109 protein-coding genes and 1 riboswitch (2 of these 110 cut by a window edge) are annotated in these 113,501 nt (G+C 65.6%); of the genes, 49 read left to right on the forward strand and 60 right to left on the reverse strand.

Annotation, left to right across the window (positions count from 1 at the left end):
- From MFM001_RS04225 to mshB, 3 genes are all read right to left on the reverse strand, one after another.
- Positions 1-2,042, reverse strand: the 5' portion of a protein-coding gene (locus tag MFM001_RS04225; protein ID WP_116373912.1) for a bifunctional FO biosynthesis protein CofGH. The gene continues 505 nt to the left of window position 1, outside the view; the window shows 2,042 of its 2,547 coding nt (coding positions 1-2,042); its start codon is at positions 2,040-2,042; the stop codon falls past the left edge of the window.
- 76 nt (positions 2,043-2,118) lie between these two features.
- Positions 2,119-2,595, reverse strand: coding sequence for a hypothetical protein (locus MFM001_RS04230; RefSeq protein WP_116373914.1), 477 nt, complete (start codon positions 2,593-2,595; stop codon positions 2,119-2,121).
- An 84-nt stretch (positions 2,596-2,679) separates the two neighbouring features.
- Entirely contained in the window at positions 2,680-3,582 is a 903-nt protein-coding gene (gene mshB / locus MFM001_RS04235; RefSeq protein WP_116373916.1) for an N-acetyl-1-D-myo-inositol-2-amino-2-deoxy-alpha-D-glucopyranoside deacetylase, read from the reverse strand.
- A gap of 94 nt (positions 3,583-3,676) precedes the next feature.
- Between mshB and MFM001_RS04240 the strand changes: the two genes are divergently transcribed.
- Positions 3,677-4,273, forward strand: a complete 597-nt coding sequence (locus MFM001_RS04240; protein WP_116373918.1) for a TetR/AcrR family transcriptional regulator — start codon at positions 3,677-3,679, stop codon at positions 4,271-4,273.
- 21 nt (positions 4,274-4,294) lie between these two features.
- Here MFM001_RS04240 and MFM001_RS04245 read toward each other — a convergent pair whose 3' ends face one another.
- The 10 genes from MFM001_RS04245 to MFM001_RS24745 form a co-directional block, all read right to left on the reverse strand.
- Positions 4,295-6,181 (reverse strand): ABC transporter family substrate-binding protein, encoded by a 1,887-nt coding sequence (locus MFM001_RS04245; RefSeq protein ID WP_116373920.1) that lies wholly within the window; start codon positions 6,179-6,181, stop codon positions 4,295-4,297.
- A 36-nt stretch (positions 6,182-6,217) separates the two neighbouring features.
- Complete coding sequence (gene typA / locus MFM001_RS04250; RefSeq protein WP_116373922.1) at positions 6,218-8,092, reverse strand: translational GTPase TypA; 1,875 nt, start codon at positions 8,090-8,092, stop codon at positions 6,218-6,220.
- Complete coding sequence (locus MFM001_RS04255; protein ID WP_116373924.1) at positions 8,079-8,504, reverse strand: MarR family winged helix-turn-helix transcriptional regulator; 426 nt, start codon at positions 8,502-8,504, stop codon at positions 8,079-8,081. The genes typA and MFM001_RS04255 overlap by 14 nt, the downstream gene beginning before the upstream one ends.
- A gap of 24 nt (positions 8,505-8,528) precedes the next feature.
- Positions 8,529-9,272 (reverse strand): respiratory nitrate reductase subunit gamma, encoded by a 744-nt coding sequence (gene narI / locus MFM001_RS04260; protein ID WP_116373926.1) that lies wholly within the window; start codon positions 9,270-9,272, stop codon positions 8,529-8,531.
- Between the two features lies 1 nt (position 9,273).
- Complete coding sequence (narJ, locus tag MFM001_RS04265; RefSeq protein ID WP_192886849.1) at positions 9,274-9,927, reverse strand: nitrate reductase molybdenum cofactor assembly chaperone; 654 nt, start codon at positions 9,925-9,927, stop codon at positions 9,274-9,276.
- A complete protein-coding gene (gene narH, locus MFM001_RS04270) occupies positions 9,924-11,537 on the reverse strand; it encodes a nitrate reductase subunit beta (RefSeq protein ID WP_116373928.1) in 1,614 nt (537 codons plus the stop codon). The genes narJ and narH overlap by 4 nt, the downstream gene beginning before the upstream one ends.
- Positions 11,537-15,235 (reverse strand): nitrate reductase subunit alpha, encoded by a 3,699-nt coding sequence (locus MFM001_RS04275; protein ID WP_116373930.1) that lies wholly within the window; start codon positions 15,233-15,235, stop codon positions 11,537-11,539. Before MFM001_RS04275 ends, narH begins: the two co-directional genes overlap by 1 nt.
- 473 nt (positions 15,236-15,708) lie before the next feature.
- Positions 15,709-16,962, reverse strand: coding sequence for a saccharopine dehydrogenase family protein (locus MFM001_RS04280; RefSeq protein ID WP_116373932.1), 1,254 nt, complete (start codon positions 16,960-16,962; stop codon positions 15,709-15,711).
- A gap of 36 nt (positions 16,963-16,998) precedes the next feature.
- Positions 16,999-18,441: an FAD-dependent oxidoreductase gene (locus MFM001_RS04285; protein ID WP_116373934.1), complete on the reverse strand. Its 1,443-nt coding sequence runs from the start codon at positions 18,439-18,441 to the stop codon at positions 16,999-17,001.
- 12 nt (positions 18,442-18,453) lie between these two features.
- The gene (locus tag MFM001_RS24745) at positions 18,454-18,663 is read right to left on the reverse strand and encodes a hypothetical protein (protein WP_116373936.1); all 210 of its coding nucleotides are present in this window, start codon (positions 18,661-18,663) and stop codon (positions 18,454-18,456) included.
- Here MFM001_RS24745 and MFM001_RS04295 point away from each other — a divergent pair.
- A complete protein-coding gene (locus MFM001_RS04295; protein ID WP_116373938.1) occupies positions 18,662-19,327 on the forward strand; it encodes a TetR/AcrR family transcriptional regulator in 666 nt (221 codons plus the stop codon). The two genes, MFM001_RS24745 and MFM001_RS04295, sit on opposite strands and share 2 nt — an antisense overlap.
- Positions 19,328-19,335: 8 nt before the next feature.
- Here the strand turns inward: MFM001_RS04295 and MFM001_RS04300 are convergent, their stop codons facing one another.
- Positions 19,336-19,725 carry a (deoxy)nucleoside triphosphate pyrophosphohydrolase gene (locus tag MFM001_RS04300; protein ID WP_116373940.1) on the reverse strand — a complete coding sequence of 130 codons (390 nt, stop codon included), beginning with the start codon at positions 19,723-19,725 and terminating at the stop codon, positions 19,336-19,338.
- A gap of 25 nt (positions 19,726-19,750) precedes the next feature.
- On the opposite strand from MFM001_RS04300, the gene MFM001_RS04305 reads away from it, so the two are divergent.
- Positions 19,751-20,035, forward strand: coding sequence for a 4a-hydroxytetrahydrobiopterin dehydratase (locus MFM001_RS04305; protein ID WP_045373484.1), 285 nt, complete (start codon positions 19,751-19,753; stop codon positions 20,033-20,035).
- Here MFM001_RS04305 and MFM001_RS04310 read toward each other — a convergent pair.
- Entirely contained in the window at positions 20,013-21,296 is a 1,284-nt protein-coding gene (locus MFM001_RS04310; protein ID WP_116374368.1) for a mannosyltransferase, read from the reverse strand. The two genes, MFM001_RS04305 and MFM001_RS04310, sit on opposite strands and share 23 nt — an antisense overlap.
- Positions 21,297-21,409: 113 nt before the next feature.
- Between MFM001_RS04310 and MFM001_RS04315 the strand changes: the two genes are divergently transcribed.
- Both MFM001_RS04315 and MFM001_RS04320 read left to right on the forward strand, forming a co-directional pair.
- On the forward strand, positions 21,410-22,066 hold the full coding sequence (locus MFM001_RS04315; RefSeq protein WP_116373942.1) for a hypothetical protein: 657 nt from the start codon (positions 21,410-21,412) through the stop codon (positions 22,064-22,066).
- 52 nt (positions 22,067-22,118) lie between these two features.
- Positions 22,119-23,069 carry a hypothetical protein gene (locus tag MFM001_RS04320; protein WP_116374369.1) on the forward strand — a complete coding sequence of 317 codons (951 nt, stop codon included), beginning with the start codon at positions 22,119-22,121 and terminating at the stop codon, positions 23,067-23,069.
- Between the two features lie 73 nt (positions 23,070-23,142).
- Here the strand turns inward: MFM001_RS04320 and MFM001_RS04325 are convergent, their stop codons facing one another.
- The 5 genes from MFM001_RS04325 to MFM001_RS04345 all read right to left on the reverse strand — a co-directional run bounded on the left by MFM001_RS04325 (position 23,143) and on the right by MFM001_RS04345 (position 26,464).
- Positions 23,143-23,289: a hypothetical protein gene (locus MFM001_RS04325; RefSeq protein WP_007169078.1), complete on the reverse strand. Its 147-nt coding sequence runs from the start codon at positions 23,287-23,289 to the stop codon at positions 23,143-23,145.
- Positions 23,286-23,942, reverse strand: a complete 657-nt coding sequence (locus MFM001_RS04330) for an HhH-GPD-type base excision DNA repair protein (RefSeq protein WP_238158950.1) — start codon at positions 23,940-23,942, stop codon at positions 23,286-23,288. Before MFM001_RS04330 ends, MFM001_RS04325 begins: the two co-directional genes overlap by 4 nt.
- Positions 23,943-24,660: 718 nt before the next feature.
- Entirely contained in the window at positions 24,661-25,389 is a 729-nt protein-coding gene (locus tag MFM001_RS04340; RefSeq protein WP_142760670.1) for a hypothetical protein, read from the reverse strand.
- Between the two features lie 454 nt (positions 25,390-25,843).
- Positions 25,844-26,002 carry a DUF5302 domain-containing protein gene (locus tag MFM001_RS24455; protein ID WP_160117993.1) on the reverse strand — a complete coding sequence of 53 codons (159 nt, stop codon included), beginning with the start codon at positions 26,000-26,002 and terminating at the stop codon, positions 25,844-25,846.
- A gap of 18 nt (positions 26,003-26,020) precedes the next feature.
- Positions 26,021-26,464, reverse strand: coding sequence for a PPOX class F420-dependent oxidoreductase (locus tag MFM001_RS04345; RefSeq protein ID WP_116373948.1), 444 nt, complete (start codon positions 26,462-26,464; stop codon positions 26,021-26,023).
- Between the two features lie 105 nt (positions 26,465-26,569).
- Between MFM001_RS04345 and MFM001_RS04350 the strand changes: the two genes are divergently transcribed.
- Both MFM001_RS04350 and MFM001_RS04355 read left to right on the forward strand, forming a co-directional pair.
- The gene (locus MFM001_RS04350) at positions 26,570-27,085 is read left to right on the forward strand and encodes a DUF1697 domain-containing protein (RefSeq protein ID WP_116373950.1); all 516 of its coding nucleotides are present in this window, start codon (positions 26,570-26,572) and stop codon (positions 27,083-27,085) included.
- Between the two features lie 24 nt (positions 27,086-27,109).
- Positions 27,110-27,934, forward strand: a complete 825-nt coding sequence (locus MFM001_RS04355) for a class I SAM-dependent methyltransferase (RefSeq protein WP_116373952.1) — start codon at positions 27,110-27,112, stop codon at positions 27,932-27,934.
- On the opposite strand, the gene MFM001_RS04360 is transcribed toward MFM001_RS04355, so the two are convergent.
- Entirely contained in the window at positions 27,931-28,296 is a 366-nt protein-coding gene (locus tag MFM001_RS04360; RefSeq protein WP_116373954.1) for a GntR family transcriptional regulator, read from the reverse strand. The two genes, MFM001_RS04355 and MFM001_RS04360, sit on opposite strands and share 4 nt — an antisense overlap.
- Positions 28,297-28,318: 22 nt before the next feature.
- Between MFM001_RS04360 and MFM001_RS04365 the strand changes: the two genes are divergently transcribed.
- Positions 28,319-29,032: an NAD-dependent deacylase gene (locus MFM001_RS04365; RefSeq protein WP_116373956.1), complete on the forward strand. Its 714-nt coding sequence runs from the start codon at positions 28,319-28,321 to the stop codon at positions 29,030-29,032.
- Here the strand turns inward: MFM001_RS04365 and MFM001_RS04370 are convergent, their stop codons facing one another.
- From MFM001_RS04370 to MFM001_RS04380, 3 genes are read right to left on the reverse strand one after another with little or no spacing between them, the layout of a single operon-like run.
- Entirely contained in the window at positions 29,033-29,671 is a 639-nt protein-coding gene (locus MFM001_RS04370; RefSeq protein WP_116373958.1) for a class I SAM-dependent methyltransferase, read from the reverse strand.
- Complete coding sequence (locus tag MFM001_RS04375) at positions 29,668-30,369, reverse strand: TetR/AcrR family transcriptional regulator (protein ID WP_116373961.1); 702 nt, start codon at positions 30,367-30,369, stop codon at positions 29,668-29,670. Before MFM001_RS04375 ends, MFM001_RS04370 begins: the two co-directional genes overlap by 4 nt.
- Positions 30,362-32,686, reverse strand: a complete 2,325-nt coding sequence (locus MFM001_RS04380; RefSeq protein ID WP_116373963.1) for an MMPL family transporter — start codon at positions 32,684-32,686, stop codon at positions 30,362-30,364. The genes MFM001_RS04375 and MFM001_RS04380 overlap by 8 nt, the downstream gene beginning before the upstream one ends.
- Before the next feature lie 303 nt (positions 32,687-32,989).
- Here MFM001_RS04380 and MFM001_RS25070 point away from each other — a divergent pair, with 303 nt between their 5' ends.
- Entirely contained in the window at positions 32,990-33,121 is a 132-nt protein-coding gene (locus tag MFM001_RS25070; protein WP_116373965.1) for a hypothetical protein, read from the forward strand.
- 76 nt (positions 33,122-33,197) lie between these two features.
- Here the strand turns inward: MFM001_RS25070 and MFM001_RS04390 are convergent, their stop codons facing one another.
- Genes MFM001_RS04390 through MFM001_RS04400 form a run of 3 tightly spaced genes read right to left on the reverse strand, consistent with a single transcriptional unit; the run spans position 33,198 to position 36,078 of the window.
- Positions 33,198-34,199 carry a nitronate monooxygenase family protein gene (locus MFM001_RS04390; RefSeq protein WP_116373967.1) on the reverse strand — a complete coding sequence of 334 codons (1,002 nt, stop codon included), beginning with the start codon at positions 34,197-34,199 and terminating at the stop codon, positions 33,198-33,200.
- A complete protein-coding gene (locus MFM001_RS04395; RefSeq protein ID WP_116373969.1) occupies positions 34,196-34,948 on the reverse strand; it encodes a 3-hydroxyacyl-CoA dehydrogenase in 753 nt (250 codons plus the stop codon). Before MFM001_RS04395 ends, MFM001_RS04390 begins: the two co-directional genes overlap by 4 nt.
- A gap of 56 nt (positions 34,949-35,004) precedes the next feature.
- Positions 35,005-36,078 carry a CaiB/BaiF CoA-transferase family protein gene (locus MFM001_RS04400; protein WP_116373971.1) on the reverse strand — a complete coding sequence of 358 codons (1,074 nt, stop codon included), beginning with the start codon at positions 36,076-36,078 and terminating at the stop codon, positions 35,005-35,007.
- An 87-nt stretch (positions 36,079-36,165) separates the two neighbouring features.
- On the opposite strand from MFM001_RS04400, the gene MFM001_RS04405 reads away from it, so the two are divergent.
- Positions 36,166-36,981 (forward strand): enoyl-CoA hydratase, encoded by an 816-nt coding sequence (locus MFM001_RS04405; RefSeq protein WP_116374371.1) that lies wholly within the window; start codon positions 36,166-36,168, stop codon positions 36,979-36,981.
- Here the strand turns inward: MFM001_RS04405 and MFM001_RS04410 are convergent.
- Complete coding sequence (locus MFM001_RS04410; protein ID WP_116373973.1) at positions 36,978-37,700, reverse strand: CPBP family intramembrane glutamic endopeptidase; 723 nt, start codon at positions 37,698-37,700, stop codon at positions 36,978-36,980. The two genes, MFM001_RS04405 and MFM001_RS04410, sit on opposite strands and share 4 nt — an antisense overlap.
- Positions 37,697-38,836: an NAD(P)H-binding protein gene (locus tag MFM001_RS04415; protein WP_116373975.1), complete on the reverse strand. Its 1,140-nt coding sequence runs from the start codon at positions 38,834-38,836 to the stop codon at positions 37,697-37,699. The genes MFM001_RS04410 and MFM001_RS04415 overlap by 4 nt, the downstream gene beginning before the upstream one ends.
- Before the next feature lie 123 nt (positions 38,837-38,959).
- Here MFM001_RS04415 and MFM001_RS04420 point away from each other — a divergent pair, with 123 nt between their 5' ends.
- The 3 genes from MFM001_RS04420 to MFM001_RS04430 are packed head-to-tail and all read left to right on the forward strand — an operon-like array spanning position 38,960 to position 41,542.
- Entirely contained in the window at positions 38,960-40,036 is a 1,077-nt protein-coding gene (locus MFM001_RS04420) for a type III polyketide synthase (RefSeq protein ID WP_116373977.1), read from the forward strand.
- 2 nt (positions 40,037-40,038) lie between these two features.
- Positions 40,039-40,539: an isoprenylcysteine carboxyl methyltransferase family protein gene (locus MFM001_RS04425; RefSeq protein ID WP_116373979.1), complete on the forward strand. Its 501-nt coding sequence runs from the start codon at positions 40,039-40,041 to the stop codon at positions 40,537-40,539.
- On the forward strand, positions 40,532-41,542 hold the full coding sequence (locus MFM001_RS04430; protein ID WP_116373981.1) for an NAD(P)/FAD-dependent oxidoreductase: 1,011 nt from the start codon (positions 40,532-40,534) through the stop codon (positions 41,540-41,542). The genes MFM001_RS04425 and MFM001_RS04430 overlap by 8 nt, the downstream gene beginning before the upstream one ends.
- Positions 41,543-41,561: 19 nt before the next feature.
- On the opposite strand, the gene MFM001_RS04435 is transcribed toward MFM001_RS04430, so the two are convergent.
- Positions 41,562-42,350, reverse strand: coding sequence for a crotonase/enoyl-CoA hydratase family protein (locus MFM001_RS04435; protein WP_116373983.1), 789 nt, complete (start codon positions 42,348-42,350; stop codon positions 41,562-41,564).
- Positions 42,347-43,495: a thiolase family protein gene (locus MFM001_RS04440; RefSeq protein ID WP_116373985.1), complete on the reverse strand. Its 1,149-nt coding sequence runs from the start codon at positions 43,493-43,495 to the stop codon at positions 42,347-42,349. The genes MFM001_RS04435 and MFM001_RS04440 overlap by 4 nt, the downstream gene beginning before the upstream one ends.
- A gap of 82 nt (positions 43,496-43,577) precedes the next feature.
- Between MFM001_RS04440 and MFM001_RS04445 the strand changes: the two genes are divergently transcribed.
- Positions 43,578-44,228, forward strand: a complete 651-nt coding sequence (locus MFM001_RS04445; RefSeq protein WP_116373987.1) for an SDR family oxidoreductase — start codon at positions 43,578-43,580, stop codon at positions 44,226-44,228.
- Between the two features lie 14 nt (positions 44,229-44,242).
- A riboswitch (cobalamin riboswitch) is annotated at positions 44,243-44,453 on the forward strand.
- A 91-nt stretch (positions 44,454-44,544) separates the two neighbouring features.
- Complete coding sequence (gene metE / locus MFM001_RS04450; protein WP_116373989.1) at positions 44,545-46,833, forward strand: 5-methyltetrahydropteroyltriglutamate--homocysteine S-methyltransferase; 2,289 nt, start codon at positions 44,545-44,547, stop codon at positions 46,831-46,833.
- On the opposite strand, the gene MFM001_RS04455 is transcribed toward metE, so the two are convergent.
- The gene (locus MFM001_RS04455; RefSeq protein WP_116373992.1) at positions 46,830-48,572 is read right to left on the reverse strand and encodes a DUF3556 domain-containing protein; all 1,743 of its coding nucleotides are present in this window, start codon (positions 48,570-48,572) and stop codon (positions 46,830-46,832) included. The genes metE and MFM001_RS04455 overlap by 4 nt on opposite strands.
- A gap of 78 nt (positions 48,573-48,650) precedes the next feature.
- On the opposite strand from MFM001_RS04455, the gene MFM001_RS04460 reads away from it, so the two are divergent.
- Both MFM001_RS04460 and MFM001_RS04465 read left to right on the forward strand, forming a co-directional pair.
- Entirely contained in the window at positions 48,651-49,061 is a 411-nt protein-coding gene (locus tag MFM001_RS04460) for a hypothetical protein (protein ID WP_116373994.1), read from the forward strand.
- Positions 49,062-49,089: 28 nt separating this feature from the next.
- Positions 49,090-49,416 carry a thiol-disulfide oxidoreductase DCC family protein gene (locus MFM001_RS04465; protein WP_371685195.1) on the forward strand — a complete coding sequence of 109 codons (327 nt, stop codon included), beginning with the start codon at positions 49,090-49,092 and terminating at the stop codon, positions 49,414-49,416.
- Positions 49,417-49,426: 10 nt separating this feature from the next.
- On the opposite strand, the gene MFM001_RS04470 is transcribed toward MFM001_RS04465, so the two are convergent.
- Positions 49,427-50,587, reverse strand: coding sequence for an acyl-CoA dehydrogenase family protein (locus tag MFM001_RS04470; RefSeq protein WP_116374372.1), 1,161 nt, complete (start codon positions 50,585-50,587; stop codon positions 49,427-49,429).
- A 54-nt stretch (positions 50,588-50,641) separates the two neighbouring features.
- On the opposite strand from MFM001_RS04470, the gene MFM001_RS04475 reads away from it, so the two are divergent.
- Positions 50,642-51,229: a TetR/AcrR family transcriptional regulator gene (locus MFM001_RS04475; protein WP_116373998.1), complete on the forward strand. Its 588-nt coding sequence runs from the start codon at positions 50,642-50,644 to the stop codon at positions 51,227-51,229.
- On the opposite strand, the gene MFM001_RS04480 is transcribed toward MFM001_RS04475, so the two are convergent.
- The 3 genes from MFM001_RS04480 to prpD are packed head-to-tail and all read right to left on the reverse strand — an operon-like array spanning position 51,213 to position 54,723.
- Positions 51,213-52,322: a bifunctional 2-methylcitrate synthase/citrate synthase gene (locus MFM001_RS04480; protein ID WP_116374000.1), complete on the reverse strand. Its 1,110-nt coding sequence runs from the start codon at positions 52,320-52,322 to the stop codon at positions 51,213-51,215. The genes MFM001_RS04475 and MFM001_RS04480 overlap by 17 nt on opposite strands.
- Positions 52,319-53,221, reverse strand: a complete 903-nt coding sequence (gene prpB / locus MFM001_RS04485) for a methylisocitrate lyase (RefSeq protein WP_116374002.1) — start codon at positions 53,219-53,221, stop codon at positions 52,319-52,321. The genes MFM001_RS04480 and prpB overlap by 4 nt, the downstream gene beginning before the upstream one ends.
- Complete coding sequence (gene prpD, locus MFM001_RS04490; RefSeq protein WP_116374004.1) at positions 53,218-54,723, reverse strand: 2-methylcitrate dehydratase PrpD; 1,506 nt, start codon at positions 54,721-54,723, stop codon at positions 53,218-53,220. The genes prpB and prpD overlap by 4 nt, the downstream gene beginning before the upstream one ends.
- 126 nt (positions 54,724-54,849) lie before the next feature.
- Between prpD and MFM001_RS04495 the strand changes: the two genes are divergently transcribed.
- Positions 54,850-56,253, forward strand: a complete 1,404-nt coding sequence (locus MFM001_RS04495; RefSeq protein ID WP_116374373.1) for a short-chain fatty acyl-CoA regulator family protein — start codon at positions 54,850-54,852, stop codon at positions 56,251-56,253.
- A gap of 40 nt (positions 56,254-56,293) precedes the next feature.
- Here the strand turns inward: MFM001_RS04495 and MFM001_RS04500 are convergent, their stop codons facing one another.
- The 3 genes from MFM001_RS04500 to MFM001_RS04510 all read right to left on the reverse strand — a co-directional run bounded on the left by MFM001_RS04500 (position 56,294) and on the right by MFM001_RS04510 (position 58,981).
- Complete coding sequence (locus tag MFM001_RS04500; RefSeq protein ID WP_116374006.1) at positions 56,294-57,145, reverse strand: hypothetical protein; 852 nt, start codon at positions 57,143-57,145, stop codon at positions 56,294-56,296.
- Positions 57,146-57,242: 97 nt separating this feature from the next.
- Positions 57,243-57,899 carry a nitroreductase family protein gene (locus tag MFM001_RS04505; RefSeq protein WP_238158909.1) on the reverse strand — a complete coding sequence of 219 codons (657 nt, stop codon included), beginning with the start codon at positions 57,897-57,899 and terminating at the stop codon, positions 57,243-57,245.
- Positions 57,896-58,981, reverse strand: coding sequence for a dihydrodipicolinate reductase (locus MFM001_RS04510; RefSeq protein WP_057003193.1), 1,086 nt, complete (start codon positions 58,979-58,981; stop codon positions 57,896-57,898). The genes MFM001_RS04505 and MFM001_RS04510 overlap by 4 nt, the downstream gene beginning before the upstream one ends.
- 127 nt (positions 58,982-59,108) lie before the next feature.
- On the opposite strand from MFM001_RS04510, the gene MFM001_RS04515 reads away from it, so the two are divergent.
- The gene (locus MFM001_RS04515) at positions 59,109-60,017 is read left to right on the forward strand and encodes an enoyl-CoA hydratase (RefSeq protein ID WP_116374008.1); all 909 of its coding nucleotides are present in this window, start codon (positions 59,109-59,111) and stop codon (positions 60,015-60,017) included.
- Between the two features lie 17 nt (positions 60,018-60,034).
- On the forward strand, positions 60,035-60,451 hold the full coding sequence (locus MFM001_RS04520) for a PaaI family thioesterase (protein ID WP_116374010.1): 417 nt from the start codon (positions 60,035-60,037) through the stop codon (positions 60,449-60,451).
- Here the strand turns inward: MFM001_RS04520 and MFM001_RS04525 are convergent.
- Both MFM001_RS04525 and MFM001_RS04530 read right to left on the reverse strand, forming a co-directional pair.
- Positions 60,430-61,452, reverse strand: a complete 1,023-nt coding sequence (locus MFM001_RS04525; protein WP_116374012.1) for an acyl-CoA dehydrogenase — start codon at positions 61,450-61,452, stop codon at positions 60,430-60,432. The genes MFM001_RS04520 and MFM001_RS04525 overlap by 22 nt on opposite strands.
- 101 nt (positions 61,453-61,553) lie before the next feature.
- Complete coding sequence (locus MFM001_RS04530) at positions 61,554-62,321, reverse strand: TetR/AcrR family transcriptional regulator (protein WP_045380561.1); 768 nt, start codon at positions 62,319-62,321, stop codon at positions 61,554-61,556.
- Between the two features lie 170 nt (positions 62,322-62,491).
- Here MFM001_RS04530 and MFM001_RS04535 point away from each other — a divergent pair, with 170 nt between their 5' ends.
- Positions 62,492-63,679 carry an amidohydrolase family protein gene (locus tag MFM001_RS04535; RefSeq protein WP_116374014.1) on the forward strand — a complete coding sequence of 396 codons (1,188 nt, stop codon included), beginning with the start codon at positions 62,492-62,494 and terminating at the stop codon, positions 63,677-63,679.
- Between the two features lie 19 nt (positions 63,680-63,698).
- Here MFM001_RS04535 and MFM001_RS04540 read toward each other — a convergent pair whose 3' ends face one another.
- The 4 genes from MFM001_RS04540 to MFM001_RS04555 are packed head-to-tail and all read right to left on the reverse strand — an operon-like array spanning position 63,699 to position 67,509.
- A complete protein-coding gene (locus MFM001_RS04540; RefSeq protein WP_116374016.1) occupies positions 63,699-64,532 on the reverse strand; it encodes an enoyl-CoA hydratase/isomerase family protein in 834 nt (277 codons plus the stop codon).
- A 30-nt stretch (positions 64,533-64,562) separates the two neighbouring features.
- Positions 64,563-65,636, reverse strand: a complete 1,074-nt coding sequence (locus MFM001_RS04545) for a hydroxyacid dehydrogenase (protein ID WP_116374018.1) — start codon at positions 65,634-65,636, stop codon at positions 64,563-64,565.
- Positions 65,633-66,751, reverse strand: a complete 1,119-nt coding sequence (locus MFM001_RS04550) for a TauD/TfdA family dioxygenase (protein WP_116374020.1) — start codon at positions 66,749-66,751, stop codon at positions 65,633-65,635. The genes MFM001_RS04545 and MFM001_RS04550 overlap by 4 nt, the downstream gene beginning before the upstream one ends.
- A gap of 32 nt (positions 66,752-66,783) precedes the next feature.
- Positions 66,784-67,509, reverse strand: a complete 726-nt coding sequence (locus MFM001_RS04555; RefSeq protein WP_116374375.1) for an aldolase/citrate lyase family protein — start codon at positions 67,507-67,509, stop codon at positions 66,784-66,786.
- Positions 67,510-67,645: 136 nt separating this feature from the next.
- Here MFM001_RS04555 and MFM001_RS04560 point away from each other — a divergent pair, with 136 nt between their 5' ends.
- From MFM001_RS04560 to MFM001_RS04575, 4 genes are read left to right on the forward strand one after another with little or no spacing between them, the layout of a single operon-like run.
- Positions 67,646-68,791 (forward strand): acetyl-CoA acetyltransferase, encoded by a 1,146-nt coding sequence (locus tag MFM001_RS04560; RefSeq protein ID WP_116374022.1) that lies wholly within the window; start codon positions 67,646-67,648, stop codon positions 68,789-68,791.
- Positions 68,791-69,222: a Zn-ribbon domain-containing OB-fold protein gene (locus MFM001_RS04565; RefSeq protein ID WP_116374024.1), complete on the forward strand. Its 432-nt coding sequence runs from the start codon at positions 68,791-68,793 to the stop codon at positions 69,220-69,222. The genes MFM001_RS04560 and MFM001_RS04565 overlap by 1 nt, the downstream gene beginning before the upstream one ends.
- On the forward strand, positions 69,222-70,532 hold the full coding sequence (locus tag MFM001_RS04570) for an amidohydrolase family protein (protein ID WP_116374026.1): 1,311 nt from the start codon (positions 69,222-69,224) through the stop codon (positions 70,530-70,532). Before MFM001_RS04565 ends, MFM001_RS04570 begins: the two co-directional genes overlap by 1 nt.
- A gap of 49 nt (positions 70,533-70,581) precedes the next feature.
- Positions 70,582-71,442, forward strand: coding sequence for an SDR family NAD(P)-dependent oxidoreductase (locus tag MFM001_RS04575; RefSeq protein WP_116374028.1), 861 nt, complete (start codon positions 70,582-70,584; stop codon positions 71,440-71,442).
- An 18-nt stretch (positions 71,443-71,460) separates the two neighbouring features.
- Here the strand turns inward: MFM001_RS04575 and MFM001_RS04580 are convergent, their stop codons facing one another.
- A complete protein-coding gene (locus MFM001_RS04580) occupies positions 71,461-72,285 on the reverse strand; it encodes an enoyl-CoA hydratase-related protein (RefSeq protein ID WP_116374030.1) in 825 nt (274 codons plus the stop codon).
- Between the two features lie 88 nt (positions 72,286-72,373).
- Between MFM001_RS04580 and MFM001_RS04585 the strand changes: the two genes are divergently transcribed.
- The 9 genes from MFM001_RS04585 to MFM001_RS04625 all read left to right on the forward strand — a co-directional run bounded on the left by MFM001_RS04585 (position 72,374) and on the right by MFM001_RS04625 (position 81,455).
- A complete protein-coding gene (locus MFM001_RS04585; RefSeq protein WP_116374032.1) occupies positions 72,374-73,633 on the forward strand; it encodes a hypothetical protein in 1,260 nt (419 codons plus the stop codon).
- 7 nt (positions 73,634-73,640) lie between these two features.
- Positions 73,641-74,447, forward strand: a complete 807-nt coding sequence (locus tag MFM001_RS04590; protein ID WP_116374035.1) for an enoyl-CoA hydratase/isomerase family protein — start codon at positions 73,641-73,643, stop codon at positions 74,445-74,447.
- On the forward strand, positions 74,444-75,691 hold the full coding sequence (locus MFM001_RS04595) for an acyl-CoA dehydrogenase family protein (RefSeq protein WP_116374037.1): 1,248 nt from the start codon (positions 74,444-74,446) through the stop codon (positions 75,689-75,691). Before MFM001_RS04590 ends, MFM001_RS04595 begins: the two co-directional genes overlap by 4 nt.
- A complete protein-coding gene (locus tag MFM001_RS04600; protein WP_116374039.1) occupies positions 75,688-76,500 on the forward strand; it encodes an enoyl-CoA hydratase/isomerase family protein in 813 nt (270 codons plus the stop codon). The genes MFM001_RS04595 and MFM001_RS04600 overlap by 4 nt, the downstream gene beginning before the upstream one ends.
- Positions 76,497-77,297, forward strand: coding sequence for an enoyl-CoA hydratase/isomerase family protein (locus tag MFM001_RS04605; RefSeq protein ID WP_116374041.1), 801 nt, complete (start codon positions 76,497-76,499; stop codon positions 77,295-77,297). Before MFM001_RS04600 ends, MFM001_RS04605 begins: the two co-directional genes overlap by 4 nt.
- Complete coding sequence (locus tag MFM001_RS04610; protein WP_116374043.1) at positions 77,294-78,754, forward strand: class I adenylate-forming enzyme family protein; 1,461 nt, start codon at positions 77,294-77,296, stop codon at positions 78,752-78,754. Before MFM001_RS04605 ends, MFM001_RS04610 begins: the two co-directional genes overlap by 4 nt.
- Positions 78,755-79,066: 312 nt before the next feature.
- Positions 79,067-79,753, forward strand: a complete 687-nt coding sequence (locus MFM001_RS04615; protein ID WP_238158912.1) for a hypothetical protein — start codon at positions 79,067-79,069, stop codon at positions 79,751-79,753.
- Positions 79,754-79,846: 93 nt separating this feature from the next.
- On the forward strand, positions 79,847-80,197 hold the full coding sequence (locus MFM001_RS04620) for a hypothetical protein (RefSeq protein WP_116374045.1): 351 nt from the start codon (positions 79,847-79,849) through the stop codon (positions 80,195-80,197).
- A 64-nt stretch (positions 80,198-80,261) separates the two neighbouring features.
- Positions 80,262-81,455, forward strand: a complete 1,194-nt coding sequence (locus MFM001_RS04625; protein ID WP_371685202.1) for an amidohydrolase family protein — start codon at positions 80,262-80,264, stop codon at positions 81,453-81,455.
- Between the two features lie 97 nt (positions 81,456-81,552).
- Here MFM001_RS04625 and MFM001_RS04630 read toward each other — a convergent pair whose 3' ends face one another.
- Positions 81,553-82,650, reverse strand: coding sequence for a dihydrodipicolinate reductase (locus MFM001_RS04630; protein WP_238158913.1), 1,098 nt, complete (start codon positions 82,648-82,650; stop codon positions 81,553-81,555).
- A 1-nt stretch (position 82,651) separates the two neighbouring features.
- Positions 82,652-83,848, reverse strand: coding sequence for a cytochrome P450 (locus MFM001_RS04635; RefSeq protein ID WP_116374047.1), 1,197 nt, complete (start codon positions 83,846-83,848; stop codon positions 82,652-82,654).
- Positions 83,849-84,113: 265 nt separating this feature from the next.
- On the opposite strand from MFM001_RS04635, the gene MFM001_RS04640 reads away from it, so the two are divergent.
- Entirely contained in the window at positions 84,114-84,872 is a 759-nt protein-coding gene (locus MFM001_RS04640; protein WP_116374050.1) for an SDR family oxidoreductase, read from the forward strand.
- A 13-nt stretch (positions 84,873-84,885) separates the two neighbouring features.
- Positions 84,886-85,689: an SDR family NAD(P)-dependent oxidoreductase gene (locus MFM001_RS04645; RefSeq protein WP_116374052.1), complete on the forward strand. Its 804-nt coding sequence runs from the start codon at positions 84,886-84,888 to the stop codon at positions 85,687-85,689.
- Positions 85,690-85,703: 14 nt separating this feature from the next.
- On the opposite strand, the gene MFM001_RS04650 is transcribed toward MFM001_RS04645, so the two are convergent.
- Both MFM001_RS04650 and MFM001_RS04655 read right to left on the reverse strand, forming a co-directional pair.
- Complete coding sequence (locus MFM001_RS04650; protein ID WP_116374054.1) at positions 85,704-86,756, reverse strand: dihydrodipicolinate reductase; 1,053 nt, start codon at positions 86,754-86,756, stop codon at positions 85,704-85,706.
- A 13-nt stretch (positions 86,757-86,769) separates the two neighbouring features.
- Positions 86,770-88,017, reverse strand: a complete 1,248-nt coding sequence (locus MFM001_RS04655) for a cytochrome P450 (RefSeq protein WP_116374056.1) — start codon at positions 88,015-88,017, stop codon at positions 86,770-86,772.
- Positions 88,018-88,170: 153 nt separating this feature from the next.
- On the opposite strand from MFM001_RS04655, the gene MFM001_RS04660 reads away from it, so the two are divergent.
- Positions 88,171-89,250, forward strand: coding sequence for a dihydrodipicolinate synthase (locus tag MFM001_RS04660; protein ID WP_116374058.1), 1,080 nt, complete (start codon positions 88,171-88,173; stop codon positions 89,248-89,250).
- Here MFM001_RS04660 and MFM001_RS04665 read toward each other — a convergent pair.
- Positions 89,221-90,366: an ABC transporter substrate-binding protein gene (locus tag MFM001_RS04665; RefSeq protein ID WP_116374060.1), complete on the reverse strand. Its 1,146-nt coding sequence runs from the start codon at positions 90,364-90,366 to the stop codon at positions 89,221-89,223. The two genes, MFM001_RS04660 and MFM001_RS04665, sit on opposite strands and share 30 nt — an antisense overlap.
- Before the next feature lie 65 nt (positions 90,367-90,431).
- Here MFM001_RS04665 and MFM001_RS04670 point away from each other — a divergent pair, with 65 nt between their 5' ends.
- The 5 genes from MFM001_RS04670 to MFM001_RS04690 all read left to right on the forward strand — a co-directional run bounded on the left by MFM001_RS04670 (position 90,432) and on the right by MFM001_RS04690 (position 95,786).
- The gene (locus MFM001_RS04670; RefSeq protein WP_116374379.1) at positions 90,432-91,064 is read left to right on the forward strand and encodes a TetR/AcrR family transcriptional regulator; all 633 of its coding nucleotides are present in this window, start codon (positions 90,432-90,434) and stop codon (positions 91,062-91,064) included.
- 120 nt (positions 91,065-91,184) lie between these two features.
- Positions 91,185-91,973: an SDR family oxidoreductase gene (locus tag MFM001_RS04675; RefSeq protein WP_116374062.1), complete on the forward strand. Its 789-nt coding sequence runs from the start codon at positions 91,185-91,187 to the stop codon at positions 91,971-91,973.
- Positions 91,974-92,001: 28 nt separating this feature from the next.
- Complete coding sequence (locus MFM001_RS04680) at positions 92,002-93,453, forward strand: aldehyde dehydrogenase family protein (RefSeq protein WP_116374064.1); 1,452 nt, start codon at positions 92,002-92,004, stop codon at positions 93,451-93,453.
- 25 nt (positions 93,454-93,478) lie between these two features.
- Positions 93,479-94,642 carry an NDMA-dependent alcohol dehydrogenase gene (locus tag MFM001_RS04685; RefSeq protein WP_116374066.1) on the forward strand — a complete coding sequence of 388 codons (1,164 nt, stop codon included), beginning with the start codon at positions 93,479-93,481 and terminating at the stop codon, positions 94,640-94,642.
- A gap of 13 nt (positions 94,643-94,655) precedes the next feature.
- Positions 94,656-95,786 carry an acyl-CoA dehydrogenase family protein gene (locus tag MFM001_RS04690; protein WP_116374068.1) on the forward strand — a complete coding sequence of 377 codons (1,131 nt, stop codon included), beginning with the start codon at positions 94,656-94,658 and terminating at the stop codon, positions 95,784-95,786.
- Here MFM001_RS04690 and MFM001_RS04695 read toward each other — a convergent pair.
- The 6 genes from MFM001_RS04695 to MFM001_RS04720 form a co-directional block, all read right to left on the reverse strand.
- The gene (locus tag MFM001_RS04695; RefSeq protein WP_116374070.1) at positions 95,775-96,563 is read right to left on the reverse strand and encodes a TetR/AcrR family transcriptional regulator; all 789 of its coding nucleotides are present in this window, start codon (positions 96,561-96,563) and stop codon (positions 95,775-95,777) included. The two genes, MFM001_RS04690 and MFM001_RS04695, sit on opposite strands and share 12 nt — an antisense overlap.
- 107 nt (positions 96,564-96,670) lie before the next feature.
- The gene (locus tag MFM001_RS04700) at positions 96,671-98,230 is read right to left on the reverse strand and encodes a class I adenylate-forming enzyme family protein (RefSeq protein WP_116374072.1); all 1,560 of its coding nucleotides are present in this window, start codon (positions 98,228-98,230) and stop codon (positions 96,671-96,673) included.
- The gene (locus tag MFM001_RS04705; RefSeq protein ID WP_255422080.1) at positions 98,227-99,789 is read right to left on the reverse strand and encodes a class I adenylate-forming enzyme family protein; all 1,563 of its coding nucleotides are present in this window, start codon (positions 99,787-99,789) and stop codon (positions 98,227-98,229) included. Before MFM001_RS04705 ends, MFM001_RS04700 begins: the two co-directional genes overlap by 4 nt.
- Positions 99,786-100,991, reverse strand: a complete 1,206-nt coding sequence (locus tag MFM001_RS04710; protein WP_238158915.1) for an acyl-CoA dehydrogenase family protein — start codon at positions 100,989-100,991, stop codon at positions 99,786-99,788. Before MFM001_RS04710 ends, MFM001_RS04705 begins: the two co-directional genes overlap by 4 nt.
- Positions 100,985-101,974: an acyl-CoA dehydrogenase family protein gene (locus MFM001_RS04715; protein WP_116374078.1), complete on the reverse strand. Its 990-nt coding sequence runs from the start codon at positions 101,972-101,974 to the stop codon at positions 100,985-100,987. The genes MFM001_RS04710 and MFM001_RS04715 overlap by 7 nt, the downstream gene beginning before the upstream one ends.
- 5 nt (positions 101,975-101,979) lie before the next feature.
- Positions 101,980-103,176, reverse strand: coding sequence for an amidohydrolase family protein (locus tag MFM001_RS04720; RefSeq protein WP_116374080.1), 1,197 nt, complete (start codon positions 103,174-103,176; stop codon positions 101,980-101,982).
- A gap of 212 nt (positions 103,177-103,388) precedes the next feature.
- Between MFM001_RS04720 and MFM001_RS04725 the strand changes: the two genes are divergently transcribed.
- A complete protein-coding gene (locus MFM001_RS04725; protein ID WP_116374082.1) occupies positions 103,389-104,498 on the forward strand; it encodes an acyl-CoA dehydrogenase family protein in 1,110 nt (369 codons plus the stop codon).
- A 10-nt stretch (positions 104,499-104,508) separates the two neighbouring features.
- Positions 104,509-105,411, forward strand: a complete 903-nt coding sequence (locus MFM001_RS04730; protein ID WP_116374084.1) for a TIGR03619 family F420-dependent LLM class oxidoreductase — start codon at positions 104,509-104,511, stop codon at positions 105,409-105,411.
- On the opposite strand, the gene MFM001_RS04735 is transcribed toward MFM001_RS04730, so the two are convergent.
- Entirely contained in the window at positions 105,382-105,846 is a 465-nt protein-coding gene (locus tag MFM001_RS04735) for a nuclear transport factor 2 family protein (protein ID WP_192886850.1), read from the reverse strand. The genes MFM001_RS04730 and MFM001_RS04735 overlap by 30 nt on opposite strands.
- A gap of 60 nt (positions 105,847-105,906) precedes the next feature.
- On the opposite strand from MFM001_RS04735, the gene MFM001_RS04740 reads away from it, so the two are divergent.
- From MFM001_RS04740 to MFM001_RS04750, 3 genes are all read left to right on the forward strand, one after another.
- The gene (locus MFM001_RS04740; protein ID WP_116374086.1) at positions 105,907-106,545 is read left to right on the forward strand and encodes a cysteine hydrolase; all 639 of its coding nucleotides are present in this window, start codon (positions 105,907-105,909) and stop codon (positions 106,543-106,545) included.
- 81 nt (positions 106,546-106,626) lie between these two features.
- A complete protein-coding gene (locus tag MFM001_RS04745; protein WP_045380836.1) occupies positions 106,627-107,820 on the forward strand; it encodes an amidohydrolase family protein in 1,194 nt (397 codons plus the stop codon).
- Positions 107,817-108,290, forward strand: coding sequence for a MaoC family dehydratase (locus MFM001_RS04750; RefSeq protein ID WP_116374088.1), 474 nt, complete (start codon positions 107,817-107,819; stop codon positions 108,288-108,290). Before MFM001_RS04745 ends, MFM001_RS04750 begins: the two co-directional genes overlap by 4 nt.
- 17 nt (positions 108,291-108,307) lie before the next feature.
- Here the strand turns inward: MFM001_RS04750 and MFM001_RS04755 are convergent, their stop codons facing one another.
- Together MFM001_RS04755 and MFM001_RS04760 are read right to left on the reverse strand one after the other, a co-directional pair.
- The gene (locus tag MFM001_RS04755; RefSeq protein ID WP_116374091.1) at positions 108,308-110,704 is read right to left on the reverse strand and encodes a CaiB/BaiF CoA-transferase family protein; all 2,397 of its coding nucleotides are present in this window, start codon (positions 110,702-110,704) and stop codon (positions 108,308-108,310) included.
- Positions 110,701-112,161 (reverse strand): aldehyde dehydrogenase family protein, encoded by a 1,461-nt coding sequence (locus tag MFM001_RS04760; RefSeq protein WP_116374093.1) that lies wholly within the window; start codon positions 112,159-112,161, stop codon positions 110,701-110,703. Before MFM001_RS04760 ends, MFM001_RS04755 begins: the two co-directional genes overlap by 4 nt.
- A gap of 213 nt (positions 112,162-112,374) precedes the next feature.
- Between MFM001_RS04760 and MFM001_RS04765 the strand changes: the two genes are divergently transcribed.
- A protein-coding gene (locus MFM001_RS04765) for a cytochrome P450 (protein ID WP_116374381.1) crosses the window boundary here: on the forward strand, positions 112,375-113,501 show its 5' portion. Its footprint extends 46 nt past the window's final position; the window shows 1,127 of its 1,173 coding nt (coding positions 1-1,127); the start codon lies at positions 112,375-112,377; its stop codon lies beyond the right edge, outside the window.

The raw sequence follows: 113,501 nt of genomic DNA on the forward strand, positions 1-113,501 counted from the left end.
ATCGAGGTGGGCAGCTTGCCCTTGGTGAGCACCCAGCGCACTTCGTCGTCGAGGATCTCGGCGGCGGTGCCGGGGATGGTGTCCAGGCCGGCCTCGCGCAGGCTGATCAGCCACTCGCGGACCGAAAGCCCGCTCTTGGTCACCCCGTTGGCGATCTCCATCGGCGAAAACGCGTGCACATGCATCGACGGCACCCGCTCCTTGACCGCGCGCACCAGATCGGCGTAGCCGGTCACCGGCAACTCGGGGTCGATGCCGCCCTGCATGCACACCTCGGTGGCGCCCGCGACGTGTGCCTCCCACGCCCGGTCGGCGACCTCTGCCGTAGATAGCGAATACGCGTCGGCGTCACCCTTGCGCTGAGCGAACGCGCAGAACCGGCAACCGGTGTAGCAGATGTTGGTGAAGTTGATGTTGCGATTGACGACAAACGTCACGTCATCACCCACCGCATCGCGCCGCAGCGAATCCGCCAGCGCCGCAACGGCATCCAGAGCCGGACCATCCGCACACGCCAGCGCCAGGTATTCGGCATCGCTGAGGCCCGCCGGATCGCGTTCGGCCGAGCGGAGCGCTGCCAGCACGTCGGTGTCGATGCGTTCGGGCGCGCGGGCCGCCAGCTCGTACACATGCGCACGGATCGAATCCCAGTCCCCGAAAGCACTGTCGAGGTCGCTGCGGGCATCAGCGGCACGGCCCGCCACGTCGATCGCCGCGTGCAGATCCACCCGGCCGGAAGACGCCACATCGTCGGGCTCCTGCCACGGCAAGCCGACCGGATTGACATCGCGCGCCCACCCGGTCACCGGATCAGCCAGCGCCGCAACATGTTCACGCACCCGCGGGTCGATCCAAGCCGCTCCGGCCTGCACATACTTGGGATGCGCGGTCAACCGCTGAACCAGGTCGTAGCCCGCCTCGGCCGTCACCGCGGCCAACTCGTCCAACGCGGGCCACGGCCGTTCCGGGTTGACATGGTCGGGTGTCAGCGGTGAAACACCGCCCCAGTCGTCGACGCCGGCGGCGATCAGCGCCAGGCACTCCTCGCGCGACACCAGGTTCGGCGGCGCCTGGATGCGCATTCCCGGGCCGAGCACCAGCCGCGCGACCGCCACCGTGGCCAGGAATTCCTCGATGCCCGCGTCGGGCACCGCGGCCATCGCAGTGTGCTCTTTGGCGCGGAAGTTCTGCACGATCACTTCCTGGACGTGCCCGAACTCCTTGTGCGACTTGCGGATCGCATGCAACGTCTCGGCACGCTCAACCAACGTCTCGCCGATGCCCACCAGCAGACCCGTGGTGAACGGAATCGACAGCCGGCCCGCGTCGGTCAGAACCCGCAGCCGCACCTCGGGGTCTTTGTCGGGGCTGCCATAGTGGGCCAGGCCGCGCGTTTCGAACAGCCGCCGCGACGTCGTCTCCAGCATCATGCCCATCGACGGCGCCACCGGCTTGAGCCGCGACAGCTCCGACCAGCTCATCACGCCGGGATTCAGGTGCGGCAGCAGGCCGGTTTCCTCCAGCACCCGGATCGCCATCGCCCGCACATAGGACAACGTGGAGTCATAGCCGCGCTCGTCGAGCCACTGCCGCGCCTCCGGCCAACGATCCTCGGGCCGGTCGCCCAGGGTGAATAACGCTTCCTTGCAACCCAATTCGCCGCCGCGGCGGGCGATGTCGAGAATTTCGTCGGGTTCCAGATACATGCCGGCGCCCTGCGCGCGCAGCTTGCCGGGCACGGTGACAAACGTGCAGTAATGGCAGGTGTCGCGGCATAGATGAGTCACCGGGATGAACACCTTGCGCGAGTAGCTCACCGGCAACCGCCCACCAGGGCCGCGCCGTCCCGCCGATTCCAGGCCGGCGTCGCGCACGCGCGCGGCACTATGGCACAGGTCGGCCAGATCGTCGCCGCGTGCGGTCAGCGCGATAGCGGCCTCGTCGACGTTCAGTGAAACCCCGTCGCGGGCCCGTCGCAACACGCGCCGCAGCGCAGACGACGGCACCACAGGGGCCGGCAGGTCATCCGGGGTCAACGGCACGTTGGTGTAACTTCCGCCCGATCGAATTTCATCCGCGGTCCTGCCATAGGGGCAACAGTAATCCCGGGGCGCACCGCTAGGTCTGGTCCCCCGACCTATGTGCCCGGCGCCGCCACAGCACCCATCCGGGCGGCAGCACACCGAGCACGATCAGCAGCAGGGCGCTGTACGCCATCACGCCGCGGCCGCCGAGAATGATGTCGTCGCCCGGGCCGCCCAACGTCATCGCCGCAACGGTCAGCAACCATGTCCACAGCGGCAGCGCCGCCACCCGTGCCGACGCCGTCCATCGCCCGGCGGCCCAGACCAGGGCCGCGTTGACCAAGCCACTGATCACCGCGCTGATGGGAAACGGAACGGAACCGATGTAGGCCGGCAGTAGCAGCGCGCCGGCGATTGCGGAGAGGATGCCGTCGACGGCCAGCAACGTCAAGACGACGAGGCGAATGGCGGGATCCGTCGCGCCGGTGTCGTCGACCGGCCCGGCGCTCGGCTTGGTGGCGGTCAGGTGGGAATGCTGTCCAGCTGCGCGACCAGCGACCCGATTACCCACTGGAAGCTGTCAAGTCGGTCCTGCCAATGCTGCTGGTTGTAGTCCAGATCAGGATCCATGCCAAGTCCTTCCGCGGCTGCCTCGTCAGCAGCTTACCGCCTGGCCGAGCCCGGCGAGCAGATCGGTTTCCCAGCCGCGCTCGTCGCGCTCTCCGGCGGCGCCGGCGGCCAGGACGTAGTGCTCCTGGCCGAGGATGGGCAGGGCGAGGTTGTTCGACAGCGCGCACGCCCGCCCGGTGGGGCCGACGATCACCTGGGTGGCGTGCGCGGCAAGGGCCGCCCGCTTGGCCAGCAGCGCGTGCTCGGCATCGACGACGGCGTCGATGTCCTCGTCGGCGTAGCCCATGCCGTCGAAGTCGGTGACTTCTCCGGACGGCACCGTCCAGTCGGGTCGCAGATCCTCGGGCCTCAGCGCCTCCCAGCCTGCCAGGAAGGCGCTCTTGGCGATCACGGTCCAATAGAGCTTCGGCACCGACCAGGGCGCGCCGGGGTAGTCGTCGGTGGCGGCTGCGGTGACCGCGGCCGTGGTGACGACGTGGGTGCGGATGTGGTCGGGATGCCCGTAGCCGCCGTTGGGGTCGTAGGTCACCACGACGTGGGGGCGCAGCGCACGGATGAGCGCGACGAGCGCGCCGACGGCTTCGCGTTCGTCGGCGTCGACGAAACGCTGCTGGCGGCGCGCCGGTGTGCCGGTCATGCCGGAGTCACGCCAGCGTCCCGCACCGCCCAGAAAGATCGGTTCGCCGACGCCCAGGGCCTGCAAGGCTGCGGTCAGCTCGCCGATGCGGTAGCCGCCGAGCTGGTCGGCGCGGTCGACGGCCAGCTGCGCCCAGCGGTCGCCGATGACCTCGCCCTCCTCGCCCAGCGTGCAGGTGACGACGTGCACCTGCGCGCCACGCGCCGCGTAGTGGGCAATGGTGGCGCCGTTGGTCAGGCTTTCGTCGTCGGGATGCGCGTGCACGAACAACAGTCGCGGCGTCTCCTGCATGCAGGCACCATACCTAGTGCAAAACGCTTGGGCCGCAGCCATAGTCCGAAGCCAACCGTCCGCGAAGAGAAACGCGACCGACTACTATCAGGGAATGGCGCAGCAAAACAAGGCGGTCCGCAGCCGTCGGCGTGGCAAGGAACTCGAGCATGCGCTGTACGACGCGACACTGGCCGAGCTGGCTGCCGTGGGCTATGCCGGGCTGACCATGGAGGGGATCGCCGCGCGGGCGCGCACCGGCAAGGCTGCGCTGTATCGCCGTTGGCCCAGTAAGTATGCGCTGGTTCAGGATGCTTTGCGCTACGCGCTGCCGCCGTTGCCCGAGCTGCGTGACGATCGATCGGCCCGGGAAAACCTGCTCGTCGTGTTCACCGCGCACTGCGACGTGCTGGCCGGCAAGACCGCGTTTCCCAGCCTGGCCATCATGGGTCAGCTCATTCACGAACCCGAACTGCGCGCGATCTTCGCCGACGCCGTGGTGACGCCACGCCTGCGGATCATCGAATCGATCCTGCGCGCTGGCGAACAGAATGGCGAAATCGACTCCGCGGCGCTGACTCCGCTGACCGCGCGGGTCGGGCCGGCGTTGATCAACCAGCATCTGATGCTCACCGGCGCTCCGCCGAACAAGCGTCAACTCTTACGCATCGTCGAGACCGTGATCCCGCTTTCGGCGCCGGTGCACGTCTGATCACCTTGCGCCGCAAGGTAATTACTGCGCCGTCTTGACCCACTGCCCGGCGTCGCCGACGATGCCGACCGGCACGGCGCCGGACAGGCTGACATTGAGCACGCTCGGACCGGCCGCGACGATCGTGGTGTCCTGCAGGATCGGCAGCACCGTCGACATGTTCCACAGTCGTGGCTCGACGGCGTTGATCACGTCGTTGATGTTCTTGGTGCCGTTCAGTGCGGCGTCGATATTCGACTGGATGCTGTGGTCGCAGATGCCGGTGATGTTCGACGGCGCCTGGACCAGTGCCCCCGGCTCGGGTGTGCGGCTGGCTGTGGTCGGCGTCTGGCTTCCCGCGGTGGGGGCCGGCGTCGCCTTGGATGTCGGCGAGGTATCGGATGCGGGCGCCGGCGGTGGGGCCGACGTCGACACCGCCGTCGCCTCCAGAGCGGGACAGCCGTAGCGGGAGGCCAGCAGTGTCGCCAGGTTCCCGCCGGCCTGGCGCCACCCGACGATGGCGTCGACCCGGTTGTTGACCAGCGCGTCGCGGTAGAGCACCACCGGATCCAGGCCCAGCACGGTCGCGGCGATGCCGACGTTGCGCAGCTGGTCGGCGGCGGTGTTGGCGACGGCAACCGCGGTCGGGTCGTTGGATGCCACACCGATGACCAGGGACAGCTGGTTCCCGTCCTTGCTGATCCGGCCGCGGGTGATCTCCGGCGGCCCGGTGCTCGCCGGCGCGGTCCCGTCCGGGGGCGTCACCGCCGGCGAGGTGTCGTTTTCGATCTGGTACCCGGACGACTGCAGCAGCCCCAGCGCCGTCGCCTGGCTCATCGCCGGCGGCGCGGTCGGCACGTAGCCGGGGTCGCTCGGCGCGCGGATCTGCGCCTGGTCCAGCGTGACGGTGTTGTCGCTGCCGGCGCCCACGGCGGCGAGCAGGTCGACGTCGAGCAGCCCCAAAATCGCTTTGCGCACTTGGGCATCCGCCAGCTTGGGCACGTTCGCGCGCAGCGTGAGCTGCATGACCCGCGGCGTCATGATCCGGGCCGTCCGCACGTCCGGAATCGCCGACAGTTGGGCGAACGCCGCCGACCCGCCGTGCACCTGGGCGACCTGGGTGTCGCCGTTGCGGATGGAGTCGGCCAGCGCCGCTGGAGCCCCCGCCCGCCGGAACAGAATCAGATCCGGTTTGGCCGGCGGACCCCAGTACCGGTCGTTGCGTGCCAGCAGGATCTCGTCGCGCTGCGGGTCGATGTTCTCCACCCGGAACTGGCCGCCGGTGACCGGCAGGGCGCGCACCAGCCCGGCCGGGAAACCGCCCGGCACGTCCTTGACGATGTGGGCCGGCAGGATGTTGGCGAACAACTCCCGCCACGCCGGATACGGCCGCGAGAACGTGACCACGGCCTGCTTGCCGCCGTCGATCGACTGCACGCCGGTGATCAGGTCGTAGCCGGCCGGGTCCACCACACCGGGCTGGCCGACCATCTGCCGCCACAGGTACCAGAAGTCGTCGGCGGCGATCGGCGCGTTGTCGGTCCACGACGCCTCGGGCCGGATCTTGTAGGTGACCGTGAACGGGTTGTCATTGGTCACCTCGGCCGACACCAGCAGCGTCGGGTCCATCTCCCAGCGCGACCCCGTCGGGGTGTTCGGGTCGGCCACCGGCCGGAACGCGCTCGGCAACACCAGCGCGCTGATCGCCGCGTTGACCGCCGACAGGTCGGACACCAGGTGCGGGTTGAAACCGGCGCCGATCGAGTCGATGCCCATGATGATCTGGGTGACCCGATGCGGCGGCGGCGCAGTGCTCTTCGACGTTTCGGTGCTCTGCGGCGCCGGCGGCGGGCTGACCGTGCACGCTGCTAACAGCAACACCAGCGCGCCGACCGTCAAGCGCGTCCGGGTTGGTTTCGGCACGCCCAACAGGGTATCGGGATGCGGTCTGGGCGATAGCCCCATCTACGCGCGCGCCTTGGCGCGGGCGCGGCTGCGGGCCCGGGCGGTGGCGTCCAGTTCGACCTTGCGAACGCGCACCACCTCCGGCGTCACCTCCACGCACTCGTCGGGCCCGCAGAACTCCATGGCCTGCTCGAGGTCCAGCTCGATCGGCTTGGCCAGTGTCTCGATGACGTCGGCGGTCGACGAGCGCATGTTGGTCAGCTTCTTCTCACGGGTGACGTTGATGTCGAGGTCTTCGGGCCGCGGGTTGATCCCGACAACCATGCCCTCGTAGGTGTCCTGCCCGGGCTCGACGAAGAACTGCCCCCGATCGGCCAGCTGCAGCAGCGCGAACGGCGTGATGGTGCCGGACCGGTCGGAGACCAGCGACCCGGTGTGCCGGGACCGGATCTCGCCGGCCCACGGCTTGTACCCGTCGAACACCGCGTTGCCGATTCCGGTGCCGCGGGTCTCGGTGAGGAAGTCGGTGCGCCATCCGATCAGCCCGCGGCTGGGCACCACGAAATCCATTCGCACCCAACCGGTTGCGTGGTTGGCCATCTCCACCATCCGGCCCTTGCGGGCGGCCATCAACTGAGTGATCGCACCGACGTATTCCTCCGGGCAGTCGATGGTCATCGCCTCGAAAGGCTCGTGCAGCGCGCCGTCGATGGTCTTGGTCACGACCTGCGGCTTGCCGACAGTGAGCTCGAAACCTTCCCGGCGCATCTGCTCGACCAGCACGGCCAGCGCCAGCTCGCCGCGGCCCTGGACCTCCCACGCGTCGGGCCGGCCGATGTCGAGCACCCGGATCGACACGTTGCCGACGAGTTCAGTGTCCAACCGCGACTTGACCATTCGCGCGGTCAGCTTGTGTCCGGGCACCTTGCCCGCCAGCGGCGAGGTGTTGGTGCCGATCGTGACCGAGATCGCCGGCTCGTCAACGGTGATGCGCGGCAACGCTTTCGGCTCGGCAAGGTCGGCGAGCGTGTCGCCGATCATGATGTCCGGGATGCCTGCGACCGCAACGATGTCGCCGGCGACGGCCTCCTCGGTCGGTGAGCGCTCGACGCCCTCGGTGGCCAGCAGCTCGGTGATCTTGGCGGTCACGGTGTCCGTTTCCCGCAGCCACGCCACCTGCTGGCCCTTTCGCAACCTGCCGTTGTAGATGCGGATCAATGCCAGCCTGCCGAGGAACGCCGACGCGTCCAGGTTGGTTACCAGCGCCTGCAGCGGCGCCTCCGGATCGCCGGACGGCGGCGGAATGTGTTGCAGCAGAACGTCGAACAGCGGATCGAGGTTGTCGCCGTCGGGCACCTGCCCGTCTGGGGGTTGCACCGTGCTGGCTACCCCCGCGCGCCCGGACGCGTACAGCGTCGGCAACCCGAGGGCTTCCTCCGCAGCTTTGGCGGCCTCGTCGTCGAGATCGCTTGCGACGTCGAGCAAGAGGTCGTGGCTGGCGTCGACCACCTCGGCGATCCGGGCGTCGGGCCGGTCGGTCTTGTTGACGACGAGAATCACCGGCAGATGCGCGGCCAGCGCCTTGCGCAGCACGAACCGGGTCTGCGGCAGCGGGCCCTCGGAGGCATCCACCAACAGCAGCACCCCGTCGACCATCGACAGCCCGCGCTCCACCTCGCCGCCGAAGTCGGCGTGGCCGGGGGTGTCGATGACGTTGATCACTGTGACGCTGCCGTCAGGGTGATGACGATGCACGGCGGTGTTCTTGGCCAGGATCGTGATGCCTTTTTCCCGCTCCAGGTCACCGGTGTCCATCACCCGGTCCGTCAGGTCACCACGCTCGTGCAGCGCCCCGGACTGGCGCAGCATCGCGTCGACCAGGGTCGTCTTGCCATGGTCGACGTGCGCGACGATGGCGACGTTACGGAATTGCACCGGGCGATTCTGCCAGGCTGCCGGCGTCTCGCCCAATCTGGCCGATGCTGAGCCGTTCCACCTCTTCGGCATGGATCGCCGTCAGCGCCTCGAGGCGCTCGGAGCCGGCAGCAGTGAGTTGAAGGCGGATCACCCGGTGGTCGTCGCTGTCGGGCACCCGCTCCACCAGCCCGGCGGCCTCGGCCCGCTGGATCAGCTCACCGGCACTGTGGTGGCGCAGCAGCAGGTAGTCGGCGGCATCGCCGATCGTCGGCCCGCGCCGGTCCGCGTGCCCGCGGATCGCCAGCAGCAGCTGGTGCTGCATGGGGGTGAGCCCCGCCGCCTGGGCCTGCTCGGCGCTCCACCGCTCGAAACGGCGCAACTCGGTCCGCAGCCGCAACAGCCGCGCGTAGACGTCGTCGGGCAGACCCATATCTGCCACGATATGACGCTCGAGCTACCAGCCGCGACGGCGCGGCGCCGAGCCCACCAGCTCGCCGCGGCTGCGAACCGCGTCGCGGCTGCGGTAGACAATGTAGGGCCGGAACAGATAAGCGACCGGCGCACTGAAGGCGTGCACCAGACGGGTGAACGGCCACAGCGCAAACAGGGCCAGCGCGATCGTCGCATGGATCTGGAAATACAGCGGCGCCTGAATCATCAGGTCACCACGCGGGTCGAGGATGAAGATCGACCGGAACCAGATCGACACGTTCTGCCGGTAGTCGTGTAGCTCGCCGTAGTGCGTAGCGCCCATCAGGGTGCAGCTCATGCCGGCCACCATCGCGGCCACCAGGACCGGGTACATCAGCTTGTCGCTCAGGCTGGTGGCAAGGCGCACCGGTCCGCTGCGCCAGCGGCGGTAGATCAGCAACCCAATCCCGATCAGCGCGGCGATCCCGGCGGGCACACCGAGAATCAGCGCCTGCAGGTGGTAGAAGTGGTCGCTCATCCCGATGTCTTCGGTCAACCACTCGGGGATGCACAGGCCCACGACGTGGCCCATGATCACCACCAGGCTGCCGAAATGGAACAGCGGGCTGCCGATCGACAGCAACCGCGATTCGTAGATCTGTGACGAGCGGCTGGTCCAGCCGAACTGGTCGTAGTGGTAGCGCCACCAGGTGCCGACCCCGGCGATCGACAGCGAGACGTAAGGTGCGACGTCCCAGAAGACCTCGAGGAGTTTCGTGTTGGCCAATTCAGTTCCCGCCGGTTCGCTTAGGTGGCACGGTCAATGTGAACGGTTGCAGCCCAACGGCTTCGGCGGGCGGACCGGATTCGGCGAGCCGGCGCGCCCGCTGCACGTCGGAGTCGGTGACCGGCGGCAGCGTCTCGCACACGGCGGCGATGGCATGGGCGTACGGTGATTTCGCTTCGGTCAACGCCTGCAGCAGCACGTCGATGGGCACCCGGTGCTCGATCAGCAGCCGCCGGCCCGCCTCGGGGTCGACGGTCGCGGCGAACTCCAGCACCACCGGCAGGTGGTCGGGCGCTTCGCTTTTCGGCGGCTCGACGCCCGCTTCGCGGTAGGCGTGGGCGAACGCCAGCATCTCGCGGCCGCGGTTGCGGGTATCACCTGCGGTCCAGTAGGTCAGGTACATCGTCGAGCGGCGGCGCATGTCGAAGGTTTCGACATAGTCGGCGGCAGCGGCCAGCGAGTCAGCCGCCCGTAGCTCAGTAGCGGTGCGCGCCAGCAGCTTTCGCGTCGGCCCGTCGATGTGGCTGAGCAGCCCTTCGACGGTGTCGAGCCGCTGGTCGCGTTGTTCGTCGGGGTAGGCCAGCAGCAGAGAAGCCGCCTGCCACACCAGTCGGTCGGCCAGCGCGGGTCCCCGCGACCTGCTCAGCAGCTTCATTGCTTCTGCTCTTCGGGGAACATCCCGGCCGGCGTCCCGTTGCCGTCCCAGTTCAGCAGGTTCGTTCGCGAGCGGGGACGCGTCGCGTGGAAGCTTTCGACCGCGACCGGCACAGGACCGTCGCTTGGTGTGGCGAAGGGACTCGACTCGTACATGCCCGGTCCGCCGTCACCCGACAACGAACATTCCATGTCATGCGCGGCGGCGGGAATTTCGCCGGTGTAGGCGGTGGGAATGACGTAGCGCTCTTCGTATTTCGCGATGGCGAGCAGCCGGTACATCTCGTAGATCTGCTCTTCGGTCATCCCGACGGACGCCGGAATGTGCGGCTGGGTGTCCCGTCCCAGGTTGATGTCGCGCATGTAGGAACGCATCGCGGCCAGCCGGCGCAGCACGTCGTCGACGGGCTTGGTGTCACCGGCGGTGAACAACTCGGCCAGGTAGGCGATCGGGATGCGCAACGCTTCGATGGCGCCGAACAGGTTGCCGACGTCTTCGCCGTCGTGGCCGTCCCGGCTGACCGCATCGACCACCGGCGACAGCGGCGGGATGTACCACACCATCGGCATGGTCCGGTATTCCGGATGCAGCGGCAGCGCCACCTTGTAGGTGTTGATCAGCGCATAGACGGGTGATCGCTGGGCGGCCTCGATCCAGTCGTCGGAAATGCCTTCGGCTTTGGCGGCCGCGATCACCTCGGGGTCGTTGGGGTCCAGCAGGATTTCACATTGCGCCTCGTAAAGGTCGGTGTCCTTTTCCACCGACGCCGCTTCCAGCACCTTGTCGGCGTCGTAGAGCACCAGCCCGAGGTAGCGCAGCCGGCCCACGCAGGTTTCCGAACAGATCGTCGGCAGGCCCACCTCCATGCGCGGGTAGCACAGCGTGCACTTTTCGGCCTTGCCGGTCTTGTGATTGAAATACACCTTCTTGTACGGGCATCCCGACACGCACATCCGCCAGCCGCGGCAGCGGTCTTGGTCGACGAGCACGATGCCGTCCTCGCTGCGCTTGTACATCGCGCCCGAGGGGCACGACGCCACGCACGACGGGTTCAGGCAGTGCTCGCAGATCCGCGGCAGGTAGAACATGAAGGTCTCTTCGAGCTTGACCTTGACCTCGTCGCTGACCTTCTTCAGGATCGGGTCTTTTTCCTGCGTCTCCACCGATCCGGCGAGGTTGTCGTCCCAGTTGGGCCCCCACTCGATCTTCATCGGCTCGCCGGTGATCTGGCTGCGCGGCGCGGCGACCGGCAGCGTGTCGCCCAGTGGCGCCGAGGTCAGGTTCTCGTAGTCGTAGGTCCACGGCTCGTAGTAGTCGTTGATCCCCGGCAACTTGGGGTTGGCGAAGATCCGCAACAGCTTGGCCAGTCGCCCGCCGTCGCGCAGCCGCAACCGGCCCTTCTTGTCGCGGATCCATCCGCCGCGCCAGCGGTCCTGGTCCTCATAGGTACGCGGATAGCCTTGGCCCGGGCGGGTTTCGACGTTGTTGAACCAGACGTATTCGGTGCCGGGGCGGTTGGTCCAGGCCTGCTTGCAGGTGACCGAGCAGGTGTGGCAGCCGATGCACTTGTCGAGGTTCATCACCATCGCGAGCTGAGCCATGACCTTCATCAGTACTTCACATCCTGACTGCGCCGGCGCACCACGGTCACCTCGTCGCGCTGGTTTCCGGTCGGGCCCATGTAGTTGAACGCGAACGCGTGCTGGCCGTAGCCGCCGGCCAGATGACTGGGTTTGATCCGCACCCGGGTCAGCGCGTTGTGGTTACCGCCGCGCTTGCCGGTGGTCTCGCTACGCGGTGTGTCGACGGTGCGCTCCTGAACGTGATAGACGAACACCACCCCGTCGGGCATCCGGTGCGACACGATCGCCCGGCACACGAACACACCGTTGGTGTTGACGGCTTCCACCCAATCGTTGTCGCGCACATTGATTTTCGCCGCATCGCCCGGGCTCATCCACATGGTCGGGCCGCCCCGCGACAGCGACAGCATGTACAGGTTGTCCTGATAGGTGGAGTGGAACGACCACTTCGAGTGCGGGGTCAGATACCGCACGGTCAAACCGATTCCGTCCTCGGTCGGGCCGAGCTCCGGCTGACCGAACAGCCGTGTCATGTCCAGCGGCGGGCGGAACACCGGCAGATGTTCGCCGAGCTCCTCGACCCAGTCGTGGGCCAGGTAGAAGTGCATCCGTCCGGTGAGTGTGTGGAACGGCTTGAGGTTTTCGATGTTGACGGTGAATGGCGCGTAGCGACGTCCGCCCGTCTCGCTGCCCGACCACTCGGGGCTGGTGATCACCGGGACCGGGCGCGCCTGGGTGTCGGCATAGGTGATGCGCTTTTCCTCGCTGCCTTCGGCGAGGTAGGCCAGCCGCTGCCCGGTGCGCTTCTCCAGCTCGCGGAAGCCCTCCACGGCCAGCCGGCCGTTGGTGGTCCCGGACAGTAGCAGCACCACGTCGGCCATCCGCTGGGCCGTGGTGATCGCCGGACGGCCTTGGCCGGCACCGGAATTCATCACCCCGAACTTCGCGGCCAGTTCCTTGACCTCTTGATGCGGATGCACGGTGTAGCCCTTGACGGTCAACCCGAACTTGTCGACCAGCGGACCCAGCGTCTGCCACTTGTCGTAGATCGCGCCGTAGTCGCGCTCCACCACGGTGAGCTTGGCCATCGTCTTGCCCGGCACGGGCGTCTCGCCCGTGTGCAACCAATCCCGTTCGGTGCCATCGGGATAGGCCATTGCATCCGGGGTGTCATGCTGCAGCGCCGTGAGCACGACGTCGGTGCGGGTACCCAGATGGTCCTTGGCCATCGCGGAAAAGGCACGGGCGATGGCGCCGAACGCGTCGTAGTCGGTCCGGGTCTCCCACGGCGGATCGGTTGCCGCAGAAAACGAATGCACGTAGGGGTGCATGTCGGTGCTGGACAGGTCGGCCTTCTCGTACCAGGTCGCCGCAGGCAGAACCAGATCCGACACCAACGTCGTCGAGGTCATCCGGAAGTCGATGGACATCAGCAGGTCGAGCTTGCCTTCGGGGATCTCCCGATTGCAGGTGACGTCCACCGGCCGCACCCCGTCGTCAGGAGGGTCGCCCAGCACGTTGGAGTCGGTTCCCAGCAGGTGCTTGAGGAAGTACTCGCCGCCCTTGCCCGACGACCCGATCAGGTTGGCGCGCCAAACCGTAAGCACCCGAGGCCAGTTCACCGGATCGTCCGGATCGGTGACGGCGAGCTTCAGCTTGCGCTGACCGAGCTGTTCGGCCACGTACTCGCCGATGTCGCGGCCCGCGTCGCGTGCTTCGTCGGCGACGTCGAGGCTGGAGCGGTCGAATTGTGGATAGAACGGGCTCCAGCCCATTGCCGTCGACGAGGCCAACAGGTCCATGGTGTGCTTGCCGGCGAACCGTCCGCGGCCCAGCGGGCTGGCCAGCTTGTCGGCCCCGTAGGCGTCGTAGCGCCACTGGTTGGTGTGCACATACCAATAGGAGGCACCGGGCACCTGCCGTGGCGGGCGCACCCAGTCGGTGGCCATCGCCATGGTCTGCCAGCCGGTCAGCGGGCGCACCTTCTCCTGGCCGACGTAGTGGGCCCAGCCGCCGCCGTTGCGTCCCATCGATCCGGTCAGCATCAGCAGCGCCAGCACGGCGCGGTAGATCGTGTCGCCGTGGAACCACTGACAGATACCGCTGCCCATGATGATCATCGACCGGCCACCGGATTCCTCGGCGCTGCGGGCGAATTCGCGTGCGACGCGGATGACCTGTCCGGCCGATACCCCCGTGATCGCCTCTTGCCAGGCCGGGGTGTTCGGGTAGGTGGCGTCATCGTAGCCGGTGGGCCATTCGCCGGGCAGCCCGGGACGCGCGACCCCGTAGTGCGCCAGCATTAGGTCGAATACGGTGCACACCAAGTGGTTTCCGACCTGGCGTACCGGCACACCGCGCTGCACGGTTGCGCCTTCACCGTTGATCGTGTCGAAGCTGGGCAGTGAGACGAGCGCGGTCTTGCGATCCCCGTTGGTGGCGGCGCTGTGTTGCACGGTGAGCGCTGGAACCACGCTGCCGAGGTCGAGGTTCCACTTACCGACGCCATCCTCGCCGTAGCGGAAACCCAATGAGCCGTGCGGCACCACGACGGTGTCGGTGGCCTCGTCCAGCAGCGCGGGTTTGAGTGCCGCGTTCTCGACTGCCTCGCCGATGTCGGCAGCGGTGAGATTCTTGCCCGGCACCAAGGTGTCGCCGCGCTGTTCCAGCTTGATCAGGAACGGCAGGTCGGTGTACTGGCGGGTGTAGTCGAGGAAGAACGGAACCTGCTGTTGCACATAGCATTCCGAGAGGATCACGTGGCCCATCGCCATGGCCAGCGCTCCGTCGGCACCGGCGGCGCACGGAATCCACTCGTCGGCGAACTTCGTGTTGTCGGCGTAGTCCGGGCTGACCGAGACCACCTTGGTGCCGCGGTAGCGGGCCTCGGCCATCCAGTGCGCATCGGGCGTGCGGGTGATCGGGACGTTGGATCCCCACATCATCAAATACGCTGCGTCCCACCAGTCTCCGGACTCCGGCACGTCGGTCTGGTCGCCGAAGACTTGCGGCGAGGCCACCGGCAGGTCGGCGTACCAGTCGTAGAACGACGTCATCGGGGCGCCGATCAGTTCGAAGAACCGCGAGCCGGCGGCGTACGACACCATCGACATCGCCGGGATCGGCGAGAAGCCGGCGACCCGGTCCGGGCCGTACTGCTTGATCGTGTGCACGTGGGCGGCGGCGATCATCTCGGTGGCTTCGGCCCAGGACACCCGGACCAGGCCGCCCTTGCCGCGGGCCTGCTGGTAGCGGCGACGGCGTGCGGGGTCGGCCTGGATGTCGGCCCAGGCCAGCACGGGGTCTTTCAGCCGGGCCTTGGCTTCGCGGAACATCTCGACCAGTACGCCGCGCGCATACGGGTAGCGGACCCGGGTCGGCGAGTAGCTGTACCAGGAGAACGACGCCCCGCGAGGGCAGCCGCGCGGCTCGTACTCCGGCCGGTCCGGACCCACCGACGGGTAGTCGGTCTGCTGGGTTTCCCAGGTGATGATGCCGTCTTTGACGTAGATCTTCCACGAGCACGACCCGGTGCAGTTGACGCCGTGCGTCGAGCGCACCACCTTGTCGTGGCTCCAGCGGTCCCGGTAGAAGACGTCAGCCTCGCGACCGCCACGGCGGGTGACCGTGCGCAGGTCGGCGGAGAACTCGCCAGGCGTGAAGAAGCGGCCGCTGCGCTCCAACAACTCCTCGAGAGGGCCTCCGACGTGGGGCGTGACAGTCAAGGAGGACCTCCTCACATGTAGCGGCGCGCTAGTGCCCCGTTGTCGTGTCTCCCGGATTGGTCAGCGACTCGACGGCGATCTCGCCGACCCGTCCGACCAGCCTCGACATGGCCGTCACCATCGGCGGCCCGCACGCTGGTCAGCAACCGGTCCCCAGCATAGGTGGTAGGGATTGCCGCAACCACGCCGCTGACCGGGAGGGTGTTGATAGCTGCCCCCAGTCCTTGCTCGTGCATACTCCGGCATTCGGCGAGGTCGCCACTCCCACGCGTTACAGGAAAGCATCCGGACTACTACCAACGTACGAAGCAAAGGTTAATGTCCCGTTTAGTTTTGTTAAAACGGAATGACGGCGCTTTGCTTCGACTGTTCTGTGGCTTTCCTGCAAATCACCTGTGAATTGTCCGCAGCGCCTTGATTATTCGGTGCGCACAATTATGCCGCGGATGGAGTGCGTGGGTTCTTGCTCGGCGCTACACCGATTCAACGAGCTCGTTGCGTGGCACGCCGACGCACTCGAGTGCCTTGTAGAACGATTGGGGGTCGGCCCAACTTTCGGGAGCGAAGGCACCGCTTCGGGTGCCGTCCTGCTCCAGGGCGAGCAGCATGAACGCGGCGCACGCAGTGCCCGTGATGGCCGCCATATCGGCCATCAGATACGTGTCGCGCCCGGCGATCGGTGTGCGCTTGGTGACGACGGCCGGCAGCCCGTTGCGCAAACCGGTGACACGAACCAGCAGACCGCCGCGGTAAGGCTCCCGACGACGCACGGCCGACCTCGCGAGGAACGGGATCAGCTCGCTCACTTTTCCCTCCCCCGTTCGCACGACGTCGACCAGCCCCGAGAAAGCGTGACGCCAACCCTTCGGGCTGCCCAGCCGGAAATAGAGCAGATCCTCGAGGAAGTCCACGCCTTCCTTGACCGTCATCTTGTCGTGCTGCACGGCCAGGCCGACACCTCGGGCGATGCCGTTGAATCCGACGGGGTCGAGTCCCCCGAAGCAGCGGATGCTCTTGGCGTTGGGGTAGAGCCGGGGCAGGGTGACCGGCTCGGGATGTGCGGTCTCATGCATCAGCGTCTCACCGAGACCGCCACCCATTGGGGCGCAGCGGGTTTCGACCCAGGACTGGTGCATGACCGGTCCGCCGTTCTCCCACGTCAGGCAGGGACCGGCGGCGACGTGCAGCATGTGCTCCAGCACGGCGCGGCCGATTCCCGGCCGCTCATCGCCGACGACCCAGAACATCTCGATGTTCTCCACGGTGTCCAGCTCGCCGGCAGCGTCGACCACCATGACGTTGGTCATGCCCGGAGAGGCACCGCAGCCGACGTAGAGCGGCACGCCCGCCTCCCGGGCTCGGTCATGTTGGGACAGGGCGTGCAAGGTGCTCTCGATATCGTCGTCGAAATCCAGATACGGCACTTTGGCCGCAAGGCACGCCTCGACCACCGGCCCCGACGTGCGGACGTAGGGTCCTGCACCCAGGACGACGAGCGCGGCACCGCTGACCGCCTTATGAAGACCTTCGCGGTCGTAGAGGTCCAGCCGGTGGGCCGTGGCGCGCCCCGGCGGTAGCCGCTTGACCAACGACTCGAGTAGTTCCGGCCGGAGGTCGTAGAGCGCGAGCTCCCACTCGCCATCCGCGACGGCGAAGCGCTCGATGGCCAGTCGGCACATCTCACCTGCGGCACCGATAAAGACAACCCGCTGCGCCGTGTTGGCCATGACGTCTCCGTTCTGTTGGTGCTTTACTCGAATTTCTTACGTCGCGCGTTGGTGCGCCTTTGACGCGCAAAGGGCGTCGCCGACCTCTTTGGCGACTCGCTCACCGGCGCGGACGGCCCCGTCCAGGTAGCCGTCATAAGCGGACGTCGACGTCTCGGTGCCCGCCCAATGGATGCGTCCCACAGGTTCGCTTACGGCGTCGGTGTACTGGGTCATCAGACCCGGCGCTCGTGCACTCACACAACCTTCGATCCAAGGCTCGTGAACCCAATCCTTTTCGATGAACTGCTGCGGGTGTGATGCCTTCGGGCCGAACAGCGTCGCAAAGTCCGCGAGGATTGCCGAGCGCCGGCGGTCCGGGTCGTCGAGGACGTCGTCCGACCAGGTGAGCCCTGTGCCCGAGCGGGCGGTTCCGATGAAGGTGAGGAGAATTCCGACACTGCCGTCGGGCGGCGAGTTGTCAACGACGAAGCGCGCCGCCGGCAGATCGGTGATCGCCTGTCCGTTCAAACCTGCATCTCGCCAAAACGGTTTGTCGTATACCGCAAAGACTTTGGACTCCGTGCCGTTGTGCCACTTGCGCTGTAGGGCCGCGCGGCGCACCGGCAGATCAGGCGTGAAGTGGATCCGCTCGGCATCCGCGGGCGCCATCGCGACAATCACCCGCTGACAGCGGATTTGAGCTCGCGCTGACTTCACAATCACGCCGTCGTCGGACTGAATGATCTCGGACACTGGTGAATTCAGCACGAGCCGCTGGCTGAGCTGATCGGCGATCCGCACCGAAATTAGTTGGGTGCCGCCGACAACGCGTGATTCCTGGGCCCCTCCGGTGGTGCCGACCATGTGCCTGATCCCGCCGCAGGTCTTGATCCCATGGAGAATGCGGAGCAGCGAACTGTTGTGTGGGTCTTCGCCGTTGACGATCGTGAAGACGAACGTCAGCAGCCAGCGGGCCTCCTCGGTCCGCGCATGCTTGTCCAGCCAGTGGCCGAGTGTGGCCCCGTCCCACGTGACCGCGTCACATGCATCCCACGGCGCCGAAGCGGGTACTTTTGACGCCATGCGCTCGAGCCTGGTGTGCAGTTGGAGGTAATCCAGCACGGCCGGTAGCCGTAGTGGCGGGTTGTCGCCTTTGTAGGTTCGCCGTCTGCCCTTGAAGTGGTAGATGGCACGGCCGTCGACATAGGTCTTGAATGTCGACAGCCCGAGCTCGTCGATGAGGGCCAGGACGCGATCTTGGCCGGGACCGACCCATTGGCCACCACCTTCGGTGATCACGCCATCGATGACGTCGAGGTTGACGGTCCGCCCTCCCACTCGGTTGCTGGCCTCGAGCACCACCAAAGACCCTGTCCCAGCTTGGTCGAGACGCCGCGCAGCGGTAAGGCCTGACAGTCCCGCTCCGACGACCACCACGTCTGCGGTGAGTTCGGCCGCCAGATCGCTTGCCGTGGCCGGGTTTTCGATGACGCTCATTGCACCTTCTCGCTACTCCGCGGAGAGCCGGGCCCGTCGGCTCAGCCGCAGATCTCGAGCCAATTCCAAACCCGACTCGAATTCGAGAATAAAGCGGCCCTGCGACGTTGTCAACGTGCCCGCGAGCTGGCGGCATCGCCGGTTTCGGCCGACACGCAGATTCGAGTACGATTCGAGTTCAGAATCGAGCCCGCTCGACGTCATCAGAACGGAGACGGTCATGGCCCAAGCCGCGCCATCTCGCCGCAAGTCCGGTCGCCAGTCGGCACCGTCGACCGTCCGGACGCCGAATCGCTCAGCTCGAGTGCAGCGCCGCGGAATCGAGCGCGTGAAGGCCATCCTCGACGCCGCAGAGGTATTGCTCGGCTCGCAAGGCTACGAGGCCGCCACCCTCAAGGCCATCGGTGAGCGGGCGGGCATCCCGATCGCGTCGGTCTACCACTACTTCGCCGACCGGCACGAGGTCGAAACCGAACTGGCGCAACGCCATTTGCAGGAGATCGACAAGCGGTTCGCCGCGGTCCTGGAGGATCCCGCGCTGCACACGTTGCGCGATGTCGTCGACGCGGTCACCAACACGTGGCTCGCCTACTTCCGCCAGCATCCCAGCGTGGTGCAGCTGTGGTTCACTGGACGCCACGTCAACCCGACCTACAGCGAACTGGCACGCGCAATCGACGAGTCGCAGGCCCAGCAGACGTGGCAGTTCCTCATCGAACGAAAGCTGCTCTCCGCCGACACCCCCCCGTTCGTCGTCCGGCTCGCATTCGAGGCCGGCGACCGGCTGTTCGACGTCGCATTCCGACGCTCACCCACCGGCGACGACGCGACGATCGATGAAGCGCGCCGCCTCATGACTGCCTACCTCGAGACATACGCGCCCTAAACGAACGATCACGAATCCAGCGCACGAGCCAGCGCGGGAAGCCATTCTCGGTCGGCAGGCACCCAGTCGACGTCATGCAACTCGGCCAGGGTGACCCAGCGCAGCGCGCGATGGTCGTGCGGGTGGGGTTCGCCGCGCAACAGACTCACCCGGTAGGCCCGCAGGATCGTCGTCGCATTCAGCGCTACGTCGTCGCCCAACCGGTCGCCGACCGCGACGTCAACGCCGAGTTCTTCGGCCAATTCGCGCGCCAGCGCGTCGGGTTCGGTCTCCCCTGCCATCACCTTGCCGCCGGGCAGTTCCCAGCGCCCGGCCAGTTCCGCGGGCCGATGCCGTTGTGCCACCAGCACCGCCGCGTCCGAGATGACGGCACCGGCCACGACGATCTGGTTCGGCATCGTGGTGACGGTATACCGTCGGTGTATGGCTGTGTTAACGGATGAGCAAGTAGACGCCGCACTGCCCGAACTCAACGGTTGGAAGCGCGAAGACGGCGCCCTGCGCCGGTCGATCAAGTTTCCGTCGTTTCTCGACGGTATCGACGCCGTGCGCCGAGTCGCCGAGCACGCCGAAGCCAAGGATCATCATCCTGATATCGATATCCGTTGGCGGACAGTGACTTTCGCGCTGGTGACACATTCGGCTGGCGGCATCACGCAAAACGACATCGACATGGCGCGCGACATCAACGGGATTCTCGGGCAATAGCACCGCGCCGTCCTGCCACCGCGATCCACGCCAGGGTCGCCAGCGTCGCAACGATGTACACCAGCCCGGCCCAGGCCAGATACCACGGCCGGTTGCTCTGCCAGATGGTCGGCTGGGCGAAGCTGAGCAACCACGGCACCCCGATGAGGGTGAGCACCAGCCAGCCCCACCCGAAGATTCGTGCACCGCGCAGCTCCGACAGCGGCCCGTGGATAAGCCAGATCATCAAGGGCACCAACCACACCCAGTGATGCGTCCAGGAGATCGGCGAGAGCAACAGCCCGAACAACTCGACCACCAGCAGCTGGCCAAGCTGGTCGTTGTTCAGCGCTCGCCACGCCAGGACGGCGAGCAGCGCGGTGACCGCGATCCCGGCCACCACCAGCGGGCCGTAGCCGGCGTCGTGCCCGACGATCCGGGAGATCCCCCCGCGCCAGGATTGGTTGAACGACGTTCCGATCGGCCCGACTCGCTTGGTGTCACCCAATAGGTCGGTGAAGTAATAGCGGACCTGGTCGCCGACGACCAGCGCCGACACCGCCACCGTGCCGACGAAGACGACGGCCGAGAACACCGCGGCGCCCCACCGCCGGACGCCGACGAAATAGAGACCGGTGATCGCCGGCGTCAGCTTCACCCCGGCGGCCGTGCCGACCAGCAACCCGGACAACCACCATCGGGTGGTGTAGACGGCGTACAACCCGGCCAGCACCAGCAGCACGTTGACCTGTCCGTAGTCAAAGGTGCTGCGCAGCGGTTCGATCCAGATCGCGACCGCCGTCCAGAGCATCGCGACCCGATGGCCTTCGCGGGCCGCCACGCCGAGCAGTCGCTGGCTGACGCGTACCACGCCATAGAGGGCGGCCATGGTGCCGACCTGCCAGCAGAACGCGACCACGCCGAACGGCAGCAGGTGCAGCGGATAGAAGACCACCGCGGCGAACGGCGGATACGTGAACGGCAGCGGGAAATCCGGCGTCTGGTCGGCGTAGACGTAGTGATACAGCGAGCCGGGATGGTCAAGCGCGGCGGCGCCGCCGATGTAGACGTGCAGGTCGACGAAGTTGGCGCCGTTGGGAGTCAGGTACGTCCAGGCCAGCCGGGCGGCGACGGACAGCGCCAACAGCAGCGGCCCGACGGCGTTCGGCGCTATCGCCCGCCGACGGGTGGTCGGTGCCGCCGGGGCGGCCGAGGTCGTGTCTACCTGCCCGACTGTAGCGAGGCTCCGGCGGCGACGGCTCCGCTCGCCGCGGCGGGTCACCGCCACCGCTCGGTGCCGTAACGATCGAATAACCGCCACACGTGTCACTTGAGTCACTCTGGCATCACGCGAACTATCAGCCGCGGACGTGTCGTCGAGAACCAGGGAGAGTCATGCCAACCATTTGGACACTGTTACGTGCCGGCGCCATCGTCGTCGGCTCGTCGGCCGCATTGTTAACCGGCGGGATCGCCCATGCCGACCCGGCGCCGGTGCCGGTTCCCGACATCGGGCAACAACTCGTCGGCACGGCGGCCAATGCACCACAAATGCTGCAGAGCGTCGCTTCGGCGCTCGGGGCTCAGCCGGCCACACCGCCGCCGCTGGCCAGCGCCGGCATCCAGGTACCGCAGCCCCCGGCGGGTTCGGTGCCCGGCGCGAGTTCCGCCGTCCCCGGGGCGAGTTCCCTTATCCCGGGCGCAAATTCGCTGGTTCCCGGTGCAACCCAGCCTGTGTCGGGTACGACGCCCGCCACCACACCGGGGGCAACCGGCATTCCGGGGCTTACGCCGGCTGTTCCGGCGACCGCGCCGGCGACCGGCCCCGCGCAGATGATGCCGCAGGCGCAGCTCAACCTGCCGCAGGTGCCGTTCAGTCCGGTGCCGCTGCCGCAGCACCTGTCGCTGCCCGGCGACCTGGCGTCGCTGGCCCCGGGCGGTGTCCCGGTGCCGAAGGGCATCCAGCCGGGCACGACGGCGGTGTCCGCTCCGGGTACCGCGGCAGGGGCGTCCAGCAACCCGCTGCTGTTCCCGCTGTCCGCCCTGCCCTGACACCCACGGTCGGCCGGCCAACCCACGTTGGCCGGCCGACCACCAACCATCGATCGGGAGAAACACCGTGGTACGCACTTGGAATCTGGTCAGTGGCTTCGCTGCCGCAGCCGTCGCATCGACCGCCGCATTCGGCCTTTGCCCCAACGCGACTGCCGACCCCGCAGCGCCCCAGCCGTTGCCCGCCCAGCAGATGCCGGGACTGCCGGCACTGACCCAGTTGAGCCCGATCATCCAGCAGGCTGCCGCCGATCCGCAGCAGGCCCAGCAGCTGCTGATGGCCGCCGCGTCGGCGTTCAGCCACAGTCCGACGGCACCCGAGGAATCGAAAAACGTTGCCTCCTCGGTGAATCAATTCGTGCAGGACCCGACGGCGCACACGCCGCCGGTCGGTGTGGAACCAGGTGCGCAAGCACATCTGCCGACGGGCATCGACCCCGCGCATGCGGCCGGCCCGGCACCCGAGGCCGCGCCGGCTCCCACGCCTGCTGTTACGCCGGTGGCGGCCCCTGCGCCCGCTCCGGCCCCGCCCGCGGAGGCGCCTGCCCCGGCTGCGACGCCGGCTCCGGCTGCGGCCCCCACCTACAACCCGGACACTCCGCCCACGCAGGACTTCATGTACCCCTCGATCGGGACGGGCTGCGCGGCCGACGGCGGTAACGTCATCGCCACTGCTCTCTCCGTCGCCGGGCCGGCCAAGATCCCGACGCCCGGACCCCAACCGGGCCAGACCGCCTACGTGTTCACGGCAGTCGGCACCCCCGGGCCCGCCGACGTGCAGAAGCTGCCGTTGAACGTCACCTGGGTGAACCTGACCACCGGGAAGTCGGGCAGTGCCACGCTCAAGCCGCAGCGGGACATCAACCCCGAGGGGCCGACGACGTTGACCGCCATCGCCGACACCGGGTCGGGCAGCATCATGTCGACGATCTTCGGGCAGGTCACCACCAAGGACAAGCAGTGCCAGTTCATGCCCACCATCGGTTCGACGGTGGTGCCGTAACCTGCTGCCGAGTGGCTAGTTATGACACGATTTTCGCCATTTCGCGTGCCGTAACTGGCCACTCGGCGCGCTGTCAGTAGGCCATGAAAAGGATCGCGTCGCGGTCGTACTCCAGACCGGGATGAACGCTGGCAAGGTGCGCCTGGGTCAATTCGACCAGTTCGTCTTCGTCCTTGCCGACGATGGCCTCTCCGCACGGACACGTCAGGTGTGTCTTCACTTCGCCGCCTTTCCCTTCATCTGCTTCTTGTAGGACCGAACCTTCTCGAGTGATCGGGCGTCAACGATGTCGGCGACCGACATGTGGCTGCCCGCCTTGCCGTAGTCGCCGGCCGCCTCCCGCCAGCCGGGCGGCGTCACGCCGTACTGCTTGCCGAGCAGCGCCAGGAAGATGCGCGCCTTCTGCTCGCCGAAGCCGGGTAACCCCTTGAGCCGCCGCAGCAGCTCGGCTCCGTCGGGATCGCCGGCGGTCCACAGCGCGGCGGCGTCGCCGTCGTAGCGGTCGACGATGATCTGCGCAAGGGCTTGGATCCGCTTGGCCATCGATCCCGGAAAACGATGCACCGCAGGCCTTTCCGAGCACAACGCGGCGAACTTCTCCGGGTCGTAGTCAGCGATCTCGGTGGCGTCGAAGCTGCCCATCCGGTCGGCGATTTTCTTCGGGCCCGCGAGCGCGGTTTCCATCGGCACCTGCTGGTCGTGGGCAACGCGTTGTAAACCACTCACGGCCATGCGGTCAGCGATCGTCTTAGGTCCACGGAACGCTAATTCGAGCGGAATCTGTTGGTCTAAGACCATTCCGACCAGCAGTGCGAATGGGTTATCCGATAGCAGTTGGTCGGCCTCGGGGTCCTGCGCCAGGCAGAGCTTCACAGTCAAGAAGGTTCCTTTCGCCCACGCACACCCCGGAGAGTATCGACGGCGAGACCAGCCGTCTACACCGACGTAGCCGTAGCGATCGCGCTGGCGAACGGTCAGGCCAGCCGCGAAGGTCACCTGACTAACTCGCCCCCAAGCCCGGAGACCTGTAACGCCAGGCAGTTGGCTCCAAGCGAGTCAGCTCCGCTAATCGCGTTAAGGCTCCGGGCTTTGTCGTCAAGTCGATTCGTCGGTCGGCGGACCCTGCTCCGGTTGGATTGTGTAAGAACGGGTGACCCCCGTGGGCACTCTGGTGCTGCGATACCCGAAGGCAAGTTCGGATCTCACCTGAGCCCCAAGCGCATCCCGCGTTCTCTTTTCCTCAGGCCGCAACTGGTGGATTATCGCCCTCTGACTAATTCCGGAGAGACGCCGACCCGAGGGGTCAGCCTCTTCCCACGCAACTAGCTCTGCGGCTGTGATCATCTGCTTCACCACGGACTGCCAGGCTTCCGCCATCTCCCGAACCTCATCAGTGCCGAACGCTGCCACGAGTGCTGCGGTATCTGCTTGTAGTTCGAGAGATGGCAACGGAGTTGCGGGAGGCTCGCCTGACTGCGCTACCGGGTAGACCATCTGCGCCCACTGCCCTACCCGCTCAGCCATTTTGAGCAGCTCCAGGTAAGCGTTCTCCAGCCGCTGCTGTTCCCTGGCTTCCCGTGCCTGTAATCGGTCATGGCCCAACTGTTCTCGTAGTGTCGCCAGGGCCTGGTCTCGGCTTTGCTTGCGCTGCCGCGCTGTTGTACCCCCAGAACGGAACAATCCTCCACTTGAGGACCTTCTTCTCGATCGAGGCAGTGATCTCCTCTTTTGCGTGGTCCAGATTGAACCCCTGCGCGGCAAGCGCAGGACAACTGAACCGCAACGTAACAAGTGCGCTGTCTTGCGGCTTCACAACGATTTTGGTCGTGTCGAATGCGACCCCGGCTCCCGACTTCCCGTTGGGATACCTGATCTTCTGCTGAAGATTCTGTTCCGCATCTATCGCCAGGACCATGCCCTCCACTCGTCCAGCGACTAGGCCCAAGTTGAGGACCATCACGTACGCGACGAGGGAGCTGTCCGTTCCGCAGTGCCCACCCAGGCCGATGTACTGGTCGGCCACAAGGAGCACCCCCTGCCTCTCAGCGGTAGCGCGGGCCAACTGCTGGGACTCACGCGATAGCTGCTCGGATGCCATCGCTGTCCGCCAGGAGAACCATGCTGCTGTCGCCGACGCACCGGACGCAATGAAGGTCAACGCGGCGACGACCGAAGCCACGATTTTCAATGTCCGATCGCCTCGCGGCGCAGTGCCCTCGCTGCGGTCCTCGACTTCGGCCGGCAGTGGCGGGGTTTCGCCCTCGTTGACCTCGGCAGGAGGGTCTGGCGCTTGCTCCCCAGGCGATGACTGCTCGTCCACGACTTCACGTTAACCGCCGTGTGTGCTGCGGAGTAGGCGTAGGCACGCTCGGCAGCGCCTCACCATCCCAGCAATGAACACGACCACCCAATGCGACTACGAAAGAAGCCGAAAGCATGACAAATACACCATCGAACCCGCTCATTCCGAAGGCCCCGAAGGGCTTAAGGCACGCGGTAGGCAGCCCTGGCGGGAGCTGCACACGACCCTACGACTTCAGCGAGTGCCCTGAGAAGCTGATCCGTCTCGAAGAGGCTTTCCGTACCGCCGATGTCGTGGCATGGCTCCAGACCGTCGTGGACGCAGTCGAGGACCTCCGCGTCCGAGCCTCTCAGGGCCAGCCTGTGGCTGCACCGGAGGTCGGGGAGCTACGCCAGTACTGTGCCCTGCTCTCGTCTCTTCCCAAAAGTAGGGGAAAATACTTAGCCTCGGCCAGCACGAAAGACGTTGTGCGCTAACCGCTCTTGCGGCGGAATTCCCGGCGGTTTTCCACCGGGCCGTGCGTCCGTGACTGCTTGGCGCCGCCGTCCTTGTGCGCCGATCCGCCGGCCGACTTCGCGTTCTTGCGGTCCAGGGCTTCGCGGAACTTGCGTTTGGTGTCCTCCTCGGCCATGCCGGCAGCCTACCGCGATCAGCGCATACCCGGCGGCATGCCGTAGACGTGGCTGATCGGCATCGTCAACAACACCCGCCGATCGGTGACCATCGCCTGGCGGTATTCGTCCCAGTCCGGGTGTTCGCCGGCGATGTTGCGGTACAAGGCGATCAGTCCCTCGACGGTGTCGTCGTCGGGTGCAGCGGCCGGCGGCGTCAGCTCCGCATTGCCTTCGGCGACGGCGTAGGACCACCCGTCGTCGGAACTGACCAGCAGCGAGGCCCGCGGGTCCCGACGCAGGTTGCGGGTCTTGGCCCGCGGCTCGGTGATCGACACCTGCACCGCGTTGCGCCGCGCGTCGAAGTAGTACTGCACGTTGGACAGCTGGGGACGCCCGTCGCGTTTGATGGTCGCCAGCACCCCGATCGAGTTCCCGGCGATCACGGCCAGCAACTTGTCGTCGAACACTTGGCGGCCCATGCCGAAAGCCTAGTCGCGCAACCCGGCGGCGGGCCCCGATTCGGCTAGCATCACCGAGATGAGCACTGGCCATCCTTGCGGCGACGGGCTTTTCGGAGCGAGCGCATGACCCGGTATGCCGCGTTTCTGCGCGGGGTCAACGTCGGCGGAGTCAACCTGAAGATGGCCGAGGTGGCGACGGCGCTTACCGACGCCGGATTCACGAATGTGCGCACGATCCTGGCCACCGGCAACGTCTTGCTGGAGTCACGCAAGGGTGCCGATGCGGTGCGTGCGGCGGCCGAGAGCACGCTGCGGAAGAGGTTCGGCTACGACGCGTGGGTGCTGGTCTACGACGTCGACGAGGTGCGCGCGATCGTCGACGCGTACCCGTTCGAGCCGGAAGTGGAAGGGCACCACTCCTACGTCACGCTGGTCGCCGATGCCGCCGTGCTCGACGAGCTGGCGGGCCTGGCGGCCGGACCCGACGAGAAGATCGCCCGCGGAGACGGCGTCATCTATTGGCAGGTGCCCAAGGGCGACACCCTGCACAGCCCCATCGGCAAGACGATGGGCAAGAAGCGCTACAAGTCGTCCACCACCACCCGCAACCTGCGCACGCTAACCAAGGTATTGCGGTGACCGGCGACCGGTAGGGTCTCGTCGATGAGCGCCGCCAAACACACACCCACCCTCACCGGCGTTTCCGAGACCGCCCTGCTGACGCTGTACGCCCGCGCCCGGGAGGCCCGCCGCCCCGACGCCGTCATCGACGACCCGATGGCAATCACCCTGGCCGACTCGATCGACTTCGATTTCGCGAAGTTCGGTCCCACGCGCCAGGACATGGCGCTGCGGGCGCTGGCTTTCGACATCCACACCCGTCACTACCTGGAAGACCACCCCGCGGCCACCGTGGTGGCGCTGGCCGAGGGTCTGCAAACCAGCTTCTGGCGCTTGGATGCCGCCATCCCGGACGCGCAATTCCATTGGCTGACAGTAGATTTCCCACCGGTGGTCGACCTTCGGGCGCGGCTGCTGCCGGAATCACCCCGGATCTCGGTGTGCGCCCAGTCGGCGCTGGACTACAGCTGGGCCGACCGCGTCGACGCATCGAACGGAGTGTTCATCACCGCCGAGGGCTTGCTGATGTACCTGCACCCTGAGGAGGCGCTGGGCCTGATTGCGGAGTGCGCCAAGCGGTTTCCCGGCGGCCAGATGTTGTTCGATCTGCGGCCCGTCCGGTTCGGCTGGCTTGCCCGACGCGGGCACCGGACGTCGTTGCGCTACAGGATGCCCCCGATGCCGTTCAGCATGTCGGTCGACGAGGCCGCAGATCTGGTCAACACAGTGCCGGGCGTGCGTGCCGTGCACGATCTGCCCGCGCCACCGGCCCGCGGGGTAGTGGTCAACGCCTTACTGTCGGCGACCTACCGGATTCGCGCCCTGAATTCGTTTCGCCCGACCATGACGCTGCTGGAATTCGGTTAATCGTCGAACGCCGCCTCGACATAGCGCAGCGCCTCATCCTTGCCGAGTCCCAGCCCGCGTGCCACGTCGGCGTAGGCGCGGGCCGCGGCGGCCATCGCGCTGTCCGACGGATCGACTCGGGCGACGAAAGTGCCGAAGCGGCGGCGGGTTTCGACGATGCCGGCCGCTTCCAGTTCGCGGTAGGTGCGGGCCACGGTGTTCACGGCCAGGCCGAGCTCGCCGGCCAGTTCGCGAACGGTGGGCAGTCTGGTGCCGGGCGGCAGCGTGCCGGTTCGAACCGCCTCGATAATTTGGGTCCTGATCTGGTCGAACAACGGGCGGCTCGCGTTCTCGTCGACCCGTAGCCACTCCCCCAACCGCACCTGGCCAGTCTATGTTGGTGGTGTGCGAGTAACGGTGCTCAGCGGGGCGGGAATCTCCGCCGAGAGCGGCGTGCCGACGTTTCGTGACGACAAGAACGGACTGTGGGCCAAGTTCGACCCCTATGAGCTGTCCAGCACGCAGGGATGGCTGCAAAATCCCGAAAGGGTCTGGGGCTGGTATCTGTGGCGGCACTACCTGGTGAGCCGCGTCGAACCCAACGCCGGACACCGCGCCGTCGCCGCCTGGCGGGACCACGCCGAAGTCACCGTGGTCACCCAGAACGTCGATGATCTGCACGAACGGGCCGGCAGCAAGCCAGTCCATCACTTGCACGGCAGTCTATTCGAATTCCGTTGTGCTGCTTGCGATATGCCGTACAGCGGGGTACTGCCCGAGATGGCCGAGCCGGCGCTGGAAGTCGAGCCGCCGACCTGCGCGTGCGGCGGGCTGATCCGCCCCGACATCGTGTGGTTCGGTGAACCGCTGCCCGAGGAACCGTGGATGCGGGCGGTCGAGGCGACGGCGGCCGCCGACGTGCTGGTCGTGGTGGGCACCTCGGGCATCGTCTACCCCGCCGCGGGCCTGCCCGACGTGGCGCTGGCCCGCGGCGCGGTCGTGATCGAGGTCAATCCGGAGCCGACGCCGCTGTCGGCCAGCGCGACGCTGACCGTGCGGGAATCCGCCAGCAAGGCATTGCCGACGCTGCTGCAGCGACTGCCCGCCCTGCTCGACTAGCTAACGCCGCCGCGCGCGGCCCAGCGCGAACTCCGCCACGGGCAGCGGCACCCATGCCGGGAACGTCGCCTCGCGGCGGCTGTCGTCCACGTCGAACCCGGCGCCGACAATCGCCCGCTCGGTGTCGCGGTGGGTATGACAGTTCCCGAGCAGCCGGGGCCACAACGTCGCGTCGGCCAGTCGTTGCAGACCGCCGCGCCACCCGTCACTGGCCACATGCTCCAGATACCGCAGCTGCCCACCGGGCCGAAGCCGCGAATATAGTTGCCGCAGAACCGAATCGGGGTCGCCCACCGAACACAGCACCAGCGAGCACACCACGGCGTCGAACGGTTCGGCGCCCTCGAAGTCCTCCACCGTCGCGTCGGTGACCTGAACCGGCACGGGCGCCTCGGCCGCGGCGGCGCGCGCCCGGGCCGCCAGCCGCGCCTCGGGCTCGACGGCCACCACCTGTTCGACGGTCTCCGGGTAGAACGCGAAATTGGTCCCGACGCCGGCGCCGACCTCCAGGACCCGGCCCGACAATCCGGCCAGGTTCTCCCGGCGCAACGCACGGATCTGCTCGGTTTCGTGCGCGGCGATGGTGGGCCAGATCCGGGCGAAGAACGGGTTGTCGACCGTTGTCGTCGCGGATGTCATGTACCTGAGCCCTCCGAACGTCTCTCCGGCATCAGCCACTCCAGCGTCTGTTGCGGCGTGGCGTCTGCTCCGACCAGTCCCGCCACGATATGCCCGCACGACACCGCCCGCATCACCCGGTCGGCGAACGCCTCCACATCCCCGAACGGCAGATGCGGCTTCGCGATCAGCAGCGCCGCCACCCCGTGCGCGGCGCTCCACAGTTGCAGGGCAACCGCTGTCGGATCGCCGGGCGGGTAGATGCCCTCGTCCATCAATGTCTGCACCGTGCCGCAGATGTGCTCGAACGCCGAACTGGCCAGCGCGACGTCGACGTCGCTGCCGGACCGCCACTCGCCCATGGTGGCGATCCGGTACAGCCCCGGGGTCTGCAGCGCGAAGCGGACATAGGCCAGTCCCTGCGCCCGCAGCACCTCGGCGGTCGACGGCTGCCCCTCCGCCACCCGCTGCATTTCCAGATCCAGTTTGGCGAAGTAGCGCGCGCACACCGCATCGAGCAGCGCGTCCTTGTCCTCGAAATGCAGGTAGATCGACGGCGATGTCACGCCGACGCGCTCCGCCACGGCCCGGATCGAGACCGCTTTGGCCTGCCCGGTTTCCAGCAGCAGCTCAGTGGTCGCGTCGAGAATTTCTTCACGAAGCTGATCGCCCGCACCACGAGGCGCCCGGCGGCGACGAACATCGGCCACGCTAACCATTCTCGGTCACCGAAGCATGATCGGTATGACGTACGGCCGCTCCGGCCAGCGGCAGGGTGCTTCGGCGGTGTCGCCCCGAGGGTCGGGCGGACGACGTCGCGGTAGCGGTCTCGCTGATCCCGAACCGCTCGTGCAGCCACCCCAACGGTTTGGGCGCCCACCAACTCATGCGCCCCAGCACGTGCATGAACGCCGGCACCAGCACCATCCGCACCAACGTGGCATCCACCAGCACGGCCAGCGTCAGGCCCAGCCCGAACATCCGCATGAACGACACCTGCGCGGCGATCAGCGCCGCAAACGATATCGACATCACCAGCGCAGCGGCGGTGATCACCCGGCCGGTACGCGCGAGCCCCAACGCGACGCTGTTGTCGTTGGCGTCCGGGGTCCGCGGCGAAGCCAGCCAGTATTCGCGGATCCGGGAGACCAGGAATACCTCGTAGTCCATCGACAGGCCGAACGAAATGCAGAACAGCAGCACCGGCATGTTGGCCTCCAACGTGCCGCTCGACGTCGTCCCCAACGCGCCGAGGTGGCCGTCCTGGAAGATCCAGACCAGCGCCCCGAATGCCGCCGTCAGCGACAGCACGTTGAGCACCAACGCTTTCAGCGGCAACACGACGCTGCCGGTCAGCAGGAACAGCAGCACGAAGGTGATCGCCGCGATCAGGCCGAGCACCAGCGGAAGGCGGGTCATGATCGCGGCCACGCTGTCGCGGTTGATCTGCGCCAGCCCGGCCATTTCGACGGATCGCCCGGCAGGGCCGGGGACTTGGTGTAGCCGGTCGAGCTGGGTGGCGGAGGCCTGCGAGAACAGCGGCGCGGTGCTGGCGACGGTCAAAAACGCGCTGCCGTCGGCCACCCCGGCGGGTGCGGCGGGCGGGCCGGCCAGCTTCCCCGCCACGAACGTCCCGGTCGGGGCGGTCACCGCCGACACGTCGGGCACCCGCGACAGGTCGGCGGCGTAGCGGTCGAGTTCGGCCGGGTACAAATCACGCGCGTCGGGGACGACGACGGGCACCGCGGTCGCCGAGTTGTCGGCGAAGTCGGTGCGTAGCTGGTCACCAACCTGATGTGCCGACGCGGAGCGCGGCAGCACCCGGTCGTCGGGCGAGCCGAACTTCACCCCCAGGAAAGGGACGCCCAGCAGCACCAGCAGCGCGACGACGGCCAGACCGATCGGCACCGCCCGTCGCATCACGAACTTGGTCGAGCGGTACCAGAACACCTGGTCCACCGGCTTGCGCGCAGGGTCCGGGCGACGCAGCACGCGGCGCGCCAGTCGCCGCACGTCCAGCGAATCGAGTCGCGGCCCCAGCAGCACGATGGCCGCCGGGGTGACGATGATCGCCGCGGCCGCCACCAGCCCAACCGTGGCCACACCGGCGTAGGCGAACGACTTGAGGAAGTAGCCGGGGAACAGCACCATCACGGCCATCGACAATGCGACGGTGGTTGCCGAGAACAGCACTGTGCGTCCGGCGGTGGCCATGGTCCGGATCAGCGCCTGATCGCGCGGGGTGCCGTCGGCCAACTCGTCGCGGTAGCGGCTGATGATCAGCAGCGTGTAATCGATCGCGAGCGCCAGGCCCATCGCGGTGCTGAGGTTGAGCGCGAAGATCGACACGTCGGTGCTGAACGTGATCAGGCGCAGCACCGACATCGAGCCGACGATGGCCAACGCGCCCAGCGCCATCGGCAGCGCCGCCGCCAGCAGCCCGCCGAACACCCAAACCAGCACCAGGAAGCTCAGCGGAATGGCGATCGACTCCATCAGCAGCAGATCGCGTTCGTTTTGCTCGTTGATCTGGGCGTACACCATCGCGACGCCGCCGGCACGCACGCTTATCCCGTCGCGGTCGTGGACGACCTGCTCCGACAGCGTCTTGGCGTACTTCTGGGCGTTGTTTTCGCCGCCCTTGAGATTGGCGACGATCAGCCCCGACTTGCCGTCGGTGCTGAGGAGCCCGGCGGCGGCCGCCGGCGGCGACGTCCACGGCGAGGTCACGTTGAACACCAATGACGACTGCGTCAGCTGCTCGACGATGTCGGTGCCGATTTGGCGGGCCTGCTCGCTGGCGGCACCGGCCGGCGCAGTCACTACCACCAGCATCTTCTGGTCGCTCTGACCGAACTTGTCGGCCAGCAGGCCGATGGCCCGCGACGACTCCGATGTCGGGTCCTGAAAGCCGCCCGCCGCGAGGTTGTTGGCGACGGGGATGCCGAAGATCGCGGCCGCCACCAGGACGAGCGCGGCTACTGCGAGGACCTTGCCCGGCGCGGCGAGGGCCAGCCGAGCGGTTCGCTGCAGCATGCTCGTCCCCTCACCGGAAATAGCTGCGGTAACTTATCGGCGATAAGTCATGGGTACGGCCTGGTCGCCCGGAGGTTTACACGATGTGGCGCCCGGGATGGTTCACCGCAACGCCGACGCGATCAGGACGTCGCGCCGAGCCTAGACCTTGCACACCTGACAAATAAGGGTCATTCCGGATTTCCGGACATAACGTCTGCCTCGCTCCACCAGCGCGGCGACCCTACCCGGCGGTAAGAATTGCCACGATTTTCCGAATCGTGACTCAACGATTCCTTAATGGTGACCCATACGCTCATGAACATGTGGATCGACGACTCAAGTGCCGACGTCATCAAGGTTGACTTCGAGGCTCTCTACCACGGCGACGTGTTGGTAGAGGGCGAGACCTCGGAGCAGCTCGACGAGTGGCACCCGCTGCCCACAGCGAGCTGATCAGGACGCGGCCCTCGCCGCGTCCGCGCCTTTGAGTTCGACCTCGCTCGATATTCCTATTGCCTGATCCCTGCTGTTAAGCGGGGATCTTTTCTTCTTCGTCGTCGGCGACCATGTCGGCCAGCCGGCCGGTGATCAGGTCTTCGGCCTCGGCAACTATCCGCGCCACCAACTCCCCGACCGTCGGGATGTCATTGATCAGGCCCATCGCCGTGCCCACCGACCAGATGCCGGCGTCGAGGTCGCCGTCGTCGAACACCTTGCGGCCCCGCACGCCGGCCACCAACTCCTGCACGTCGGCGAATTGGCCACCACGCTCCAGGATTTCGACGACCTCACGCGACACCACGTTGCTGGCCACCCGCGCGGTGTTGCGCAGCGGGCGGAAGATCAGCTCGGTGTCGCGCTCGTCGCCGGCGACGATGGCTTCCTTGACGTTCTGGTGGATGCACGACTCGACCGTGCACATGAACCGCGAGCCCATGTTGATCCCGTCGGCGCCCAGCGCCAGCGCAGCGACCAGCCCGCGGGCGTCGGCGAAACCGCCGGAGGCGATCATCGGGATGTCGATCTTGGCGGCGGCCGCGGGGATCAGCACCAGGCCGGGGATGTCGTCCTCGCCCGGATGCCCGGCGCATTCGAAACCGTCGATGCTGATGCCGTCGACGCCCAGGCTTTGCGCTTTGACCGCGTGCCGCACCGAGGTGCACTTGTGCAGCACCTTGATGCCGTTGTCGTGGAACATCGGCAGGTGCGGCGCCGGGTTGGAGCCGGCGGTTTCGACGATCTTGATGCCGGCGTCGACGATCACCTGCCGGTATTCGTCATAGGGCGGCGGGTTGATCGTCGGCAGGATGGTCAGGTTCACGCCGAACGGCTTGTCGGTGAGCTCGCGGGTCTTGGCGATCTCGGCGGCCAGGTCTTGCGGCGTCGGCTGCGTCAACGCCGTCAGGAATCCCAGCGCGCCCGAATTGGCCACGGCGGCAACAAGTTCCGCGCGGCCGACCCACTGCATGCCGCCCTGCACAATCGGGTGCTCGACCCCGAACGCCTCGGTGAACTTCGTCGTCAGCATCAGCGCGGCGCCATCCGGATGGCGCCGTCCAGCCGGATCACTTCGCCGTTGATCATCGGGTTCTCGACGATGTGCACCGCCAGCGCGCCGTACTCGTCGGGCTTGCCCAGCCGGCTCGGATGCGGCACCTGCTTGCCCAGTGACTCCTTGGCCGGCTCGGGCAGCCCGGCCAGCAGCGGGGTGTCGAACAGGCCGGGCGCAATCGTGACCACGCGGATGAGCTTGCTGGCCAGGTCGCGGGCGATCGGCAGCGTCATGCCGACCACGCCGCCCTTGGACGCCGAGTAGGCGGCCTGGCCGATCTGGCCGTCGAACGCCGCGACCGAGGCGGTGTTGATGATGACACCGCGCTCCTCACCGATCGGCTCGGTCTTGGCGATCCGCTCGGCACCCAGCCGCAGCACGTTGAAGGTCCCGATCAGGTTGATGTCGACGACCTTGCGGAACGCATCCAGCGGGAAGACGCCGTCCTTGCTCAGCACCCGGATCGCGTTGCCGGTGCCGGCGCAGTTGACCACGATGCGCAGCGGGCCCTGCGACTCGGCGATGTCGAGCGCGGTCGTGACGGCTGCTTCGTCGGTGACGTCGGCTGGCGCGAAGCGCGCACGATCGCCGAGTTCGCGGACCACCTCTTCGCCTTTGAGGTCGAGCACGACCACCTGCGCGCCGGCGTCGAGCAGCCGCTTGGTGGTGGCCAGGCCCAGGCCCGACGCGCCGCCGGTGACGAGTGCTACGGCGTCTTTGATCTCCACTCGAGCATTCCTTTCCTCCGGCCGACGCGTGGGCCGACCTACTGGTTGGTTGGGGACTATACCCAGTCGCTCAGGACGGCTTCGGTGTCGGCTCCCGGCTGCGACGGCGGCCGCGGCTGATCCGGGACGCTGCGGGAAAACCGCGGGGCCGGCCGCGGCTGCAGCCCGCCGTCGGCCTGGTAGAACGTGTGGCGTTCGGTGACGTGCGGCTCGGTTTCCACCTCGCCGAACGCCAGCACCGGGGTCACGCAGGCGTCGGAATCGGCGAACACCTTGGCCCAGTGGTCGCGGTCTTTGGACGCGAACACCTCGGTCAGCCGGGTCCGAAGCTCGGGCCAGCGGGTGCGGTCGTTCTGGCCGGGCAACTGGGCGGCGTCCAGGCCGAGGCCCTTGAGCAGTTCGGCGTAGAACTGCGGCTCGATAGCGCCGACCGCAACGTAGCGGCCGTCGGCGCATTCGTAGGTGTCGTAGTACGGGGCGCCGGTGTCGAGCATGTTGGTGCCGCGCTCGTCGGACCACATGCCCAATGCCCGCATCCCCCACATCATTTGGATCAGCACGCTTGACCCGTCGATCATCGCCGCGTCGATCACCTGGCCCTTGCCGGAGCTCTGCCGCTCCCACAGCGCGGACAGGATGCCGACGAGCAGGAACATCGACCCGCCACCGAAGTCGCCGACCAGGTTCAGCGGCGGCACCGGCCGTTCGCCTTTGCGCCCAATCGCGTGAAGGACGCCGTTGAGCGAGATGTAGTTGATGTCGTGACCGGCCTGCTTGCTGCGCGGGCCGGTCTGGCCCCAGCCGGTCATCCGCGCGTAGATCAGCCGGTCGTTGACCCGGGCGCAGTCGTCGGGACCCAGGCCGAGCCGCTCGGTGACGCCGGGGCGGAATCCCTCGATCAACACATCGGCCTTGGCGACGAGCTTGAGCACCAGCTCGCGCCCCTCGTCGGACTTCAGGTCTGCGGTGACGAAACGGCGGTTGCGCAACATCGGGTCGGCACCGCTGGCGCCGGGCCGGTCGACGCGGACGACGTCGGCACCGAGGTCGCCAAGAATCATCGCGGCGTGCGGGCCCGGTCCGATCCCGGCCAACTCGATTACCCGTAGCCCATTGAGCGGTCCCGCCATACAGCGACCTCCTTGTCGATGCCTACCGCTCGCATCTTCGCAGCCGCGCTCGAAGCGCCCGCATCCCGGTCACTTATGGTGATGCGCATGACCGCCATCGATTCGGGCATCGACGCCCTGTCGCCCGTCGCGGGCCTGTCCGTCACGCTCGCCGACGAGGTGTTGTCGGTGACCATCGACCGCCCCGACAGCCTCAACTCGCTGACGACACCGGTGCTCGCCGGCATCGCCGAGGCGATGGAGTACGCGGCAACCGACCCGCGGGTCAAGGTGGTGCGACTCGGTGGCGCCGGCCGCGGCTTTTCCTCCGGCGCCGGGATGAGCGCCGAGGACGTGTCCGGCAGCGGCGGCCCGGGAACCGAGATCATCGTGCAGGCCAACCGCGCGGTGCAGGCGATCACTGCGCTCCCCCACCCGGTGGTCGCCGTCGTACAGGGACCGGCAGCCGGTGTCGGGGTGTCGCTGGCCTTGGCCTGTGACCTCGTATTGGCTTCGGACGCAGCGTTTTTCATGCTCGCCTTCACCAAGATCGGGCTGATGCCCGACGGCGGTGCGTCGGCGTTGGTGGCGGCCGCGGTCGGTCGCACCCGCGCGATGCGGATGGCGCTGCTTGCCGAACGACTGCCGGCCGCCGACGCGTTGGCGGCCGGGCTGATCAGCGCGGTCTACCCCGCCGACACCTTCGAAGCGGAAGTGGACAAGGTGATTTCGGGACTGCTGGCCGGGCCCGCGGTGGCGTTCGCCAAAACCAAGGAAGCCATCAACGCCGCCACTCTCACCGAGTTGGAGCCCACGCTGCACCGCGAGTTGCAGGGTCAGGCCAAGCTGCTGCGCGCAGACGACTTCCTCGAGGGCGCAACGGCTTTCCAGGAGCGGCGCACGCCGAACTTCACCGACCGCTAGAACCCGAACAGCGGCGGCAGCGCCAATATCACCACCAGGCTCCACACGAAGTGGGTGAGGATCGGCGCCAGCACTCCGCCGGTTGCGCGGCGCTCGAACGCACACACCGTCCCGAGGATGATCGCGGCGAACCCGAGCATCAGATTCTGGCTGGCCAGCGTGGCGGCAATGTAGATGACTGTCGAGATGAGCACCGGATGGTGGCGGCCCAACGCGGTGTACAGCGCGCCGCGGTAGAACAACTCCTCGGCGATCGCGCCGAGCAAGGCGATGGCCAACGTCAGCCGCCACGAGCCCTGGTCCGCGAATTGCAGTACGCGCGTGATCAATTCGGCGATCGGCGGAATCTGCTTGGCGATCAACCCGCCGAGCACGAACACCCCGCCCAGCACCAGACCCGTGGTGCTGCCGGTGATGACCGGGCGCTGATTGCGGCCCCGCCAGCAGATGCCGCCCAGATGCAGCGGACCCGATGCGAGCGCACCGACCGCCCACACCGCGCCCAGCGCCAGCGTCAGCCAGTAAAAGCTCGCCTCGCCCGGGTGGCGCCTCATCGACAGGCCGAGCAACACCGCACCGAGCACCAGGACGACAGCGACGACGATGCGCCGCCGACGCACCACTGACGGCGGTTCATGGTGCGGCACAGCGACATTGGTGATCGCGTGGCGGATCTCGTCCAGAGTGCTGGTCCGGGGACGGGTCGTCAGGTCGGTCATGCAGAGCGCACCTTCGGGGTCAGAGTGATCAGCATGTCGAGGCCGGTGCGCAGTGCACCGGCAATCGGGCCTGGGACGCTGTCGACCAGCCCGAGACCGGGCCGCACAATCCGCGGCGTCAGCGCCTGCGCGAACCGCCGGATGCGCAACGTATCGCCGCCGGCCCACAACGGGTCGCTGTCGGCGAGGTGATGCGGATCGGCCAGCTCGTTGACCGGCTTGGGGTGCCGGGTCGACAACGAGCGTCTGATGGCCTCTTCGACGCCGATCAGACCGCCCGGCGGGTCGGCCACCACACCACGAAGGCCGGTGCCGGACGCACGCATCGGATGATCCAGCGACTCCACGAGATCGGCGGCCAGCCCGTCGGGCACCGGCAATGCGAGCGCGGTGACGCGCGACGCCACCGCGGTGTCCACCCCGCGCACCGGCAGGCCCGTATGCCACTGACCGGAAATCCGCGCATACGTTTTGAGCAGCTCGCTGTACGAGGTGGTGTCGGGACCGGCGATGTCGTACGCGCCCGGCGGGACCCGGCCGGAATCGGCGGCGGCGACCAGGTAGTGCAGCACATCGCGGATCGATATCGGGTCGACGGGATTGTCCATCCACGCCGGTATCGGCATCAGCCGGAACCGGTCGCCGACATAGCGCAGCATCTCGAACGACGTGGAGCCGGCGCCCAGGATCATCGCGGCGCCCAGCCACACCACCTCCGGACCGCCCTCGACGGTCAGCGCGGCGGCCACTTCGGCCCGGCTGGCCAGGTGCTCGGACAACACTTCGCCGTCCGGCACGAAGCCGCCGAGGTAGACGATCCGCCGGACGCCGGCACTCTTGGCGGCGGCTGCGACGTTGGCGGCCGCCGTTTGGTCGGCGTCGCGGAAGCCGGGTTGGCCGATCGTGTGCACCAGGTAGTAGACGACGTCGAGCGGCCGGGCGACGGCGAGCGCCGCCCTCGCAGACGCCGGGTCGGTGGCGTCGAGCACGACGGCAGAGACCTCGTCGCACCAGCCCAATCGGCCCAGCCGCTCCGGGTTGCGGGTGGCGGCCACCACCTCGTGGCCCTCCGTGAGTAACGCTGTGACCAGGCGCGATCCGACGTAGCCTGTTGCGCCGGTCACAAGAATCCGCACAACCCCAACCTATCGATCACGACGGACGCGCGGGGGCGATTCTGTTAGCCGACGTTGCACTCGGCACGATTTGAACTAACGAAGGTTCAATAGCGTGCCTTCCTACATGGATACGATGTCAGGATGCGCCCGGTGACCCCCCCTGGCGTGCGAACGCGCACGGCAACCAGCCCATCCCTCGCGGCGGCGACCATTGAATTCCCGCCGCACTACAACAGCCAAGACGACATTTCCTCGGCGGTGACCGGCTTCGGCGGCGAGGAATTTCGACGATTCACCGTCAGCAGCGGAGTCGAGCACCGCCACCATGCGCTGCCGCTACACCGCTACGGCGAGCTGAGCGGATTCACCGAGGCCAACGACGCCTACCTCGACGTCGCTTTGGACCTGGGCGAACGAGCGCTGCTGTCGGCTTTCGACGCCGCCAAGGTCAAACCGTCCGAGGTCGACATCGTCTTGTCGACGACGGTCACCGGCCTGGCGGTTCCGACGCTGGAAGCCCGGCTGGCCACCCGGATCGGGCTGCGGCCCGACGTTAAACGTCTTCCGTTGTTCGGGCTGGGCTGTGTGGCTGGCGCCGCCGGCGTCGCGCGGATGTACGACTACCTGCGCGCCTACCCTGACCATGTGGCGGCGCTGCTGGCGGTCGAACTGTGCTCGTTGACCATCCAGCGCGACGACCACTCGGTGGCCAATCTTGTGGCCTCCAGCCTTTTCGGCGACGCCGCGGGTGCCGTCGTCGCCAAGGGCGCCAACCGAACGCCCACTGGGCCAAGGGTTCTCGCTACCCGCAGCCGGATCTACCCCGACACCGAGGACGTGATGGGCTGGCGGATCGGCAGCGAGGGTTTCAAGATCGTGTTGTCCGTCGAAGTCACCACGGTGGCCGAGAAATTCCTGGGCGACGACGTCCGCAACTTCCTCGCCGACCACGGGCTGACCACCGAGGACATCTCGACGTGGGTCTGCCACCCGGGCGGTCCGAAGGTGATCGACTCGATCGAGAACGTCTTGGATCTGCCCGTCGACGCCCTTAACCACACCCGGAACTCGTTGCGCATCAACGGCAATCTGTCATCGGTGTCGGTGCTGGACGTGCTGCGCGCCAACATGGCCGATCCACCGCCGCCGGGCTCGTACGGGCTGATGATCGCCATGGGACCGGCGTTCTGCTCGGAACTCGTGCTGCTCGGCTGGTAGGCGTGTACTACCTGCTGATCCTGGCGATCGGCATCGAACGGCTGGTTGAGCTGGTTGTCTCCAAGCGCAACGCGCGATGGGCGTTTGCCCACGGCGGCAAGGAGTTTGGCCGTAGCCACTATCCGGTGATGGTTACCGTGCACGCCGCGTTGCTGATCGGCTGCGTGGTCGAGGTGTGGGTGCTGCAGCGGCCGTTCATCGGCTGGCTCGGCTGGCCGATGCTGGTCGTGGTGGCGCTGAGCCAGGCACTGCGCTGGTGGTGTGTGACCACGTTGGGCCGCCGGTGGAACACGTTGGTGATCGTGCTCCCGCAGGCGCCGCTGGTGCGACGGGGCCCGTACCGGTGGCTGCATCACCCGAACTACGTGGCGGTGGTAACCGAAGGGGTGGCACTGCCGTTGGTGCATACGGCATGGCTGACCGCGCTCGGATTCACCGTGGCCAACGCGCTGCTGCTGAGGGTGCGGATCCGGGTCGAGAACGAGGCGCTGGGCTATGTTTGACGCCGACGTGCTGATTGCCGGCGGCGGCCCGGGCGGGCTGGCCGCCGCGTTACACGCTCGTAGGCAAGGACTTTCGGTGATTGTCGCCGAGCCACGAGATGCCCCGATCGACAAGGCCTGCGGCGAGGGCCTGATGCCCGGCGGTCTAGCGGAGCTGACATCGCTGGGTGTCGACCCGGCTGGCCTGCCGTTCCGCGGTATCGCGTATGTGAGCGAGCACCGCCGAGCCGAGGCTTCTTTTCGCCATGGCCCCGGCCGGGGTGTCCGGCGCACGACACTGCATGCCGCCTTGGCGGGGCGCGCCAAAGAACAAGACACCGAATGGATCTCGACGCGGGTGACCAGTGTCGAGCAGGACGCCGCCGGGGTGACCGCCGCCGGTGTGCGCGCCCGGTGGTTGGTGGCCGCCGACGGGCTGCATTCCGCGGTGCGCCGCGCAGTGGGGATCACGGCCGTCGCCGGCCGACCGCGACGCTACGGGGTGCGCTGGCACTTTTCGGTGCCGGCCTGGTCGGATTTCGTCGAGGTGCACTGGTCTTCGTTCGGCGAGGCGTACGTGACGCCGGTCGAGCCGGATCTGGTCGGCGTGGCTGTTTTGTCCAGCCGCCCACCCGAACTCGCCTGGTTCCCGCGGCTGGCGCACTGCTTGCGGGGCGCCAGCCGCGGACGGGCGCGGGGCTGCGGCCCGCTGCGCCAGGTGGTGTCGCGCCGGGTCGCCGGCCGGGTGCTGTTGGTCGGCGACGCAGCCGGATACGAGGACGCGCTGACCGGCGAGGGCATCAGCCTGGCGGTCAAGCAAGCTGCCGCAGCGGTGAACGCGATCGTCGACGAGGCGCCGTTGTCCTACGAGCACGAGTGGCGGCGCATCACGCGCGACTACCGACTGCTGACCCGCGCGCTGGTGCTGGGCACGACGCCTCGCGTGGCGCGGCGTGCGATTGTGCCGGCGGCCCAGGCCCTTCCGGGCGTGTTCAGCCGCGCGGTCAACCAGCTGGCGGGGTAATCAGCGGCGACCCGCTGCGCTAGCGGGCCTTCCAGACAGGTTGCCGCTTCTCCGCGAACGCCAACGGGCCCTCCTTGGCGTCTTCGGATTTCAGCAGCGTCGCGAATTCCCTTGTGGTGCGCGCCCATCCGGGCTCCTCGTCAGGGATGACTCCGTCGTCGGCGCCGTAGGCGATCCGCTTGCTGGCCTGGATCGACAACGGCGCGTTCACCGTAACCCGCGCGGCCAGCGCCAGCGCGGCGTCCAGCACTGTGCCGTTCGGGACCACTTGGTTGATCAGCCCCCACTTCAGGGCATCGGCCGCGCTGATCGGCTCACCCGTGAACAGCATTTCGAGTCCCACCTTGCGCGGCAGCTGCTGCACGATCCGGAACACCCCGCCGGCGCCGGCGATCAGGCCGACCTTCACCTCGGGTAGCCCGAACATCGCGCGTTCCTCGGCGACTACCAAGTCGCTTGCCAGCGCCAGCTCGGTTCCGCCGCCCAGCGCGGTGCCGTTGACCGCGGCGATCGTGGGCTTGTCGACGAAGTGGTGTACGTAGCCGGCAAAGCCCCACTCGCCGTGCTCGGGGTGATACAGGTTCTCGCGACGCGCGATGGCCTTGAGATCGGCTCCGGCGCAAAAGGATTTGTCACCGGCGCCGGTGATCACCACCGCCCGCACCTCGGGGTCGTGTTGCGCCTGCTCGAGTGCGTCGCCGACGCCGGTACTGACGGCGCCGTTGACGCAGTTGCGGGCCTCCGGGCGGTTGATCGTGATGACCAGGACGTTGCCGCGGCGCTCGGTGAGCACCGCGGGTTGGCTCACACCAGCTCCACGATGGTGGCGTTGGCCTGACCGCCGCCCTCGCACATGGTCTGCAGCCCGTAGCGAATTCCCTTGTCGCGCATGTGGTAGAGCATCGTGGTCATGATGCGTGCGCCCGACCCGCCGAGCGGGTGGCCGAGCGCGATGGCGCCGCCGTTGGGGTTGAGCTTCTTCTCGTCGGCGCCGATGTCCTTCAGCCAGGCCAGTGGCACCGGCGCGAATGCCTCGTTGACCTCGAACACGCCGATGTCCTCCAGCCTGAGGCCAGATTTCTTGAGCGCCTTCTGGGTCGCCGGGATCGGCGCGGTCAGCATGATCACCGGGTTGGCGCCGGCCAGCGTCGCGGTGTGCACCTTGGCAATCGGCTTGAGCTTCAACGACTTCGCCTTCTCCGCCGACATGAACAGCAGCGCCGCCGAGCCGTCGGAGATCTGGCTGGAGTTGCCTGCGTGGATCACGCCGTCCTCCTTGAACGCAGGCTTCAACTGCGTCATCTTCTCCATCGGCGTGCCCCGACGGATGCCCTCGTCCTTGAGCACCGGGTTACCGTCCTGGTCTTTGATCGGCACGATCTGGTCGTCGAATGCACCGGAATCCTGTGCTGCCGCGGCCTTTTCGTGAGAGCCGAGCGAGAACTCGTCGAGCGTGGTGCGGTCGAAGCCCCACTGTTCGGCGATCATCTCGGCACCGATGCCCTGGTTGGGGATCGCGCCGTCGTAGCGGTCCAGGAAGGCTTGCGAGAAGGGCCGGCCGCCGTTGGCTAGCGAGGAACCCATCGGGGTTCGTGACATCGATTCCACACCGCCGGCGACGACGACGTCGTAGTGACCGGCGATCACACCGGCGGCCGCGAAGTGGATCGACTGCTGGCTGGAGCCGCACTGCCGGTCGACGGTGACACCGGGCACGGTCTCCGGCCAGCCGGCCGTCAGCAGCGCGGTGCGGGCGATGTCGAGAGCCTGCTCACCGGCCTGCATGACGCAGCCCCAGATCACGTCGTCGACGATCTCAGGGTCGACGCCGGCCTTCTGCACGAGTCCGTTGAGCACCTGCGCGGACAGGTCGGCGGGGTGCACGCCGGACAGGCCGCCGTTGCGCTTCCCGATCGGTGAACGAACTGCCTCGACGATGACGGCTTCAGCCATGACGCTCTCCTTTGAACATGAGTTGTGCCTCGATTGTTGACCAACCCGTTGGACGGCTCGCCGCGGGGGTAGCGTCGCCGCCATGACACGGATCGTGATCATCGGCGGCCACGGCAAGGTCGCCTTGCACTTGGCCCACATCCTGACCGAGCGCGGCGACGAGGTGACGTCGGTGTTCCGCAATCCCGACCACACCGACGATGTGACAGCGACGGGTGCCAAGCCCGTCGTCGCCGATATCGAGCAGCTCGCCACCCAAGCGCTAGCCGGCCTGCTCGCCGGGCAGGACGCCGTCGTGTTCTCCGCCGGCGCGGGCGGCGGCAACCCGGCGCGCACCTATGCCGTCGACCGCGACGCCGCGATCCGGGTTGTCGACGCGGCCGGACAGGCCGGCGTGCGCCGGTTCGTGATGGTGTCCTACTTCGGCGCCGGGCCGGAACACGGTGTCCCCCAAGACGACCCGTTCTTCCCGTATGCCGAGGCCAAGGCCGCAGCGGATGCCCACCTGCGCGAGAGCGATCTGGACTGGACGATTCTCGGGCCGGGCCGGCTCACCCTCGAACCGGCGACGGGGCGTATCGCGGTCGGTGGCGCGCCGCACGGCCGCGAAGTCCCCCGCGAAGACGTCGCGCTGGTGGCGGCCGCCGCGCTGCACGACGACTCGACGATCCGCCGGACCATCGAGTTCAACACCGGCGACGTGCCGATCGCCGAGGCATTAGCAACCGGGTAATCTCGACTGCGCAGCTGGTCTGCCGGCACGCCGGCATCGAGCGGGGCATGTTGAGAATGCGTCGCGAGAGGGAACCCGGTGAGAGTCCGGGACTGTCCCGCAGCGGTATGCAGGAACGACCGCCGTCATCAGCACTGGTCGCAAGACCGGGAAGCGACGGCCAGTAGGAGCACCTCCGGTGCGCGCCTGCGAGTCCGAAGACCTGCCGGCTGTGCCGGGCGCGCCGCGTCCGGCGGCTCATCGCCTCGTGGAATGGGCGTTCGGCCGCAACGGTTGAAAGTGCCGTGCGTCCGTTTGGCGATGACCACCCTGTCGAATGAAGGACGAACACGTGACCGCTCAACCGTTTACCGCCACCGTCACCGGCTCCCCGCGCATCGGCCCGCGCCGCGAACTCAAACGCGCGACCGAAGGGTATTGGGCCGGACGGACCAGCCGATCCGAATTGGAGTCCGTCGCCGCCACGTTGCGCCGCGACACCTGGTCGGACTTGGCGGCCGCCGGTCTGGACTCGGTCCCGGTGAACACCTTCTCTTACTACGACCAGATGCTCGACACGGCGGTGCTGGTCGATGCTCTCCCGGCCCGGGTTCAGAACGTCGCCGACGAGCTGGACCGCTACTTCGCGGCGGCGCGCGGCACCGACGAGATCTCTCCACTGGAGATGACCAAGTGGTTCGACACCAACTACCACTACCTGGTTCCCGAGATCGCGCCCGGCACCCGGTTCACGCTGAACCCGGACAAGGTGCTGTCGGAGCTCAAAGAGGCTCGCGACCAAGGCATTCCGGCTCGCCCGGTGGTCATCGGACCGATCACCTTCCTGCTGCTGAGCAAGGCTGTGGACGGCGCCGGCGCGCCGATCGAGCGGCTCGACGAGCTGATTCCGGTCTACACCGAGTTGCTCTCGCTGCTGGCCGACAACGGCGCGGACTGGGTACAGCTCGACGAGCCGGCCCTGGTCACCGACATTGCGGACGACGCACCGCAGCTGGCGGAACGCGTCTACACCGCGTTGGGATCGGTCGGCAGGCGGCCGGCGATCCACGTCGCCACCTACTTCGGTGACCCCGGCGCCGCCCTGCCGGCGCTGGCACGCACGCCTGTCGAGGCGATCGGCGTGGACCTGGTCCGCGCCCCCGACACTGCAGTGGCCGAGGTGCCGGAACTGGCCAACAAGATCCTGGTAGCGGGAATTGTCAACGGCCGCAACGTCTGGCGCACCGACCTCGAGGCGGCGCTGGGCAAGCTGGCGAGGCTGCGCGGAAGCGCGGCGGCGGTCGCAGTGTCTACCTCGTGCTCGACGCTGCACGTGCCGTATTCGCTTGCCGCCGAAACGGATCTGGACGACAACCTGCGCAGCTGGCTGGCTTTCGGCGCCGAGAAGGTGCACGAGGTGGTCACCTTGGCGCGGGCACTGCGCGACGGCCACGAGGCGGTTGCCGACGAGATCGCGGCCTCCAATGCCGCGATGGCGTCAAGGCGCTCGGATCCGCGGCTGCACAACAAACAGATCCGCGCCCGCATCGACGAGATCGTCGCGTCCGGAATCCAGCGTGGACCGGCGGCAGAACGGCGGGCCAGCCAACAGGAGCGTCTGCAGCTGCCGGTGCTGCCAACCACCACGATCGGCTCGTATCCGCAGACCCCCGCGATCCGTAAGGCCCGCGCGGCGCTGCGGTCCGGCGAGATCGACCAGGCCGAGTACGTGCGGCGGATGAAGGCCGAGATCGCCGACGTCATCGCGCTGCAGGAGCGGCTGGGTCTCGATGTGCTGGTGCACGGCGAGCCGGAACGCAACGACATGGTGCAGTACTTCGCCGAGCAACTCGACGGGTTCTTCGCGACCCAGAACGGCTGGGTGCAGTCCTACGGCAGCCGCTGTGTGCGCCCGCCGATCCTCTTCGGCGACGTGGCACGCCCGCAGCCGATGACGGTCGACTGGATCACCTATGCGCAGTCGCTGACCGACAAGCCGGTCAAGGGCATGCTGACCGGTCCGGTGACGATCCTGGCGTGGTCGTTCGTGCGTGACGACCAGCCGATGGCCGACACCGCTCGGCAGGTCGCGCTGGCGATCCGCGATGAGACGGTCGATCTGCAGTCGGCGGGTATCGGGGTGATCCAGGTCGACGAGCCGGCGCTGCGGGAGCTGTTGCCGCTGCGGCGCGCCGACCAGGACCAGTACCTGAGCTGGGCGGTCGGAGCGTTCCGGTTGGCGACGTCGGGCGTCGCCGACTCGACGCAGATCCACACGCATCTGTGCTATTCGGAGTTCGGCGAGGTGATCGGCGCGATCGCCGACCTGGACGCGGACGTCACCTCGATCGAGGCGGCCCGCTCACACATGGAGGTGCTCGACGACCTCAATGCCGTCGGGTTCGCCAACAGTGTGGGCCCGGGTGTCTACGACATCCACTCACCGCGGGTGCCGAGGATCGACGAGATCGCCAAGTCGCTGCATGCCGCACTGAATGCCGTTCCGGCCGAACGGCTTTGGGTCAACCCTGACTGCGGTCTGAAGACCCGCACGGTCGACGAGGTGACGGCGTCGCTGACCAACATGGTCGCCGCGGCGAAGAAGGTGCGGGCGGAAGCCGGCTAGTCGGACGCGGTGGCACGGCTTTCGTGCACGTGCACGGGCACGTCGTCGTCCCAGGGCTGGCGGACCACCATGTCGGCCACCCGGACATAGCCGCGCTCGAATTCGCCTGTGGCGGCGTCGACTAACCGGTACTGCTGGGTTTGGCGGTGGATGGGCTGCGCGTCGAGTAGCACGACGCGCACCTCCCCCGGCTCGAAACCGCAGCGCTCTTGCATCGCGGCGATCAGTTGCTCGTTATGCATGTGGCCGTCGCCGAAGTTCCAGCCGATCGCGGTGGAACAGATCCGTTCGCCGTCGGTGATGAGGTAGTCGTCCTCGTTGTGACCGGCCATCGCCCGATGCGCCAGGGTGAACAGGGCACGGCCGTGAGTATTGAAGCCGCGGAAGGCATATCCCATGTAGATCGGGATCTGCGCGGCCTCCTTGCTGCCATAGAAGCGTTCCAGCTGAGCGGCCGGCATGCTGGCGATCGCGACGATGCCGCGCGCAATCTTCTCGTCGGCCGACGGCTTGACGCACCACAGCGTAGTGTCCCAGTTGCCGGCGTAGTAGCGCATCCCGGGCAGAAACGAGATCTTGCGCGGGAACAGGTTGCCGAGCGCCACGATGCCGGCGACCACCACGAACAAAATCGCCACCGGCACAGGGTGTTTCACATCCGAGAGCCCGAGATCGGCGTAGGCGACGAACAGCGACAGCACGCCGAAGATCATGAAGACGTTCCACTCCAGCGGCACGCCCATCGGGATCGCCACCAGGATGCCCAGGTGGAAGCACACCATCACCGCGGCCGCGATCGCAGTGGGCCAGCCGCCGTGGCAGAAGAACAAAACGAGCGGCACCAGCATCTCGATCGCGGTGCTGAAGTGCGCCAGCATCCGTGAGGGCCGGCCCGGCCGCAGGTCGTCAGGAAAGTGTTCGAAGAAGTGGCGTTTGAGCGCCCGGGGCCGGACGAGCGGATTGTTGGACATCATCGTCGAGATGACGAACGGGAAGTGCTTGTTGAGTTTCGACGTGGCCGCGCCCATCCAGATGATCAGGAACACGACTTTGGACGCGACGATCATGTCGGCGCCGCCGAACAGGAACGTCACGGTCATCGACGCGTACACCTCGCCGCGGGCGGCCAGGAAGATCACCTTGTCGCGCAGGCCGAGAACCGCCAGCAGGCCCAGGATCGCCCAGATCTGCCACATCGGCAGCAGGCCGACGCTGGTGCCCAACTCCGGGACCGGCCCTGTGCCGTCGGAAAACAACGCCCAGAGCGTCATCACCAGCAGCGCCGCGTACAACGCGACGTCCACCGGGGTGCGGGCGGTGCCTTTGGTGAGCGGGACGCGATCCGGCCACGGCGGCAGCCGGATGGTGCCGGGCCGCAGCCAGTACAGGATCGAGCCCAGCGGCGGGAAGAACCGGTTGTTCAGCGGCCCGAACCCGCACCCGAGCCCGACGACCTCGAACAGCATCGTGTAGAGCACGACCTTCTCGAAGACGATCGGCTCGGACCACCAGGAGCTGACGGCCGTGAACCCGTCGATGCCCTTGGTGGCCAGTGCGAACAGCCAACCGCCCAGGACGTACAGCAGGATTTTGGCCACGTAGAACAGGTGCAGCGCGACCGGCGTGCCGAAGCCGACCTCGGCCCAGTGTTTGGCCATCGGGCGGATCTTCTCGGCGCGGGTGCCTTTGCTCCATTCGGCCATGTCGATCTGCGGCAGCTCGGGCTTGAGGAATCCCATGGCCGACAGATTAGAACGTGTTCTAGACCCATGGGAACGGCTATTGACTACTACTACGTTGGGTAGTAGACAGGGCTTATGCGCCCCCTAGACAACCTGCGCTGGGCAGCAGTCGCGTTCGCGATCGGGTTCGCAGTCCACGGTCTGGACCATCTACGCCGCGGGATGTCGGCCTCCCCACCGTTCATCATGGTCATCGGCATGGTGCAAATGGCGTTCGTCGTGTTGGCTGTCGCGATGGTGCTGCGGCGGCATGCCCGTGCGCCGTTGGCGGCGGTCGTCGTGGGCTTCGGCAGCGCAGTGGGGTTCACCTACGCACACCTGCTGCCGACAATCTTTCCGGGCTACCAGGACAGCTTCATCTCGCCGCCGCACATCAACGTAACGTGGTTCTCGTGGTTCAGCGCGCTCACCGAAATCGGCACCGCCGTCGTTTTCGCGCTGGCCGGCCTTCGGGAGGTGAGCAGTGTCAGGAATCCTGTTCTTTGACGGCGCCTGCGGAATGTGCACGCGCTCAGTGGAATTCATCCTGAGGCACAATCGGACCGGCGAGCTGCAGACCGAGCCGTTGCAGGGGCCGGGAGTCGCCCAACGCCTGGGGATCGCCCCAGCCCAGCTGCTGGATTCGGGTCGCTGGCTGGATTCGTCGGGAGCCGTCTACTCCGGTGCAGAGGCCATGAACGCGGCGGTGTCGGCCGCGATCGGCAGCAAGCTGCCGTTGGTGCTCTACCGCGTCCCCGGTATCCGGTTCATCGAGGAGGCCATCTACCGCTGGGTGGCCGGGCATCGCTACCGGTTCCGCGGCACGACGCCGTATTGCGAGTCGCATCCGGCTGCGTGCTGACGCTTGTCGCTCACAGCGAGCGGCTGATGATCTCCTTCATGATTTCGCTTGTGCCACCGTAGATTCGGTTCACCCGGGATCCGGTGTACATGTTCGCGATCGGGTATTCGGCCATGTACCCGTAGCCGCCGAAGATCTGTAGACACTTGTCGACCACCTGATCGCACTTCTCGGCGGCGAACAACTTGGCCATCGACGCTGTCATGGGGTCGTTGTTACCGTCGACGTACTGCCCGATCGCATAGTCGACCAGTGTCTTGATCGCCAGTGCCTCGGTCTTGCATTCGGCCAACACGAATTTGGTGTTCTGGAAGTTGCCGATCGGCCGGCCGAACGCCTCTCGCTCTTTCGAGTACTTGATCGCCTCGAGCACCGCCGCTTCTGCCAGCGCCGCGCACAGGGTGGCGATGATGAGCCGTTCACGGGCGAGCTGTTCCATCAGCTGGTAGAAGCCCAACCCTTCTTGCGCTCCGAGGAGGTTAGCCACCGGTACCCGCATGTCGGAGAAGAACAGTTCGCGGGTGTCTTGCCCGTGCTGACCGATTTTCTGCAGGACCCGTCCTCGTTCGAACCCGGCGAGGTCGTTGGTCTCCGCGACGATCAGCGACACCCCGGCTGCCCCTTTGGACGGATCGGTCTTGGCCACGATCACCAGCAGGTCACAGTGAGTTCCATTGGAAATAAACGTCTTCGATCCGTTGATGACGTAGGTGTCGCCCTCGCGAACGGCGGTGGTGCGTACCGACTGCAGATCCGACCCGGTTCCCGGCTCCGTCATCGCGATCGCCAGCACCGCTTCACCGCTGATGACCTTGGGCAGCCAACGCTTTCGTTGCTCGTCGTTGCCGTAGGTGTAGAGGTAATGCGCGACGATCGGCGAGTGAACCGAGAACCCGAAGCACTGGTCGTGGGCGTACACGAGTTCTTCCTGCACCACCGCCTGCATGGCAAAGTCGCCGCCCATCCCGCCGAATTCCTCGGGTAGGTCCAGACCTAACAGACCGGCGGCGCCGGCCTTGTTCCAGAACTCGCGGTCCACCGCGTGCTGGGCGACCCAGCGTTCCTGGTTCGGGGTGGCTTCCTTGCGGAAGAACTCCGCGGCATGCTTACGCAGCTCGCGGTGCTGGTCGGTCTCCCAGCTCGGACGGTAATCGGGGAACAACTGCGACACGCGGGCCACGATACACTTGTATCGTAAAATAATCACCTGTACAGGCGAGGACAGATGCTGAACCCGCGGGCTACCGACGAGGACTTGACCGCCAAGGCGCGGATTCGCAACGCTGCCCTAGACCTCTACGCGCTATATGGTGAGGATCGAGTGTCGTTACGCGACATCGCTTCTGCGGCCGGGGTCACCCTGGGTCTGGTGCAACACCACTTCAAGACCAAAGCCGGGCTGAGAGACGCGGTGGACCAGTTGGTGGTGGATTATTTCGCTCACGCACTGGCCGAGGTTCCCGCCAAGGGCAGCGCGCGACAGGTCGCTGCCGCACGCGACGACGCCGTTGCCCGGATGCTGCGCGCCAACCCTCCGGTGGTGAATTACGTGCGCCGGGCGATCCTCGAGGCCGCCGACGACCGGATGCACCTGCTCGACGTCCTCGTCGACCTGACCCGCCGCGAAGTCGTGGCACTGCGCGGTTCCGGGCTGGCGTCCACCCAACGACCTGAGTCCACCCAGATTCTCGACGTGCTGTTGCGGCAGATGGGCGAGTTGTTGTTGCAGCCGCTAGTCGACACGGTGTGGGACCGCGTCGCCCAACCCGGCGACGACCGCAAGCCCCGACTGCGCATCACTGTCGAAGGCTGACCGCCCGCTGCGGCCGGCCCGAGTACTCGGACAGCGGCCGGATCAGCGCATTGGACCCGGCCTGCTCGATGATATGCGCAGTCCACCCGGTGATCCGGCTCATCACGAACAACGGTGTGAACATGGGAATATCGAAGCCCATCAGGTAGTAGGCCGGACCGGTCGGGAAGTCGAGATTGGGTTTGATCCCGGTGGCGGCGAACATCTCGGTTTCCAACACGTTGTAGATGTCCAGCCAGCGCTGCCCGTCACGGACGTCCGCCACCCGTGTCAGTGCCTGCTTCATCGTCGGCACCCGCGAATCGCCGTTCTTGTAAACACGGTGACCGAAGCCCATGACTTTTTCCTTGCGGGAAAGCTTGCCGTGCAACCATTTCGCCGCGTTGTCGGCATAGCCGATCTCTAGCATGTCATGCATGACGGCTTCGTTGGCGCCGCCGTGCAGCCGGCCTTTGAGTGCTCCGATCGCCGCGGTGACCGCGCTGTAGATGTCGGACTGGGTCGAGGTGACCACCCGCGCCGCAAAGGTGGAGGCGTTGAAGCCGTGCTCGGCGTAGAGGATCATCGACTGCTCGAATGCGGAGACGACGACCGGCTCCGGCACTTCGCCGAAGCACATCTGCAGAAAGTTCTCCGCATACCCGAGATGGCTGTGCGGGGCGATTGGCGCCAGGCAGCGTCGGCGGCGCATGTCGGCGGCCACGATTGTCGGCAATACCGCGAACATCCGTAATGCCTTGGCGTAGTTGGCCGATTCTGCGCTGTCGTCCTCGTCGGGGTCCTCGGCGCCCAGGTAGCTGATCGTGGTGCGAACGACGTCCATCGGGTGGCAGTTGTCGGGCAGCTTGGCCAACAGCGACAGCATCGAGCGGTCCAGCCGGCGGCTGGCGCGTTCGCGTTGGCAAAACAGCGCCAGCTCGGCGTCGGTGGGCAGTTCGCCGTGCCATAGCAGATAGGCCACCTGCTCGAAACAGCAGCGCGCGGCCAAATCCTGGACCGGGTAGCCGCGGTAAGTCAGCGAGTTGGTCTCCGGCACCACTTTGGAGATGGCCGTGGTGTCGACGACGACACCGGCCAGACCCTTGTGAATCATCGGTTACCTCCCGCGATGTCGTTGTCGAACTGGGTGTAGTCGGCGTAGCGAACCAGCTCGTAGAGCCGGCTGCGGTGCTGCATCTTCTCGAGCAGTCCCGATTGCGTTCCGGCGGCAGCGATTTCATGCAGCCCCGCTTCGATGGCGAACATCGCCAGGCGCAGCGTGGTGACCGGGTAGATGACGACGTTGTAGCCGATGTCGGCCAAATCCTGCGTGCTCAGCAGCGGTGACTTGCCGAACTCAGTCATGTTGGCCAGCAGTGGCACCTCCACTGCCGCGCGGAACCGCTCGAAGTCCGCCGCTTCCGTGAGTGCCTCGGTGAAGATCAGGTCGGCGCCGGCGTCGGCGTAGGCGCAGGCCCGGTCGATCGCGGCTGAGACTCCCTCGACGGCAGCGGCGTCGGTGCGGGCGCAGACGATGAAGTTGGGATCGCGCCGCGCCGCAACGGCTGCGCGGATCCGCTTGACCATCTCGGTCGTCGGGACGACGGCCTTGCCGTCCAAGTGGCCGCAGCGCTTGGGGTTGACCTGGTCCTCGAGGTGGCAGCCGGCCAGTCCGGCGTCTTCCAAAGTCGTAATCGTCCGCGCGGCGTTGAGCGGTTCGCCGAATCCGGTGTCGGCGTCGATCAGCGTGGGCAGGTCGGTGGCCGCGGCGATCTGCGCGCCGCGAGAAGCGACCTCGGAGAGCGTCGTCAACCCAATGTCGGGCAGACCCAGGTCGGCCGACAACGCCGCGCCGGACACGTACACGCCCTCGAAGCCGATGTCCGCGATGAGTTTGGCCACCAATGGCGAGAAGGCGCCCGGAAACCGTTGCAGCCGATCTGAATTCAATGCAGCCCGGAAAGCCGCCCGCTTATCGGCGGCACTGGACGCCGCCGCCAGCAGCCCGCTCATTGGAAGATGCCCGACGAGACGGTCGGCGCCTTGTCCAGCACCTGCGGGTCGACCAGCACGTTCAGCGCGGCCAGCGTGCCGGGCTTCATGTCGGCGAGACCGTCGACCGCGGCCAGGAACCGTTGCTGTTCAGCGGGTTTGACCACGCCGTCGGCGAGTTCGGTGAATTTGGCGATGTACTGCTCGCGCCCGAACGGCCGCGCCCCCAGCGGATGGGCGTCGGCGACCGCGAGTTCGTCGCTGATCACCTCGCCGCTCTTCAGCGTCACCTCCGCGCGGGCGCCGAACGCCTTCTCGGCCGGGTCGGTCGAGTGGTAGCGGCGGGTCCACTCCGGATCCTCGACCGTGGAGATCTTGTGCCACAACGCAATCGTGTCGGGTCGGTGCGCCCGCTCCGGCGCGTAGGAGCGTTCGTGGTGCCAGCTGCCGTCCTGCAGCGCGACCGCGAAGATGTACGGCAGCGAGTGGTCCAAAGTTTCCCGCGACGCATCGGGGTCGAACTTCTGCGGATCGCCGGAACCGGTGCCGATCACCACATGGGTGTGGTGGCTGGTGTGCAGCACGATCGACGCCACCTGGTCGAGGTCGCCGATGCGTTGGCGCAACCGGCGGGCCAGGTCAATCGGTGCCTGGCTTTGGTATTCGGCCGAATGCTCCTTGGTGAAGCTGTCGAGGATCGCGCGCTTGGGTTCGCCGGGCGCGGGCAGCGGCACCCGGTAGGTGTGCTCGGGGCCCGACAGCAGCCAGGCGATGACGCCGTCCTCGCCCTCGTAGATCGGCGCCGGTGATCGCTCGCCGCGCATCGCCCGGTCGACGGCCTCGATGGCCACCTTGCCGGCGTGTGCGGGCGCAAACGCCTTCCAGCTCGAGATCGAGCCCTTGCGGGACTGGCGGGTGGCGGTGGTCAGGTGCAGCGCCTGCCCGATCGCCTGATAGATGGTCTCGGTGTCCAGCCGCAGCATGGTGCCCAGCCCGGCGGCTACCGACGGGCCGAGATGAGCGACGTGGTCGATCTTGTGCTCGTGCAGGCAGATTCCGCGGGCCAAGTCGATCTGGATCTCGTAGGCGGTCGCGATGCCGCGGATCAGGTCGGCGCCGCGGATCCCGAGCTGCTGGGCGACGGCCACCAACGGCGGGATGTTGTCACCGGGATGGGAGTACTCGGCGGCCAGAAACGTGTCGTGGAAATCGAGTTCGCGCACCGCGACGCCGTTGGCCCACGCCGCCCACTCCGCCGAGTAGCTGCCGTCGACGCCGAACACCGTCGCGCCGGGACGGGACCGGTGCGCCAGCGCTTGGTGGCGGGCCACGGTGACTGGTTGTCGCAGCACCGCCGCGGCGCTGACCGCGGCGTCGTCGATGATCCGGTTCAGCACCATCGCCTCGGTCTGGGGCTCGACGGCGACCGGGTCCGCGGCCACCTCGGCGATCTTGTAGGCGAGGTGCTCGGTGAACGGAAAGTCGTCGGCGCTGCGCCGGGTCCGGACCGGGTGCATGATCATATTTGCACACTATGCAAAGCCGACGACGATAGAAACCCCCTGGATATGTGTAATTTTGCGTCCTCTGCCCGCGATGATTGCGAATGTTGTGAACGCGCGCGGGAGTAGGGTGTGCATGTGGCGAAGATGTTCTCCGGCGCCCGGCTGCGGCGGTTGCGGGAGGAACGCGGCCTGACGCAGGCCGCGCTGGCCCGCACCCTGGATCTGTCCACCAGCTACGTCAACCAACTGGAGAACGACCAGCGGCCGATCACGGTGCCGGTGCTGCTCGCGCTCACCGAGCGCTTCGATCTGCCCGCCCACTACTTCTCGTCCGACGTGGACGCCCGGCTGGTCGCGGACTTGTCCGAGGTCTTCACCGCTACCGCCGCCGAAAGCGTGAGCCGCGCACAGGTGGAGGAATTGGTCGCCCGGATGCCCGAGGTCGGCCGCAGCCTGGTGGCCGTGCACCGCCGGCTGCGGGATGCCACCGAGGAACTGGAGGCGTACCGCTCGCGCGCGATCACCGAGACGTCGCTGCCGCCAGAAGGCCCGATGCCCTTCGAAGAAGTCCGCGATTTCTTTTACGACCGCAACAACTACATCGGCGACCTCGATCTGGCGGCCGAGCAGATGTTCACCGAGAGCGGGATGCGGGTCGGCAGGCTCGACATCCAACTCGCCGAGTTGATGGCCAACCGGTTCGACATCACCGTGGCCGTCGACGACCGTCTGCCCGAGACCACCAAGCGCTCATTCGATCCGGCTACTCGGGTGCTTCGGATTGCGCACTGGTTGCGGCCGGGCCAGCGCGCCTTCCAGATAGCCACCCAGCTGGCGCTGGTCAGCCAATCGGAGTTGATCTCGGCGATTCTGGCCGCCGACGACCAGCTCAGCCCCGAAGTCCGCGGCGTCGCCCGCGTCGGGCTTGCCAACTACTTCGCCGGCGCATTTCTGCTGCCGTATAACCAATTCCACCGCGCTGCCGAGGAATTGCGCTACGACATCGACCTGTTGGGCCGCCGCTTCGAGGTCGGATTCGAAACCGTCTGTCATCGGCTGTCCACGCTGCAGCGCCCGCAGTGTCGCGGCGTCCCGTTCATTTTCGTCCGAACTGACAAGGCGGGCAATATCTCAAAGCGCCAGTCGGCCACCGCCTTTCACTTCAGCCGGGTCGGCGGCAGCTGCCCGCTGTGGGTGGTGCACGACGCGTTCGCGCAGCCGGGCCGGATCGTCACCCAGGTGGCGCAGATGCCCGACGGCCGCTCGTACTTCTGGGTCGCCAAGGCTACCGCTCCGGAAGGCCGCGGATACCTGGGTCAGCACACCAGCTTCGCGATCGGCTTGGGCTGCGATTTGGCTTACGCGCACAAGCTCGTCTATTCCACCGGCGTCGCCGTCGACGACCCGGGCACCGCAGTGCCGATCGGCGCCGGCTGCAAGATCTGCAACCGCCCGGACTGCGCGCAGCGCGCATTCCCCTACCTCGGCGGGCACGTCGCCATCGACGAGAACACCGGCAGCAGCCTGCCCTACTCGCCGACCGTTTGACCGGCGGGCTGTGGATACTGGCCGGTGCGCGTGGCGCTGCTCAATCGACGGATCGGAATACGTGTGTCGCTGCGGTAATGAGCTTGCCGTTGGCCCCGTCATCGTAACCGAGCGTGCGAACCGCGACGACGCCATCAACACCTTCGATTGCTTCGCTTTCGAACCGGAAGGGGCCATGCTTGCCGCGCGCGAGGAACATCACGTGCGAGGAGATCCCCTGCAATCGTTCAGTTCCGGCGCGACGCGCTGCCCCGTCGATGGCGGCCGCCTCCAGGATGACGAATTGCGGTCCCACATGCAGCGCGGCGTCAGGTGAGGCCACCTCGACGGACAGCTCGGGCAGCGTCCACGCGCCGTCGGCACGTCGAGTGCCGCCGAACACCTGCCAGAGTGGCGGTAAGTCGGGCGAATCACTGACTTCGATCGGATCCACGAGCATCCGCTGAAGCCCCGGCGGGGGGACGCCAATGCTGACCCCCTGGCCCTCAGTGATCGCGAGCACGCGATCACGTCGATCGGCGTCGACGATTCGCGACCGGCTGTAGGCCATCTGGCGACCCCGCTTCAAGTCCTCGGTCACCACTTCGAAACGGCTCACATCGAAACCGGGGTCCAGCACCTGACAGGAATGGATCACCGGGTTGGGTACCGCTTCCAAATCAGTGACTAAACCGCCTTCGGGTGCCGCGATCCCCAGCACTGCCATGAGCAGCCCGCCGGCGCCGTTGCGCATATCGCGACGCACGGTAACGGTGTCGTCGGCCGGCCCGACATTCATCGAAGCATGACGCCTACCGATGTAGCGGTAGCTCAGTAGTCCACCCCACCGTCGCTGCAGCTCGGCTGCATAGGCTTCGGGATCCGAGGCTAGGTCGCGGATGTCGCGCAGCATGTCGTCTCCACTCCTCGTGCATCGAGCACACAGTCACACGGAGAATAGCAATTCTCCGGAGTTTCGCCATGGCGCCGTTACGGCCCGGCGGGAGGGTTCATGGTCCGACTGACCATGGCTGGTCCCAGTGGTCGATGACCGCCGCCTCCGCAAGCGACTTGCGGCGCACCGGCTTGTGCCTGCCCCTGGGCCAACCCACCGTCAGCAGCGCGGCGAGCTGCCAATCGTCGGGGATGCCAACCAAGTCACGCAGTCGATCCTCACAAAGACTGTGCCACAGCGTGATCGCCGCACCAAGACCTTGGCCGCGCGCTGCCAACAGGAAGTTTTGCACTGCGGGAAACACCGATGCGCCCTGTTGCAGGTCCGACGCTCCCGGCTGCGGTTGAACGCAGAACAGCACGAGGACGGGCGCCCCGCCGCCGACGTGCATATGTTCGGCCATCGCCCGAAGGACACGGGATTTCGGATCGTCGGCGCGATGGTCGGGCACGGTCAGCCGGTAGAAGCCCTGAATCTCGGCCCACGCTCGCTTGGCGGCGGCCGTAACGACCGCACGGACTTCGTCGGAACGCAGCACGACAAATCGCCACGGCTGCTGATTAGCACCCGAAGGCGCCCAACTCGCGGCGCGCAGACAACGTTCGAGCGTTTGGTCGTCGACGGGTTCGTCGCGATACCGCCGTATCGCGGACGCGGTGCGCATGACGGTCCACAGATCGTCCGTGGTGGCGGGCACCGCCGTGTCCGTCATGCCGGAACCGTTTGCGGCAACACACCTCGCCACGTTCCACCGCGCACCGGCCCGGTGACCAACGGCAGGTCGAGCGTCGACAACACACCGGGCGGTGCTGCGATCACCGCAGGGATGGCGTTGAGTTCACGCATCACCGTCGCATAAGTGAGACCACGCATGTTGTTCCCGCGGCCGTGCATCTCGATGTCGACCGTGTACGTCGGCAGCCCGTCGACGACGACGCGGTAGCCGCCGTGCGGCGAAGGATGCCGCGGCCAATCCGGTGCCGACCCCTCTCCCATTCGGGTGATGTGCTCGAGCACCACACGCTCCTCGCCGCACACCATGCCGGCGAGCTTGAAACGCATGCCACCGACGGTCCCCGGTTCGACCCATCCGGATGCAACTTCATAACGCTCTGTGGCCAACCACTTCTCGATCGTCGTGTCGACGCAATCCAGCGGCAGACCGACGCCGTCGGCGACCAGGTGCACAATTGGTGCCCACAGCGAAGCGAGGCGCTCGGTGTCGAACAGCGGTGCGGGATGTTCCGGTGGGTGCGCGAATCCCATGAAGTCGAACATGATCTCGGGCTGATTGATCGGCCCGTAGTCGAGTATCTCGAGCATCCTGATGGTATCGACACGACTACTGAAGCCCGTCATCGTCAGAGCGATCACGTCATTCGCCCATCCGGGATCGACTCCGCTGTTGAAGAAGCTGGTGCCGCCCGCTTCACAGGCGGCCGCGATCAACTCGACGGTCTCGGAGTCGGCGGCCGGCGGATAGCACATGGGGACCAATGAGGTACACACGACGTTCTTGCCTGCGCGCAGACACCGCGCAATGTCATCCGCCGCTTCGCGGTACCGGTAGTCACCTGAGGCGAAGTAGGCCACCACGTCGGCGTCTAAGGACAGCGCCGCGTCGATGTCGCGGCTGGCGATGACACCGGTCGCCGGCATGCCGCACAGGTCACCCGCGTCCTTCCCGTCCTTGGCTTCGGCGTGTACGACGACACCAACCAAGTCCAGCCCGGGATGTGCGATGAGGGCACGCAAGGCGCCGACGCCCACTTGCCCGGGACCCCAAAGAATCACTCGCGGGTTGCCACGGTTCTCCGTCATGCGTGCCCCTTCCCGGTGACCCCGCGTCAATGCTGTGAGAACATACCTTCTCAGTAATTGATATCACCATTGCCAATGCGAATGAACCGTGGAGGAGATAATGACCGATTACCAGTTCTTGAAGTGGGAGTCATTCGACGACGGGCAGATCGTACGGATCTCGTTGAACCGTCCCGAGCAGCGCAACGCCCAGAATCGCGGAATGCTGGTCGAGCTCGATCAGGCATTCGCGCGGGCCGAGGCCGACGACGCCGTCCGCGTCGTCATTCTCGCCGGTGAAGGTCCGATGTTCTCCTCGGGCCATGACATCGGCTCCAAGCAGGCCAGAGCCGAGTTCGCCCCTGGGCCAGGTCAGCACCCAACTGCAGCAATCAACGGCGGCACGAGGGACGGTGCGGAGAAAATCATGCTGCAGGAATGGCACTACTTCTTCCAGAACAACCTGCGCTGGCGCAACTTACGCAAGATCACGATCGCGCAGGTCCACGGCGACGTGTTCTCGGCGGGGCTGATGCTGATCTGGGCATGCGACCTGATCGTAGGCAGTGAGGAGGTGCGCTTCGCCGATGTTGTCGGCACCCGGCTGGGCATGTGCGGCATGGAGTACTTCGGCCATCCCTGGGAGTTCGGGCCCCGACGTACGAAGGAGTTGATGCTCACCGGTGACGCCATCGACATCGAGGAGGCCTACCGGCTCGGCATGGTGAGCAAAATCTTCAAGCGCGACGAATTGGCCGACCGCACACTGGAGATGGCCCGGCGCATCGCCACGGTGCCCACCATGGCCGCGCTGCTCATCAAGGAATCGGTCAATCAGTCCGTCGACAATATGGGGTTTTACAACGCGCTGCAGTCCTGCTTCACCTTGCACCAGTTGAACCACGCGCATTGGGTCGGGGTGCGCGACGACAAACGCGCGACCGCCGGTGAGGAACAAGGCGTGCCCGATTGGCGGACAGCGCCGCCGATCGTGCTCTCCGTCAAGGATCAGGTGCGAGCACAAGCGTGACCGTCACCCCTCAACCGATGCAGGTGACGATCCCCGGCCATCTGTTCGGCCGGTTGCCCTTCTACGACGTCGTCGACACCGATGAGGCCGTGGTCATGGACCTGCACAACAGAGAAGACCTGGTGAACATTCGCGGCGCCATGCAGGGTGGTCTGGTCGCAACACTCATCGACGTGGCGGCCGGACGATTGGCGATCAAACATACGAATGCGGAAGCGGGCGCAGGTACCGCGGACATGTCGATCCACTACCTGGCGCCGATCGTCGAAGGCCCGGCCCGAGCGACCGCCAGCCTGGTGCGCGCGGGCAAGCGGTTGATCGTCGTCGCCGTCGATGTGGTCGATGTGGCACGCGATCGGCTGGCAGCCCGGGCGACGCTGAGCTTTGCGGTCATGGAGTCGCGGAAGCCAGTTCAGCCCGCCACTGGACCGTAGCGGGCATCGGCGACGCGGTCGAGTGCGAGTGCCGGCTCGCCATACACCAACGCCCATCCCCGGACCCGCCGGTAGTACAGCTGGATATCACACTCCATGCCGAACCCGTAACCGCCGTGGATGTGAAGGCTACGCAGCGTTGCGTCGCGCGCGGTCTCGTAGGCGAATGCGAACGCCATGGCCGCGAGTTCGCTCACGCGAGCGGGTTCGTCGTTAAATGCACATGCGGCCTTCAAACTCAGCAGCCGCGCTCCGTCGGCCGCAGTCGCGCTGTCTGCCAATGGATGCGACACCGCCTGGAAAGTCCCGATCGGCTTGCCGAACGCGTAACGCTGCTTGGCGTACTCAACACCGATCTCGATCGCCTTCTTCGCTGCGCCCGCGAGTGCGGTGGCAGTGAGCGCAAGCCACAGATCCAGCGCTTCGGTGAACAATCGGTGCCCATCCTCGCCCTCGGCAAGAATTACGCAATCATCACCGACGGTGACGTCCGCCAGCGGCAGTGAGCCCAGGTTCTGCACCGGCTGCCGGTTGCCTTCGGTCAGCGGCACAACAACGAGGCGCGAACCGACAAACGCCACTACCGCATCGGCGACGGCTCCGGCGGGCACCAGCGTCAGGGTGTTGCCGCGCGCGCCGCGCGGTGAAAAACTGACCAGTCGGCCGCCGGCCAACGCCTGACCGAGCAAGTCGGCACCGGCGCCACCTCCGCGAGCGAGTAGCCTTGCGGCGACCTGAGATTCGATCACAGGAGCGGACCCAAGTGCGCGACCGAACTGCTCGGCCGTCAGCGCCAAGTCCAGCTCGGAGGCACCCCAGCCGCCCGCAGTGTCGTCGACAGCCATGTCGACGGCACCTATATCCAGCAACGCCTTCCACAACTTCTGGTCAAAGCCCAGCGGTTCAGCGGCCCGAATCCGCTCAGACGTCGACTCGCGGCTGTACATCGCCACGAACGAATCGACAAGTTGCCGCTGTTCCTCGGAAAGACTCAGGTCCACGTCGCCGTCCCGTCATGCGCGGATATGGTCACTCTCGAAAGAGAGAGTACCCATATCGCCTGAGCGGCTTCCACGTTGCGCTCGATCGTCGACATCGTGGTCTACGCGGTCGTTTTTCTGGGCCTGCGGGTGCTGGCCCGTTTGGTGACGGCCTTCGCGCCTGTCGGCGGAGCGAGGGCCCCCAAGCACCATGCCCACAACTGGTCCTCGGTAAGTTCGGCGCCCTGGACACCCAGATGGAAGACGCCGATCTGAGCAAGTGCGATCAGTGTTGAATTCAGCAGCGTTGTCAGCTGCGCAGGGGTCAAGTCTTTTCGCACCAACCCGGCGCGCGCACACGAAGTCAGGATCTTGGTGAGCAGCTTCTGATGTGGCTCCCAGATCTTGGCGAAGTCAGCGGGACGCTCGATCTCCAGGCTCAGGTTGTAGATCGTCATCACGCGACCGCCAATCGTCTGGGACGACTCTGCACGGGAGAGGAATCCACGACAGAAGGCTTCGAGCTTTTCCAGCGGGCCGTCCGCGGCAGCAACCTCATGGCGGATGGCCTCGATGAATTGACTCGTCGCATTCTCATAGAGCGCCAGCAGCAGTTCTTCTTTACCCGCAAAGTGTTGGTAAAAGGCACGCAGGCTCAGGTTCGACCGATCAATCAGGTCCTGAATGGTGAAGTCGGCTCGCCCGGACTCCTCCACCAACTCCAGTGCGGTGGCAAGGAATCTCGAGCTACGCGCCAGCGCACGGGCGCGGGCCTGGCTGAGCCGTCGCTCTATCGTTCTTTCCTGCCAACTTGTGGGCAGTTCGACGTCGGTATCGACGAGTTCGAGGCCGGCTTCTTGTTCCTCTCCGGCGCGTTTCCTGGCAGTCATGATGGTTGAGAATACGCGTTCTTCGCGGTGATGATGCAGCCTACCTGCACGGGTCTGTCTCTGGGTATGCCCCGACGAGGGTCTGCGGTAGTCTGTAAACCGTTATTCTCGATTACGGGAATTTAAGTTTCACAACGAAGGCGCCAGCCTTCCCTCGAAGGAGTGCAGCGTTGAGTGCAGACATCCTGATCGTTTCTCCGGACGACCACTTGGTTGAGCCAGCGGATCTGTGGACCAGCCGACTGCCCGAGCGCTACCGGGATGTCGGGCCGCACATTGTCAGGCACCGTGGGCGCCTGGATCCCTCCGTCACGACCGACGTCGTATTCATCGAAGACGAGGAGGGCCGCGACGCCGACATCTGGCACTACGAGGATGCCGTCATCCCGATCCCGCTGATCAGCGCGGCCGCCGGTTACGACCTCGACGAGCTCACCACCGACCCGATCACCTACGACGAGATGCGTCCGGGCTGCTACCGTCCGGCGGACCGGCTCGCCGACATGGACATCGCCGGCATCGAGGCTTCAGCCTGCTTTCCCAATACACTCGTACGCTTCTGCGGCCAGCGCTTCCTGTACGGCAAGGACAAGGACCTCGCCAGGCTCTGCGTCGAGGCCTACAACGACTTTCAGATCGACGAGTGGGGCGGCAGCTCGAACGGCCGGCTGATCCCGCTGGGCATCATCCCGCTCTGGGACGTCGAACTCGCCGCAAAGGAAGTCGAAAGGGTTGCGGCCAAGGGAATGCACGCAGTGTGCTTCTCCGAGTTACCTTCTCGTCTGGACCTGCCGTCGATCCATAGCGGTTACTGGGACCCGTTCTTTGCCGCGTGCGAGCGAAACCAGGTCGGCATCATGCTGCATATCGGCTCGAGCTCGTCGCTCACGAAATCCTCCCCCGACTCCCCGCATGTCGTCACCAGTGCGCTGATGGCGGTCAACTGCACCATCGCTTTGGTCGACTGGCTGTTCTCCGGCAAGCTCATCCAGTTCCCTGACCTCAAGCTCGCGTTCGCCGAGGCGCAAGCGGGCTGGATCCCCTACTACCTGCAACGTGTCGACGAGGTCTGGGAGGACCGTCGGGCCTGGGGCGGCATTCATCCTCTGCTGACCGACCCACCGAGCAGCCAGGTGCCGGGCCGTGTCTACTTCTCGACATTCGGCGATCCGGTCGCGTTCCGCATTCTCGATCTGGTTGGGCCAGATCAGCTGATGTTCGAGACCGACTATCCCCATAACGACACGAACTGGCCGCGAAGCCTGGAGGTCGCCAACAAGGCGACACAGGGCTTGGACGAGGAAACCAAGCGTAAAGTGCTGTCCACCAACGCAAAGCGGTTCTTCGGCCTGGTCTAGCCGCACCACCCCTGGTGCGCTACAAGGCCTTCCAGTCCGGTTTGCGCTTTTCCAGGAAGGCGCGGGGACCCTCGATAGCGTCCTTTGTCAGCGCCACCTTCATGCGGTAGTTCTCGGCGAGCAGTTCGGCCTCGTAGATGGGCAGGGCTAGCCCCTTGCGCACAGCCATTCGCGAACCGCGGACTGCCAGCGGTGCATTCGAGTTCACCACGTCGGCGATTTCCCACGCCCGGTCCATCAGCGCATCGTGCGCGACCACCTCCGTGAAGACGCCCAAGTCGTAGGCACGGCGCGCGTCAAGCTGTTCGTGTTTACCCATCAAGATCAGCCGCATTGCCACGGGCAGCGGCAGGATCCGGGCAAGCCTGACGCCTTCGCGCCCGGACGCCACGCCGATGCTGACATGCGGATCCATCAACGTGGCCCGCTCAGACGCGACGGTGATATCTGCGGTGGTGACGAGGTCCATTCCCGCACCGCAGGCGATACCGTTGACCGCGCAGATGATTGGCTTGGTCATCTGAAGCCACGGCGGCGTGGCCTCCTGCGGGGCGTCCCACTGCCGCATCGAACTGAGGACCGGCTCGCCCTGGTTGTCGATTCCTGGCGCATTCTCCATGTCATGGTCTGCGGCCTTGTTGACGTCCGCGCCGACGCACAGGGCGCGGCCCGCTCCGGTGATGATCACCGTCCAAATGTCTTGAGAGCGCTCGATTTCGGCGTACACTTCGGCGAGCTCTGCGATCATCTGGTCGTTGATCGCGTTGAGGACTTCGGGTCGATTCAGGGTCACGCAGGCAGTGTGTCCCCGCACCTCGAACTCGATGGTGCCGTAGTCCGGCGTTTGGGTCACGGTGCCCCTTTTCTCTTAAACCCTTTGTTGTCACCCGGCAGCAGCATTGGCGCGGGCGGTCGGGTGAACGCCCAGGATCTCGTGGAATCGATCGCAGTAACGGGGCCACACCTCCGGATTCAAAAGCCGAGGTGGCATGCGCCCATCGAAGATGTCCTGCCATTGGGTCGCGGTGGCAACCGCAATGTCGCGGGCCGCCTCGACGGTGATGCCGGCCGTGTGCGGCGTTGCAACCACGTTGTCTAGGTGCAGCAGCGGGTTATCGGGCTGTGGCGGTTCCTCGTGGAACACATCGAGAGCCGCGCCGGCAATGCCCCCGCTTACCAACGCCTCGTACAGCGCTGCCTCGTCGTGCACCGGCCCCCGCGCCGTCGTGATGAAGAAGGCTCTCGGCTTCATCGCCGAGAACTGTTCCGCCCCAATGAGGCCCCGTGTCTCACTGGTCAGCGGACAGGTCACCTGAACGAAATCGGCCTGGGCGAGCAACTCCGGCAGCGGGACCAGCCGCGCCCCGCGGAGTCGCGCGGTGGCCTCGTCCACGTACGGGTCGAACGCGATGACTTCCATGCCGAATGGCGTGCACAACTCCACCAGGCGGCTTCCGATAGCTCCGAGCCCCACGACACCGAGCGTCTTGCCGAGCAGCTGACTGCCACGCAGGGCCAGCCGGTCGCCAAGCGGTCCCGCACGCAACGCCCGGTCAGAGACGGTGATTTTCTTGGCGAGGTCAAGCATGAATCCGAGTGCATGCTCGGCGACGGCCTCGGCCCCGGGACCGGAGTTGTTGCACACCGCGATGCCCGCGCGGGTACACGCCTCGACGTCGATGACGTCATAGCCGGCGCCGGCGGAGCACACGGCCAGCAATCGCGGGCAACGGTCCACCAGGCCCTGCCCGACCAGCCACTGTGTTCCGTCGGCGACGGACGCGACGTCCGTCCGGGTGGCGACTTGGTACCCGTGAGCGGTTTCCAGTGCTGCCCAACCTTTTTCAGCCGACGCGCTGAGGTCTAGTCTGACTAGTTCGAGATCGCCTGCCTCGAGGATGTCCCCGGCAACCGGGTCGGTCCACCTTTCGTAGACCAGCCGCGGACGGGTGTTCACGCCTGCTTCGCTTTGGGTTTCGCCTGCGCTGCCTTGAACATGTCCGCCAGTTCGGGATTCACGTTCTTGTAGTCGTTGCGTGCGATGGCACCCTCCCGGCCCGGGACCGGGTCGTAGCCGAGGCGCAGATCCTTGTTCTCCATGTGGAAGTACTCCCGCCCGATGGGCAGGCGACGGTCTTCACGGGGCACCTCCATCCAGGCTCGAAGGAAGCACCGAGCCCTCTTCGGGTCGGTGCTGCTGACGAAGTCGGACCGTGAGTGGCACATGGCGAAGTTGTTGGCGACGGCGGCCTCGCCTGATTCGAGCCGGAACTCGACTTGTTGCTCGACGAGGACGTTGCGCAGCAACTCGATCGCTTCCTCCTGCTGCGGCGTGAACTCCCTGCCCAGGGCATGCATGGCAGGCAGGATGCTGCTGTAGGTGAAGTTGATGCAGATCCGGCCGTCGATCTGCGAGAACACCGGCACGTCGTAAGGCGTCACGTCGGGCTGGTCGTCCGGTTGCTCGCTGCGCCGGTGATGTGGGAAGCCTTGGTACAGCACACCGAGCAGGTCTGGGCGTTCCCTGACGAACCAATTGTGGGCGGCCGGTCCACTCGCGAACTGGCTTTCGCCGCCCTCGGCGGCCGGGTAGACGCACAACAGCGACAGGATGTCTGCGGCGTCATTGTGCATGGCCAACTCCGCGCGCGATTTGGTGCCGCGAGCGGGCTGCACGCCGTTCGGCAGCACCTCTTCCTGGACACGCACCATGCGGTGGCCGAACGAGTTGTTGGAGACGAGATACCCCAAATGGGTGCAGAAAGCCCAATAGATCCGTTCCAGTTCCTCGATCGAGTGCTGCTCGACCGGAAAGCCACGCACGCACGCCAAGCCCCTTCCGAACATCAGCTCCCGGTACAGCCGCGCCAAGTCTTCGTCCAGGTCGGGATGACGCGCATCCTCGGGTGTGATGTCGTCTCGATCCTTCTTGGCGGTCTTGGCCAGAATCGATTCCAGGGCAGCCACGTTGCCTGGCGACAGGTCGAAGGCGAAGTCTTCTTTACTCGCGAAGTCAGCACCGGTCCACGCCATCGGTTCGGTGACTACTTCGGTATAGATTTCGGTGGGCATCCGTCCTCCTGTTGTCGTGGCGGCGCTTTCGGCTATCGACGTCGTTCCTCGAGCTCTCGCAGCGCACACGCGCGGGTGGTGGCCGCCTCCGTCATCATCCCGACATCCGTGCCTGCTGAGATGAATCGCAGACCCTGATCCACGAAGCGTTCCAGCAGGTCAAGGGACTTGATCCCGGCTATTCCCAGCGCCACGCCGTGTTTGCGACAAGCCGCTGCGACAGAGTCTACTGCATAGTGGAAATGATCATTCTCATACTGCTCATGGATGCCCATTTCGGCGGTCAGATCACTCGGGCCGATGAGCAGCATGTCAACGCCTTCTACGGCCGCGATAGCACCGCTGGCCTCCACCGCCTCGGGAGTTTCGATCATCACCGCGACGACGGTGCTGCCCTCGAGGACGGCCGTCAGTTCAGTAGCCGAGCGCTGGCCGTATCCACTTACCCTGTTCGGCCCCGATATCGATCGGTGTCCAATGGGCGGGAACCGCGCCGCAACCACCACAGCTTCAGCTTCTCGCCGCGAATTAACGTGGGGCACAATCACTCCGACTGCTCCGTTGTCCAGGACCCTGGCGATGACGCTCGGGTCGTGCGAAGGCACCCGCACCAGCCCCGCAATGCCTGCTCCCAACGCACTCGCACACAACATGGTGGCCGTCTCCAGAGACGTCGAGGTGTGTTCCAGGTCGACGTAGACGGCGTCGTAGCCGCAGGCTGCGGCGATGGCCGGGACGTCGGGCGTGCGCGCATTCATCAGCGCCAGGCACAGCACCAGGCCTTCGTTGCGCAATGCCTCCCGTAGCGATCGCTGCACATGCTCACGCTAACGGACTGAGAACGTTCATTCCACTATCTCGTTAACGCCATTATCGATGTGGTAACCATTACGTATGGGAGCGAGCCGAGTCGCTATCGTCGGCGCGGGGTTGTCCGAGTGCGGGCGGGTGCCCGACAAGACCGCCATGGCGTTGATGGCCCAAGCATCACGTCGTGCCATTGCCGACGCCGGGCTGACCAAAGACGACATCGACGGCTTCGGCGGACACGGGACGTTGCTGCCGCCTGTCGAGGTGAGCGAGTATCTCGGGCTGCGTCCGACGTGGGTGGATGCCACCAACGTCGGCGGATCGTCTTGGGAGGTCATGGCGCGCCATGCTGCCGCGGCCATTGCCGCCGGCGAGATCGAGGTTGCGCTGCTGACGTACGGTTCGACCGCGCGTTCGGATGTCAAGCGCCGGGTGCGGGGCTCAACAGCGGCCATGAGTACCGGCGGCGCCATGCAATACGAGGCTCCGTACGGAGCGACGCTCATCGCCAAATACGCCATGGCGGCGCGGCGCCATATGATCGAGTTCGGCACCACTGTCGAGCAGCTCGCCGAAGTGGCCGTCGCTGCCCATGAGTGGGCGGCCCTGAACGACAATGCTTTTGAACGTGACCGCATCACGGCGGCGGAGGTGGCCGCCGCGCCGATGCTGGCCGAGCCATTCACGTCCAAGCACGTGTGTCTGCGCACCGACGGGGGCGGAGCCGTGGTGCTGGCCAGCGAGCAAGTAGCCAAACACTGCGCCAAGGAGCCGGTGTGGATCCTCGGAGCTGCCGACGCGACATCTCACGTCAGCATGAGCGAGTGGGGTGACTTCACCACGTCGGCAGCCGCGCAGTCCGGGCCGCGGGCATTTGCTCAGGCGGGGGTGGCTCCAGAGGACATCGACGTAGCCCAGCTCTACGACTCGTTCACCTCGACGGTTCTGCTGACGGTGGAGGACCTGGGTTTCTGCGCCAAAGGCGAAGGTGGGTCGTTCGTCGGTTCCGGGGCGTTGCGCCCGGGCGGGGTATTGCCCACCAATACCGACGGTGGCGGGTTGGCCGCATGCCACCCGGGCATGCGGGGGATGTTTCTCATGGTCGAAGCGGTCAGGCAACTTCGTGGCGAGTGCGGGCCCCGGCAAGTCGAAGACGCGCGCCTGGCTTGTGTACACGCAATGGGCGGGTTTTTCACTCACAGCGCCACGATGATTCTCGGGAGGCAGTGATGGAGGTGCCCGCCGGGCCGGATCGGCCCACCGTGGACGCCGACAGCGAGTCCTGGTGGTCTGCTGTACAGGACCGCGCCCTGCTGGTCAATGCGTGTGGTTCGTGTGGACGAAATTCGTTGTATGCGCGGCCGTTCTGTCCGTTTTGCTGGAGCGAGGACGTCACGTTGGTATCGGCCTCCGGCCGGGGCCGGCTCTACACGTGGAGTGTGATTCACCAGAACGCAGCGCCCTTCGACGGTCGCACCCCGTATGTCGTGGCCATGGTTGATCTCGAGGAAGGACCACGGCTGATGACCGTCCTGGAGCACTGCTCACCCGACGACGTCCATGCGGATATGGAACTGATGGTGGACTTTCGCGAGGATCACGACGGCTTCGTCGTCCCGGTCTTTCGCCCGATTGCCGGAACAGTTGGAAAGGAATCGTGATGAAGAAAGAGGAGATGATCCTCATCAGCGTGGACGACCATGTCGTCGAGCCACCCGACATGTTCCGCAACCACCTGCCGAGCAAATACCTCCACGATGCGCCACGGCTGGTGCACAACCCCGACGGTTCGGACACCTGGCAGTTCCGTGATGTCGTGATCCCCAACGTCGCACTGAACGCGGTGGCCGGCCGCCCGAAAGAGGAATACGGCCTCGAACCGCAGGGGCTCGACGAAATCCGTCCGGGCTGTTATCAGGTCGACGAGCGGATCGAGGACATGAACGCCGGCGGCATCCTCGGCTCGATCTGCTTCCCGTCGTTCCCCGGATTCGCCGGTCGGCTTTTCGCGACCGAGGATCCAGATTTCAGCCTGGCCCTCGTCCAGGCCTACAACGACTGGCACGTCGAGGAGTGGTGCGGAGCATATCCGGCCCGGTTCATTCCGATGACGCTGCCCGTAATCTGGGATGCCTCACTGTGCGCCAAAGAGATTCGCCGCAATGCCGAGCGGGGCGTGCATGCGTTGTCGTTTACCGAGAATCCCGCCGCACTGGGCTACCCCAGCTTCCATGACGACTACTGGCGACCGGTCTGGGAGGCCTTGGTGGACACGGACACGGTGATGAACATCCACATCGGCTCCTCCGGCAAGCTGGCCATCACGGCACCCGACGCGCCGATGGACGTGATGATCACCCTGCAGCCGATGAATATCGTGCAAGCGGCAGCAGATCTGTTGTGGTCCAAGCCAATCAAGGACTATCCCAACCTCAAGATCGCCCTGAGCGAGGGCGGCACCGGCTGGATCCCCTACTTCCTCGAACGCGCCGACCGCACTTACGAAATGCATGCGACGTGGACGGGCCAAGACTTCGGCGGCAAGCTGCCCTCAGAGGTTTTCCGCGAGCACTTTCTGACGTGCTTCATCTCCGACCCCGTTGGTGTGAAGCTACGCAACGACATCGGTATAGACAACATCTGCTGGGAAGCGGACTACCCGCACTCCGACTCGATGTGGCCCGGCGCCCCAGAACAACTCCACGAGGTCTTGTCGGAGCACAGCGTGCCCGACGAGGAAGTCAACAAGATGACCTTCGAGAACGCCATGCGCTGGTACCACTGGGATCCGTTCACTTCTCAGATCAGCCGCGAGCAGGCCACGGTCGGTGCGCTGCGCAAGGCCGCCGAGGGCCACGACGTGTCGATTCGGGCGCTGTCGAAGCACGACCACGGTGTTAGCGGAGCATCAGACTGGCAGAATCAGATGAGCAAGGCCACGATCAACACGGCCGGCGCGTCGGACGACTGACCGATCAGACAATTATGATTCTCATCTCCGTAAATGTAGCCTCTCAGCCATGCCTTCACTGACTTTCGACGATCAGGTAGCCATTGTCACCGGTGCGGGAGGCGGGCTCGGACGCTGTCACGCACTCGAACTCGCCCGCCGCGGCGCGCGCGTGGTAGTCAATGACTTGGGCAGCGCAGTGGACGGTACCGGCGCGTCGACCTCGGCGGCACAGGCGGTCGTCGACGAGATCGCCGCATCCGGCGGCACCGCGATCGCCAACAGCGACTCCGTAGCGACGGAGGACGGCGGCGCCGCGATCGTGGCGTCGGCCATGGAGGCCTTCGGCAGGGTAGACATCCTTGTGAACAATGCCGGCATCCTGCGCGATGCGGCGTTCAAGAACATGACCGCCGAGCAGGTGGACGCGGTGCTCGAGGTTCACCTGGCCGGTGCCTTCAACGTGACGCGCGCAGTATGGCCGATCATGCGGGAGCAGAATTACGGCAGGATCGTCCAAACCACCTCGGGCACTGGGCTGTTCGGCAACTTCGGTCAGGCCAATTATGGAGCTGCGAAAATGGGTCTGGTCGGCATGATGCATGTGCTGGCCATCGAGGGCGCCCGCAACGGCATCGCCGTCAACGCCATCGCACCAATTGCACGGACCCGCATGACCGAAAACATCATGGGTGAAGCCGCTAAGACGATGGACCCCGAGCTGGTCACCCCGGTGGTGGTCTACCTGTCGCATCGCAGTTGCGATCGGACAGCGCACATCTACTCAGTGGGTGGGGGCAAGGTTTCCCGGGTGTTCATCGGCGTCACCAAGGGCATCGAGAAACCCGCGCTCACCGCCGAAGTGGTGGCGGACTCGATCGATGACATCGACGACACGGCGACGTTCACCATCCGCGGCGGGCCCGCCTAGGCTGACGCGCGGAATACGTCAGAAGCCCTGGAAGCGCGGCGCGCGACGCTCGGCGAACGACTTCAGCCCCTCCTGCAGGTCGGCGGTGCGCGACACCACCTCCTGAGCCCAGGCCTCCTGCTCGAACGCCCTGTCACGGCCCGACTCCGACGACACCGCCAACAAGCGCTTGGTCAGTGCCAGCATGACCGTCGGCCCTGACGCCAGTCGGCGAGCCAGGTCGTCAGCGACGGCATCCGTATCTTCCGGTGCGGCGACACGATTGACCAGGCCAAGCCGTTCACACGCGGCGGCGTCAACAGGCTCTCCGAGCATCAGCAACTCGGTGGCCTTGCGCAGCCCCACGATTCTGGTCAGCAGGTGAATGGCACCCGAGTCCGGAAGTATCCCGCGGTGCACGAACGGCTCGACAAGCGTTGCCTCCGTGGACATAACAACCAGATCGCAGGCAAGCACCAGGCTTGTCCCAGCGCCGGCAGCCGTGCCTTTGACCGCGGCCACCACCGGCTTGCCGCAGTCGAGGATGGCACACACCAGTCGCTGCCAGCCCTGTTGGAGCATGCGTGCGATGTCACCCGGGCGGCGAGGTGGCGGCGGTCCGCTCTGGTCGGGCTTTGCCGCCAAGCCCGCACCCGTGCAGAAGTGCTTGCCGCCAGCGGCACCAAGCAACACGGCCCGAACGTCGGGGTTGTCATCCGCACGTTGGAAAGCGTCCGCAAGCGCGTCACGGGCCAACGGCGACAAGGAGTTTCCGACCTCTGCTCGATCGATGAGTATTCGACAGATGCCGTCCGCGCCGACCTCGGTTATGATCCCCGGCTGCTCTTCGGACATCTCGCTCACCCCTGCGTTAACGTCGTTTCCCATTTTCGAGTATCCTAATTTCCACCGCGGCGCGGGCCAGGACGTGGGCACGACAAGGAGGAGTTGTATGACCCAATCCTCTGCGGCGGGCCAGATCACCGACGAGGGGTTGGCCCGGTTGCGTGCCACGATCGGTATCGCCGTTCCACACACCCAGCCTCCGCACTATCGCTGCCCCAACGAGGACACCTTCCGCCACGTCGCCGAAGCCTACGGCGACGGTAATCCGCTGTGGGCCGATCCGGAGTACGCCACCAAGTCGGTATGGGGCGAGTCCATCGCCCCGCCGGCGCTGGTGGGTGGTGACACGCTGATCGGCGAGGACGAGGTCACCGAACTCTCCGATGAGGAACGTGCCCTGACCAAGGGCGACCCGCTTCGCGGTGTGCACGCGTTTTACGCGTCGTCAGTGCGTGAATGGTGGGCTCCGTTAAGGGCCAACCACCGGGTGTTTCGGCGCAATGCCCTCGTCGCCGCGCTCGACAAGAGCAGCGAATTCGCCGAACGCGCCGTCCACGAGTGGTCGGCGCAGGTGTTTCGCGACGACGAGGGCACCATCCTCGGCGGCCAGTACCGCAACATGATCCGCACCGAGCGCGGCAAGGCGCGAGATCGCAAGAAATACGAGGACGTCGAGCTGAAAACCTGGACCGCCGAGGAGATCGCCGCGATCGACGAGCGCTACGCGCGGGAGGCTCCTCGCGGCGCCGAGCCGCGGTGGTGGGAGGACGTCCATGAGGGCGACGAGATGGGCTCGTTGGTCAAGGGTCCCCTGACCGTGACCGACATGGTCTGCTGGCACGTCGGCATGGGCACCGGCATGTACGGGGTGCGCCCGCTGCGGCTGGCGTGGCGGAATCGGCAGCGCATTCCCCGGTTCTACACGCCGAACGAACACGGCGTCCCCGATGTGCAGCAGCGGGTGCACTGGGAGCCCAGCGCCGCCCGCAATGCGGGCAACCCCACCACATTCGACTACGGCCGAATGCGCGAAACCTGGTTGATCCACCTGTGCACCGATTGGATGGGTGACGACGCGTGGCTGTGGAAACTGAGTTGCGAGTTCCGACTGTTCAACTACGTCGGCGATCTCCACACCATCACCGGCACCGTCGTGCGCAAGTATCTCGCCGACGGTGAGCGTCCCGCCGTCGACGTCGAACTCGCGGCGACCAATCATCGTGGTCAGGTCAGCGCCCCCGGTCATGCCACCATTCTTTTGCCCAGTCGGGATCTCGGGCCCGTCCGGCTGCCGGATCCGCCCGGTGGCGCAACAAACCTGACGGAACTGCTGACCGCTGTGTCCGCCCAATTCGCCCAACGCTGAGGCGGCCATGAGATACGAGAGTGTTCCCGGCCTTTCGGCCAAGCAGGACGGTCCGCAGCTGCGGCTCACGCTCAGCCGCGCCGACCGGCGTAACGCCGTGAACGACGAGATGCTCGACGCGATGATCGGTCACCTGGCCCTCGCGGGCACCGACGAGTCGGTGCGGGTCATCCGCATTGACGCTGATGGACCCGACTTCTGCGCCGGCGCCGATCTGATTGCCAACAACGCGCGCTCCGAGCGCAAGCCACGCGTCGGTAGCACACAGCGTCGGCTGCCGAACAAGGCCAACAGGCTGATTCCGTTGATGCTGCAGACGCAGGTGCCCATCGTCACGGTGGTCCGAGGCTGGGCGGCGGGGCTGGGTTTCCATCTCGCGTTGGCCTCCGACTTCTGCCTGGCTGCCGAGGATGCCCGCTTCTGGGAACCATTTATGGCCCGCGGCTTTTCCCCCGATAGCGGGGCAGCCTGGTTGCTGCCCCGGCTCGTCGGCATGGTCCGCACCCGACAGCTCCTGATGCTCGGCCAGGAGATCTCCGCGACCACCGCGGCCGAGTGGGGCATTATTCACGGCGTCCATGCACCAGACGATCTAGATGCCGCCGCCGACGCGCTCATCACTGAGCTCGGCGATGCGCCAACCGTCGCCCTCGGGCTCACGAAGTGGCTTCTGCACAGCGCCAACGGCCTCGATCTCGACCGCCATCTCCAGAACGAGGCGATGGCGCTCGAATTGTCCAGTCGCAGTGAGGATTTCCGAGAGGGACTGGCTGCCTTCAAGGACAAGCGCGATCCACGATTTTCGGGACGATGACGCAGCTACCGATCACCGCCAACACCACGACCTCCGACGCCGTGGCGATCGTCGAGCGGTGGGTGGAGGCCGAGGTGCCTGCCGCCTGGCGCTCGGCCGCGGCCCAGGGACCGGCTGCACTGAAGGCCGTACGAAGCCCGGCCGACTACCGCCAGTGGTATCCGACATTCGCCCGCTCGGGGTTGGTAGCGCCGACGTGGCGGCCCGAACACGGTGGCCTGGGGATCTCCCACGACGTCGCACGCGCCATCGAAGCCTTGCTCGCTTCATTGAGGCTCACACGGCTAAATCCATTGGGACTCAACAATACTGCTGCCGCACTGTTCAGTCATGGCTCCGAAGAACAGCGGATGCGGTTCTTGCCTCCCATCGTGCGCAACGAAGAGAAGTGGTGCCAGCTGTTCAGCGAGCCGGGCGCGGGCTCGGATCTGGCCTCGCTCGCCACACGGGCCGTCCGCGACGGAAACCACTGGGTGATCACCGGCCAAAAGGTGTGGACCACCTGGGCCGACGAAGCCGACTTCGCGATCCTGCTCGCCCGCACGGACCCTGAGGCGCCGAAACACAAGGGCATCACCTACTTCCTGCTCGACATGCATCAACCCGGCGTCGACGTGCGGCCCCTGCGACAGATCACCGGCGAAGCGGAGTTCAACGAAGTTTTTCTCGACGGTGCCCGCGTGCCCGACGCCCACCGGGTGGGCGAGATCAACGACGGCTGGCGGGTCAGCGCTTCGACCCTGTCCAGTGAACGACAGATGGTGTCCGGCTCCGGATCCGGCGGCATGGGCCGGCTCGGCGGCTCCAGCGCCGAACGGCTGATCTCCCTCGCCCGCGAGAGGGGCCGTTGGGGCGACCCGGTCGTCCGAAGCAAAATCATGCGCCTGTGGGCACAGGAGCAGATTCGCGGCTGGACGAACGCCCGGGTGCGCGCGGCACTTTCGGCACACCAGTCGCCCGGCGCGGCCTCCTCCATCGGCAAAGTCCACCAGGCCACTCTGAATCAGCAGATCCAAGATCTCATGGTTGATCTGCTGGGCACCGCCGCAATCGCCTGGCCGGTCACCGACGATCCCGACGCACTACCGCGCGAAGTGCACGGCATGCTGCGCAGTCTGGCCAACAGCATCGAGGGCGGCACCACCGACATCAACAAGAACATCCTCGGTGAACGCGTGCTCGGGCTGCCTAAGGAGCCAGACCCCTGGAAGGGCAAGCCCTGGAAGGAGATTCCGCGCTCGTGAGCAGCTACCAGCGACTCGTCGTCGAAAAGTCGGGCGGCGTCGGCTGGCTGATCCTCGACCGACCGGACGCCGGTAACGCGTTCGATGCGCTGATGCTCGACGAACTCGAGGCCGCGTGGGCCGACTTGGACAGTGACAGTGACGTGCGTGTGATCGTCAACACCGGCAACGGCAAGGCCTTCTGTACGGGGATGGACGTGGTGCAGGTGGCGCGGGACAAGGAGGCCATGCGCAGACATTCCCGCCGAACCCGCGATGCCCAGTTGAAGATCTCGTCGTGGCACTGTGGGGTGTGGAAACCGGTGATCGCGGCGGTCAACGGGGTCTGCGCGGGTGGCGGGCTTCACCTGGTCGCCGATGCCGACATAGTCATCGCGGCCGAGCAGGCCTCGTTCGTCGACCCGCATGTGTCGGTGGGCCAAGCCGTCGCCTATGAAGCCATCACGCTGTCACGCAAGTCGCCGATGGAGGCTATCACGCGAATGGCGTTGTGCGGCAAGGGTGAGCGGATATCGGCACAGCGCGCCTACGAGTTGGGAATAGTCTCCGAGGTGGTGCCACTCGAGCACTTGCGCCACGCTGCGCAACGGCTGGCGGCCGCCATTGCCACCAACTCCCTGACCGCGATGCGGGCCACCAAAAAAGCGCTCTGGCGTTCGCTGGAAGTCGGATTGACCCAAGCCAAAAGCGAGGCCAGTGACGAAATCTGGCGCTTGCGCAATCATCCCGACCATGCCGAGGGCGTTCGCGCGTGGCGCGACAAACGCCAAGCACGCTGGCAAACACTCGAACCTGTGGAGATCCCGTGACCTATCAACGACTGATCGTCGAGCGGCGCGGTCCGGTGGGCTGGATCATCAACAACCGTCCGGACCGACTCAACGCCTACGACGTCGTGATGCGCGAGGAGTTCCCCAGGGCGTGGGCCGAATTGGACGCCGATCCAGCGGTGCGGGTCATCGTGCACACCGGCAAAGGCCGCGCATTCCAGGTCGGAGCCGACGTCGAGGAATTGGCCGGTGATGCCGTGCTGCAGTTCCAGGAGACCATGCGAACCCTGGATCTGAAGCTGACGGGTTGGCATTGCAACGTCGGCAAGCCGATCATCACGGCGGTCAACGGTATCTGCGCAGGCGGTGGCTTGCACTGGGTCGCCGACGCCGACGTCGTGATCGCGTCGTCGGACGCCAGCTTCGTCGACCCCCACGTGTCGATAGGTCAGGTCAGCGCGCTGGAGACCATCGCGCTGATGCGCAAGATGCCGGCCGAGGCGGTGCTGCGGATGGCGCTCGTCGGCAGCCACGAACGCCTCAGTGCCCGGCGCGCATACGAACTCGGCATGATCAGCCAGGTCGTAGACCCGCCCGAGAAGCTGCGCGACGTCGCGCAAGAACTCGCCGAAAAGATCGCCAGGAATTCACCGGCGGCGATGCGCGCAACCAAGCGAGCGCTGTGGGGCGCGCTCGAATACGGCTTGACGGACGCGTGCCGCAAAGGCGCCAAGCATTTGACCTCCATGTGGGGCCATCCTGACCAGAACGAAGGACCACAGGCGTTCGCCGACAAGCGGACACCGAATTGGCAACCGCTGGAGAATAATTCGTGAACCTCGCCGCGCTGCTCGCCGATGTTCCCGACGTCGCGGTGCACACCCTGGCCGCTGATGTGTCACGCACTGAGCTCACTGCGAGCGCCGAGTGTCTCGGCGCGGCTCTGACGGCGGCTGGGCTGAAAACCGGCCAGGTAGTCGCGGCCATGCTGCCCAACGACGCCTCGGCGATCGCGGCGTTGTTCGGCACTTGGCGCGCCGGTGGCGTCTACACGCCGTTGAACCCCCGAGCAGCAGATCCCGAATTGGTCTCTCAGATGGCGACGCTTCGACCCGTCGCCGTTGTCACCACTAGCGAATTGTCTTCGCGGTTCGCAGAGTTCGGGTTGCCCGTGCTGACATGCACGGGTCTTTCGTGGACGGCGACCACCGGCGGGCAGCCGCCCAGCGACCCCCGGGAGTACGACCCCGATGTTGCGCTCCTGCAATTCACGTCGGGCACTACCGGTCCACCGAAACCGGTGCCGCTGCGCCATGCCACGGTGCTGGACTTGATCGATCGACTGCTCGCCAAACTGCGCGGCACCAAGAGAGCTGGCGGCGCCAGACCGAACCGCCCACCGATGCCCAACCTGGTGCCGTTATCACTGTCGTTATGGGCGGGTATCTACCAGGTGCTGTTCGCCTTCCGTGCCGGCTCGGGCGTCGTACTCATGGATCGGTTCTCGCCAGCGGACTTCGCGGCGCTGGTCTCCCGGCACCAGTTGCGTTCCACGGTGCTGCCGCCGGCGGCGCTGACCATGGTTCTGCACGACGACTCGGTCACGGATCTGTCGCCGCTGAAGATCGTGCGATCCATCACCGCTCCCCTGTCGCCGGTACAGGCGGCTCAGTTCCGGGACAAGTTCGGCGTGATCGTGCTCAACTCCTACGGCCAAACCGAACTCGGCGGCGAAGTCGTTGGATGGTCTGCCGCCGACGCCCGCGAGTGGGGCGAAACAAAGCTCGGCTCTGTCGGGCGCCCGCTGCCCGGCATCGACGTCTCGATCGTCGACGACGAAGTGATGGTCCGCACGCCGACCACGGCCGCCCGCAAGATCGACCCCGCGTTTCTCGACAGGCTGACCGACGACGGCTGGTTCCACACCGGCGACTTGGGGTGGTTCGACGACGACGGATTCTTGTGGCTCGACGGTCGGGTGTCGGACATGATCAACCGCGGCGGACTGAAGGTCTTTCCGGGCGCCGTCGAGGACGTCCTGCTCGCCGCCGACGGCGTGCGGGAAGCAGCGGTCGTGGGAATGCCTGACGAGCGGCTCGGGGAAGTGCCGTGGGCGTTCATCGTGCGCAACGACGTAAACCTGACCGAGGACGCGCTGATCGCGTGGTGTCGTGAGCATCTGACACCCTACCGGGTTCCCGTGCGAGTGGTGTTCGTCGAACAACTACCGCGCAACGAGGTCGGCAAGGTAGTCAAGCGCCAACTCGTGGGCAGCGTGACGGCACGGAAATAATCCTTCTCAATTTAGAGAACTATGCTATTCTTCGCTGGAAGTTGGCCTTTCAACGGCGGAGGTCGCGATCGTGTGGCAAGAACTCGTTCGGCTGGCCGTGACTTGGGCTGTGATGTGCGGGCTGGTCGCGTTCTTCTACTGGATGTTGGCCAGCATCGGCACGTTCTGATCGAGCTGGACAGGGAGACCCATGAACGAGCAGGACCGGCGCCGCAAACACGGCTTGATCGCGTTTCAAATTTTCATCTATGGCGTGTTGATCGCGATGTTCGCGATCCAACTCCAGATGTATCTCACCAGGAACTGGTAGACATGAGCCCTTCCGGCACATCTTTGTCCCTGGACGAACACGACGCGCAGACGCAAGACGTGCAACGGCGCGCCGATCGATGGTGTATCGCCGGTACCGCGGTCATGGGCACACTCGTCCTCGGCGTCGTGGGCCTACCCTTGTTCTGCCGCGGCATCTATCTGCTCAGACGGGCGCAACGCGACGGGCTGTCGGTCCGGCCGATGATGGTCACGCTTATCGGATACGTCATCATCCTGGACGCAGCGCTCAACAGCATCGGTTGGGCCCTAGACCTTTTCGCCAATCACGCGTTGATCACCCGCACAGTGTTCACCGCGTGGGGCAATCTGATCGACGCGGGCTACTTCTGGCATTACAACGAGTTGTGGATCGGAGGCGCCAGCGCGCCCGGCGAAAAGGCCTGGGTCATGGTGTGTGCGCTCATCGTGTTCCCCATGCGCATCGCAGCTGCCATCGGCCTGCTGCAAATGAAGCGCTGGGGGCATCAATGGACGATCGTGACGTGCTGGTTCGGTGTCGTCGTGTGGACAGGCTACATCTTCAACATGACGATGTATGCCGATGTTCGTTATGCCGCAGTCGGTTTGCCTGTGCTCGGATGGTGGGCATTCAACATCTTCTACATCACGCCGTTCCTCGCGATCCCGTACCTGCATACGGTCAATCGGGAAATCTTCTCCGACTAATTCGTCGAAAGGACCGCCGTGTCTGGATCCGCAGCGGAGCCCGAGGGTTCGGTCGAAGCGTTGCCGCTCGGTACCACGTCCACTTGGGCGAGAATGCATAAGTGGCTCAAACGTGGGTTGTATGTCTGCCTGTTCGGGTTGGTCATCGAAGGATCGCTGACCGTGCCGGTGATGGCGATCTGGTACGGCTGGCCGACGCTCTCGCTGACGCAGATCTGCAGCGAGCTCATGAAGGTCCGCTTCTCTGATGACAGCCTCGAATGCCAACAGCCATACCCGATTGGCGGACCACCCTTCGGTGGCGCCGCAGAAGCGGCTGGACAACATACCGCGCGCGACGATTGGGGGATCCAGCCCAAGCCTCGCTATGCGCGCATCGGCTTCCGGGAATTGGTCAAAATCCGCGACGACCGCTTAGCGCACCAGGCGATGCCTGCTCGGTGACGTGCGCCTGGACGTAGTGGCGAACACCGCCGTTTGCTATGGTGAGAACGGCTATTCTCAATGCATGTGGGAGGAACTGATGGGCGATCAAAAGGTGTTCGAGGTCTGGGATGCCGACAACCACATGTACGAGACCATCGACGCGTACACACGGTACTTGCCGGACAAGTACTCCGAGGCGCTCAAGTTCGTTGACGTGAACGGGCGCAAAAAGCTTCAGATCCTGGGCGTCGTCACCGAGTGCATCCCCAACCCCACCTACGAGGTCATTCCGACACCGGGCGCCTGGGCCGACTACTACCGCGGTATCAACCCTGAGGGCAAGACGCTGCGCGAACTCGCCGAGCCCATCCGCTGCCCCGACGAGTTCCGCCGGCCGGACCTACGACTGGCGCTCATGGATCGGCAAGGTGTCGACGGCGCGGTAATGTTCCCGACCACAGCCGGCATGCTGGAGGAACGCACCAAGTCGGACACCGAACTCACGCATGCAGTGACGCACGCGTTCAACCGCTGGCTGCTCGACGACTGGACATTCAACTATCAGGACCGGATCTTCGCCGTCCCGGCCATCTCCCTCAACGATCCCGCCGAAGGTGTCAAGGAACTCGAGTGGTGTCTTGACAACGGTGCCAAGACGGTGTTGATCCGACCTGCGCCGGTGCCCCGCGCAGACGGCACCTCGCGGTCCCCTGCGCTGCCAGAGTTCGACGACTTCTGGCGGCTGGTTGAATCCGCGGGCATTGCCGTCCAGATGCACAACTCCGACGCAGGGTACGACCGCTACCTGAACGACTGGGAGGGCGGCGACGAGTTCCAGGGTTTCCAGCTGACGAAATTCCGTGGCTTCATCTACGAGGAAAGTCGCCACATCTTCGACACGCTGGCGGCATTCATCGCGCACGGCGTGTTCGAACGGTTCCCCGGTCTGCGCATCGGAGTTATCGAGAACGGCGGCTCATGGGCACAACGGCTCATGGACGTTTTCGACCGGGTGTACCGAAAGAAGCCCAAGGACTTCAGCGAGCACCCGTGCGACGTGTTCCGCAGGCATGTGTGGGTCAACCCGTTCCACGAGGAAGACATGTCGCACCTGATCGACGTGCTCGGCGCGAACCGCGTGATGTTCGGCTCCGACTACCCGCATCCCGAGGGGCTCGCCCAGCCCGCCGAATTTGTCAACGAGCTCGGCAGCCTTCCGGCGGAAACCACCGCGCAAGTGATGGGCGGCAACCTCAAGGAATTGATCGGACTCTAGCTCGCCGATCCTTTCGGCCGACTCGGTAGCAACGCCGATGGGAACCGAGATACGTTACGGCTGCCGCCATTTCGGTGAACGTCCGCGTGACGCCCGGTTAACCGCCAGATCGCCGGGTGACAACCGACGGTCCCGCCAATGGGTTGGCGATCACACCGGGCGGCGCCTCGACGACAGCGGGTATCGCGTTGACCGCCGCCATCGCTGTGGCAGCCACGCCGGGGTTCACCCGGTCGGTGGCCGACTGTTCCAAATGCAACTCGAGGCGCATGCTCGGAGAGCCGTTGACGCGGAACACCATTCCGCCTACGCCCGCGCGGGCCGGCTTGGGCCAGCGCTCCGGCCACGGCGTGGCGCTCACCGTCGCGAAGTACTGCACCGCGACGGCCGGTTGCCCGCCGACGATTCCGGCCAGTTGCCATCGATGCGCGCAGATGGTTCCCCGCGGTATCACCCCGATCGCCGTCTCCAGGTCGGTGGGCGCAAGCGGCGTCTCCCAATCCAGTTCTATTCTGTCGAGCTCGAATCCGAGGATGTCGGCGAGGTAACGCACCACGGTGCCCCAGTCCTTGTCCACCTTTCCCGACGCAATGCGGGCCGGCACGTGACCGTCGGGCTTTCCGAATCCCATGGACTCGTGCAGGACGTCCCATATCGGGTAGGACTTGTCCAAGTCGAGCGCATACTCGTCCATTCGATAGGAGTCGACGCGACCGGCCCCCGCAAGCAGGGCGGTGGGAATATTCAGACTGATGAATCCCGGCTCGCTACCGGTGGCATAGAACGTCGAATTGCCCGTTGCTGCCGCTCTTTCCAAGGTCTCTCGCCATTCACCGGGAGCAGCGGCCGGATATACCAGCGGGATCGTGGAGATCGTCACGACATTAATGCCCGCCTCGAGGTATCCGGCGATGTCTGCGATCGCCTCCTCCTCGCGTCGAACGGCCGTCGCACAGTAGGCCACACAGTCGGGTTTCAACGCCAGAACCGCCGAGACGTCATCGGTCGCAGACACGCCGACATCGCTCCCACCACACAACCGGCCGGCATCCACGCCGACCTTCTCCGGCGTCGAGACCTTCACGCCGACGAGATCGAGTGCCGGGTCCTCGATGACCGCCCGCAACGCCTCACGGCCGGTCAGCCCGGTTCCGACGTGGACAACGCGGTAGCGGCCGCTGCGCTTATTCGTCATCTCACACGCTCACCGGGAGGGTCGCCCAGCCTCTGACGCTGGTAGTGTGCGCACGCTTGGCCGCCTTGTAGTCGACTTCCCAGTCGGGCCACCGGGTGAGCACTTCCTCGAGCGCAACGCGCGCTTGCATCCGTGCAAGCGCGGCGCCGAGGCAGAAGTGAATGCCGTGCCCGAAGGACAGGTGGGTGGCCTGCCGATGGATGTCGAACCGGTCGGCGTCGGGGTACTGCCGCTCGTCACGGTTGGCAGATCCGTTGAGCAGCAGCATCACCGAACCTTCGGCAACCCTCTGGCCGTAATGTTCGACATCACGTGCCACATAGCGGGCCTGCACAGGTGAGGGCGCCTCGTAGCGCAACACCTCCTCGACCGCGCCGGGGATGAGGCTGAAATCCGCCGCGAGTTCGCGGCGCTGCTCCGGGTGGTCAGACAGGAGTTGTCCGGCGAAGCCGATCAGCCGCGTGGTGGTTTCGTTGCCCGCTCCGACGACGGTGCCCGTGTAGGTCAGCACCTCGCCGCGCGTGAGCCGGCGACGAGTCCCGTCGGGTTCCTCCACCTCGGCGTTGACCAGGTCGGTCATCAGATCGTCGGAGGGATGGTCGTAACGCCAGTCGATGAACTCCTCGAGCATCGAGCCGGTGCTGGTCAGCATGTCGTTGGCTACCTCCACGGGCCCACCATCTTTGAGCTCCAGCATCCGGTCGGTGTTCTGGCGGATCGCGACCTGCCTGTCCTCCGGTATGCCGAGCAGGTAGCCGATGGTGCGCATCGGCATCCACGCACCCAGGTCGGCGATGAAGTCGAAGGTATCGGCGTCCGCGAACGGCTCGAGGGCGCGTCGACAGAACTCCCTGGCCAGGGGTTCGATGGCGGCCATGCGACGCGGCGTGAACACTCCTGACAACAGCCGCCGATGCAGATCGTGGATCGGAGGGTCCTCGAAGAGGATGATGCCTGGCGGTACGTCGACCCCGTTGAGGATGATCTCGATGGTGGTGCCTTTGCCCGACCGATAGTCCTTCCAGTTCACCAACTCGCGGGCGACATCTGAGTACCTGCTCAACGCGTAGAAGCCGTACTTGTCGTTGTGGTATAGGGGCGCGTCATCGCGCAGCTGCTTCCACACGGGGTAGGGATCGTCGTCGATGTCGAAGTCGAACGGGTCGTAGTAAGGCTCAACCTTCACCCTGTATGTCACGTGACGAGAATAGGCGTTACCTGCCGTCGTGAGAAGACTTTCCGGACCGGATTGCCCACTCCCCCCGCCGGCACGCCACCCAGTGGGTAAAACCGACAATGTGGAAATGTAGATTCTCGGCTGTGGGGTATCGCTGCACGTGGCCTACCTGGAAGGAAAGGAGGCGCCCGGCGCGGGATCAGAGTGCGGCGAGTGCCGGCGCACGATTCGCGCGATCATCAATTCTCATTCAGCGACAACGAAATCAGGCAAGGGGAAGCAGATTATGAGCGATCGGCACTCCAATATCGAGGGCGCACGGATGCTCGTCATCGGCGCATCGTCGGGCATCGGTCACGCGCTGGCACGGGCCGCCCACGCCAGAGGCGCCAAGGTTGCGCTCGCCGCGCGACGCGTGGAGCTTCTGTCCGAACTGGCCGAGCAGCTCGGTGGTTCCGCCCACGAACTCGACGTCTCCGATCCGCATGCAATCGAGCGGGTCATCGACGAGGTGGCCACCAGGTTCGGCCAGCTCGACGCCGTCGTATTCACCAGCGCGGCGGTGCCGTTCGCGCTGATCGAAGAGACCGACGTGACGACGTGGTTGCACGCGTACGCGGTCAATGCCGTCGGTGCGTCCCATACACTGCGCACGGCGCTCCCCCACCTTGCCGACAACGCGGTGGTACTCGTGGCATCCAGCCATGACGTCGGCAGGCCACGGGCCGGTGTCGCGGCCTACCACGCGAGTAAGGCCGCGCTGGACGAGATCCTGAGGTCGTGGCGGGCCGAACATCCGGAACTGGCCGTCATCCGGGTCAGTGTCGGCCCCACGGAGGGCACCGAGATTTTGCGGGGTGCGGACCGCGACCTGCTGGCCGATCTGTACCGGGCGTGGGCGCAGGAGGGCCAGATTCCGGCGGAGATGTCCACCGTCAACGACGTGGCGAACGCAATGCTGTCGTTGATCGCCATGTCGCGCGCGAACCCCACAGTCGTCAGCGACATCGTGCATCTGGCGCCTCGGACGACCAAAGGCCGATAGAAGGGATTGCTCAATGGATCTAGGCTTCGAGGGTGCGACCGCCGTCGTGACCGGGGGCAGTAAGGGTATGGGACTGGCGATCGCCGAAACGCTCGGCGCCGAGGGCGCCTCGGTGGCGATCATGGCGCGTGGACAGCAGGGTCTGGATGCGGCGGCCGACCGGATCCGCGGCGCCGGAGCACCTGAAGTGCTCGCGCTGAGCGTCGACATTGCCGATGCCGAGTCGATCACGACGGGGTTCGCGGCGGTGAACGACGCTTGGGGCCGGCTGAATGTGTTGGTGCACACGGTCGGTCCGGGCGCAGGCACGTTCGAGGAGTTAGACGATGGCGATTGGTATGCCGCCTTCGGCCTTGGAACCATGGCCGCGGTCCGGTCGGTGCGCGCTGCCCTTCCGATGCTGCGTGCCGCCGAATGGGCGCGCATCGTAACCTTGTCCGCACACTCGATCCAACGTCAGAGTCCGCGACTGGTCGCCTACACCGCGGCCAAAGCGGCGTTGTCGAGTTTCACCAAGAACCTCTCGAAGAGCCTTGGGCCCGAAGGCATCCTGGTCAACTGCGTGTGTCCGGGCACGATCGTAACCGCGAGCTTCACCCAGATTCTCAAGGACGTGCTCGCCGCGGACGGGCTGGACTCCGCGGATCCGCACGATGTGATGACGTGGGTGGAGCGGACCTACGGCCATCCCTGTGATCTCGGCCGCGCCGGCCTTCCCGAGGAGATCGCTTCGGCTACTGCGTATCTCGCGTCACGCCGTAACGGCTACGTCACCGGTGCCACCGTCAACGTCGATGGCGGTTCCGACTTCATCTGAACCTCGGCATGTCTCTACACGATGCGGTTGGTCCAGTGCGCGACGAACGGAGCGATGGTCGACAGGTCGTACATGCCGGGCGGAGCAGCGACAACCACCGGTATCGCGTTGATGGCGTGCATGGCCGTGGCAAGACACCCCTGCTCGGCGTGGTCCTCACCGGGTGAGCCGATCAACAGGTGGAGCCGCATATTGGGCTCTCCTTCGAACGTCACCTCGTAACCCAGCTCCACCGGCCACTCTGGAGCAAGATCGTCAGCCATGCGGGTAAGGTGCTCTACCGCCAAAGCGACGGCGCCACAGTCGACCTCGACCCCGAAGCGCATGGCACCGACCGTGCCTGCGGGAATCTGGCCTGCGGCGACGTTCAGTGCGCGCGGTGTCGTCGCGATTTCCCGAAACCCCTCCACCGAACGAATTTCGAGCCCGAGGGCGTGGGCGAGCACCGTCGCGCTGCCGATCCATGCGCTGGCCGCATATTCCTTGTTGCTCAGCAGCGGAGTGGTGTCCTCAGGTGCATGCCCGAAACCCATGGCGTTGAAGATCAGGTCGTGACTGGCATACGTCGAGTAGTCGAGCACCTCGCGGATAGTGATCCGGCTCGTCGTCTGAGTCAGACGCGACAAGGTGGGCGTCAGCGATTCCCCCACGAAGCCCGGGAACAGCCCCAGCCCCAGGAAGGACGAATCACCTCTCCGGCAGGCACTTTCGATCCCGTCGGCAAGAGATTCATGCAGCGAGCGCGGGTGGATGAACCTGCTGCCGGTGGCCACCACGTTCTTACCTGACGAGAGCAGGTCACAGACGTCGGCGAAGCATCCCGGCGTATCCATCTCCACTTTGCCCATGTAGAGCACCACATCAGCATCGGTGTGGATCACCGCGTCGCGGTCATCGGTGGTGAGCACCCCGGCCCTGCCTACGCCGCACAGTGTGCCGGCATCGACACCAACCTTGGCCGGGTCGTACACCCGTACGCCGACGAGATCCAGATCCGGCCGGCGGATCACGTGGCGCAGCGACATCATCCCGGTGACACCTGTGGCCCACTGGATCACCCGTGTCATGGCAGCGCGGTCCTCAGTCCCACACCACGTCGAGACGCGGCGGGGATCGGAACATGGTGCCGGTGATGAAGGGCGCCGGTGCGCCGGGGTCCAGCCGCAGCCCGGGCAGCGCGTCGAAGAGCGCGTTGAGAATCTTGGTGCTTTCCAGCCGTGCCAAGTGCATGCCGAGGCATACATGGGCGCCGTGGCCGAACCCGATGTGGGGCTTGCGTTCCCGGAAAATGTCGAATGTCTCGGGATCGGTCCATCGCGTTTCGTCGTGGTTGGCGCTGCCCAAGTTCACCATCATGACCGACCCCTTGGGAATCTTGACCCCGAAGAACTCGATATCAGCGGTGACCTCTCGCATGAAGTTCAGCAGCGGCGTCTCCCACCTGATGCCCTCTTCGATCGCCTGCGGCAGCAGGCCGCGGTCGTCGCGCACCGCATCGAGCTGGTCGGGATGAGTGAGCAGCGCCAACGCCAGGCTCGCTGTCGATCGCGAGGTCGTTTCGGCGCCCGCAGGCAACAAGTTGCGCATGAATCCATAGATCTGTTCGTCAGACATCTTGATGCCGTCGATCTCTGCCTGCGACAGGATGCTCACCATGTCGTCTTTCGGCGCCTTGCGCCGGTCGGCGAGTATTCCGACGAAGTACTCCTTCATCTCGGCGGAGGCCTTCAGGGCTGTTTCCATGTCGCCGCGGAATCCCAACAGGTCGATCGCAAGCCGATGAAATTCGTCGATGTCGGCCTCCGGCAGGCCAAGCAGGGCGGCGATCACCCGGACGGGTATCGGCATGAACACTTCGTCGACGAGGTCCGCGCGCTTGGCATCGCGAAACCGGGCTATCGTGCGATCGACCAGCGGACCGACCAGCTCGGCATCCCAGCGCTTCATCGAGGACCGCGCGAATGCGAACTCATGCAGCCTGCGGTACACCGCATGCTCAGGTTCCTGCATCTCGAGGATCGTCGGTCCTTGAAGAGGCCGCACGACGTCTTCGTATATTCGCGTGCTGAACGTGATGTTGTCGGTGAACACCGCCTTCACCGCATCGAAGGAATAAGCCGTGAACGTCTTCTTCCCGTCCGGCCCAACTTCGGGAACACCCATTTCCGGCCATCCGCCGTGCACCGCACCCATTGCGCGCAGCTCTTTCAACAGTGGGTACGGCGTCGCATCCCCCTCGGCCCCCATACCGGCGTTGAATTTCTTCTGCGCATCGCGGATCCGTTGCTTGATGTCGTCGGTAGCCGCGGTCTCCGTGGTCTGGGCCATCTGAAACCTCCCTAGTGCGCCGGCCAGAGGCGCGCGTACGTCCTTCAACCTACATCGCGTCGGTTGCAAACCTACATGATGTAGGTTGAACAGACCCCGAACCGGTGCAGATGTGAAAGAACCGTCAGGAGTGTTCGATTGGCCATTCGAGTCGTGCAGTGGGCGACCGGCGCCGTTGGGCGCGCCGCGCTACAGGAACTGATCGAGAATCCAGATTTCCAGCTGGCCGGTGTCTTGGTGTACGACCCCGCCAAGGCCGGCCAGGACGCCGGGGCGCTGTGTGGGCTACCCGCCACGACGGGGGTGCTCGCCACCACTGACAAGGAGGAGATCTTTTCTCTCGGGGCTGATGTCGTCGTGCACGCAGCCAGTAAGGCCCACGCCGTGGAAACCAATGCCGACGACATTTGCCGATTGCTCGCCGCGGGCACCAACGTCATCACCACCACGTCGTACAACCACTTGCCCACCTACGGCGCGGATACCGAGGCGGCGTTCGTCGACGCGTGTCGCGCCGGGCAGTCGCGCTTCCACGCCGCCGGAGAGAACCCCGGGTTCATGTTCGAACGGCTCGTCGCGACGGTGACAGGCTTGAGCAAGTCGATCGACCGCATCGACCTCTACGAAGCGACCGACGTGTCGTCCGTCGACAGCCGGCCCATGCTCGTCGACCTCATGGGTATGGGCCGACCGCCGGAGGACGTCAGCGTCGATTCCCCGATCATCAAGAAGCTGGACTTGGCGTATCGCCAGGCGCTCAACGCGACGGCCGATGTCCTCGGCATCGCGCTGTCCCACGTCGACGTGTCGGTGGATGCCACCACACTCCCCCACGACATCGAAGTGTCCGCAGGAACCATTGCGGCGGGAACTGTTGTCGGACAGCGTTTCTCGTGGGTCGGGCACTGGCCGGGCCGGCCTTTGCTGGCCATCCACGAGGAGTGGGTGCTCACCCGCGATCTGCCACAGTGGGGACTGAAGCCACTGGCGCCCGGCGAGAAGTCGCCTCTGATCCGCGCGGTCATCAAGGGTGTCCCGAGTTTCGAGTTACAGCTCGACGTCGGCTGGGACGGGCAGGCGCCCACCGGGCAGCATGCCCAGCCGGGCCACCTGATGATCGCGATGGGAGCGATCCGTGCCATCCCGTACGTGTTGGCCCGACCGCCCGGAATCGTGACCGCGCCGGTTTTCGGGGCCATTCAACTAGCCGGAGCCGACGCCAACCGCACGTGAGATGTTCTCGCTGGGCGCCGCGTAGAACACGTGTCCGGTGCCATCCGGCAGGATTCGGCGTGCGATCAGGTAGTCCGAGCCCAGCCAGCCCTGCCTGATGTAGCGGCCGAACCGCAGGAACGTGCCGGGCGCGCCGCTGGCCGCCGGGATGAGCTTCACCTGTTCGATACCGTTCTTGACTCCCTCCCCGGTCAACGGCCGCGCCGCCGACAGTGCGCGGGTGATCACGGTGGCGACGTCGTGGCACAGACCGGGCATGGAATGTCCGGGCCTGCGGCCGTAGCGGGCCTCGAACCGGTCCAGGAATGCCTGACCAACCGCATTGCGCTCGTCGTAGCTGTCGAGGCCGACCCAGCCGGACAGGTGGCGCATCCACTCAGCACTGATGTGCGCCATTTCGAACGCAGTGGTGGTGTAGCGAGGAGGATTCCAACCGGCGGCGCGCAGGGCGTCGGAGAAGCCCCACAGCCCGTGACCGAAGCCGACGTGCACCACGGCGTCGGGATCGGCGGACCGCAGCGCATTCACCGTCTCAGCCTTGTCGGCCTCCACCTGAGGGATCGGCACGGTGGTGACGATGGCCAAACCGGCGGCTGCATAAGCCTTCTCGGCGTAGGCCAGGTACTCCTTGCCGATCAGCGATGCCTCGTAAGCGATCGCGATTCGGCGCCGACCGTCACCGATCATCACCGCGGCGAGCATGACCGGCTCCTCGGGCATCGATCCGTTGTTGAGCGCGAAGGTCCATTCGCCGAGGGCGCCCTCGGATCCGGACAGGATGATGCTGGGGACCTTGGCAACTCGGTCGGCGTGCGCAGCCAGCGGTACTGCATTGTCGGAGACGTAGGGGCCGAAGATGGCGAGGCAGCCCTCGGCCACCAGTTCGTCGTAGGCCCGCTCGACGGCCTGGTAGGTGCCGTTGGGCAGGCCGATCACATTGCGCTCTACCAGTTCGATCGGCCTGTCGACCAGGCCGGCGGCCACTGCCTCGTCGAACACCAACCGCAGGGTGTCCAGCGTGTCGTTATCCGTTCCGGTCCTGGTCGGATAGTCGTTCAGCAAGCCGACTTTCACCGGGGCCACCGAGCCGTATGCGCGAACACCTTCGTCTGCCATGCGAGCAACATACTTCATGAAGGTAGGCTGCAACCTACATGGTGGATGTTGCTACGATGCTCGGCATGGCCCAGCGTGGTGGCACCGACGTCGAGCGGCGGGCTCGTGGTGACCAGACACGGCGCGACCTCATCGACGCCGGCCGCATCCTGTTCGTGGAGAGGGGCTACTTCAACACCAGCATCGGCGACCTGGTCGCTACCTCCGGTGTCGGTACACGGGGCGCCTTCTATCACCACTTCAAGGACAAGGCCCAGCTTTTCCGCGCCGTCTTCGAAGAGGTCGAGCGCGACCTGACGCTCAGATCATTGGCCTCCCCGCCTAAAGGCGCTGACTCGTGGGAACGGCTTTCGGCCGGGCTACACGGTTTCCTGGTATCGGCACTCGAGCCCGAGGTGCAGCGCGTCATGCTGCTCGATGGTCCGGTCGTGCTGGGTTGGCGGACACTGCGCGCCATTCAGGAAAGCAACAGCATTGCGCTCATCAATGAGATGGTCCGGGCGGCCATCGCGGAGGGCATCATCGACGACCACCCGGTCGGGGAGCTGACACACATGCTGGTGGCGGCGGTCGAAGAGGGCGCCCTTCTGGTAGCGCATGCCAAGAATCCGGCGAGGGCCCGCACGCGGGCGGCGAGGATTCTCGACCGGCTGCTGTTGAGCTTTGCCGTCGAGCCCCGAAAAGTACTGCGAAGATAGCTTTTTACCGCCGATGCCAACCTAGCGCAGCCCGGTGGAAACATATATTTCCGATATCTGAATATCATGCTTGCACTCAGCTGATAATGTTGTTCTCGCCTTCTAGCCAAGGAGTACCCCATGCCTCACGCGCCGACGCTGCGAGTTGCCGTGGTCGGCGCGTCTGCGGGCTTGGGCCGCTGCATCGGAATGGGGCTGGCTGCGCGAGGAGCCCGGGTCGCCTTCCTCGCACGACGGCACGACCGTCTGACCCGCGCCGCCAGCGAAGCCGGCAACGGCGCCATAGCCGTCGTCTGTGATGTCACGGACGGCGCCGCGTGCCAGCGCGCCATCGCAGAGGTCGTCGAGCACTTCCACGGTCTGGATGCCCTGGTGTACACCACCGGTGTCGGTATCCTCGCGCCCCTTACCGACGTCGACGCCGAGCAGTGGGCGAAGCTGTTCGCCACCAACGTCACCGGCGCCTCACTCATCACGGCGGCGGCCGCACCTCACTTGGCCGCAGCCGCCGGATCGGCGGTGTATCTGTCGTCGTTGAGCGCCTCATACTCCGCTCCATGGCCATTACTCGGCGCGTACGCCGTATCGAAGGCGGCGCTGGACAAACTCGTCGAGGCATGGCGCATCGAGCACCCGAACATCGGCTTCACCAGGCTGGCCGTGGGCGACTGTTTCGGCGGTGAAGGCGACTCACAGACGGAGTTCAACAAGACCTGGGATCCCGACGCATTGGAACGCGCTATCCGGTACTGGATGGATCACGGCTACATGCAGGGCGGCCTCGTCGAGGCCGATCATCTCGTCGACGTCGTGCATTCCGTACTCGCCTGCGGTAACAGCAGTTTCATTCCCTATCTGACCTTGGCTCCCCGACCGTCCGGCGCGGTCGCCGAACTCCGGCAATGGTGAAGGGCTCACGGTGACACACGAATCACGCATGCTCATCGACGGTAAGCTCGTCGAATCCGAAACCGGGCGGCACTTCGACAACGTCAACCCGGCGACGGAGGAAGTCCTCGGTAGTACGGCCGACGGCAGCCGCGCCGACATGGAGCGCGCCATCGCGGCCGCCCGCCACGCCTTCGACCACACGGACTGGTCGCGCGACGGGGCGGCCAGGGCGGCGGGTCTGCGGCAACTTCAGGCGGCTTTGGAGGCAGAACGGGAGGAGCTTCGCAGCGAGCTGATCGCCGAAGCCGGCTGCCCCATCTTGAGCACCTTCGGTCCGCAACTCGACGTGCCGCTCAAAGAGGCACTGACGTGGCCGGCCGACATGATCAGCCAGTTCGCGTGGAAGCGTTCACTTCCCGACAAGGATGCGTTCGGGATGGGCACCCCCGCGACCCGCGAGGTGTGGAAGGAGCCCGTCGGCGTCGTCGGCGTCATCACACCGTGGAACTTCCCGTTCGAGATCATTCTGAACAAGATCGGCCCGATTCTGGCCATGGGCAACACGATGGTGCTCAAACCCGCTCCCGACACCCCCTGGAACGCCACCAGGATTGGCCGCATCATCGCCGAGCAAACCGACATTCCGCCGGGAGTCATCAACATCGTCACTTCCTCGGATCACCTTGTCGGCGAGGTGCTTTCGACCTCGCCGCTTGTCGACATGGTGGCGTTCACCGGATCGACGGCAACGGGACGGCGCATCATGAAGGCCGCCGCCGACACGGTGAAGCCGACCTTCCTCGAACTCGGCGGCAAGTCCGTGTATTTGGTGCTCGACGACGACGGCGACATCAGCGCCGCCGTCGGCGGAAGTGCCTTCATCTCGATGCACGCCGGGCAAGGCTGCGCGATGCCGACCCGGCTGTTGGTGCCGAACTCCCGATACGCCGAGGCCGTCGAGATCGTCAAGGTGGCGATGGAAAAGAACAAGTACGGCGACCCGACCGACCCGTCCGTGCTCCAGGGCCCGCAGGTCTCCAAGCGTCAACAGGACCGGGTGCTGGGCTACATCGAAAAGGGCAAGGCGGAAGGCGCGCGCCTGGTCACCGGCGGCAACGTTCCAAAACACCTGTCCAAAGGCTACTTTGTCGAGCCAACGGTGTTCGCCGACGTCGACAACCGCATGACCATCGCCCAGGAAGAGATCTTCGGGCCGGTGTTGTCGGTGATCGGCTTCGACGACGACGACGACGCGGTGCGCATCGCCAACGACTCCATCTACGGCCTGTCCGGTGTCGTGTTCGCCAACGACCTCGAACGTGCCAAGGCCGTGGCGAGCCGGATCAGGACCGGCACGTTGGGAATCAACGGCGGGCTTTGGTACGGCGCCGACGCCCCGTTCGGTGGTTACAAGCAGTCCGGGGTCGGCCGGCAGTGCGGCATCGAGGGGCTCGAGATTTTCACCGAGACCAAAACCGTCGCATGGCCGGCGTCGTAACACCCGAGCAAATCGAGGAGATCTGATGAAGTCCAGGGCGGCAGTGCTGCGTGGTGTCGGGATCGATTGGGAGGTCACCGAAGTCGAGCTTGACCCGCCACGTGCAGGCGAGGTCTTGGTCAAAATGGCCTACGCCGGCATCTGCCACTCAGATGAGCATTTCTATACCGGTGACAGCGTGCCGCCGGCGGAGATGGAAGACATGATGCGGGCCGCCGGGGTGAAGGTGCCCGAGTGGTTCCCCATGCTCGGCGGCCACGAAGGTTCGGGCATCGTGGAAGAAGTCGGCGAGGGTGTGACGTCACTCAAACCCGGTGACCACGTGGCTATCTCGTTCTTTCCAGCCTGCGGCAGCTGTCGATGGTGCGTGACGGGATATACCTACCTGTGTGATGTTGGGGCCGACATCTACGACAAGGCGATGACGACTGACGGAACCAGACGCCGCCACCTCGGCGATGAGGACCTGATGGCGATGATGCAGGTCGGCACGTTCTCCGAATACGTGGTTGCTTCCGAACGCTCGCTGGTCAAGGTGCACGACTGGATCCCTTTGGAAGCCGCATCCCTTGTTTCGTGCGGCGTGACAACGGGATTCGGCTCCGGGTCGGTGGCCGCGGGCACACAGGCCGGCGATACCGTGGTGGTTGTCGGCGTCGGTGGCATCGGGATGAACGCCGTGCAGGGTGCAAAAGCCGCGGGGGCCAAGCACATTGTCGCGGTCGACCCGAACGACTTCAAGCGGGAGATCGCCCCGACTTTCGGCGCCACCCATACCGCGGTCGACGCGGGCACCGCCGTCGAATTGGTCAAGGAGATCACCTGGGGCGTGATGGCGGACAGGGTGGTTCTGACGCCCGGCGTGGTCCCACCCGATCTGGTCATGGTCGCGATGATGTTGCTTCGGAAGGGCGGAACCTGCGTGTTGACCGGAATGGCAAAGGTCACCGATATGACCATTCCGCTCGTCCTGACCGACATGGTCTATTCCTGTAAAACCTTGAAGGGTGTGCTTTACGGCGAGATGAACCCACGCGAGGCCATGCCCAGGCTGCTGTCGATGTACGAGGCGGGCTCGATCAAGCTCGACGAGCTCGTTACCCAGAAGTACAAGCTCGACGACATCAACGAGGCGATGAAAGACTTGCGTGCCGGCAAGAACATCCGCGGCGTGATCGCTTTCGAGTGAGGCGGTAAAGCCCATGGAGTTCCAGCTCGACAACGACGCGGAGGCGTTCCGCCGAGAGGTGCGGGCGCACCTCGACGACGTGTTGACACCGGAGGTCGAGGAGCGCATCTACCGCAGCGGAGCTGCGCACGACGACGAGTTCGCTCGCGGCCTCGTGGCGAAGGATTTGTTCGCGCCCAACCGAAACGCGATGGAGGTCCAGCTCCTCAAAGAGGAACTCATGTACGCCGAAGCACCGGTGTATCTCTCGGAGACGACGCGGATGGTGGCCTCGGTCATCCGGCAGGCCGGCACCCAGCAGATGAAGGACCGCATAGTCCCCGCGGCCATGAAAGGCGAGATCACCATCGCGCTCGGCTTCACCGAACCCGACTGCGGATCTGACCTCGCCGCAGCGACCACGAAGGCGGTTCGCTCCGGTGAGGAATGGGTCATCAACGGTTCCAAGATGTTCACCACCAACGGCCACATCGCCGATTACGTCTTCTTGCTGGCTCGCACGAGTCCTGATAAGCCAAAGCACAAGGGACTCACGATGTTTCTGGTGCCACTTGCTGCTCCAGGGATCGAGGTGCAACCGGTCTGGACGTTGTCCGGCGAACGGACCAACATCACCTTCTACAGCGACGTGCGAATAGGCGACGATTGTCGCATCGGTGAAATCGACGAAGGGTGGGCCGTTCTCGGCATCGCGCTGCAGGACGAACACGCGTCAGGATGGGGACCGCACATAGCGCGCCTGTTGCACCATGCTGAGCAATGGGCCCGCGCGGTCGAAGACGGCGAAGCGCCGCCGCTCGCCGACACGGACGTACGGCGCCGGTTGTCCAGAATTGCAATCGAACTGGAAGTATCCACGCTTTTGCAACGGCGTTGCGTCTGGATGGCCGACCAAGGACAGGTGCCCGTCGCCGAGGGACCGATGTCCAAACTGTTCAGCACCGAAGCACTGGTACGCGCGGCGCAGGACATCATGGAACTCGTCGGGCCGGATGGGCTGCGGAGCTACTTCGAACCCACCGCACCGGAGAGCGGGCGCTTCGAGCACCTGATGCGGTTTTCCCTGGGAACAACCATCTATGCCGGTACCAGCGAGGTACAGCGAACGATTATCGCCCAGCGCGGGCTAGGACTACCCCGTTAGCTTCTTGACGCGGCGCGTACTGCTCTGACGCTGAGTCGTCTTCGCTCTGACCGCTTTCGGTTTGGTGCTCGCAGCCGGAGGGCTCACCGCCTGTTTGCACCACGCCCACATGTCGTCCTCGGAAAGGTCCGCACCCCGGCTACCGACCTGGAACACGCCAATTTGGGCCAACGAGGTCAGCGTCGAATTCAGCAGCGTGGTCAACTGCGCGGGGGTCAGGTCCTTGCGCACCAGACCCGCACGCGCGCAGGCTGTGAGGATTTTGGTGAGCAGCTTCTGGTGCGGCTCCCAGATCTTCGCGAAATCCGCCGGGCGCTCAATCTCCAGGCTCAGGTTATAGATCGTTGTAACTCGGCCGCCGACGTTGTGCGACGACTCTGCCCGCGACAGAAAACCGCGGCAGAAGGCCTCCAACTGTCCCATCGGATCGTCGGCCGCCGCGACTTCTTGGCGGATGGCCTCAGTGAACTGACTGGTGACGTTCTCGTAAAGCGCAAGCAGGAGTTCTTCTTTGCCGGCGAAGTGCTGATAGAAAGCGCGCAAGCTCAGATTCGATCGGTCGATGAGTGTCTGAATGGTGAAGTCTGCGCGTCCGGACTCTTGAACCAGTTCCAGTGCCGTAGCCAAGAACCGTGAGCTGCGGGCGAGAGCCCGGGCTCTCGCGTTGCTCAACCGCCGCTCGAGCGTACGTTCCTGCCACTCTTTCGACAGCTCGATCGCCGGTTCGTCAAGATCATCGACCGGTGCGAGTTCCTGTTTGCCGCTGCGTCCCTTCATGGTGCCTCTCAGGATACGCGCCCCGACAGAGCTCCCATGCGCGCTGGTGAGGCGCGTGTCACGGCTGCTACTCGCAACCGGAAACCGCTATTTCCGACGAATACGCGTTAACCGGTGCGAGAAAGCCTCGCCGCTATCTCACGCGGGCGGCCCTGTGATCGTGCGTCCAGGGTGTTGCGGTCCACTTTGCCGTTGGCGTTGACCGGCAAAGGCTGGTCCCAGAACACCAATTCTTCGGGCAGCTTGTACTTGGGCAGGCCCGCAGCGATCAACGACTCCGCTACCGCGCTCAGCGACAGTCCGGCGCCGGATTCCATCACCACCGCCGCGGCGAGCCGCTCGCCCGTCGTCGCATCCGGCACCGAATAGGCCGCGCACTCGCGCACACCCGGAATGCGGGCGATCGCATCCTCGACTTCCACAATTGCAACTTTCAGCCCATTGCGAATGACTATGTCGCGCAAGCGCCCAACGATGCGTAGCCGCCCGTCCGTCAGCTCGCCGGCGTCGCCGGTGCAATACCAGTCCCCGTTGAAGGCACTGTCGTCGTCATGGGCATCGGTGTAGCCCAGAAAGACGTGCGGACCACGGATGCAGCACTCTGTCGGCTGCGAGGTCGATCCGATCTTGACTTCGACGTCGGTCAGCGGCCGGCCGTCGTCGGCATGACGCAACTCCCGGGCTTCGGAGCGCCGTCCCGAAGTGCTCACCGGCGCTTCAGAAGACCCATAGGCGCGCATCACGATAATGCCGAAATCGTCCTCGATCCGTTGGACGACCCGGCGGTCGAGCATCGTTCCCCCCAGGTAGACCGCCCGCACCGGGATCTCTCGCCCGTCGGCGGCGGCGTGATCCAATAGCCGGTCCAAGAGCCGATCCGGTCCGCCGTACCAGGTCGAACCGGTGGAAACCAGCAACTCATACGTTGCCGCAGGATCCCAGCGGTCTTCCAGGATCACCGGTGCGGTCAACATGGGCGCGACAAACACGGCCTGCACCACACCAGTGACCGAAGCCAGCGGGCTGATCAGGAACAGACGGTCGTGCGGTCCTAGGCCAGCGGCGTCGATGTAGTTGAACGACGCCTTGGCCAATGTGCTCAAGGAGTGGATGACGCCCTTGGGCCTGGACGTGGTTCCAGAGGTGAAGAGCACGAACGATGGATCGTCGGCAGGACGCTGTGGTGTGCTGCGCGGAGCGTCGACGCGGGCCAAAAGGTCGATCCAGTGGAACCCTGCGTCCAAGTGACAGCCAGCGGCCTGCGCCCAATTGGGTGCCACGCCCAAACGCGTCCCGGTCCGGCGGGCAATGTCGCCAACCTCGTTCGGGCCCGCGCTGCGCGAGACCAGGAGCACCACGGCATCGGCCCGAATCGCAGCGTGCACGCTGACCACCGACTCGATGTCATTGCCCACCACTAACAACAGCGGAGTCTGCGCGGTCACGCCGGCTGCCCGCAAGACCTTGCTCGCCCGGTCGACTCGCCGGTCGAGTTCGGCGTACGTCAACGTGTAACGGCGGTCCACGACCGCGGTTTTCGACGGGTGCCGCCGCGCGGCGATCTGTACCACATCAAGCGGATGCGGCGACCACACCCCGGCTGCGCGATAGGTAGCACGAAGCGCATCTGCCCGCTCAAGTGCGCGCCCCAGCAGGTCCGTCGTCACAGCGCGGATTCCCGAAATCGTGACCGAAGCTCGGCCTTGAGTACTTTGCCGGTTAGGTTGCGCGGCAACATATCCACCACTTCGAGGCGCTCCGGAAACTTGTGGCGGCTCAACCCGTGATCCTGGCAGTGCCGCACCAACGAGGCGAGTGCCAGTTCGGCGCCTGGTTCAGCGACCACGACGGCGCAGACCCGCTCTCCGGTGCGCGGGTCCGGCACGCCGATGACCGCCACATCAGCCACCGCGGGGTGAGCGGCCAGCACACCCTCGATTTCCAGAGCCGAGATGTTCTCGGCGTTGCGGATGATGGCGTCCTTGATCCGGCCGGTGACCACGACGTTGCCGTCCTTGTCGATGCGGCCGCGGTCGCCGGTACAGAACCAACCGTCGGTGTCGAAGGCATCGGCGTTCAGCGACTCATCCACGTATCCCAAAAAGCACTGCGGCCCTTTGAGTCTCAGCTCACCCTCATCACCGCACCGCACCTCGCGCCCGTCGTCGCCTACCACCCGCACCTGCACGCTCGGCACTGGCGGACCGACTGTGTAATCCAGAACATCCGTCGCCGCGTCCGGCACCGGTGACGTCGCAACCGGAAATTCAGTCAGCCCCCATGCGTTGGCGATTCCGGGGACTGAAAAGGTCTCGCGGACTTGCCGACCGAGTTCGGCGGTGATCGGTGCCCCGCCGGCTACACAGGCACGCAGATCGGGAAACAGTGGCTCGGCACCGTGGCGCTGCTGAGCGGCCATGAACGCCACGAAGAACGGTGTTGCCGTGCCAAGCAACGTCGGCCGGTGCGCGGCGGTCGCGAACGGAGTCGTAGCCGCGTCGAACGAGTCGAAGAGCACCAGACGCATCCCAGTCAGCAGGCTGGCGGCCAACATCGCCGCACCACCGATGTGCGATATCGGAAACGGGATCGGGTTGATGTCACTGCTGGACGCACCGACCATGCCCACCACCCCCGCCGAGCCCGCCATCACCGATCGATCGGTGTGCCGAACCCCTTTCGGTGCTGCCGTGGTGCCGGATGAGTAGTAGACCCAGCGGGCGTCGTCACCAGAGCTCGGAGGGTCCGGCAGCGCTCGGACATTGCCCGCCGGTAACCGCAAACCCCCTGCGGCTGGCGCAGTTTCGTGGTCGACGACAATGATGGTCATCTCGCGTTTCTCAGCTAACGACCGTGCGAGCGCCACGTGATCGAACTCCCGCCACCTGCCGGGCACGATCATCACCTCCGTGCCCAATTGTGTTGTGACGAAACCGACCTCGCTCTCCCGCCAGATCGGCAGGATCGGGTTTTGCACCGCCCCCAGTCGCGCAAGCGCAACCATCACGACCATTGTCTCGAGGGTGGTCGGCAGCTGCCACGAGACAACCGTGCCCGCGTGAACCCCGCGCTCGGCCAATGCCGCTGCGGCTGCCACCGCGGCATCACGTAGGCCTACCGTCGTCAAGCTGCGGCCGAAGTCGTCACAAAGCACGACGCGGCGTGGATGTTCCGAGGCCGCCCACTCGACGAGTCCCCAGTAGGTGTCCTTGGAAGGCCGGCTCACTTGGTCGGCAGCATCAGTCGGCGCTTGGCGAGAATATTGCGCATGATCTCCGAGCTGCCGCCAGAGATCGTGTATGCGCGCGACCATAGCCAGCATTCGCGCAGCCGCTGCTTGGCCTGGTGCACAGGCGAATCGGGCGGCGCGTCTAGTCGCACCGAGGATGCGAGCTCGGCACCGTAGGCAGCGACGGTGTGATACGTCTCGGCGAAGCTCAGCTTCGCGATCGACGCGTCGCCCGGCTGCTCGTCCCCCCGGATCAATCGCTCGACGTAGTCGTCGATGAATGCCTTGGCCACCTCGACCTCGACCGCAAGCTCGGCCACCCGCTGGCGGATGTCGTCAACGTCGATCGCGCGCATGCCGTCGACCGGAAGGTGCCGGGCCAGCACGACGAGGTCGTCGATCAGCAGTTCCAGCAGGATCACATTGCCGCCGATGCCGAATCGCTCAAACTCCAGCCCCGCCATGATGATCGACCAACCCTGGCCGACCTCCCCGACGACGCTGTCCGCGGACAGCTGCACGTCACTGAGAAACACCTCGTTGACCTCGATCGCATCACCGATCGTGCGGATGGGACGCACCTCCACTCCCGGAGTGGACAGCGGTACGACAAACACCGACAGCCCATGATGGCGCACCGACGACGGATCGGTGCGAACCAACGCCAAACCCATGTCGGCCCAGTGCCCGTCAGTGATCCAGGTTTTCTGGCCGTCCAGCAGCCAGGTCCCGTCCTGCTGCCGCACCGCCTTGGTGCGCACCCCTGCGATGTCGCTGCCGGCGTCGGGTTCGCTGAGCAGTTGACACCAGATGTGCTCACCGCTACGGATCGAGGGCAAATAGGCCTGCTTTTGCGCCTCGGTGCCGAAGTGCACCAAGACGTGCGCCGCGAGGTTGACCTGGTCCACCGGCCGGGGCGCGCGCGCCCGCAAGATCTCCTCGATGACGACACGGTCATGCATTGGATGGTGGTCGGGTCGACCTCCGTACTCGACGGGCCAGTCGGCGCCGATGAAGCCGGCATCGAACAGCGCAGCGAACCACGCGCGCAGTAGCGATTCCTGCTCGCGGTCCACCGGCGCGCGATGGCCCTCGCGGGCTTCGATCGGCGGCGCATGGGCGGCGATGAATGCCCGCACCTCGTCGCGGAGGGCATGTAGCTGGGCGTCGGTCGGCCGCATTGCCGATGTGGTCACCATCCCGACGCCTCGGCGAGCAGGGCTCGACTTGACCGGGCAGTACCGAGTAAGACGGCATCTGTTGCGGCCCGGCGCATTTCGTGATGCAGCGGGTACTCCCAGGTGAACCCGATACCGCCCGACAACTGGATGCACTCGTCGATGGCCGCGGTCGCCTTTGCCGCGACGAAGGCATGGGCGGCAGCGGATTGCGCAATTGCCGCCCGCAAACGGGCGCCGTCGCCAAGGTCGGCCGATCCCAGTGTGCGCGCCGCCTTGGCGACGATGGCCCGCGACTTGACTTCGAAGACCAGCAGGTCGACCAACCGATGCTGCACCGCTTGGAAGCTGGCGATGGGAGCACCGAATGCCGTCCGCCCCTTGAGATATGACGTGAGCCGGGCAAGTGCGCTCGACATTGCACCGAGCGCGTCGGCGCTGACCAAAAGCCTGCCGACGGCATTGAGTCGCTCGGCTTGGATCGCTGATCCGATTGGTACCCGCGTAGCTCCGGTCAGGTCGACGCACCAGGCCGGGCGCGCAGTATCCAGTGCGTCACAGTCAAGCCAGCGGGCAGCAGACTCACCAAGCTCAACCAAGTGCAGTCCGTCGCTGCCCGCCGTGATGACCGCGCGCACCTTGTCGCCGCCGACAATCCGAACGACGTTGCCGCCCGGGGCGAACCCGGTGATCGTCGTGCCGGATAGCGTATCGGCCAGCCAATGACCAGAGACGGCGTCGGGCGCGTCGGCGAACGCGGCGGCCGCCATGGCGCATCCAAACCACGGCGAGCGGTCGTGGGCCCGCCCGAGTTCTTCTGCGATCAGGCAGGCTTCGACGGGGCGCCATCCCGCGCCGCCGCGTTCCTCGCTGACGAGCAGACCAAGCCAGTCCATCGCTGCAAGATCACCGACCGAGTCTTTCTCGCCGCGGCCGGCGAGGAACTCGCGCGCGGAGGTCCGCAGCAGTTCGAAGTCGAGGTCGTCCCCGTCGTCGCGGTCCATCCGCCCTAGCTCCGGGCGAGCATTTGCTCGGCGTTGTCTCGCATGATTCGCCGCTTGGCGGCCTCGTCGAGCGGGTCGAGCAGTTTCACGAAGTCCGCCGGCTCCGCCAATCCTTCGGCGTGCGGGTAATCCGAGCCCATGACCAGGCAGTCGTCGTAACCCAACCGGGCGACGATCTCGGGGATGTCATCTTCGGGGTAGGGCACCACGCGCACATGACGGCGGAAGATCGCCGACGGGCGTTCCGCCAGCTTTCCGCCGATCCACGGACCGTTGCGGCCCATGCCACGGCTCTTGTCCATGTGCCTGACGAAGAACGGCACCCATTCCGCACCGTGCTCGGCGACAAGGGCATTCAGGCCTGGGAAGCGACCGAAGAGGTTATCGAAGATGAGCGCGGACAACGTGTCCTCGATGGGCCGCTGGCCGTAGATGTTCATCCACTGCCACGCCGACATGTGCCACGAGGCGGGATCGGGGTTTTGCCCCCAGGCCGGGGAGATCGCGTCGAAATACCAAAACGGCATGATGTGAAACACCAGGATGCACCCGGCCTCCTGCAGGCGTGCGTAGATGGGGTCGAAGTAGGGATCGCCGGGCGACCGACCGTAGGCCGGTCCTGTCGGCAGCAGTACAAACTTTGCTCCCTGCGCAATAATCGCCTCGGTCTCAGCGATCGCAGAATCCAAGTCGCGCAACGACATCAATGCGGTTGCGAAGATCTTGCCTTCGTAGTTGAAACCCCACTCCTCGTCGAACCATCTGTTGAATGACCGGATGTTGGCATACAGCGCCGCGGTGTCGTCGACGTAGTGCTCGGCGGCCAGCGCCATCCCGCTGGGATAGATGACCATCCGCTCGACGTTTTGATCCGCCATCACTGCCAGGCGGGCGGGGCGCTCAACGAATTCCGGTTGCATGGGCACCGGCTCGTAAGACTCTTCAGGGTTGCCGGATCCCATCTGCTTGAGCATCTCCTTGAGGGAACCGGGCCGATATGCGACGTCCAGACCCAGCCCCCCTTCGCTGTTGAAGGTGGCCACCCGATGACCGGCAAGGATCACCTCGACACCGTCGGCCCCGCGGACCGTGGTGATCGCCCGGTCGCGAAACTTCTCCGGCAAGAAGCGGGTGAACGCGTCACGCGTCTCATAGCAGTGCGTGTCGCAGTCGAATATGCCGTAGCCCAGGGTTGTCGCCACCGCCCAGCTCCTTCTGTTAGCGAGAATGGCTATTCTCTTAATTAGGAAAGGATACTATCCTGACTCGGGAATGCCTATCCCCCGGGTTGAGACGAACCGGGCAGACCTTTGGTCAGGCGTCCTGCCGCAGTCTGGCCAGGCTTCTCGCGCGTGTTAGGAAACTATGATTCTGCCAACCACTTTCGTCAATCGGACGATCCGGCGGACACACGATGACTGCAGCTGACCACGACGACCTGCGCGACGCCGTGCGATCGTTCCTACAAGCGCGCTCGTCCAGCGCCGCCGTTCGGCACGTGATGGAGACCCCGACCGGCTACGACGAGCGGGTGTGGCGGCAGCTCGCGGGTGAAATGGGACTTGTAGGCATCGCGGTGCCCGAGGAGTTCGGCGGTGCGGACGCGGGCATGCGCGAGCTCGCAGTGGTATTGGAGGAGATGGGTGCCGCGCTGTTGTGCTCGCCGTTTTTCGCCACCGTCGTGTTGGCGGCTCACGCGCTGCTGACCAGCGGAGACCGTGACGCGATGGTCAAGCTGCTGCCCCGGCTCGTCGACGGTTCGACCACGGCGACCCTGATCCTCAATGATGGGCTTGGAACGTGGGATCCCGACTCGGTCACGCTTGTCGCACGTAAAGGTCCCGAGGGCTTTCTCGTCAGCGGTCCCGCGCCGATGGTGCTCGACGGTCACACGGCCGACGTGCTCCTGCTCGCAGCCCGCACCGAAGCCGGATTGTCGTTGTTCGCGGTGGAATCGACCGCCACAGGATTGCAGCGAGAGCCGCTCGCCAGCCTTGATCGCACCCGCAGGATCGCCGCGCTGGGTTTCGACGACGTACCGGCGGACCTGATCGGAGCCGACGGCGCGGCCGCCACCGGGCTGGCTCGGACATCGGATCTTGCTCTGGTTGCGCTTGCAGCCGAACAAGTCGGCGCCGCACAACGGTGCCTGGACATGGCGGTCGGCTACGCCAAGACCCGCATCCAGTTCGGCCGCCCGATCGGCAGTTTCCAGGCGGTCAAGCATCGGTGCGCGGACATGCTGGTGGCGGTCGAAGGGGCACGGTCGGCCGCCATGCACGCCGCCGAGGCCGCGGACGCACCCGATAACGCTGAACTCCCGATAGCGGCGTCGGTGGCCAAGATGGCCTGCTCGGATGCCTTCCTGCAGGCCGCCTTAGGCAACATGCACGTCCACGGCGGTATCGGGTTCACCTGGGAACATGACGCGCATCTTTATGTGCGGCGGGCCAAGGCCTCTCAACTGATGTTCGGCAGTCCCGACATGCATGCCCAGCGCCTTGCCGATCTGACCACCACCTGAAAGGACGAATGTGACCGTCTCCTACTCCCTTGAACTGCCCACCCATCGCGTGGAAGCGCCAGCCGAATTCGTCACGGCCACAGCCATTTCCGACATTGCCCGGGAGGCCGAGGCATGCGGGTTCGCCGCTGTCCACGTCACCGATCACCCGGCGCCGGACGCAAAGTGGCTCGACCACGGTGGCCACCATGCACTCGATCCTTTTGTCGCGCTGTCGTTCGCCGCCGCATCGACATCGGGCATCAAGCTACTCACCAACGTCTACATCGCCGCCTACCGCAATCCGTTCCTGGGCGCCAAGTCAATCCAAAGCCTCGCCGTGCTCTCGGGTGGCCGGCTGATCCTGGGCACCGCTGCGGGTTACCTCAAGCCGGAATTCCGCGCGTTGGGCGTCGATTTCGACAATCGCGGAGCACTTCTGGACGAGGCCCTCGACGTGCTGACGAAGGTACTCACCGGCGAGGACACCGCCTACGAAGGCACATCTTTCGCGGCCCGGGGAGTGCGGCTGCGCCCGGTCCCGGCGAGTGCACCACCGATCTGGGTGGGGGGCAACAGCAAGCCGGCCATCCGGCGCGCTGTTTCGCGCTTTCAGGGCTGGGCGCCGTTCAACACGTTCGGCTACGCAGCGGCCTCTCGCACCGCGGAGATCTCCACGCTCGACGAGCTGGAGGCAGCCATCGGCTGGGCCAAGGCCTATGCTCGCGAGATCGGGCGCACGCAGCCGTTGGATATCTGCTTCTCGGCAGGAAACCTGTTGGATGACAACAGATCTCTTGACGAGCGCCACGCCACCGTCGAGCGGCTGTCCGCCGCAGGCGTGAGCTGGCTGACCATCGCGCCTCCCGGCGACGACCGCGCCGAGGTCATCGAACGCGCGAAGTCATTCGCCAAGGAGTTCATCCGGAGCTGAGCCGCCCATCAGGCTGTTGGCCGAGAACGCGTCGACGGTGATTTTGCGTGACGCGAACAGCCAGCGGCCATCGTGGGGCACCAACACGTCGCGGTATCTGCCCCAATGATCGAGCCCGATGTCGGTGTATACCGCAAAGTAGCTGGTCACCTCGACACGGTCGCGAGCGACCCGGCTGAACCGAACGCTCGACACGTGGTGGCGCACATGCGTCGCCGCCGGACGCGCCGCATCCCGTGGACCCCCTAACTGCGCACCGAGTCCGGCCTCGATCGCCGCTGGGCCGGTCAACGGTTTGCCTCCGGGGTACTGCAGCACCCCATCGGCGGTGAAGCACGCCGCCAGGGCTTCGAGCGCGAAACTGTCGGTGGCTGCGGTGTAGTCCGCGAGCGTCTGCCGCACCGATTCCCGGATCTCGAGTTCCCACGCCTGCACGGCCACCTCCTGAACAGCTCCACCGAACTCAGGTTTCCGCTTACGATAATGTGTATTCTCATGCCGCAACCCCGACTCGACGAGCTGCTCGATCCACGCACCACGGCCCTTGTCACGCAGGAATGCCAGGGCGGTGTGATCGGGCCGCAGGCAGGCTTACCAGCCCTCGCAGAAGAGGCGCGCCACGAGGCCATTCCCAACATCGCCAAGCTACTCGATGCCGCTCGCGCCGCTGGTGTCACGGTCATTCACTGCCTGATCCAAAGACGCCCGGACGGCCGCGGGTCCAACACGAATGCTCGGCTGTTCGCCGCAGCGAAATCGTTCAGCGCCGACCTCTCGCCCGGCACCGCGGGCGCCTCGGTGCTACCCGAATTCGGGCCCGACCCCCGCGACCTGGTCCTCACCCGTACCCACGGCGTCGGGCCCATGACCGGCACGGATCTCGACCCGGTGCTGCGCAACCTCGGCATCAAGACAATCGTCGGAGTCGGCGTATCGGTGAACGTCGCAATCCCCAACTTCGTCATGGACGCGGTCAATCGTTCCTACCAGTTCGTCCTGCCGCGCGATGCCGTCTGTGGTTACCCGCGGCAGTACGCCGAATCGGTGATCGACAACACCTTGTCCCTACTCGCCACGGTGACGACTTCCCAAGCCGTGGTGGCGACCTGGAGCCAATTTGCTCCTCAGCCCTAGTGCGGCTGGAGGTTGGCAAATGATGGTGATAACGTCATTCTCAATAGCGTAAACGCTCATATTCGCAGGAGGACCACTGCAATGTCGCCCCGCTCTCTTCCCTACCCGGTTTTCGACATCGACAACCACATGTACGAGACCAAGGAGGCGTTGACAAAGTTCCTGCCGAAGGAACACAAGGGCAAGGTGGGCTACGTCGAGGTCAACGGCAGGCCCAAACTTGTCGTCAAGGACCACATCAGCCACATGATCCCAAACCCCACGTTCGAACGGGTGGCCCGACCGGGCAGCGCCGAGGACTACTTCCTCGGCAACAACCCCGAAGGGCTGAACTTCCGCGAGTTCGTGGGTGAGGCAATGGATGTCATCCCGGCCTACCAATATCCTGCGCCCCGGGTCGAGCTGATGGACGAATTGGGCATCGACCGCTGCGTCATGTATCCCACCCTGGCCAGTCTGATCGAGGAACGCACCACCGACGACGTGATCCTGACCCACGCTGTCATGCACGCGCTGAACGAGTGGATGCACGAGCACTGGACCTTCGACTACGAGGGCCGGATCTTCGCCACCCCGGTGATCACGTTGCCGTTGGTGGACAAGGCCATCGAGGAACTGCACTGGTGCCTCGAGCGCAACATGAAGACCTTCCTGGTCCGTCCCGCGCCGGTGCCCAGTCGGTTCGGCGGCTCACGGTCGATGGGACTGCCCGAATTCGATCCTTTCTGGCAAGAAGTGGTCAACGCGGGCATTCCCGTCACCATGCACGCCTCCGACAGCGGGTACCAGAAGCACCTGATGGAATGGGAAGGCGGAGACGAATATTTGTCGTTCAAACCCAGCGCGCTGCGCGAGGTGGTGATGGGTCATCGCGCCATCGAAGACACCCTGGCCGCGATGATCTGCCACGGCGCGCTGTCCCGATTCCCCGATCTGAAGATCCTCTGCGTCGAGAACGGCAGCGGGTGGGTGAAAAACCTTCTTGGCCAACTGAATACGGCGTACCGGATCATGCCCAAAGAATTCGACGAACACCCCGTCGAGGTGTTCAAACGTAACATCTACATTCATCCCTTCCTCGAAGACGACATCCAGGGAATCATCGACGTTATGGGCGTCGATCATGTGCTGTTCGGCTCGGACTTCCCGCACCCGGAGGGCATCGGTGATCCATTGAGCTTCGTTGACCGCCTCGAGGGAGTGTCCGAGGAGGACAAGGCCAAGATCATGGGCGGCAATGCCATGGGCCTGCTCGGCATTCATGTGCCGGCATGACGGAAACGCGTAGCGCTCCGGTCACTTACGACGGCGTTGCGGGGTTCGAGGCACACGTCGGTGAGCACCTCGGATTCAGCGATTGGCGGCGTGTCACTCAGAAGGAGATCGACCTATTCGCCGACGCCACCGGCGATTACCAGTGGATTCACGTCGATCCGGTAAGGGCAGCGAAAGGGCCGTACGGCACGACCATCGCACACGGTTACCTGACCTTGTCGCTGGTGCCCGTCCTGGTGCAGCAGATCTACAAAGTCACCGGCTTGTCGATGCAAGTCAACTACGGCGTGGACAAACTGCGGTTCCCCTCGCCGGTTCCGGTCGATTCACGCATCCGCGCCGGTGCCGAACTGCTCAAAGTCGAACGGTCAAGTAGCGGGGCACGCGCCACGGTCCGGGTCACCGTCGAGATCGAAGGTGCCAGCCGGCCGGCGTGTGTGGTCGACACGATCGCCTTGATGGTCGACTGACCGGCTTCAAAACCTGATCAGCCGTTCAGCAATCGCTGCCCGATGACCTGTCGTTCGGCCAGTTCGGACAGCTGTGCCTCGGTGACACCGATACCGGTGAGCACCTCGGCGTTGTGCTGGCCGAGGGTGGGAGGAACCATGCGATGCTGCCGAGAAGGACCGGGAGTTATCCGAAATGGCCAGCCGGGGTAGCGGTGGTGACCGGTGAGCGGATGAGTCATCTCCTCGTAGAACCCGCGGGCGTCGAGCTGCGGCACGTCGTACATGCGGTCGGGTGTGAGTATGCGCTCCGCGGGAATGCCACGCGCTGAGAGCACCTCGGCGACATCGTCAGCAGTGCGCGTGCGCGTCCAGTCGGACACCAGGCGATCGAACTCGTCGTGATGGGCCAGGCGCGTCTCGCCCGAACAGAAACGCGGATCATGTTGCAGTTCCGGCCGCTCCATCGCATCCGCGAGCGCCGTCCAGTCCGAATCGTCGCGCACCGAAAGCGCCACCCACTCGTCCTCGCCGCGGCACGGGTAGACGCCCTGGACGAATTCGCGGTGCCGATTGCCCTCCCGCCCGCGGATAGCGCCGGTCATGGAGTACTCGATCACCGGCTCGGCCGTGACCGCGGCACCCACCTCGATTTGCGCGACCTCGATGAGCTGTCCCTCACCGGTGCGTTCACGGTGACTCAGTGCGGCAAGCAACGCAACACTGGCATGCACTCCGGCGAGTGGGTCAGCCGGACCCTGCAGGTTGCACGGCGGACCGTCCGGATAGCCGGTGGCAGCGGACATGCCGGAAAGCTGCTCGATATTCAGAGCCCAGCCAACGTAATTGCGCCACGGTCCGGCCAGCCCGAAGCCGGGCATGCGCACCATGATGATCTTGGGGTTGACCTTGACAAGGGAGTCGTAGTCGAGTCCGAACTGCTCGACCACGCGCGGTGAAAAGTTCTCCACCACGACGTCGGCTTCCGCGGCGAGGCGCACGGCCAGCTCGCGGCCCTCGACAGTGTTGAGGTCCAGGGTCACGTCGCGCTTGTTGAGGTTGGTCCCCTGCCACAAGGGTCCCCGCTCGTACCAGTCGTCGCCTTCCCGCAGAAGCGCACCGGAATAGCGATGGCCGTCGGGCCGCTGAATCGACTCGACTTTGACGACATCTGCGCCGAAAGCGCCGAAGTAGCAGGTGAGGTAAGCGCCGGCCCAGAAGGTGCTTAGGTCAAGGATCTTCAGGCCTGCGAAGGGCAGGGCGGGGTCGGCGGCGCTCGGCACCGCATCACCGCGATTCGCCGCCCGATCGGTTGTGGGGGACGAGGCTCCCAGTCGTGCCGCCGAAACGGGTGCGAGCGCCGGTGTCTTGGACAGCCGGAACGGCGCGCCGGGACGGATGAATCTTTCGCCGCCAGCCTGCGATTCGATGAAAAATCCTCGCTCGGCATACTGCGGACAGTTCAGGATCGAAGCACCGTCGGTGACCGGTGCGGCCGGGATTCGCATGGCCTGAGCGAGCTCGACAATCTCGTCGACGCTCAACTGATCGAGCCACGGCTGTGCCTTTGCGAAGAATTCGTCGCGCTCAGGGCCACCGAGCATGATTGCGAGCTGATGTTCACCGAATTCGGGAAGCCCGACCATGGCGCATACATCGAGCCAGTGTTGACCCGTCAGGCAGTTGATGCCGATCCAGCCGTCGGCCGCGCGGACAATGCCCAACATCGGCCCTGCCTTCGAATTTGTCGGCAGACCTTTGCTTTTCAGCCGCTGCGCCATCAGCATCGGATACGGCAACGCGCACAACAGGGACTCGAACGCCGAAACATCCACCTCGACCGGCCGATCAGGTACGGCTGCCTTGACCCGCAACGCCGTGAGGCCACCCAGCGCTGCGTACGCGGCGGTGGTGTACTCGGGGATGCGCGCGCCGGCCTGCACCGGGGGGCGGCCCGGCTCCCGCTCATTTACCCACCCCGACGCCGCCTGCATGGTCAGCGGGGTCGTCTGCCGGTCGCGCAGCGGACCGTCCTGACCGAAGGCTGAGATCCGCACGACGACCAGGCGTGGATTGAGCTGGGTCAGGCTGTGCCGGTCGAGCCCCCATTCCGAACGATCAAGCACGCCGGGCCCGAGGTTCTCCACCAGCATGTCGGCGTGCGCGATCAGCTTGTGCACCCTGGCGACATCGCTCGGGCATGCCAAATCCACTGTGATGCCATGCTTTCCAGCGTTGAGATACTCGAACAGTCCGCCCGAGTCCAGGTTGGGTTTCCCGCTCCGAAATGGCCCCCAGCGTCGTAGTGGATCGCCTGGCGGCACTTCGATCTTGTGCACCTCGGCACCCAGATCAACCAAGAGCTTCGTGCAGTACGGAGCGGTGATTTCACTGCCGAGCTCGACCACCCGCAACCCCACAAGGGCCCCCGTCACGCCGGGATGCCAATCGCCTTGGGCTCCATGTACGCCCGCAGACCTAACATGCCGCCTTCACGTCCGATTCCGCTCTGTTTGAATCCTCCAAACGGCGCATCTCCGGGCAGCGAGCCGTTGACGGATACCTGGCCGGTGCGGATGCGGCGCGCGACTTCGGTCCCCCGGTCGACGTCGTTGCACCAGACCGCGCCTCCCAGGCCATAAGGCGAGTTGTTGGCGATCGCGACGGCTTCATGTTCGTCGTGATAACGCAAGACCGTCAGCACTGGTCCGAACACCTCTTCCTGGGCGATGTGCGCGTCGGCAGCGACGTTCGTCAGGATCGTCGGCCCGAAAAAGAACCCGGTGGGTAGGTCCGGTGGACGCCGACCGCCGGTCACCACGGTGGCGCCGTCTTGCGCCGCCCGCGAGACCATGGCTTCGACGCGTTCGAGATGCGGTTCACTGATCAGCGGCCCCATCTGCACGGCCGGATCGATTGTGTTGCCCACCACCACTTTGCGGGCCTGTTCGGCAAGGCGATCGACGACCTCGTCGTGAAGCGCGTCGGGCACTACCAGGCGGCTATTGAGGATGCATGCCTGTCCGGCATGCATCGTGCAGCCCTCGAACAGCAGCCGGTCGAGCAGTTCGTCGGTCACCGTGACGTCGTCGAGCAGAAGGGCGGCCGACTTGCCACCGCACTCGAGCAGGACCCGCTTCATCGTCGACGCCGCGCCGGCCATCACTTCACGGCCAACAGCCGAGCTTCCGGTGAAGCTCACCATGTCCACCCGCGGATCTGTGGTCAGCAACTTGCTGGCTTCCACGCCGGCCGGAGTCACCACATTGACGACGCCCGGCGGAATGTCGGTGTGCTCGTCGATCAGTCGGGCCATCGCCAGCCCGGCCAGCGGCGCCAGGGGTGAGGGCTTGAGTACGACGGTGTTGCCCGCCGCGAGTGCACTGCCGAGCTTCATAGCGTTGAGCGTGTGCGGGAAGTTCCACGGGGTGAGAACCGACACCACACCTAACGGCTCGTAGCGCAGCACCGTGGTTCCGGTCGCTCCCCAGGCGTCAATCGTTGTCTCCGCCGGCTCCGCGGCAAGCTCGGCCGCGCGGCCGACCATCACCGCAGGGCCTTCGACATGGAACATGCGCTCGGTTGCCGAACACCCCCATTCCAGCTGGGCAAGCGCATAGAACTCTTCGACGTGTTCGAGCAACGCCGTGCTGAGCTGTGTCAGGCACCTGGCTCGCTCTTCGGGATTCGCCGTGGCCCAAGGACCTTCGTCGAACGCACGACGCGCCGCGGCGATCGCGCTACTGACTTGCTCAACGCTGGCATCTGGCGCCGTGGCCAGCACATCGGTGGTCGCCGGGTTGATGTCGTCGTACCGCCCGCTGTCCGGCTCCATCCACTGGCCATCGATGTAGTGACCATAGTTGTCGAGCAATGCCTCTGGCTGCGTCATCCGATCTCCACTTCAAAGATCCTCCCAGCCGATCCGACACAATGTGTACACCTGTCGTACTGCGGGCGTCAAATGGCGATGATCTGGGGACACAGCTGCCCGTTGACACCGGTGATTTCATAAGATAGACACTGAAGCGATCCGACAGATTTACCAGAAATGCTCGATCGCGTTTAGTGAAAAGGTGGGTTTGCATTGCTTACGGCCGTTCCACTGCATTCGCCGGATTTCTACGCCGGCGACCCCTACCCCGCCTACCGAGAGCTTCGGGCCACGTCGCCGGTGTGCTGGAACGACGTCACCAATTTCTGGGCGTTGCTGAAGTACGAGGACATCCGCTACGTGTCGAGCACACCAGGGAAGTTCTCGTCCACCCAAGGGATCACCATCCCTGATCCGAGTCAGCCCGAACCTGTCCAAGAGGGCAATCTGATCTTCACCGACCCGCCGCGGCACCGGCAGCTGCGCAAACTGATCAATTCCGGGTTCACCCGCCGTCAGGTGGCGCTGCTGGAACCCAAGGTGCGCGAAATCGTGAAGGGCATCGTAGAGAGCACTGACCCGTCGACGCCGCACGACTTCGCCGAGGAGATCGCCGCTCCCCTGCCGACCCGGATGATCGCCGAACTACTGGGCGCCCCACCAGAGGACTGGGAGCAGTTCCGGCGGTGGTCGGACGCAGCCGTGGGCACCGCCGATCCCGGCATCGAGCTCGACAGTGTCACCGCGCTGGCCGAACTGTACGAATACTTCCAGCGCCTTATCGCGGTCCGCCGCTCGGGTGAGGTGTCCGACACCGAGGATCTGCTGGCCATCCTTGCCGCTGCCGAGGTCGACGGCGAACGGCTCAGCGACGAAGACTTGTTGAACTTTTCGTTCCTGTTACTGGTAGCCGGCAACGAAACCACCCGCAATCTCATCGCGCTGGGCACGCTGGCGCTCATCGACCACCCCGAACAATTCGCCAAACTGCGTGCAGAACCGCGTCTCATCCCGATCGCCGTCGAAGAGATGCTGCGCTACACCAGCCCGGTGACACACATGGCCCGGACCGCCATGACCGACGTCGAGATTCGCGGCCAGCTCATCAAACAAGGCGACAAAGTCGTGATGTTGTACGGATCGGCCAACCGCGACGAAGACGTGTTCGGGCCCACCGCAGAGGAGTTCGACATCACGCGGAACCCCAATCCGCACATCGCATTCGGATGCGGCGAACATGCCTGCCTCGGTGCGCAGCTCGCACGGCTGGAGGCGCGGGTCATGTTCGAAGTCCTCCTCGGCGCCTACCCGACCATCGAGCTGAGCGGTGACGTGACCCGGCTGCGCGCCACGATGGT

The sequence above is a fragment of the Mycobacterium sp. MFM001 genome (assembly GCF_003402475.1).
Taxonomy (GTDB): domain Bacteria; phylum Actinomycetota; class Actinomycetes; order Mycobacteriales; family Mycobacteriaceae; genus Mycobacterium.

Excerpts from the sequence above, each read along its gene's own strand:
- mshB (WP_116373916.1), bottom strand. The coding sequence starts at position 3,582 with ATGCAGGAGACGCCGCGACTGTTGTTCGTGCACGCGCATCCCGACGAC.
- MFM001_RS04240 (WP_116373918.1), top strand. The coding sequence starts at position 3,677 with ATGGCGCAGCAAAACAAGGCGGTCCGCAGCCGTCGGCGTGGCAAGGAA.
- MFM001_RS04255 (WP_116373924.1), bottom strand. The coding sequence starts at position 8,504 with ATGGGTCTGCCCGACGACGTCTACGCGCGGCTGTTGCGGCTGCGGACC.
- narJ (WP_192886849.1), bottom strand. The coding sequence starts at position 9,927 with ATGAAGCTGCTGAGCAGGTCGCGGGGACCCGCGCTGGCCGACCGACTG.
- narH (WP_116373928.1), bottom strand. The coding sequence starts at position 11,537 with ATGAAGGTCATGGCTCAGCTCGCGATGGTGATGAACCTCGACAAGTGC.
- MFM001_RS04280 (WP_116373932.1), bottom strand. The coding sequence starts at position 16,962 with ATGGCCAACACGGCGCAGCGGGTTGTCTTTATCGGTGCCGCAGGTGAG.
- MFM001_RS04285 (WP_116373934.1), bottom strand. The coding sequence starts at position 18,441 with ATGAGCGTCATCGAAAACCCGGCCACGGCAAGCGATCTGGCGGCCGAA.
- MFM001_RS04295 (WP_116373938.1), top strand. The coding sequence starts at position 18,662 with ATGGCCCAAGCCGCGCCATCTCGCCGCAAGTCCGGTCGCCAGTCGGCA.
- MFM001_RS24745 (WP_116373936.1), bottom strand. The coding sequence starts at position 18,663 with ATGACCGTCTCCGTTCTGATGACGTCGAGCGGGCTCGATTCTGAACTC.
- MFM001_RS04300 (WP_116373940.1), bottom strand. The coding sequence starts at position 19,725 with ATGCCGAACCAGATCGTCGTGGCCGGTGCCGTCATCTCGGACGCGGCG.
- MFM001_RS04305 (WP_045373484.1), top strand. The coding sequence starts at position 19,751 with ATGGCTGTGTTAACGGATGAGCAAGTAGACGCCGCACTGCCCGAACTC.
- MFM001_RS04315 (WP_116373942.1), top strand. The coding sequence starts at position 21,410 with ATGCCAACCATTTGGACACTGTTACGTGCCGGCGCCATCGTCGTCGGC.
- MFM001_RS24455 (WP_160117993.1), bottom strand. The coding sequence starts at position 26,002 with ATGGCCGAGGAGGACACCAAACGCAAGTTCCGCGAAGCCCTGGACCGC.
- MFM001_RS04345 (WP_116373948.1), bottom strand. The coding sequence starts at position 26,464 with ATGGGCCGCCAAGTGTTCGACGACAAGTTGCTGGCCGTGATCGCCGGG.
- MFM001_RS04350 (WP_116373950.1), top strand. The coding sequence starts at position 26,570 with ATGACCCGGTATGCCGCGTTTCTGCGCGGGGTCAACGTCGGCGGAGTC.
- MFM001_RS04355 (WP_116373952.1), top strand. The coding sequence starts at position 27,110 with ATGAGCGCCGCCAAACACACACCCACCCTCACCGGCGTTTCCGAGACC.
- MFM001_RS04370 (WP_116373958.1), bottom strand. The coding sequence starts at position 29,671 with ATGACATCCGCGACGACAACGGTCGACAACCCGTTCTTCGCCCGGATC.
- MFM001_RS04375 (WP_116373961.1), bottom strand. The coding sequence starts at position 30,369 with ATGGTTAGCGTGGCCGATGTTCGTCGCCGCCGGGCGCCTCGTGGTGCG.
- MFM001_RS04380 (WP_116373963.1), bottom strand. The coding sequence starts at position 32,686 with ATGCTGCAGCGAACCGCTCGGCTGGCCCTCGCCGCGCCGGGCAAGGTC.
- MFM001_RS25070 (WP_116373965.1), top strand. The coding sequence starts at position 32,990 with ATGTGGATCGACGACTCAAGTGCCGACGTCATCAAGGTTGACTTCGAG.
- MFM001_RS04400 (WP_116373971.1), bottom strand. The coding sequence starts at position 36,078 with ATGGCGGGACCGCTCAATGGGCTACGGGTAATCGAGTTGGCCGGGATC.
- MFM001_RS04405 (WP_116374371.1), top strand. The coding sequence starts at position 36,166 with ATGACCGCCATCGATTCGGGCATCGACGCCCTGTCGCCCGTCGCGGGC.
- MFM001_RS04410 (WP_116373973.1), bottom strand. The coding sequence starts at position 37,700 with ATGACCGACCTGACGACCCGTCCCCGGACCAGCACTCTGGACGAGATC.
- MFM001_RS04420 (WP_116373977.1), top strand. The coding sequence starts at position 38,960 with ATGCGCCCGGTGACCCCCCCTGGCGTGCGAACGCGCACGGCAACCAGC.
- MFM001_RS04430 (WP_116373981.1), top strand. The coding sequence starts at position 40,532 with ATGTTTGACGCCGACGTGCTGATTGCCGGCGGCGGCCCGGGCGGGCTG.
- MFM001_RS04440 (WP_116373985.1), bottom strand. The coding sequence starts at position 43,495 with ATGGCTGAAGCCGTCATCGTCGAGGCAGTTCGTTCACCGATCGGGAAG.
- MFM001_RS04445 (WP_116373987.1), top strand. The coding sequence starts at position 43,578 with ATGACACGGATCGTGATCATCGGCGGCCACGGCAAGGTCGCCTTGCAC.
- metE (WP_116373989.1), top strand. The coding sequence starts at position 44,545 with ATGAAGGACGAACACGTGACCGCTCAACCGTTTACCGCCACCGTCACC.
- MFM001_RS04455 (WP_116373992.1), bottom strand. The coding sequence starts at position 48,572 with ATGGGATTCCTCAAGCCCGAGCTGCCGCAGATCGACATGGCCGAATGG.
- MFM001_RS04460 (WP_116373994.1), top strand. The coding sequence starts at position 48,651 with ATGCGCCCCCTAGACAACCTGCGCTGGGCAGCAGTCGCGTTCGCGATC.
- MFM001_RS04475 (WP_116373998.1), top strand. The coding sequence starts at position 50,642 with ATGCTGAACCCGCGGGCTACCGACGAGGACTTGACCGCCAAGGCGCGG.
- MFM001_RS04480 (WP_116374000.1), bottom strand. The coding sequence starts at position 52,322 with ATGATTCACAAGGGTCTGGCCGGTGTCGTCGTCGACACCACGGCCATC.
- prpB (WP_116374002.1), bottom strand. The coding sequence starts at position 53,221 with ATGAGCGGGCTGCTGGCGGCGGCGTCCAGTGCCGCCGATAAGCGGGCG.
- prpD (WP_116374004.1), bottom strand. The coding sequence starts at position 54,723 with ATGATCATGCACCCGGTCCGGACCCGGCGCAGCGCCGACGACTTTCCG.
- MFM001_RS04495 (WP_116374373.1), top strand. The coding sequence starts at position 54,850 with ATGTTCTCCGGCGCCCGGCTGCGGCGGTTGCGGGAGGAACGCGGCCTG.
- MFM001_RS04500 (WP_116374006.1), bottom strand. The coding sequence starts at position 57,145 with ATGCTGCGCGACATCCGCGACCTAGCCTCGGATCCCGAAGCCTATGCA.
- MFM001_RS04505 (WP_238158909.1), bottom strand. The coding sequence starts at position 57,899 with ATGACGGACACGGCGGTGCCCGCCACCACGGACGATCTGTGGACCGTC.
- MFM001_RS04515 (WP_116374008.1), top strand. The coding sequence starts at position 59,109 with ATGACCGATTACCAGTTCTTGAAGTGGGAGTCATTCGACGACGGGCAG.
- MFM001_RS04520 (WP_116374010.1), top strand. The coding sequence starts at position 60,035 with ATGCAGGTGACGATCCCCGGCCATCTGTTCGGCCGGTTGCCCTTCTAC.
- MFM001_RS04530 (WP_045380561.1), bottom strand. The coding sequence starts at position 62,321 with ATGACTGCCAGGAAACGCGCCGGAGAGGAACAAGAAGCCGGCCTCGAA.
- MFM001_RS04550 (WP_116374020.1), bottom strand. The coding sequence starts at position 66,751 with ATGCCCACCGAAATCTATACCGAAGTAGTCACCGAACCGATGGCGTGG.
- MFM001_RS04555 (WP_116374375.1), bottom strand. The coding sequence starts at position 67,509 with ATGAATGCGCGCACGCCCGACGTCCCGGCCATCGCCGCAGCCTGCGGC.
- MFM001_RS04560 (WP_116374022.1), top strand. The coding sequence starts at position 67,646 with ATGGGAGCGAGCCGAGTCGCTATCGTCGGCGCGGGGTTGTCCGAGTGC.
- MFM001_RS04565 (WP_116374024.1), top strand. The coding sequence starts at position 68,791 with ATGGAGGTGCCCGCCGGGCCGGATCGGCCCACCGTGGACGCCGACAGC.
- MFM001_RS04570 (WP_116374026.1), top strand. The coding sequence starts at position 69,222 with ATGAAGAAAGAGGAGATGATCCTCATCAGCGTGGACGACCATGTCGTC.
- MFM001_RS04575 (WP_116374028.1), top strand. The coding sequence starts at position 70,582 with ATGCCTTCACTGACTTTCGACGATCAGGTAGCCATTGTCACCGGTGCG.
- MFM001_RS04585 (WP_116374032.1), top strand. The coding sequence starts at position 72,374 with ATGACCCAATCCTCTGCGGCGGGCCAGATCACCGACGAGGGGTTGGCC.
- MFM001_RS04590 (WP_116374035.1), top strand. The coding sequence starts at position 73,641 with ATGAGATACGAGAGTGTTCCCGGCCTTTCGGCCAAGCAGGACGGTCCG.
- MFM001_RS04595 (WP_116374037.1), top strand. The coding sequence starts at position 74,444 with ATGACGCAGCTACCGATCACCGCCAACACCACGACCTCCGACGCCGTG.
- MFM001_RS04615 (WP_238158912.1), top strand. The coding sequence starts at position 79,067 with ATGAGCCCTTCCGGCACATCTTTGTCCCTGGACGAACACGACGCGCAG.
- MFM001_RS04620 (WP_116374045.1), top strand. The coding sequence starts at position 79,847 with ATGCATAAGTGGCTCAAACGTGGGTTGTATGTCTGCCTGTTCGGGTTG.
- MFM001_RS04625 (WP_371685202.1), top strand. The coding sequence starts at position 80,262 with ATGTGGGAGGAACTGATGGGCGATCAAAAGGTGTTCGAGGTCTGGGAT.
- MFM001_RS04630 (WP_238158913.1), bottom strand. The coding sequence starts at position 82,650 with ATGACGAATAAGCGCAGCGGCCGCTACCGCGTTGTCCACGTCGGAACC.
- MFM001_RS04640 (WP_116374050.1), top strand. The coding sequence starts at position 84,114 with ATGAGCGATCGGCACTCCAATATCGAGGGCGCACGGATGCTCGTCATC.
- MFM001_RS04645 (WP_116374052.1), top strand. The coding sequence starts at position 84,886 with ATGGATCTAGGCTTCGAGGGTGCGACCGCCGTCGTGACCGGGGGCAGT.
- MFM001_RS04650 (WP_116374054.1), bottom strand. The coding sequence starts at position 86,756 with ATGACACGGGTGATCCAGTGGGCCACAGGTGTCACCGGGATGATGTCG.
- MFM001_RS04655 (WP_116374056.1), bottom strand. The coding sequence starts at position 88,017 with ATGGCCCAGACCACGGAGACCGCGGCTACCGACGACATCAAGCAACGG.
- MFM001_RS04665 (WP_116374060.1), bottom strand. The coding sequence starts at position 90,366 with ATGGCAGACGAAGGTGTTCGCGCATACGGCTCGGTGGCCCCGGTGAAA.
- MFM001_RS04670 (WP_116374379.1), top strand. The coding sequence starts at position 90,432 with ATGGCCCAGCGTGGTGGCACCGACGTCGAGCGGCGGGCTCGTGGTGAC.
- MFM001_RS04675 (WP_116374062.1), top strand. The coding sequence starts at position 91,185 with ATGCCTCACGCGCCGACGCTGCGAGTTGCCGTGGTCGGCGCGTCTGCG.
- MFM001_RS04680 (WP_116374064.1), top strand. The coding sequence starts at position 92,002 with ATGCTCATCGACGGTAAGCTCGTCGAATCCGAAACCGGGCGGCACTTC.
- MFM001_RS04685 (WP_116374066.1), top strand. The coding sequence starts at position 93,479 with ATGAAGTCCAGGGCGGCAGTGCTGCGTGGTGTCGGGATCGATTGGGAG.
- MFM001_RS04690 (WP_116374068.1), top strand. The coding sequence starts at position 94,656 with ATGGAGTTCCAGCTCGACAACGACGCGGAGGCGTTCCGCCGAGAGGTG.
- MFM001_RS04695 (WP_116374070.1), bottom strand. The coding sequence starts at position 96,563 with ATGAAGGGACGCAGCGGCAAACAGGAACTCGCACCGGTCGATGATCTT.
- MFM001_RS04710 (WP_238158915.1), bottom strand. The coding sequence starts at position 100,991 with ATGGTGACCACATCGGCAATGCGGCCGACCGACGCCCAGCTACATGCC.
- MFM001_RS04715 (WP_116374078.1), bottom strand. The coding sequence starts at position 101,974 with ATGGACCGCGACGACGGGGACGACCTCGACTTCGAACTGCTGCGGACC.
- MFM001_RS04725 (WP_116374082.1), top strand. The coding sequence starts at position 103,389 with ATGACTGCAGCTGACCACGACGACCTGCGCGACGCCGTGCGATCGTTC.
- MFM001_RS04740 (WP_116374086.1), top strand. The coding sequence starts at position 105,907 with ATGCCGCAACCCCGACTCGACGAGCTGCTCGATCCACGCACCACGGCC.
- MFM001_RS04745 (WP_045380836.1), top strand. The coding sequence starts at position 106,627 with ATGTCGCCCCGCTCTCTTCCCTACCCGGTTTTCGACATCGACAACCAC.
- MFM001_RS04750 (WP_116374088.1), top strand. The coding sequence starts at position 107,817 with ATGACGGAAACGCGTAGCGCTCCGGTCACTTACGACGGCGTTGCGGGG.
- MFM001_RS04760 (WP_116374093.1), bottom strand. The coding sequence starts at position 112,161 with ATGACGCAGCCAGAGGCATTGCTCGACAACTATGGTCACTACATCGAT.